The following is a 111555-nucleotide window of genomic DNA, read 5'->3' on the forward strand; positions in this document are numbered from 1 at the left end:
ACCGGGGCCGGGGGCGCCATGGGCGGTGCGACAGGCGGTGCGGCCGGGGCCGGGGGCGCCATGGGCGGTGCGACAGGCGGTGCGGCCGGGGCCGGGGGCGCCATGGGCGGTGCGACAGGCGGTGCGGCCGGGGCCGGGGGCGCCATGGGCGGTGCGACGGGCGGCGCGGCGTGCTGCGGTTCGTCCACGGTGATGCCGTAGTCGGTGGCCAGGCCCTCGAGCCCGCTGCTGTAACCCTGTCCGACGGCGCGGAACTTCCAGGCGCCCTGCCGGCGGTAGAACTCGCCGAGGACGAAGGCGGTCTCGGTGGTGGCGCCGGTGCTGTCGAAGCGGGCGGCCACGGCGCCGTTCGCCGCGTCCTTCACCTCGATGAAGAGGTCCGGGACCTGTCCGAAGGTGCCGCCGTCGCTGGAGGCGGCGAGGATGACGGTCTCGATGCCGGGCTCGACGCGCGTGAGGTCGACGAGCAGGGTGTCGGTGACCCGGCCCCCGTCCTGCCGCTTGCCCTCGTGGCGTACGGCGCCGGAGGTGTGGGCGGGCTGGTTGTAGAAGACGAAGTCGGCGTCGGAGCGGACCTTGCCGCCGGCCAGCAGCAGCGCCGAGGCATCGGCGTCGGGCACGCCGGGACCGGAACGCCAGCCCACGTCGACCCGCAGTGCCGTGGCCGGCACCGGTGTGTTCGATCCCTTCGGCATGGACATGTCCGCCCCCATCACAGGTCGCCGCGCCGGGCGAGCCCCGGCATCCGTCGGTGTGCGTCCGCCCAACCTAATCCCCCGCGCGTGGGGCGCCCACGCCCATGGGGGAGAACCGCCCCCTGCGACCGCCGGTAACGCCCCCGGAACTCGGCCTTTACACGAATTTCGCTTGGCAGTACGCCCGTTTTCCGTGAATTCGCTCGCATTGGGGATCGCCAGTCACCCAGGGCGCGGAAAACAACCCTCTTATCGGTCTCCCCAACCAGCACATCGTGGGCTTAACTTATGTGCCATGACCTCCCCCCGCTCCATGTATGGCGGCGGATACTCCTCCGCTGCCTTCCCGGACACCCCGATCTACGACTCGCTCGTGGCCGAGCGGGGCACCCCGCAGATCGCCCCGATCCGGGTCCCCGCCGCGTACGAGGCGCCGGCCAGTCATCTGCCCGCGCTTCCCTCGGCGTTGCCGGCCCTCCCGGCGGCACCGTCCCAGCCGTCCTACGGCTACCCCCAGCCCGCCATGCCGCAGCCCGCCCCGCTCCAGCAGGCGCACACGGCGTACATCCCGCAGCAGGCCACCGCGCCGCGCGGCTACCCCGGCCCGCAGCAGCAGCCGCCGCGCCAGCCGCAGCCCGCCGGGTACGAGGCGATGCGTCCCGCGGCCGCCCCGCGGCCGGCGCCCGCGCCGTACCAGGACCCGTACAACAACCAGCAGTACCGGGGGTACTGAGCGGCGGCCGGAACGCGCCGAACGGATCCGGGGCCGCCGTCCTGTGATGGCACGATGGCCCCATGGGGAACGCTCGTGTGCGCTCGATCCACGTTCATCCGGTCAAGGCCTTCCGGAGCCTGCCGCTCCGGGAGGTCGCCGTGGAGCGCTGGGGTCCGGCCGGTGACCGGCGCTGGACGCTGATCGACGCCGGGGGAAAGGTCGTCACCCAGCGCCGCCACCCGCGCCTGGCCCTCGCCGTCGCCGAGCCGCTGCCCGGCGGCGGCGTCGTGCTGTCCGCGCCCGGACGGGATCCCGTCACCGTGCCCGTGCCGGCCCCCGGCGCGACCGTCCCGGCGGACGTCTTCGGCGACAAGGTGGAGGTCGTCCCCGCCGAGGACGCCGCCGTGCACGCGTGGTGCAGCGACTTCCTGGACACACCGGTGCGGCTGGTGCACCTCGACGACCCGGCCGTGCGGCGCCCGGTGGACCCGGCGTACGCACTGCCGGGCGAGACGGTGACGTTCGCCGACGGCTACCCGCTGCTGCTCACCACGACCGCCTCCCTTGACCGGCTCAACTCCCTGATCGCACACGGCGAGCACGCGCACGAGGGCCCGCTGCCGATGAGCCGCTTCCGGCCCAACGTGGTCGTCGAGGGGACGGAGGCGTGGGCGGAGGACGGCTGGACCCGCGTCACCATCGGCGAGATGACGTTCCGGGTCCCCAAGCCCAGCGGACGGTGCGTGGTCACCACCACCGACCAGGACACCGCACGGCGCGGACGCGAACCGCTGCACACCCTGGGCCGGCACCGGTCCCTAGGCGGCCGGCTCCTCTTCGGCGTGAACCTGGTGCCCGTCTCCCCCGGCACCCTCCGCGTCGGCGATCCGCTGGAGGTCGTGGCCTGACGCGCACTCAGCCGTCGGACGCGGTCGCGCGGCTCGGGAACCCCGGCCCGCTCCGGCGCGTTGGGCAGCGTGAGGGATCGGTGGGAGAACCGGGGAGGGGGTGCGTGCCGTGCGGGCGGTCAGCGGACTCTGGCGCTGGCGGCGCAACCCGCTGCGCCGCCCCACCGACCTCGCGGAGGCCTGGCTGGCGCTCATCACGCTCCTGCTGGTCGCGCTCGCCGCGCCGCTGATCGGCGTCCTGGCCGGAAGCGCCGCGCACGCATCGCTGCAGCGGTCGGTCCGCGCCCAGCACCAGTCCCGGCACCTGGTCACGGCCACGGTGGTGCGCGAGCTGGAAGCGGCCCCGGCGGCCACGGACCCCGAACTGCTCGGCGGCGACCCGGGCAGCCGCGTCCTGGCCCGCTGGACCGCCCCGGACGGTTCCGGACGTCGTGAGGCCGTGCAGGCGCGCCTGCCGGACCCCCGGCCGGGCGACACGTTCCGCATATGGACCGACGGGCACGGGGACCGGGTCGCGCGCCCGCTGGAGCCGGGCGCCGCGACGGCGCACGCGGTGCTCGCGGGCGTGGGGGCCGCTCTGCTGGCCGCCGGACTCTTCGAGGGCGGCCGGCGCCTGATACTGCGGCGGATGCTCCGCGGACGGTACGCCTGCTGGGACCGGGAATGGGACCAGGCGGGCCCGGACTGGGGCAGGGCGGGCGCCGACAGCTGACGGCGTTCCGCCTCTGGTCAACTCGCCGCCCCCGCGCACGCTACGGTGGTCCGGCCGAACCGATCGGCAGCGACTCGGGCGCGAACAAGTCACAGGCACGACGAGGTGGGGGCACGGCAACACCATGGCACAGGGCACGGTCCAGGTGACGCACACCGGCACATCGAGGTGGCGCCGCCGCACGGGTGAGTACCCATCGCTCGCCGCCGCCCTGGAGGCCGCGGGCGAGGGCGACGTGCTCACCGTCGCTCCCGGCACCTACCGGGAGAACCTCGTCGTACGGCGGGCGGTGACCCTGCGCGGGCCCGAGGGGTCGCCCGGCTCGGTGCGCATCGCGCCGCCCGACGGGGTGCCGCTCACCGTGCGCGCCTCCGCGGTGGTGCAGGACCTGCACGTGGAGGGGCAGGACGCCACCGCCCCGGCCGTGCTGGTGGAGGAGGGCACCCCCGAGCTGCGGGACATCCGCGTGGTCAGCCGGTCCGCGGCCGGCATCGAGGTACGCGGCGCCGCCCGGCCCACGGTGCGCCGGTGCTCGGTCGACAACCCGGCGGGCGCCGGCATCGCCGTGGTGGACGGCGGGGGCGGGGTGTTCGAGGAGTGCGAGGTGGTCGCCGCCGGACAGGCGGGCGTCGCCGTGCGCGGCGGGGCCCACCCCCGCTTCGAGCGCTGCAAGGTGCACCACGCCTCGGGTTCCGGCCTGACCGCGACCGGGGAGAACTCGGCGCTGGAGGCCGTCGGCTGCGAGGTGTACGAGGTGCGCGGCAGCGGGGTGCAGGTGACCGGCCGTGCCACCGCCCATCTCACCGACTGCGACGTGCACCGCACCACCGGGGACGGCGTCACGCTCGACACGGACGCCGTGCTGACGCTGGCCGACTGCCGCATCCACGACGTCCCGGAGAACGCGGTCGACCTGCGCTCCCGCTCGGTGCTCACCCTGACCCGCACCACGGTGCGTCAGTTCGGCCGCAACGGCCTGTCGGTGTGGGACCCGGGCACGCGCGTGGACGCCAACCAGTGCGAGATCTTCGACAGCACCGGCGACTACCCGGCAGTGTGGGTGAGCGACGGCGCCACGGCCGTCCTGGACTCCTGCCGGGTGCACGACGTGCCGGACGCGCTGTTCGTGCTCGACCGCGGTTCGCGCGCGGACGTCGTCGACAGCGACCTGACCCAGGTGCGGAACACGGCCGTGTCGGTGAGCGACGGCGCGACCGCACAGCTCGACGACTGCCGCATCCGGGAGGCGGCCACGGGCGCCTGGTTCCGTGACCACGGCAGCGGAGGCATCCTCAGCAACTGCACCCTGGACGGCACCCAGACGGGCGTCATCGTCACCAAGGGCGCCGACCCGACCGTCGAGCGCTGCACGGTCGACTCACCCGCCGAGGCGGGCGTGTACGTGTCCGCGGGCGGCCGCGGCACCTTCGACAACTGCCGGGTCACCGGCAGCGGCGGCTACGGCTTCCACGTCATCGACGGCAGCCGTACGACGCTGCGCAAGTGCCGCACCGAGCGCTGCGCGCGCGGGGGTTACGAGTTCGCCGAGGGCGCCGACGGCACGTCCGGCTCGGGCGGACCGGTCGTCGAGGACTGCACGAGCGACGAGTCCGGCAGCCTGCGCGCCGAACCGCCCACGCCCGAACCGGCGGTGCAGACGACGGGCCACACCACGGGCCTGCTCGGCACGGTCCCCGCCCCGGCGCCGCCCGCCCCCGCCGCCGTGCCGGAACCGCGGCGCGAGACGCGTACCTCCAAGGACGTCCTCGGCGAACTCGACGCCCTGGTGGGCCTGGAGAGCGTCAAGCGCGAGGTGCGGGCCCTCACCGACATGATCGAGGTGGGCCGCCGCCGCCGGCAGGCCGGGCTGAAGGCCGCGTCCGTGAAGCGGCACCTGGTGTTCACCGGCTCTCCGGGCACCGGCAAGACCACGGTGGCGCGCCTGTACGGCGAGATCCTCGCCTCGCTCGGGGTGCTGGAGCAGGGCCACCTGGTCGAGGTGTCCCGCGTGGACCTGGTCGGCGAGCACATCGGCTCGACGGCGATCCGCACGCAGGAGGCGTTCGAAAAGGCGCGCGGCGGTGTGCTGTTCATCGACGAGGCGTACGCGCTGTCGCCGGAGGACGCGGGCCGCGACTTCGGCAAGGAGGCCATCGACACGCTGGTGAAGCTGATGGAGGACCAGCGGGACGCGGTGGTGGTCATCGTGGCCGGCTACACCGCCGAGATGGAGCGCTTCCTGTCGGTCAACCCCGGTGTGGCGTCCCGTTTCTCGCGGACCATCACGTTCGGCGACTACGGTCCCGAGGAGCTGCTGCGGATCGTGGAGCAGCAGGCCGAGGAGCACGAGTACCGGCTGGCGCCGGGCGCCGCGGAGGCGCTGCTGAAGTACTTCACCGACATCCCCAAGGGCCCCGCGTTCGGCAACGGCCGCACGGCGCGGCAGACGTTCGAGGCGATGGTGGAGCGGCACGCAAGCCGGGTCGCCCAGCTCGACGAGCCCACCACCGACGACCTGACGCTGCTGTACGCGGAGGACCTGCCCGCGCTGCCCTGAGCGAGCGCGGGCCCGCTGCCCGGAGCGAGGGCGGGCCCTCGGGCTCCCGGGCCGTCAGGCCGCCGGTCCCGGCTTCCCGGTGGTGCGGGGCGCGGGCACCTCGGGCCGCAGCCGGGCCAGCAGGCGCCGGCGTTCCTCCGCGAACGCCGGGTCGGCCTGGTAGTCGGAGTGGCCGAGGATCGGCGCGGGCAGCGGGTGTTCCGCGGTGCGGCCGTAGGCGAGGGGGTCCTTCAGCGGCGGGCGGTCCACGCCGGGTCCGCCGTCGCCGGGCAGCCGCATCGGGCCGCCGATGGGGTCGGTGCGCCGGTACAGGTTCCGCCAGCAGACGACGTCCCGGTGCAGGGCGCCCAGCGCGTCCGGCCCGAAGTGCGCGGGGAACCAGCGGCCGTACAGCCGCTCCAGCGGGGAGCCGTAGGTGAGCAGGGCGACGCGTCCGCGGGCGGACGGAGGGAGCTGCCAGGCCGCGGCGGCGGCGAGCACGCTGCCCTGGGAGTGCCCGGACAGCACCAGCCGTCCCCCGGTGGCGCGGGTCCAGGTGGCGATGCGCCACGTGAGGTCGGGCACCGCGCGCTCGGCGTAGCAGGGCGGCGCGAAGGGGTGCGCGGCGCGCGGCCAGAAGGTGCCGACGTCCCACAGGATCCCTATGGTGCGGCGGGCGGAGGCGTCCTTGTAGGCGCGGCGGCCCCAGGTGACGAGGAGGACGAAGCCGAGGCCGATCAGCCAGGAGCCGAGGGCCTGGGCGGTCTGCGCGGCGCCGTGCACGACGGGATGGGCGCCGCGCGCCGCCTCGCCCGGCGTCTTCCCGGTGGCCGTCGCACCGACGAGGGCGCCGGCGCCGAGCAGCAGGGTGGCGGCGGAGGTGACGGCGAGGATGCGCGGCCCCCGGTCGGTGAGGGCGGCCATGGCGCGCACGGAGGCGATCCGGCGGGTGCGGCCCGGGTCGCCCGCCTCCCCGGCGTACTCCTCCTCCACGGCGGCGTGTTCGGCCCGGGCGAGGTGCACGGCGCGGCGGGCGAGCCAGCAGCACATCACGAGGAGCAGCAGGAGCAGCGGCGGGATCACGGACGCCTGCCAGGTGAGCAGCACCGGCGGCCCGGGAATGGAGGCGCGGGTGCCGTCCAGCCAGTCGGACACCCGCTGCGAGACCCCGCCGGACATCACGCCGCCCAGCGCGCAGGCGAGCATGGCGACCGCCGGTCCGGCCAGTCCGCGCAGCGCGGCGCGCCGGTCGGGATCGGTGCGGTGCAGGGCGTGGGCGACGCAGGCGAGGACGATCACCAGCAGGCCCTGCGCGAAGGTGAGGGCGCCGAAGGTGAGGTTGCCGGGCAGCCGGCCCGCCGACTCCCAGCCGGGCCGCTCCCAGCCGGCGTAGAGGGCGCTGGAGACGAACAGGGCGAGGGCGGCGAGGGGCAGCCCGCGCACCAGCAGGCGGTCGGCGTCGCCGTCGAGGCGGCGTTCGCTGCGGCCGCGGCGGCACACCACCCACACCACCGCGCCCGCCCCGGCGGCCAGGGCGGCCTCGAGGAGCACGCCCAGGACGGCGAGGAGGGCCGGGCCGCCCGGTTCGCGGTCGTAGCGGGCGGCCCGGCCCTCCTAGATCGGAAGAGCGGCGACCGTCAGCAGCGCGGCGGTGTGCGCGGCGCGCAGCCGGGCGCCCAGCCGGCGGCCGTACCAGAAGCCGGGCCGCTCAGCGCGGTCGGGCCGTGTCCTCCTCGGCCTCGATGCCGCCGAGCGGCTGCTGCGACTCGTAGGCCGCTCCAGGTCCGCAGGGACAGAACCACAGCAGTCCGGTGAGGGCCGCGGGCACCAGGGCCGCGAGGGCGAGCCGGCGGCCGGGCGCGCCCCACCAGCCCTCGCCGGGCGTCAGGAAGCCGAGCCAGGAGTGCCGGCCGGCGCAGGCGGGGGTGCCCGCGCACTGCCAGGCGGTGAGGTCGAGGGCGACCTCGCAGGCGGCGGCGACGAGCAGCACCGTGAGGCTGAGGCCGCACAGCCGCACCAGCATCCCGTACAGCCGGACGCTGCGGCGGCGGGCGTGGGCGCTGGGGCGCATCCAGTGGGCGAGGTTGACCACCATGAAGGGCAGGAGCAGCAGCCACAGGGCGCGGGTGCCGTTGCCGGAGGTGAGGTTGCACCAGACGTACGCCTCGGGGACGGGCCCGTCACGGCGGGCGCCGGGGTCACGCTCGGCGTCGGCGTCGTCGGCACGGCGGAACACGGCGGCGGTGTCGTCGCCGGTGACCCGGACCGTGCGCGGGTCGTCGAGCATCTGCTCAGGTGTGGTGCCGCCCACCCCGTGGACCAGGAGTTCCAGCGCGGTCCGGGCCCCGGCGACACCCTCACGGTCCGGCCTGTGCTGCTGCGCGTTCTCCACCGTGCGGCCTCCCCTGACGCCCCGTCGGATCCGTCCGTGCCGGACAGCATCCTCCGCTCCCGGACCGTGCGCGCCCCTCGTCACTCAATCTCCCCGATCCGTGTGACGCGCACGCACCACCCGGGCACCGGGAACCGCCATGTACGCGACGATCGACCGGTGGCGCCGCCCGGGGCCCGGCATGGGAGGATGGGACGTCCGCGCACCGGTGCCCGGGAGCATGCCGCCCGAGGCCGTGGACGCGCGGGAGTGTGTCGGACGGCTGTGCGGCGAAAGGACCGGAGCGTACGTGAGCGAGAATCAGAACCTGCTCGCCGAGCAGCGGCGCACCCTGATCCTCGACGAGGTCCGGCGGCGGGGCGGGGTCCGGGTCAACGAGCTGACCCGCAGGCTCGGCGTGTCGGACATGACGGTCCGCCGCGACCTCGACGCGCTGGCCCGGCAGGGCGTTCTGGAGAAGGTGCACGGCGGCGCGGTCCCGGTGGTCGAGGCCAGCACGCACGAGCCGGGGTTCGAGGCCAAGTCGGGTCTTGAGCTGACCGCCAAGGAGGACATCGCGCGCGCGGCGGCCGAGCTGGTCCCGCCGGGCGCGGCGATCGCGCTGTCCGGCGGCACGACGACGTTCGCGCTGGCGCACCGGCTGACCGACGTCCCCGACCTCACGGTGGTCACCAACTCGGTGCGGGTGGCGGACGTCTTCCACGCGGCGCAGCGCTCCTCGGGGAGCCGGCAGGGGGCGGCGACGGTCGTCCTGACCGGCGGGGTGCGCACACCGTCCGACTCGCTGGTGGGCCCGGTGGCCGACCAGGCGATCGCGGCGCTCCACTTCGACCTGCTGTTCCTCGGGGTGCACGGGATATCGGTGGAGGCGGGGCTGTCGACGCCGAACCTCGCGGAGGCGGAGACCAACCGGCGCCTCGTGCAGTCGGCCCGGCGGGTGATCGTGGTCGCCGACCACACCAAGTGGGGCACCGTGGGCCTGAGTTCCTTCGCCTCGCTGGAGCAGGTGGACACGCTGGTGACGGACTCAGGGCTGTCCGCCGAGGCCCGCGCGGAGGTGTCGGAGCATCTGCGGCGCCTGGTGGTGGCCGGCGAGCCCGAGCAGTCCGAGGACGAGCAGGCGTCGGCCGCCGACGCCTGACCGGGGCGAGGCTCCTCCGTGCCGTTCGTGTACCGCAAACAGCGTGATCTCCCAGGGAGTTGAGTCCATGGCCCACCGTCTGCGCCCCGTCGGGCAGGAGTTCGCCTCGGTCGCACCCGTGCGCCTGGTCTTCGAGCGGGAGATCACTGCCGCTCCCCCGGCGGTGTTCCACGCCCTGGCGCGGGACGTCGCCGGCTGGACCGCGTGGTTCCGCGTGCTCACCCTGGCCCGTCCGCTGGACGGCGGCGCGGGCCGGGAGATCCGGCTGCTGGGCGCGGCCCGGTTCCGGGAGACGATCCTCGCGGCCGAGGAGCCCGACGTGTACGCCTACCGCGTCGACGTCACCAACGTGCCGGGCGCCCGCGCGATGGTCGAGGAGTGGCGGCTGGAGCCGGCCGGGACGGGCACACGGGTGCGCTGGACGATGGCGGTGGACGGCGTCGCGCCGTTCCGCCTGGCGATGAAGGCGGGCCGCCTGGGTCTCGCCGCGGGTTTCCGTGACGCCATGACCTCACTGGACCGCCGGCTCGCGGGGTGACGCCTCGGGCCACACGCCCGTGCTGAGCAGGGAGTCGATGGCCTGCGCGTACGGCGTCACGTCCAGGCCCTGTTCGGCCAGCCAGGCGTCCGAGTAGTACTTGTCCAGGTAGCGGTCGCCCGGGTCGCACAGCAGCGTGACCACGCTGCCCCGCCTGCCGTCCGCGACCATCTCCGCCACGATCTTCAGCGCGCTCCACAGCCCGGTGCCGGTGGAGCCGCCCGCCTTGCGGCCGATGACCCGCTCCAGGGCGCGTACGGCGGCCACGGCGGCCGCGTCGGGCACCTTCATCATCCGGTCGACGGCGCCGGGCACGAAGCTCGGCTCCATCCGGGGGCGCCCGATGCCCTCGATGCGGGAGGCGCTGTCGCAGGAGACGTCCGGGTCGCCGGTCGTCCAGCCCTGGAAGAAGCAGGAGTTCTCCGGGTCGGCGACGCAGATGCGGGTGTCGTACTGCATGTAGTGCACATAGCGGGCGAGGGTCGCGGAGGTGCCGCCGGTGCCGGCGGTGGCGACGATCCACTCGGGCTGCGGGAACCGCTCCATCCGCAGCTGACGGAAGATCGACTCGGCGATGTTGTTGTTGCCGCGCCAGTCCGTGGCCCGTTCCGCGTAGGTGAACTGGTCCATGTAGTGACCGCCGGTCTCCGCCGCGAGGGCGGCGGACGCCTCGTACATCGTGCGGGGGTCGTCCACGAAGTGGCACCGGCCACCGTGGAACTCGATGAGGCGGCACTTCTCGGCGCTCGTCGTACGCGGCATGACGGCGATGAAGGGCACGCCGATCAGCTTCGCGAAGTACGCCTCGGACACGGCGGTCGAGCCGCTGGACGCCTCGATCACCGGACGGCCCGGGCGGATCCAGCCGTTGCACAGGCCGTACAGGAACAGGGAGCGGGCCAGCCGGTGCTTGAGGCTGCCCGTGGGGTGGGTCGACTCGTCCTTCAGATAAAGGTCGATGCCCCACCGCTCGGGCAGCGGGAAGAGCAGCAGATGGGTGTCGGCCGAGCGGTTGGCGTCGGCCTGCACCCGGCGCACGGCCTCTTTCAGCCAGGTGCGGTAGGCGGGGTCGGTGCGGTCGACGTCGAGAGTGGCGCCGGTCGGGGTCTGTTGGGGAGTGCTCACGACTGGGCTCCTTACACTGAGCGCCGACGGCGTCCAGCGCGGCCGACACTCCGATCATAAGCACCGTTCGCACCACCTCTCACCTGCATAAACACATCTTTGGTGGCCTGAAAGGCAGCCCTGGGGCCCAGGGGGCGCGGGGGTGGGGGCGCAATGGCGCGAGTGCCCCCCGCGCTCCGGCCGGCGGGGGCGGGGGCTCTGGTGCTCGGCGGCGGGTGGGGGCAGACTGCACCGGCGGGAGCAGGGGCACACTTGGTTCCGGACAGTGGCCGGCCCGCGCAGCGCGGTCCGGCACACACCGACGCGCACAGAGGGGGCGGTGGCAATGGCGGAGCCGGAGTTCAAGGCCACGGGCGTGCGGATCGGCCGGCGGCTGCGGTCGCTCACCCGGGCCGGACAGGTCCGGATCAGCGACGGGCGGCTGGAGTTGCTCACCAGCTACGGCACCGAGATAGACAGCGCGCCGGTGCAGGCCGTGCGGGCCACGCGGCCCTGGTTCGCGCCCGACGGCCGGGCGTTGGCCGACCTCAACGGCAACCGCTACCTGCTGACCCTCGGGGACCACGACCCGGCGCCCGGGGAGCCGGGCCCGCCCGCGGCCCGCCGTTTCATCGAGGCCGTCCGCCGGGCGGCGGGGCGCGGCGCCTGAGATGTCCGCGAGTTGCGCCGTATCCTCCGCTGGGTCACGCTGTTCTCACGTCACTCTGGGTTTACCGGCGATAACGCTGCGAACCAGCCCGCCGGCCACGACAGCAGGCGGCAGCGTCACGCAGGCGCCCTGCTGGATCCGTACTCCGTGTTCTTCCGGACCTCACGTCGGGGAGTCGCAGCCGTGATCAGTCACCCAAGCAGGCACTGCACGGTGGAGCTCCAAGCCCTGCCGTCGCGGATCGGCCAGGTCCGCAGAATCGTATCTGCGCAGTTGCGCTACTGGCACATGGATTCCCTGATAGACCGGGCCTCGCTCGGTGTGACGGAGCTGTTGTCGAACGTCCACCGGCATGCCCAGCCCGACAAGACGTGCACCGTGGAGATCGAACTGCTCCTTGACCGGCTGAAGGTGTCGGTGCACGACCACGATCCGCGGCTGCCGGTCGTCGCGGACGCCGGACCGCTCGCCACGTGTGGCCGCGGACTGGCGATGGTGGCCGCCATGAGCGAGAGCTGGGGCGTGCTGCCTGACGACGTCGGCAAGGTCGTGTGGTTCACCCTGCCGACGCCCGCGGCCGCCGAACCGGCGGCCTGGGACCGGCGGCCGCAGCTCACGCCCGCCGCACCGGACCGGCCACGGTTCACGGAGGTCGCACTCGTCGACCATGTGGCCGAGGTCCACCGGCCCGAACCCGCTCCCGCCCGGTCCGCCGTTCCCGGCTGACCGGGCGGTGACACGACGGGGCGCCGCCGAGACGGGCGCGGTGTCCCGCGGACCTGATGTCCGCGGGACACCGCGCGCCGGCAAGGCTGCCCAGTGGGACGGCTACCGGATGTAGACGAGGCCGTCCGTGGTGACGGTGGGCCGGCCGCTGGTGCCGACGACCACGATCTTCACGGTGTGCTTGGCGTTGGCCGACCAGGTCTTCGTCCAGATCGCCTGCCGGTAGCTCGTGGCCGACGACTTCAGGTCCACCGTGGCGGCCTTGACGCCGTCGACGTACACGTACGCCTGGCCCGAACTCGACGCCCGGGAGACCACCCAGGCCGCCGAGCGGCCGGTGAACGTCCAGCTCAGGCTGGCGCCCTTGGACGCGCTGGAGTACGACCTGCCGCCCAGGTAGCTGGTGGAGCTGCGCGAGCTCCAGGTGCCGGTGCGGACCGCCGCGCTCTCCTGGAGGATCACCGGGGTGTAGGTGGCCGCCGCGTTGCCGTAGTTGCCGGCGTAGTCGTACGCCCGCATCGACCAGGTGGACGCGGTGCCGGGCTTCGCGGTGCGGTTGGAGAGGTAGGCGGCCGCGCTGAAGGTGGCGGTCGACGGGGTGAGCAGCTGCACCTGGCGCAGTGCCTGGTCGTCGGTCGCCTTCCAGCGCAGGGTGACCGGCGCGGACCCGGTGTTGACGGTGCCGGCGCGCAGGTCGAGCGTCGGCGCGGCGGTGAACACCGGTGCGGTCGTCTCCGCCACGACGGTCAGCGCGTCCGTCGTGGAGACGGTGCCGGACTGGTGCGTGGCGCGCACGCTCACGGTGTGGCTCCCGGGGGCGAGGGTGATCCGCTTGGCGTAGCCCGCGCCCGAGGTGCCGGCGACGGACCGACCGTCGACGAGCACGTCGTACCTCTTGATCAGCGCGGCCGGTGTGGTGGCCGACCAGCGCACCACCGGCGTGCCCTTGGTGTAGTACGTCGAGCCCTTGGCGGTCGCGTCGGTGAGGGACACGATGCGCAGCCCGTCGACCGGGCCCGCGGCCCAGGTGCGGACGGTCGGCAGCTGGGCGTAGAGGGCGTTGCCCGGGCACTGGGTGTTGAAGCCGTCGCGGTGCCCGGACACCCGGTGGAAGGTGTACTGCTCGCCCGCGGTGAAGGCGGTGCCGAAGTAGTTGGTCTGGGTCGCGCCGGCGGTGAGCTTCACCGTGCCGGCCGGGTCGGCGCCGTACTGGCCGAGCTTCCAGGCCGCCACGCGTGCCACGGCCGCCAGGGCGGCGTCGGAGGCGCCGCCGGTGATGTGCGTGCCGAGGACGGCGATGCCGGCGGACTCACGGTTGAAGCCGTAGGTGTGCGCGCCGAGGACGGGCCGGTCGATGCCGCCCTTGCGGCCCTCGAAGACGGTGCCGCACTTGTCGACGAGGAAGTTGTAGCCGACGTCGTTCCAGCCGTTGACCTCGGTGTGGTACGCGTAGATGCCGCGCACGATCGCCGGGGACTCCGCGCAGTCGTAGTCGTTGGCGCCGTCGGTGTGGTGCACGAACACCGCCTTCACGTCGGTGTTGTACTCCGAGGGGTCGGGGCTCTTCGACTCGTCCGCGCCCCAGCCGGCACGCGAGGTGACGGGCGGCTGCGGCACCGTGGACGGCGGCGCGGTGGGCTCCGACGACGGGGACGGCGACGCGGTCGGTTCCGACGACGGGGACGGCGACGCGGTCGGTTCCGACGACAGCGACGGGGACGCGGTGGGCTCCGACGACGGGGACGGCGACGCGGTGGGCTCCGACGACGGCGACGGGGACGGCGACGGCGACTCGTCCATGACGAACGCGGCCGGCTCGGGCGCGTCGACGCGGGTCTCGGCCTCGGTCACCACGCCGGGGTCGACCAGGTTCACCTCGAGGCCCTTGGGCAGCGCGGCGGTGGTGCCGTCCTCGTGGACGACGCGGGCCTCCACGCCGTCGGAGGGTCCGACCCACAGCGGCTGGGACGCGCCGCGCATGCCGGCCTCGACCTCCTCCGGCGGGGCCGCGTTCAGCTCCAGTGACTGCCAGGCGCCCCATTCACCCGACTCCAGGCCGCGGGTGCGCACCTGTGCGGTGCCCTCCAGCGGCTTCAGCGCCCCGGTCCAGGAGACGCCGACCAGGGAGAACTGCTCGGTCTCCGTGCGGGGCAGCTTGCGCTCGCCGGCCGCGGTGCCCTTCAGTTCCAGGCCGTAGACCTCGACCGGCCGCCGCTCCTGCCCGGGCGCGCCGGAGTCCGACGGGCTGGCCGTGGCGTACGTGACGATGCCCCCTCCGCCGATCAGCACGGCGCCGAGCGTCAGCCACGCCCGGCGTCTCATGCTCAACGGTCTGTACGCGTGCGACACGGCGCGACGCCGAGTACGACGGCTCAAAGAGATCCCCACCCTGAGAAGCGGCCCGGACGGGCCGACGGAAGTCACGGCCGTCGCACGGGACTCTCCCGCCTCGTACGACGCCTCACCTCTGCAGCGCTGCCGGCGCCTCTTCTGTCACAGGGTGGGGTGGTGATCTCGATCACGTCGGCGGACGGAGGGCGTCCGCTTCGGACGCGTTCAGCCGCGTCGCCCGAACTGCTCCTCCAGGACGGACAGCCGGCGCCAGTACTCGTCCTCGTCGATCTCGCCGGAGGCGAAGCGGCGGCCGAGGACGGCGAGCGGCGAGTCGGCGCGGGCGGCGGGCCCGTGCGGGCCGCGCCGGCCGCGCCACCCCGTGCGCCGCAGCAAGGTGATGCCGAGCCCCACGACCAGGGCCCAGAACAGGGGGAACAGCAGGATCCACGGGCCGGGCCCGCCGTCACCGAAGTGCGCCAGGGTTTCCATGATCGTTCAACTCCTCGGATGCGGTGTCTCGTCGCCCCTCGGCGACACTTCGAGACTCGCTCCGGGAGGGGGTTCCGGTCGTCGTGCGGGCGGCGGCAGCCCGCGTACCACCCGGGGAGTACGCGGGTGGTACGCCGGCTGCTCCCGTCACCCGTGCCGGCCGGTCAGCCGCTCTGGTCGCTGTCCTTCAGCGCGCCCCAGCCGTGCCACCGCTCGACCTCGACCCACGCGCTGACCCGGCTGCGCTCACGGTCGGGGTACGCGTCGCCGCTGTAGTGGCGGGAGAGGCGGTCGATGTCGGCGAGGCCCTCGTCGTCCCGCATCTCGGCGACGCGGCCGATCAGGGTGACGTGGGTGTACCAGTTGTCCGAGTCGAGGACCGTGAGGGTGACGCGGGGGTCGCGGCGGAGGTGGCGCAGGCGGACCCGCCCCTCGTCCATGTTGATCAGGACGCGGCCGTCCTCCCAGAGGTACCAGGTGGGGGTGGAGACGGGCGTGCCGTCGGAGCGGAGGGTGGCCATCACGCACGGGTTGGGCTTGCGCAGCAGCGCCTGGGCCTCGGGCGGAAGTGGGGGCTTGGACACGTGAACTCCTCGCTTGCGGGGGGAAATTGAGGGAGGTGGTCAGGTGGTGGACGCGGGCCCGTCCTCGAAGCTCGCGTAGTAGGCGGCGGCCATGTCCTCGTCGGCGTGGCCCTGGGCCGCGGCCCGCTCCAGACGGCGGGCGCTCGCGGCGGCGACGTCGAGGCGGGCGCCGTGGCGTTCGCCGGCCCGCACGATGAGTGCGGCGTCCTTGGCGGCGGTCTTCACCGCGAACTGGGCCGGGGACAGCCGCTCCTCGAGGATCAGCTGCGCCTTGGCGTGCAGGTAGCCCATGTCGAGGGGTCCGCCGGCGATGAGGCCGAAGAAGTCGTGCGGGGCGACGTCGAGGGCGCGGGCCAGCGCCAGGGTCTCGCCCGCGGCGGCGGTGGCCGCGAGGACCCAGCTGTTGGCGACGAGCTTCAGCCGGGTGGCGGCGGCCTCCGCTCCGTCCTCGCCGGTCCACACGGTGCGGGCGCCCACCGCGTCGAACACCGGGGTCACCGTGTCCCGGCTCTCGACGGGACCGGCGGCGAGCACGGTGAGCTGGCCGTCCTCGGCGGGCTTGCGGGTGCCGAGCACGGGTGAGTCGTAGAAGCGCAGCCCGTGGTCGCGGGCGAAGGCGGCCAGCTCGGCGACGTCCTCGATGCCGCTGGTGGTGCACTGCGCCCAGACGGCTCCCCGCGGGAGGGCCGGGGCGGCGGCGCGCATGGTCTCCAGGGTGGCGGGGCCGTCGAACAGCATGGTGAGGACCACGTCGGCGGATTCGACCGCCTCGGCGGGGGTGCCGGCGACGCGGGCGCCGTCGGCGGCGAGCGGGTCGGCCTTGGCGCGGGTGCGGTTCCAGACGCGGACGGTGTGTCCCGCCTTCAGGAGGTTGCGGGCCATCGCGGCGCCCATGATGCCGGTGCCCAGGACGGTGACGGTGAGCGTGTCGGTCATACGGTCGGCCTTCTGTCGAGCGGTCGCGGTCCTTACGCCAGTGCCCCAAGAGGATCGTCCAGCACCGGCTGCCAGGCCAGCTCCGCCGCGCCGACCAGACTGTTGTGGTCCAGCGTGCAGGGGAGGATCGGCACCCCGCCACTGCGGCCCCACAGGCTGCGGTCCGCGACGACGGCGCGCAGCCGGTCGGGGTCGGCCTCCAGGAGGGTGCGGTGCAGGCCGCCGAGGATGATCCGATCGGGGTTGAGGATGTTGACCAGACCGGCCAGTCCGAGGCCGAGCCGGTCGATGAGCTGTTCGGTCGCGGTGCGCACCCGGGGATCGTCGTACTGTCCGCGGATCAGGTCGTCGGCCTGCCTCAGCAGCGACATCTCGGGGCCCGGGTCGCGGCCGGCCGCGGTGAGCAGCGCGAGCGGGTCCGCCTCGACGTCGAGGCAGCCCCGGCTGCCGCAGTGGCAGGGGCGGCCGTCGGGGTTGACGCCGAGGTGCCCGACCTCCAGGGCGAGGCCCGAACTGCCGGTGTGCAGACGGCCGTCGAGGACCAGCGCGCCGCCGACGCCGCGGTGTCCCGTGGCCACGCAGAGCAGGTCGCGCGAGCCCCGCCCGGCGCCGTGCCGGTGTTCGGCGAGGGCGGCGAGGTTGACGTCGTTGGCGGCGAAGGCGGGCCCGTCGAGGCCGGCGGCGCGCACCTGCTCGGCGAAGATCTCCCGCACGGGGGCCCCGGCCGGCCAGGCCAGGTGGAGCGGGTTGAGCGCCAGCCCTTCCGGTTCGGCGACCGCCGACGGCACGGCGAGTCCGGCGCCGACGCAGCGCCGTCCGGTCTCCCGCAGCAGTTCCGCGCCGGCCGCGACGACGGAACCGAGGACCTTGGCCGGGTCGGGGTCGACGACCTCGCAGCCGGGCGCGGTGGCGACGATCCGGCCGCCGAGCCCGACCAGGGCGGCGCGGAAGCCGTCGGCGTGGATCTGCGCGGCGAGCGCCACGGGGCCGTCCTCGGCGACGGACAGCCGGTGCGAGGGGCGTCCCTGGGAGCCTGCGGCCGCGCCGGGCCGGGCGTCCACCCGGATCAGTCCGAGCGCCTCCAGTTCGGCGGCGACCGCGCCTGCCGTGGCGCGGGTGACGCCGAGTTCCGCGGTGAGCACGGCGCGGGTCGGGGCCCGTCCGGTGTGCACCAGCTCCAGCGCGGGTCCGAGCGCCCCGCGCCCCCGGTCGAGCCGCGTCCTCGAGGTGGTCCCTTCCCCCGCCGGCCGGGGGTCCGCCTTCCCGCTCATGGGGGCGAGTCTCCCATGATCCGCAACGCTCGTGGACGACAGGCCGCCCACGTCCGGAACCCCGGCGGGGCGCGCGGGGCGTACGGGGTGTGTGCCCCGGCGTCCGCGCCCGTCCGCCGCGCCGGGCCGGTCCGGGGCTCGGCTAGCCTGGCTGCACGATGAACGACCGTATGACGACCCCCTGGGGCGAGCCGGTGCTGTCCCGCTTCCCCGAGGACCCGCGGGACAGGCTGCGCGCCTGGGACGCCTCCGACGAGTATCTCCTCAGGCATCTCGCCGAGCGGCCCGTGCCGTTGTCCGGGACGGTCGTGGTGGTCGGCGACCGGTGGGGCGCGCTGGTCACGGCGCTCGCCGCGCACCGGCCGGCGCAGATTACCGACTCCTGGCTCGGCCAGGAGGCCACCCGCGCCAACCTCGCCCGCAACGGCGTCGAGCCGGGCGCGGTCCGGCTGCTGACCACGCAGGACGCCCCGCCGGAACGGATCGACGTGCTGCTGGTGCGGGTGCCGAAGAGCCTGGCGCTGCTGGAGGACCAGCTGCTGCGGCTGGCGCCGTCGGTGCACGCGGACACGGTGGTGGTCGGCACGGGCATGGTGAAGGAGATCCACACCTCGACGCTGAAGCTGTTCGAGCGGATCCTCGGCCCGACGCGCACCTCCCTGGCGGAGAAGAAGGCCCGGCTGATCTTCTGCACGCCGGACCCGTCCCTGGTCCGCCCGCCGAACCCGTGGCCGTACCGCTACACGCTGCCCGGGGACGTCGGGCCGGTGTCCGGCCGCACGGTCGTCAACCACGCCGGGGTGTTCTGCGCGGACCGGCTCGACATCGGCACACGGTTCTTCCTGCGCCATCTGCCCGCCGGGCGGGACGGCGGCCGGGTGGTGGACCTGGGCTGCGGCAACGGCGTCGTGGGGACGGCGGTGGCACTGGCCGACCCGAAGGCCGAGGTGCTGTTCGTGGACGAGTCCTTCCAGGCGGTGGCGTCGGCGCAGGACACCTACCGGGCGAACGACGTGAGCGGGCACGCCGAGTTCCGGGTCGGCGACGGCCTGACGGGCGTCCCGTCCGGCAGCGTCGACCTGGTCCTCAACAACCCGCCCTTCCACTCCCACCAGGCGACCACCGACGCCACGGCCTGGCGCATGTTCACCGGCGCCCGCCGCACCCTGCGCCCGGGCGGCGAGCTGTGGGTGGTCGGCAACCGTCACCTCGGCTACCACGTGAAGCTGCGCCGCCTGTTCGGCAACAGCGAGGTGGTGGCGTCGGACCCGAAGTTCGTGATCCTCAAAGCCGTACGCCGGTAGGCCCCGCCAGGCCCGCCGCCTGCCGGAAGGCCGCCCCCGCTCCCCCTGCCTAAGCTGGCAGGAGGACACGCGCCGGCCGAGGAGGCTGCGATGGACGGGACGACGAACCGGCCGGGCGACGGATCCGGCGCCCGGCGGTACATGCCCATCGCCGACCACGGGCTGATCGGCGACCTGCGCAGCGTGGCGCTGGTGGCGACGGACGGCACCATCGACTGGTACTGCGCGCCGCGCTTCGACGCGCCGAGCGTGTTCGCCGCGCTGCTGGACGCCGAGAGGGGCGGCTGTTTCGAGCTGGCGGCGACCGTGCCGGCCCGTACGAAGCAGTTCTACTTCCCCGACACGAACGTGCTGATCACCCGGTACTTCACCGAGGACGGCGTCGGTGAGGTGCAGGACTTCATGCCCGTGTCCGGTGAGTCCGTGGAGGAGGGCCGGCACCGGCTGATCCGGCGGGTGCTGTGCGTGCGCGGGTCGCTGCCGTTCCGCGCGCTGATCGCGCCGCGGTTCGGCTACGCGGCGCTGCCGCACACGCTGCGGATCCTGGGCGACGTGGCCGTGTTCGAGTCGGAGGCGCTGGACCTTTCGCTCACCGCCACCGTGCCGCTGGAGCAGGACGGACCCGACGTGCGGTCCGAGTTCAAGCTCGCCGAGGGCGAGACGGCGGTGTTCGCGCTCGACCAGGTCGGCGGTGAGCTGGCGCCGCGCGGGTGCGCGCACGAGGAGGCGGAGCAGGAGTTCTCCTCGACGGTGCGCTACTGGCGGGACTGGCTGTCGGCGTCCCGCTACCGGGGCCGCTGGCGGGAGATGGTGCACCGCTCGGCGCTCACGCTGAAGCTGCTCACGTATGCGCCCACCGGGGCGATCGTCGCCGCGCCGACGACGAGTCTGCCGGAGGAGTTCGGCGGCGAACGCAACTGGGACTACCGGTACATGTGGGTGCGCGACGCGGCGTTCTGCGTGTACGCCATGCTGCGTCTCGGTTTCACCGAGGAGGCGGAGGCGTTCATGGCGTTCGTCTCCCGGCACATCAGCCCCGGCGACGGCAAGCCGTCGGGCCCGCTGCAGATCATGTACGGCATCGACGGCCGCACCGACCTGGCCGAGTACACCCTGGACCACCTGGAGGGCCACCACGGCTCCCGCCCGGTCCGGGTCGGCAACGCGGCGGCCGACCAGCTCCAACTGGACGTGTACGGCGCGCTGATCGACTCGATCTACCTGTACGACAAGTGGGCGGAGCCGATCTCCAGCGCGCAGTGGGACGATGTGACGGCGCTGGTCGACTGGGTGTGCGGGAACTGGGACCAGCCCGACGAGGGCATCTGGGAGACGCGGGGCGGGCGGAAGAACTTCCTGTACTCGCGGCTGATGTGCTGGGTGGCGATCGAGCGGGCCGTCCGCATGGCCCGCCGCCGCGGCCTGCCCGCGGACCTGCCGCGCTGGATGGAGTGCCGGGACGCGATCTACCGGCGGATCATGACCGAGTGCTGGTCGGACGAGCTGCGGGCGTTCGTCCAGCACGAGGGGGGCGATGTGCTGGACGCGGCGCTGCTGATGATGCCGCTGTCGAAGTTCATCGCGCCGAAGGATCCCAAGTGGCTGTCCACGCTGGACTGTCTGACCCGTGAGCTGGTCTCCGACTCGCTGGTCTACCGCTACGACCCGGACGTCAGCCCCGACGGCCTGCACGGCGAGGAGGGCACGTTCTCCATCTGCTCGTTCTGGTACGTCGAGGCCCTCACCCGCGCCGGCCGCCTGGACGAGGCCCGTCTGGCCTTCGAGAAGATGCTCACCTACGGCAACCATCTCGGCCTCTACGCCGAGGAGATCGGCCACACCGGCCACCAACAGGGCAACTTCCCGCAGGCGTTCACCCACCTGGCGCTGATCAGCGCGGCGTACAACCTGGACCGGGCGCTGGGCTGACCGTCAGTGGCCGTGACCGTCGGAGGAGTGCCCGGGCTTCTCCGTGTCGCCGGGTGACGCTGGCGCCTGCGGAGCGGCCTTCCCGGCCTCCACGGTGAAGGCGGCCGTGCGGACGACGCCGTCGTGCTTGAAGTCCAGGAACAGACGGTAGCTGCCGCCGCTGGGGGCGGTGGCGCCGAAGGAGACGTCCGGTCCCGGCCGGGTCGTACCGTCGCCCGGCTCGCCCTCGGGGTGGACGTGCAGGTAGGCGAGGTCTCCGGCGCGCAGGGCGACCAGGTGGCCGTAGGCGCCGAGGTAGGGCTGGAGGTCGGTGACGGGCTCGCCGTCGCGGGTGACGGTCAGGCGCAGCTCGCTCGCCCGGCCGGGCGTCAGCGTCCCGGTCAGCTTCACGTCGTAGCCGTCGACGCGGGCCGTGGCGGAGGGCCGCGACAGCTCGCGGGGGCTGTACGGGCCGGAGGCGGCCAGGTCGGCGCCGAGGGTGAGGTTCTCCGCGCCCGGCCGGTCCGGGGTGAAGTCGGCGAACACCCGGTAGCCGCCGGCGCGGGGCAGGTCGACGGGCGTGCTCCAGGTGCCGTCGGGGGCGCGCTCGGGGTGGAGGTGGCGGTACGTCACCAGGTCGCGGGAGGCCACGATGAGGTGCAGCTCCTTGTCGTGCTCCCGCCGGTACTCGTCGACGGCCCGACCGTCCGCGTCCCGCACGGTGAACCGCAGTTCGGCGCGCTCGCCGGCGGTCACCGTCGGGGTGTCCAGGTCGAGGGTGTAGCCGCCCTCGGAGATCTGCAGCCCGCCGGGCGCGTGCGCGGCGGTGGCGTCGTGGCCGTTCTCCGCCGCTCCTGACGGATGCCGCTCCTCGTGCGCCGGGGGGCGGTCCGAGACGACCGGGTCGAAGGTCTGCCCGACCCCGTAGGCGGCGCCGAACGCGCCGGCCAGCGCGGCGGCGAAGGCGGTGATCCTCACTCCGGTCTTCATGGCCGTCTCTCCCCTGGAAACGCGGCCCGCAACCCGTCGCGAGCCGATCAATACAGCTCACGATACCCCTAGGGGGTACCAAGTCAAGTCACGGAGCGCCTTGCGGTCCATACCCTACCGGGGTATTCAGCGACCGGTGCCGTTGCCGAGCTGGAACTCTCCGTCGGAGGAGGGATGCCTGTGCGTCCTGCGCCGCGCGGATCGAGAGGAAGCTCAACCGGATGGAGGGCGTCACCGCCACGGTCAACTGCGCGACCGAGAAGGCCCGGATCAGCTGCGGCGCCGACATGACCGTCCCCGGCCTGATCGCCACGGTCGAGGCAACGGGCTACACGGCGAGAGAACCCTCCCCACGCGACACGGACGCGCAACTGCCGCCGCAGCCGGACGAACTCCGCCCGCTGCGCGACCGTTTGATCACGGCGATCGTGCTGTCGGCCCCCGTCGTGGCGACGGCGATGGTCCCGGCCCGCAGTTCGAGTACTGGCAGTGGCTGTCCCCGACCCTCGCGGCGCCCGCCGTCACCTACGCGGCCTGGCACATGACGTATCCCTTCGGTCTGCTCAACCCCATGATCGCGGGGCCGGCCACGGCGTTCTCCTCGGTGTCCGTGGTGGGCAACTCGCTGCGGCTGCGGGCGTTCCGGGCGGCCTGAACGGGGTACGGGCGGGGCGTGCGGGCCCGTCGCGTGGATCATGCGTAACGTGGGGCACCTGGACGACGTCACCGCGGGAGAGACAGATGAGCGAGCGCACCGGACCCGTACGGCCCGCCGACGGACTGCGCAGGATCGCCTCCGAGGTGCTGAGGGACCTCAGAGCGGTGGACGGCGCGCTGTACGCGGCGGTCGCCGCGACCCCGACGCCGACCCTCGACCGCGCGCTGCGCAAGCTCTCCCACGCGGCCGACCACTCCAAGATCTCGTTGGCCATCGCCGGCGCCCTGGCCCTGGCCGGCGCCCGCCCGCGCAGGGCGGCGCTCGCCGGGGTCGGCGCGATAGCGGTGGCGTCCGCCTCGGCGAACCTGCTCGGCAAGCGACTGGTCCGCCGCGACCGCCCGGACCGGGAGGCGGCCCGGGTGACGCTGGACCGACACGTGCCGATGCCGATGTCGGCGTCGTTCCCGTCCGGCCACACGGCGTCGGCAGTGGCCTTCGCGACGGCTGTAGGGACGGTGCTGCCCGCTGCGTCGGTGCCGTTGGGCGCGCTCGCGGGGGCGGTGGGGTACTCCCGCATCCACACGGGGGTGCACTACCCGGGCGACGTGGCGGCGGGAGCGGTCCTCGGCGTGGCGTCGGCGGCAACAGCCCTGGCGGTCGCCTCGGCCCGCCTCCCGGCGTCGTACCCACGGGGGCCGCGGCGCGCCAGGTAGTCGGGAGCGGTCCCTCTTCCAACGCCAGATCGCATAAAGACGGTGGTCGTCCTCAGGCGGCGTTCAGCCGGGTCGTGAAGTGAGTGCGGGTGCCGGGTCAAGCGCCGCCTTCGACTCAACGAGTGGCTGCGCCCAGGAGCGCCACCGTCAGGGGGCCGCGGCATAACACCGCACGGCCACCTTCTGTTCCAGACTCCATTGCTGTTCGACGGTGGCCAGCAACTGCCAGCCGAGGCGCTCGTACAGAGCTGCCGCCGCGGTGTCCGAAGCCACCACGTCGAGCACCGGATGCAACCCGCGATCCTGCGCTTCCGCGACCGCCGCCCCCATCAGCAGCGCACCGATGCCGTGGCCACGAGCCCACGGGGCGACAAACAGTCGGTTGACCACGGCGGTCGAGGCGACACTCACCCCTGCACGAGCGCTCCACAGCCCGGGAGCCGCGTCTCCCGCGGCGCTCCGTGACAGGCCGATATGGCCGACCGTGCGGCCACCCAGTTCGGCCACCCATGAGGCGATGAGCGAGGGTGGTGTGAGCCAAGCGCTCGGGACGTCGGGCCAGTTCACCGGATAGCCGTCGCGTCCATGGACCTCTGCCAGCACCCGCACACAGTCACCGAGGTCGCGATCCGACCGCCCTCGGACACTCGGGGGGATGTTCGTGCCGGAGACGCTCTCGCTCTTCACTGAGGCATGGAAGCACACGACGGCGGGGACATCAGGCACCGGTGTGGGTGCGGGCCGGGGAAGTTGGCGCACCTCGGCGCCAACGGGGTGCCGCCACGCCCACCCACCCTCACTCCCGGCTTCGCTCGAGCGGGAGGCACCCCCATCGCCCTGGGGCACCTCCCAGGCCCCTGCAGGCACTGGGGGAGGCACGACTGCCCGCGGATTGCGGCAGCCGGCCGCAGATGGCGGGGGGGTGCCCCGCCACCGGTGTCGGTGTAGCCGCTCGCGGCGGGGAGGGGACGGGGTGGGGGTGGGCGCCCGCAGCGGCTGGCGCGTCCACGCCCTTCACGTACCGAGACGCACTCTCGCGCCAGACCGAGGACGACCGCCCCCACCGCGGCCCCGCACCACCACCCCACCCTGGGCGCTACGCCCGCCCCCACCGAACCGCAACACTGCGCCGCAGGCGTCACACATGAAGCTCGTAGGAGTCGCGCCGACCACACATGCCCAGCCCGTCCCGCCGGCTCGGCTCGGCCTCCCACACCCCCGCCCCCTCCAGATACCTCACGTCCCCCACCCCCAACGCATCCAGCCGCTCCCCCGTCCGCCGAGCCGCAGCCGCCGCCCCCGCCTCCCACAACTCCCGCCACTCCGGCACCCGGTCCCGCACCAACCCCGCCGCCGCCCGCAGAAAGTCGCGGTACGGCCCCACGTCCCCCGCCCTCAACGCCTCCCGCAGCCCGAGATACCCCTCCACCGCCAGGTCCCTCCGCCTCCGAGCCGCGCCCTCGTCCCATGGCCGCACCGCCGCCGCCTCCGCGTACCGCCCCGCATCCCCCAGCACCTCCGCCGGAAACGTGAACACCGCGTCTCCCGCCTCCGGCAACCCGCTGTTCTCCATCAGCACGGTCACCCGCAATGCGCCCCCGCCCTCCCCCGGCACCATCCGATGCACGGTCCCCGGCGCGAACCACGCCACAACCCCCTCCCGCAACGGAATCTCCCGATACCCGCCCTCCACGCTCAACGTCTGCACGGCCCCCGATCCCCCGGTGACGACGTACGCCTCCGTGCACGCGAGATGGACATGCGGACTCCCCCCGCACACCCCGTCCACGGCCTCCCACTCGTACGCCCGCAGATGCGACAACCCCACCCCACCCGGCAACGGCGACGGCAACGGCAACGGCAACGGCAACGGCAACGGCAACGGCAAGCGAGTCACCACGGCACCCCCGCCAAGAACTCCTCCACCCGCTCACTCCCCCACGCCCCGTCGGCCACGACCACCCGGTACCGAAAACCGAACGACTCCCCCGCCGGCAACCCGAACTCCTCGAAGAACGCCCAGGAGAAGGCGACCGACGGAATCGGCTCCGACCGCACGAACCAGTGGTGCGACGCCGCACTCTCCGGTGCATGCGCGAACACCACCGTCGACGCCCCGTCCCACTCGTCCCGCTCCGCCGTGAACCCCAGCCAAGGCCCCCGCGTCCCCATGAACCGCTCCCCCGGTCCACCCCCCTCCACCCCCGGCGCGAACACCGTCCCCCCGGTGAAGTCCCGCGGCCCGCGCCACTGCAGCCCGGTGTATCCGGCCATCTCCCGCCCGGCCGTGGTCGGCGACCCGAACCGCAACTCCTCGCCCCGCACGTTGGTCAGCCGTATCGACCAGTCCAACACCCAGACGCCCGCCGCAGCATCCACGGAGTGCACGCTCAACCCCCGTCCCTCACGCGCCCACTCCGCACCCCCGTTCTCCACCCACGTCAGATCTTCCACGCACGCGAACCGCTCCTCCCCCACCTCGAACGACGAGAAACCGTCGTGCCGCATCCACCCGATCCGCTCCGGCAACGGCAGATAACCCCGCCCGTGCACATACGAGTTGCCGCCCCAGAAGTTCTGCCCGGACAGATGACTGGCCGTCATCTGCAACCCCTTGTGCCACCGGTGGTCGCTGGGCCGGTACCCGGTCACCACCCTCCCCCCGAGCGTCCGCACCGGATGCGCGTACGGCTTGCGCGACTCGAACTCCACGGGATCAGGCCGGTACACGTACCGCAGAATCTCGACGTCCCCCACACTCACGCCCACGGCGTCCCCGTGCGCATGCGCCACCCGCAGCATCAGTCCCTCCCCACCCCTCCGACAGTCCCGCGCCCACTCCCGCGCTCACTCCCGCGCCCACTCCCCCTCCACGTCCCCCCGAACCCCCCGTGCATCGCCTCGTAAAAGGCGTCCCCCGGCCCGATCTCCCCAGCTCGGACAACCCGCCCCGTGAACGCGGCCTTGTACAACGCCGCAGCGAACTCCAGCGTGTCCCGCGCCTCGCGCCCGCTCCCCGGCGGCCGCACCCCGGCGTCCCACGCGTCCAGCACGAACCCCAACTGCGCGGTGTGCGAACTGGGCACGTCCTCCCCCACCTCACGCCACGCGACAGCACGCTCCTCCGCCGCATGCGGCGCCGGCGTGTACACCCAGTCCCCGTTCCGATGCCCGTACAGATGCGTCACCTCGACCGTCGCGTCAGCGCAGTCCACGCGCACCCGGCTCACCTCATCGGGCGACAGCACACTGTTCACCACGGTCGCCAGCGCCCCGCCCGCGAACCGCGCCAACGCCGTCGACACGTCCTCGCTCTCCGTGTCGTGCACCAGCCGCGCCGCCATCGCCTGCACCTCCTCCCACTCCCCGAGCAGATGCAGCAGCAGGTCGTACTGGTGGATGCCGTGCCCCATCGTCGGCCCGCCGCCCTCGGTGGCCCACCGTCCGCGCCAGGGCACGGAGTAGTACGCGGCATCCCGGTGCCACGTGGTCTGGCAATGCGCCACCAGCGGAGCGCCCAGCTCCCCGCCCCGTATCAACTCCCGTGCGCGCAAAGCCCCACTCCCGTACCGGTGCTGGAAGATCACCGACGCGTACGCCCCGGACGCGGCCTCCGCCGCCGCGATCTCGTCGTACTCGGCGAGCGACAGGCACAGCGGCTTCTCGCACAGCACCCAGGCGCCCGACTTCAGCGCGGCGACGGTCTGTTCACAGTGCAGCGACGGCGGCGTGCCGATGAGCACCAGATCGGGCCGTACGGCGTCCAGCATCGCCTCCACCGACGAGAAACCCGCCACCGCCTCCCCCGCTTCAGCCCACGCCTCCGCGCGGAAGGCGTCCAGCCGGCCGGGGTCGACATCGACGGCGGCGACGAGTTCGACACGGTCGGCGTGGGCCCGCAGCGCGGGCAGATGCCCGCCGCTGACGATCGCACCGGTGCCGACGACAGCCGCACGACGGCGGCCGGTAAACGAGGTCATGCGGCGCTCCTCGGAGAGCAACAGGCCATTCAGCGGGAGGCGCGGCGGGCGGCCAGCGCAGAAAGCGCTTTCCCCACGCGCCTCACCGACCCTAGGCCCGCCCCCTCCCCGAGACAACCCCTCGCCGCCCCGGCACAACGAACCGGTACCGGCGCTCGGGCCGCCCGGTCGCCCCGTACCGCAATGACACCTCGGCCGCCCCGACCGTGTGGAAGTACTCCAGATACCGCCGCGCACTGACCCGCGAGACCCCGGTCAGTCGTGCGCACTCGCTCGCCGACAGGCTCCCCTCCGCCTCCCGCAGTGTCCGCTCGACCAGCCCGGCGGTCTCCGCGCTCATCCCCTTGGGCAGCCGCCGCAGCCGCGACGGCGCGGACGGCGGTACGGGCATCGCCGCCCCCGCCAGCACCCGGTCGACGTCCGCCTGCCCGCGCACCACGGTGTCGCGCAGCATCCCCCGCTGCACCGCGTACCGCTCCAGCCGCCCCCGCAGGTCCTCGAAGTCGAAGGGCTTGAGCAGGTAGTCGACGACACCGTGCCGTACGGCGCCGCGCACGGCGTCCGCCTCGCGCGCGGCGCTGACGACCATGACGTCGCAGTCGTGTCCGGCGGTGCGCAGCCGGGGGATGACATCGAGGCCGAACACATCGGGCAGATACAGGTCGAGCAGCACAAGGTCGGGACGGAGTTCGTCGACGGCGCTCAGGGCCTGCTCACCGCTGCCGGCGACCCCGACCACCCGGAAGGAGTCGACGCGATCGACGTATGCCCGGTGCACGCGCGCCACCCGGAAGTCGTCGTCCACCACCAGCACCCCGATGGCCTCGCCGCCGGCCTCGTCGGGCCCGCCGATCCGGCCGGCCTCGTCAGCCCCGCCGGCCCGGCCCACACCGTCCCCGTCCCACATGCGCCTCATCATCACCCCCGCCCCCCGCCCGGCAAAGGGCCCTGCGTCAGACCTGCACCGGGAACGCCCGTCCCGCTGACACAACGACCACAACCTCCGTTGCTTCCGTAACCGCGACACCCCGCCCCCGCCCAGGCACCATGTGGCCCGCGTCACCCGCCCCCTCCACGGGTGACGCACCTCAGCAACCCACCCGAACCACCCATCCGATCCACCCGACCCCGCACAACCCGACCGACAGGTGGTGGCACCCGTGCGCCTGCGCACACCCCTCGCCCTGCTCGGCGCCGCTCTGCTCGTCCTCGTGGGCCCTCCGCTGCTCACGACCGGCAGCGGCGCCGAGAGCGGCACCCACATCCCGGGCCTGCGCCTCATGGTTCCCAACACGCCCGGAGGCGGCTACGACATCACCGCCCGCACGGCCGCGAAGAACGCCGAGGAAGCCGGACTCACCCGCTCCGTCGAGGTGTTCAACCTGCCCGGCGCCGGCGGCACGGTCGGCCTCACCCGTCTGGTGAACGAGCGCGGCAACGGCAAGCTGGCGATGTCGATGGGGCTCGGCGTCGTCGGCGCCGTCCGCTCCAACGATGCGCCCCGCACCCTCGCCGACACGACACCCCTCGCCCGGCTCACCGAGGAGCAGGACGTGGTGGTGGTCGCCAAGGACTCGCCGTACCAGGACATCGACGACCTGATCAAGGCGTGGAAGGCCGCTCCCGGGCGGCTTCCCGTCGGCGGCGGCTCCTCCCCCGGCGGCCCCGACCACCTCGCGCCGATGCTGATGGCGCAGGCCGCCGGGATCGCCCCGAAGGACGTCAACTACATCCCCTTCGACGGCGGAGGCGAGCTGCTCGCCTCGATCCTCGGCAGCAAGGTCGCCTTCGGCGTCTCGGGGGTCGGCGAGTACCGCGACCAGATCGAGGCGGGCGAGCTGCGGCTGCTCGCGGTGACCGGCCCCGAGCGCGTACCGGGCCTCGACGCGCCCACGCTCAAGGAGTCCGGCTACGACGTGGAGTTCACCAACTGGCGGGGTGTCGTCGCCCCGCCCGGCCTCACCGACGCCGAACGCGGCAAGCTCGTCCGGCTGCTGGAGGCCTTGCACGACTCGAAGGAGTGGCAGGAGTCCATGAAACGCAACGGCTGGGACGACGCGTTCCTGACCGGCGACGAGTTCGGCGCGTTCCTGGCCGCCGAGGACGAGCGCGTGGTGTCGGTACTGAAGGAGCTCGGACTGTGACCACTCCCTCCGCCCCGACGCCCGAGCAGAAGGCGGAGCCGGCACAGGCGGCCGCCCCCGAAGCCCCCCGCGCCCCCCGCTCCTGGCTCCGCGACCACTCCGAACTGGGCGTCTGCGCCCTGCTCCTCGCCCTCGGCGTACTGGTCCTCACCGACGCCCTCACCATGGACGTCGACATCACCCAGCGCGGCCCGGTCGGGCCGAAGACCGTGCCCGTCGTGGTCGGCGTCGGCCTGCTCCTCGTCGCCGCCCTCCTCGCCGTCGACGTGCTGCGCGGCGGCCGGGGGCAGGCCGAGACCGGTGAGGACGTCGACCTGACCGAACCCGCCGACTGGCGCACGGTCCTGCTGCTGTCCGGTGTGTTCCTCGGCTCCGCCGTCCTCATCGAGCCGCTCGGCTTCCCCGCCGCGGGCGCCCTGCTGTTCTGGGGTGCCGCCTTCGCGCTCGGCAGCCGCCGGGTGGACCGCGACCCGCTGATCGCGGCGGTGCTCTCGCTGGCCACCTACGCCCTGTTCGACAAGCTGCTCGGAGTGCCGCTGCCCGGCGGTCCGCTGATGGGAGTGCTGTGACATGAACGCCCTCAACTCCCTGCTGGACGGCTTCGGCACCGCCCTCACCCCGCTCAACCTCCTGTGGGCCGCGGTGGGCGTGCTGCTCGGCACGGCGATCGGCGTGCTGCCGGGCATCGGCCCGGCGATGGCGGTGGCCCTGCTGCTGCCGGTGACGTACGGGCTCGAGCCGACCGGCGCGTTCATCATGTTCGCCGGCATCTACTACGGCGCGATGTTCGGCGGTTCGACGACCTCGATCCTGCTGAACACGCCCGGTGAGAGCGCCGCCGTGGTCGCCGCGATGGAGGGCAACCCGATGGCGAAGTCGGGGCGCGGCGCTCAGGCCCTCGCGGCCGCCGCCGTCGGCCACTTCGCGGGCGGCATGGTCGGCACGCTGCTGCTGGTGGCGTTGGCGCCGACGGTCGCCGACCTGGCGGTGGACATCGGCGCGCCGGACTACTTCGCCATCATGGTGCTGGCGTTCATCGCGGTGACGTCCGTCCTCGGCTCGTCGCGGATCCGGGGCCTGGCGTCGCTGCTGATCGGTCTGACGATCGGTCTGATCGGCCTGGACCAGATGACCGGGCAGCAGCGGCTGACCTTCGGTTCGCTGCACCTCGCCGACGGCGTGGACGTGGTGATCGTCGCGGTGGGCCTGTTCGCGATCGGCGAGGCGCTGTGGGTGGCCGCCCATCTGCGGCGCCGGCCGCCGGAGCCCATCCCGGTGGGCCGGCCGTGGCTGGGCCGCGCCGATCTGCGGCGCACCTGGAAGTCCTGGGCGCGCGGCCCGCTCATCGGTTTCCCGTTCGGCGCGATCCCGGCGGGCGGCGCGGAGATCCCGACGTTCCTGTCGTACGTGACGGAGAAGCGGCTGTCGAAGCACAAGGACGAGTGGGGCAAGGGCGCCATCGAGGGCGTGGCGGGTCCCGAGTCTGCGGCGTCCGCCTCGGCGGCGGGCACGCTGGTGTCGATGCTGACGCTGGGTCTGCCGACCACGGCGGTCGCGGCGGTGATGCTGGCCGCGTTCCAGCAGTACGGCATCCAGCCCGGCCCGCTGCTCTTCGAGCGGGAACCCGACCTGGTGTGGGGTCTGATCGCCTCGCTGTTCGTCGGCATGGTGCTGCTGCTCGCGCTGAACCTGCCGCTCGCGCCGCTGTGGGCGAAGCTGCTGCGCATCCCGCGTCCGTACCTGTACGCCGGGATCATGTTCTTCGCGGCGGTGGGCGCGTACGCGGTCGGCGGCGAGGTCATCGACCTGGTGCTGCTGCTGGCCATCGGCCTGATCGGGTTCGGCATGCGGCGCTACGGACTGCCGGTGCTGCCCGCCGTCATCGGCGTGATCCTCGGACCGGCCGCCGAGCAGCAGCTGCGCCGTGCGCTGCAGATCAGCGACGGCAGCGTCACCGGCCTGGTGAACACGCCGTTCTCGGTGACCGTCTACGCGGTCGTGGTGCTGCTGCTCGCCTGGCCGCTGCTCCGCAAGGCGCTGCCACGCCGTACGGCGACGACGGCCGGGGCGCCGGAGACACCGGAGGCATCCGAGTCCTCCGAACCCCGTACGCCGACCGACCGAGGCGTCTGAGGCACCCCGGTCGTCGAACGGTGGACGTCATCACGGCGTCCGGTCCGGCGGCCGGGCCCTGCGCGGTCACCTACCGGGTGACGGGTAAGTGGCCCGGCGGCTTCCAGGGCGAGGTCGTCGTCCGCAACACCAGGAGCACCGCGGTCGACGGGTGGACGCTGCGCTGGACCTTCCCGACGGGCCAGCGGATCACCAGCCTGTGGGGCGGCACGGTGACGCAGAGCGGTGCGGAGGTGAGCGTCGAGGCGGCCCCGTACACCGCGACGATCCCGCCGTCCGGCTCGGTGTCGCTGGGCTTCACGGGCACGCGGGCGGGGACCGACACCGACCCGACGGTGTTCCTGCTGAACGGCGCGGAGTGCTCCGCGGCGTGACGGAGCCGGCTGCCCGGAGGGTCCCTCCCCTTCCGGGCAGCCGTTCGTCGTTGACCGTGGGGTCAGACGAGGTGGGCGAAGACCACCAGGTTCTCGGTGTAGTCCTTGGCCGCGTGGTCGTAGGCGCCGGCGCACGTGATGAGCCGGACCTGCGCGTCGGGGGTGTCGGCGTACACGCGCTCGTTCGGGAAGTCGTCCTTGGCGAAGGCTTCCGCCTCGTCGACGACGAACGTGGCCCGGGTGCCGTCGGCGCGCCGCACCTGGAAGCGGTCGCCCTTCTCCAGTTCGCCGAGGCGCGCGAAGACGGCCGCGGAGGTCTTGGTGTCCACGTGCCCCGCGATGATCGCCGCGCCCGGTTCGCCCGGGGAGGCGCCCTTGGCGTACCAGCCGACGAGGTTGGTGTCGTTCGGCGGGGGCGCCTCGAGCTGGCCCTCGCTGTTGAGGTCGAGGGTGGTGAAGGGGGCGTTCACGCCGATGGACGGGATGACCAGCCGGGTCGGCGCGGAGCGTGGCAGGTGCTTGCCGGGGGACCGTTCGGCGGGGGCCGGAGAGGCGGCGGACCCGCCCTCGGCCGGTCCGGTGGACGCGTCGGCCGAGGGGGCCGCGGCGACCGTGCGGGTGGCGTGCGGTCCGTGGGCGTCGTCGGGCGTGTCCTCGCCGCCGCCCATCAGCGTGGTGGCCAGCAGCAGACCGGCGCCGCCCCAGAAGACCGCGGTCATCACGGAGCGCACTCTGCGCCTCGCCGGGGACGCCTGGTCGGGCTCGACGGGAGTGGGGGCGCTGACCGGCATCGGGGGAACCACCTCATTCGGGCACGGCGGGGGGACTTCAAGGGGGAGGGCTCTTTCGGGGAGACGGTTTTTCAGGGGCAAAGCTCTTCAACGGCGGGGACGCACCAGGGGGGCGAGCGGGGCCGTCGTGGCGCGCGGTGCGCGGGGGACGGCCCCGGTCGCTATGACCCCGGGCATGGCTCAGGCCATGTCCCCGGCGACCTTCTTACGGCGCAGCGCGTAGGCGCCGGTGCCGAGGACCGCCAGCGCGGCCAGGCCGCCCGCCGTGACACCGGGCTGCGAGGCGAGACCGCCGCCGCCGGTGTGCACGCCGCCGTGCGGCTTGTCGTGCTTCCACTCCTTGTCCTGCTTGCCGCTCCAGGACTCCTCGCTCTCGGAGTCGCCCTTCTCCTTGTAGGTCTCGGGGTCGTACTTCGGGTCCTTGGCGGTGCCCCAGTCGTCGCCGGTCACCGCGGAGAGGGCGCCGCCGCCCGTGTGGACTCCGCCGTGCGGCTTGTCGTACTTGCCGCCTCCGTCGTGCTTGCTCTCCTTGTCGTACTCCTCGCTGTAGGAAGACTTGTCGTGTCCGCTGTCGCCGTCGTGGTCGGCGTAGGCCGCGGGGGCGGCGATGGCGAGAGCCGCCGTTGCCGTCGCGGCGGCGAGCACCATGCGGGCAGAGCGCATCTGAGAGTCCTTCCGCTGGAGGCCGGGCAGCTGACTCCGCGTCAGCACAACTCTCCCGGGCTCCGGCCTGATCCACGCTCAGCCATCTCGTGCGGCGCCACCATCCGGGACAATCACACGGGTTAACCCGCCCACCCCTCCGGCCGTGTGCCGGCTCGCTTCCGCCGTGTCCCGCGACCTCTTGCCGCGACATCGGTACGCCGCCTAGCCTGCTTTTGTGCCGCTGATAAACAAAACCCGTCCGCACAGTGCCGTGCCGGGTACCGACCTCGTCCGACTCCGACTCGCCCTGACCGCCTTCTTCGCCCTCGACGGCTTCGTCTTCGCCGGCTGGGTCGTGCGCATCCCCGCCGTCAAGGAACAGACCGGGGCGTCCGCGAGCACCCTGGGGCTCGCGCTGCTCGGCGTCTCCGCGGGCGCCGTGATCACCATGACGCTGACCGGCAGGCTGTGCCGCCGGTACGGCAGCCACCTGGTCACCGTGGTCTGCGCGGTGCTGCTGAGCGTCAGCGTGGCCCTGCCGGCGCTGACCCACTCCGCACTCGCGCTGGGCGCCGTGCTGCTGGTGTTCGGCGCTGCGTACGGCGGGATCAACGTGGCCTTCAACAGTGCGGCCGTCGATTTGGTGGCGGCGTTGGGCCGGCCGATCATGCCGAGTTTCCACGCCGCGTTCAGCCTGGGCGGCATGATCGGCGCGGGGCTGGGCGCCCTGGTCGCCGGCTCCCTGTCGCCGGTCCGGCATCTCACGGGCCTCGCCGTGGTCGCGCTGCTGGTGACGGCGGTCGCGGGGCGGGCGCTGATGCGCTGCGAGCCGCTGACCCCGGCGGACGGAGGACGGCCCGCCGAGGGCTCCGGGCCCCGGCGCGACCGGCGCACCCGCGCCCTGGTGGCCGTCTTCGGGCTGATCGCGCTGTGCACCGCCTACGGCGAGGGGGCGCTGGCCGACTGGGGCGCGCTCCATCTGGAGCAGGACCTGGACGCCTCGCCGGGCGCGGCGGCCGTCGGGTACCTGTGCTTCGCGCTCGCCATGACGGTCGGCCGGCTGAGCGGCACCACACTGCTGGAGCGGCTGGGCCGGACGCGCACGATCCTGGTGGGCGGCTCCACGGCCGCAGCCGGGATGCTGCTCGGCGCGCTCGCCCCGTACCTGTGGGCGGCGCTGCTGGGATATGCCGTGACCGGGCTGGGGCTCGCCAACCTCTTCCCCGTGGCGGTGGAGCGGGCGGGCGCCCTTGCGGGCCCGAGCGGGGTGGCGACCGCCTCCACGCTGGGCTACGGAGGGATGCTGCTCGGCCCGCCCGCGATCGGTTTCATGGCCGACTGGTACAGCCTCCCGGCCGCCCTGACCAGCGTGGCGGTGCTGGCGGCGGTGGCCACCACCATCGGGTTCACGACCCGGCACGTACGGACGGACTGAGCGTCCGGAGGGGATCTCCCGGCGGTGCCGGGGTACCCGGTTCGTCGGCGTCCGCCGGTCCTCCGCCCGGCGGACGCCGCAAGCGACACCGTGCGGACCAGGGAGAGACCGTGAGCGAGCAGCAGAACCCCGTCGACCAGCACCCCACCCCCGACTTCCCCTCCCAGGACCAGCCGCACCCGGGCTGGACCGGCCCCATGGACCCGCCCCCGGACCACGGTGAGGACTCCTACCGGGGCAGCGGCCGCCTGGCGGGCCGTACGGCCGTGATCACGGGCGGGGACTCCGGCATCGGCCGCGCGGTCGCCCTGGCGTTCGCCCGCGAGGGGGCCGACGTGCTTTTCACGTACCTGGACAGCGAGAAGGACGAGGCGGACGAGACCGCACGCTGGGTGGAGGAGGCCGGCCGGCGTGCCGTGGCCGTGTCCTGCGACATCCGGGAGGAGGAGAACTGCCGGGCGCTGATCGACCGTGCGGTCTCCGAGTTCGGCGGCATCGACATCCTGGTGAACAACGCCGCCTACCAGATGTCGCAGCCGGACGGCATCGAGGCGATCACCACCGAGCAGTTCGACCGGGTGGTCCGCACCAACCTGTACGGCATGTTCTGGCTGTGCAAGTTCGCCGTGCCGCACATCAACGAGGGCGGCAGCATCATCAACTCGGCGTCCGTGCAGGCGTACAAGCCGAGCCCGCATCTGCTGGACTACGCGACGACCAAGGGCGCCATCGTCACGTTCACGCAGGGGCTGGCGCAGATGCTGATCGAGCGGGGCATCCGGGTCAACGCCGTGGCGCCGGGCCCGGTGTGGACGCCGCTGATCCCGGCGACGCTGCCGGACACCGCGGAGTTCGGCAAGCAGGCCCCGATCGGGCGTCCGGCGCAGCCGGCCGAGATGGCCCCGGCGTACGTGTTCCTCGCCTCGCAGGAGGCGTCGTACATCACCGCCGAGATCGTGAACGCGACGGGCGGGACGCCGCTGCCGTAAGGCATCGGGAAAAGCACTGATCGCGGCGGCCCTCCGTGGGGCAGACTCCCGGCCATGGAGACTGCCTGGTACCTGGAGATTCTCGAGCACGAGGGCCGGTCGCTGGCCGACGCGGCAGAGCAGGCGGGGCCCGACGCCCCCATACCCGCCTGCCCGGACTGGCAGGTGCGGGACCTGCTGCGGCACACCGGCGTGGTGCACCGGTGGGCGGCGGGCTTCGTCGCCGACGCGCGTCCGACGCCCCGCCCGATGGAGGAACACCCGGACCTGGACGGTGAGGAGCTGGTCGCCTGGTACCGCGCCTGCCACCGCGCGCTGCTCGACACGCTGCACGAGGCGAAGCCGGACGTGGAGTGCTGGACCTTTCTGCCGGGCGCCGAGTCCGGGCTCGGCTTCTGGGCCCGCCGCCAGGCCCATGAGACGGCCGTGCACCGCTACGACGCGGAGGGGGCGCTCGGTGGCGAACCGACGCCCGTCGCCGCGGACTTCGCGGTGGACGGCGTCGACGAACTGCTGCGCGGCTTCCACGCCCGCCGCAGGAGCCGCGTCCGCACCCCCGAGCCGCGCGTGCTCCGGGTCCGCGCGACCGACGCGGACGCGGTGTGGACCGTACGGCTGTCGCAGGAGCCGCCGGTGACCACGCGGGACGCGGCCGGGGACGCGGAGTGCGAGGTGTCGGGTCCCGCCGCCGAGCTGTACCTGTCGCTGTGGAACCGGCTCCCCGTGCCGACGGTGACGGGTGACGCGGCGCTCGCGGAGCTGTGGCGGGAGACGTCCGCGATCGTCTGACGCCGAGTCCGGGGGTGCTTGCCCGCCGGCCGCCCGCCTGTTTCACTCCCGGCATGCGGGAACACGGGGGACGTCGGACACGCGGCAACGGCCGGCGCGGTCAGGCCGAGCGGGACGCGATCACCGTCGAGATCGGATACGCGCTGTGCAGCGCGGCCTTCGCGGCGGCCGTGGTGTTCGGCGCGGTGGCGGGCCCCGCGCTGCTGTTCGCGCCGCCGGGGACGGCGGAGACCGTGCTGGTGCGCGGGGGCGGGGTGCTCGCGGGAGTGCTGTTCGCCGTGCGGACCGTGTCCGTCCTGGTGCGGTTCCGGCGGGAGTCTCAGCCCAGCCAGCCCGGCCGCACAAGCCCTGACTCGTAGGCGAGGACGACCAGTTGGGCGCGGTCGCGGGCGCCCAGTTTCACCATGGTGCGGCTGACGTGGGTCTTGGCGGTGAGCGGGCTCACCACCAGACGGCGGGCGATCTCCTCGTTGGTCAGGCCGAGTCCGACCAGTGCCATCACCTCCCGCTCCCGCTCGGTCAGCTCCGACAGGGCGCCGGCGGCGGCCGGTTCCTTGGAGCGGGCGGCGAACTCGGCGATCAGCCGGCGCGTCACGCTCGGCGAGAGCAGGGCGTCCCCGTCGACCACCGCCCGTACGGCGCGCAGCAGTTCGTCGGGCTCGGTGTCCTTCACCAGGAAGCCGGAGGCGCCCGAGCGGATCGCCTCGAAGACGTACTCGTCCAGCTCGAAGGTGGTGAGCATGACCACCTTCACCTCGCCCAGGTCCGGGTCCTCGGTGACGCGGCGGGTGGCGGCGAGGCCGTCCAGGGCGGGCATGCGGATGTCCATCAGCACGACGTCGGGCCGCAGTTCGCGGATCAGGCGCAGCGCCTCCTCGCCGTCGGCGGCCTCCCCCGCCACCTCGATGTCCGGCTGTGCGTCCAGCAGGGCGCAAAAGCCCGCCCTGACCAGTGACTGGTCGTCGGCGAGCACCACACGGATCACCGGTCCTCCTCGGTCGCGATCGGCAGAACGGCGAGCACACGGAACCCTCCGTCCGGGCGGGTGCCCGCCTCGATGGTGCCACCGAGCGCGGAGGCCCTCTCCCGCATCCCGGCGAGCCCGTTGCCGGTGCCGCCCGCGTCCGCGCCGGTGGCGGGCCCGTCGTCGTCGACCGTCAGCCGCAGCCGTCCCTCACCGTGTTCGATGTGTACGCGTGCCTCGCGGGACCCGGAGTGCCGTACGACGTTGGTGAGGGCCTCCTGGACGATGCGGAAGGCGGCCAGGTCGGCGCCGGGCGACAGCCGGGGCGGCTCGCCCTCGACGGTGACGGTCAGTCCGGCGCTCGCGGCCTGTTCGACCAGTTCGGGGAGCCGGTCCAGGCCGGGCGCGGGGGTGCGCGGGGCGGCTCCGGGGGCGCGCAGGGTGTCGAGCACCTGGCGGACCTCGCCGAGCGCCTCCTTGCTCTTGGCCTTGATGGTGGTGAGCGCGGTGCGGGCCTGCTCGGGGTCACTGTCCAGCAAAGCGAGCCCCACTCCGGCCTGCACGTTGATGACGGAGATGCTGTGCGCGAGCACGTCGTGCAGTTCGCGGGCGATGCGCAGCCGCTCCTCGTCGGCGCGCCGCCGCTCCGCACGGGCACGCTCGGCCCGCTCCCGCGCCCACTGTTCGCGGCGGACGCGGGCCAGTTCGGACACGGCGAGGAGCGCCACCGCCCAGGTGGCGACGACGATCTCCTCCGTCCAGGGGGCCGCGTCGTCGCCCGACGGAGGCAGCCACCGGTACAGGACGTGGACGAGCAGCAGATGCCCGCCCCACAGCGTCCCCATCGCCGCCCAGGCCGCGTACCGCCGCCCCGAGACGACGACGGTGAAACACGCCACCGCGACGGTCAGGAGGACGGGCCCGTACGGATATCCGGCCGCGAAGTAGACGAGGACAGTGGCGACCGTGCCCCACAGCACGGCGACGGGTCGCCGCCACCGCCACAGCAGCAGCGCACCCGACACGAACAGCAGCACGCCGCCCAGCGGGTCGAGGGCGACCCGCTCGCCCGCCTGGGCGTGGCCGGCGAAGCCGGAGCCGACCAGGACGAAGGCGGTGAACAGCAGGGTGGAGGGCCACGGCCACCGGGCGCGGCCGGCCGACTCCAGGTTCTCGTCCCGCTCGGCGGCGCGGCGGCTCCACCCGGGCGGCCCGTGCCGCCACCACCGGGGCGGCGGCCCCCCGGGTCGCCACCGTTGCGGCAGGCCGGTACCGGGCCCACGCTGTTTCTGCATGTGCGCCACGCTAGACGCCCCGGCGGACGGGCGGCGTCGGCCGGACGGCGTGATCACACGTACTCCCGGGGAAGTACGCCCGGGCGGGGTGGGGGCTTGGGAGACGCCCGGGACGGCGTTCGATCGCGTCGGCGGCTCTGCAGGCGGGGAGCCTGAGCGAGGCCGGTCCCCAGACCGAACGCGCAGGCCGACCACGGGGGCGGAGTCCGGGGACGCCGGCCAGGCGCGGGCCCACCCAGCGGGCGCCCCTGCGAGGCGCGCGGCCCGGGAGACGCGGGGCCGCAGGCCGACGGCGGAGGCGCGGAATCCCGAAGGCGCGAGCCGGTCGCAAACCCACCCCGCGGGCGGCGCCGCGACCGAGCCCGGAAGGCGTCGAACCGCAGGGCCGCCCGCGAGAGGCGAAACCAGCAAGGCCGCCGTGTGGGCGAACCGCCAAGTGCGCCGTCCAGGAAACGCGGGCCGCAGGCCGACGGCGGAGACGCGGAAACCGGGAGACACCGACCGGTCGCAGCCCCACCCCGCGGCCGGCACCACAGGCCGCACAGTCCAGGAAGCGCCGACAGGACCCACGCCCACCACGCAGGCAAGACCGCAAGGCGCACAGCCCAGACACCGGGCCGCAGACCGACGGCGAGGCGAGGAGCGGAGGTACCGCGGAACGGCATTCGACCGCGCGTGGCCGGAATTGCGGGGCTCGGAGCCCGGAAGACGCCGGGCCGCAGACCGACCACAAGGCGCGCAGCCCAGGAAGCACCGACCGGTCGCAGCCCCACCCCGCGGCCGGCACCACAGGCCGCACAGTCCAGGAAGCGCCCACAGGGCCCACGCCCACCACGCAGGCAAGACCGCAAGGCGCACAGCCCAGACACCGGGCCGCAGACCGACGGCGAGGCGAGGAGCGGAGGTACCGCGGAACGGCATTCGACCGCGCGTGGCCGGACCTGCGGGGCGCGGAGCCCGGAAGACGCCGGGCCGCAGACCGAGCGCAATGCGCGCAGCCCAGGATGCAGCGACCGGTCGCAGACCCACCCCGCGGGCGGCGTCACAGGCCACGCGGCCCAGGAAGCGCCGGCCGGGCGCAGACCCACCCGACTGGCGGCACCCCAAGGCGTACTAAGAAGCGCCGGCGTGCCGGAGACCTACCGTGCGGGCGAGGCCGCCGATCGTGTGGCGGAAGAACGCGTCCCGTTCCTCCACGATCCGGGTGAACTGGCCGAACACCTCGAAGCCGATCAGGCCGAGCAGCTGCGCCCAGACGGCCACGCAGGCCGGCGCCACCGCGGGCGGCAGATCGGGGACGAAGTCCGCCGCCATCCGCGCGGCCTCGGCCTCCAGGCCGGCGGGAACGGCCGGGACGTCCAGCTCCCCGGCCCGATGGGCGTCGCGGACGACCTCGATGAGGGCGAAGCCCACCCGCGAGGCCGCCGGGACGGTGGTCGCGGGCGCGGCGTAACCGGGCACGGGCGAGCCGTAGATCAGCGCGTACTCGTGCGGATGCGCCAGCGCCCAGCCGCGGATGGCCTCGCACACGGCGGTCCAGCGCTCCCCCGAGGCGGCTCCGGCGGACGCCTTCAGGGCCGCTTCCGCCGTCTCGCCGAGGGAGTCGTAGGCGTCGATGATGAGAGCGGTCAGCAGGTCGTCACGACTGGGGAAGTAGCGGTAGATCGCGGAGGACGCCATGCCGAGCGCTCTGGCCACGGCCCGCAGGGACAGCTCGGCGGCGCCCTGCTCGGCGAGCCGCCGCCGCGCCTCCTCCTTGATGGCCGCGGTGATCTCGATCCTGGCCCGCGCGCGGGCACCGTGCGGTGTGCTCGTCATGCCGTCAGTGTTCCACGAAAACAGAGCGGTGCACACAAACGAGAGCACTGCTCTTGCGTCGCCGCGCCGAACCGGGCACACTGAAGTCGAAGCGAGAGCAGTGCTCACACATCAGAGCGGCGCTCTCCACATGCCCTTCCCGGAGGTCCCGATGTCGTCGTCCGCCCCGTACTACTTCACCGCCGGTCCCCTCGCCACCCGCTTCAACCGGATCGTCGGCTGGCTGGCCCGGCACGGCATCAGCCTCGCCGGCACCGCAGAGCTGTCCGTCCGCGGCCGCAAGAGCGGGCAGATGCAGCGCGTCCCGGTCAACCCGCACACCTACGAGGGGCAGCAGTACCTGGTCTCGGCGCGCGGGCACTCCCAGTGGGTGCGCAACATGCGGGCCGCCGGCGGCGGTGAGCTGCGCGTGGGCCGCAAGGTGCGCACCTTCACGGCGGTGGAGATCCCCGACGAGGAGAAGCTGCCGCTGCTGCGGACCTACCTGGAGAAGTGGGGCTGGGAGGTCAACCAGTACTTCAAGGGGGTCACCGCCAAGTCCTCCGACGAGGAGATCCTGACGGCGGCCCCCGACCACCCGGTCTTCCGGATCACCGTCGAGGGCTAACCCCGAACCACCGTCGGGGACCGAGCTCCCACACCGTCCGACACAGACCCCGGTCACCGTCCAGGGCCGACCCGGCCCCGGTCACTGCCCGGAACCGCCCTCCCCGCCCCCGCTCGCCGGACGCCGGTCCAGTGCCATCAGCGCGCGGTGGGCCATCGGGTGGGTGCGGACCAAATCGCCGAGCGTCGTCGAGCCCTGCGTGATGTCCTTGAACGCCTTCCACGCGGGGCGGAAGCCCGTCAGCACCGCGTGGAAGACACCCGGACGCTGCTCGAACGCCGCCAGCATCCGCTTGCCGACGCTCATCTCGACGCCGAGGCCCGCCTTCACGGCGAACGCGTAGTTGAGGGCCTGGCGCCGGGTGTCCACGGCGTCGTGCGCCTCGGCGATGCGCACCGCCCACTCCCCCGCCAGCCGGCCGGAGCGCAGCGCGAAGGAGATGCCCTCGCGGGTCCACGGCTCCAGCAGCCCCGCCGCGTCACCGCAGACCAGCACGCGGCCGCGGGACAGCGGCGAGTCGTCGGCCCGGCAGCGGGTCAGATGCCCGGAGGAGATCGCCGGTTCGAAGCCGGCGAGACCCAGCCGGGCGATGAAGTCCTCCAAGTACCGCTTGGTGGCGGCGCCTTCGCCACGCCGCGAGATGACACCCACGGTGAGGGTGTCGCCCTTGGGGAAGACCCAGCCGTAACTGCCGGGCATGGGTCCCCAGTCGATGAGCACCCGCCCCTTCCAGTCCTCGGCAACCGTCTCCGGCACCGGGATCTCCGCCTCGAGGCCCAGGTCGACCTGGTCCAGCTTGACCCCGACGTGCGCCCCTATGCGGCCGGCGCTGCCGTCGGCGCCGACCACGGCCCGCGCGAGCACCGTCTCGCCGCCCTGGAGGACGACGGCGACCGTGCGCCGGTCCGGGACGGCCGAGCCGTGCTGCTCGACGCGCTGCACGGCGACGCCCGTGCGCAGTTCGGCCCCGGCCTTCTGCGCGTGCTCGACGAGCTGCTGGTCGAACTCGGGCCGGTTGATGAGCCCGAAGAGCATCTGCCGGGAGCGGCGGGTGCGGGTGAAGCGGCCGTTGCTGGAGAACGTCACCGCGTGCACCCGGTCCTTGAGCGGCAGCTCGAAGCCGGGCGGCAGCGCGTCGCGCGACGGACCGATGATGCCGCCGCCGCAGGTTTTGTAGCGGGGCAGCTCCGCCTTCTCCAGCAGCAGCACGCGCCGCCCCGCGACCGCCGCCGCGTAGGCCGCCGACGCCCCCGCGGGTCCCGCGCCCACCACGACGACGTCCCACACCTGCCGCACGTCGTCCGCCGAAGAGTTGTCGCTGCTCACGATGGTCCGCTGCTCCGATCACGCCGCCTGCCGCTGCTGTCCTCCCGCATCCTACGGCGGCGGTCGTCACGGTCCGCTGTGGGAGGATCGGCGCGTGAGTGGCCCTTACATGGGTCACTCACGCACACCACACGATCATCGCGTACCGAGAAGTACGCACTTGCACAACGTCGCACCTACAAGGAGCGTGCCCATGTCGTCGAATCCGGTCGCCGTGACCGTCGCCTCACTGATGCCCAGGGCGAAGGAGGAGCTCACCGAGCTGGTGGCCTTCAAGTCGGTGGCGGACTTCGACCAGTTCCCCCGTGAGGAGAGCGAGGGCGCGGCCCGCTGGATCGCCGACGCGCTCACCGCCGAGGGCTTCCAGGACGTCGCCCTGCTCGACACCCCGGACGGCACCCAGTCGGTCTACGGCTACCTGCCCGGCCCGGAGGGCGCGAAGACCGTGCTGCTGTACGCGCACTACGACGTGCAGCCGCCGCTGGACGAGGCCGGCTGGACCACGCCGCCGTTCGAGCTGACCGAGCGGGACGGCCGCTGGTACGGGCGCGGCGCCGCCGACTGCAAGGGCGGCGTCATCATGCACCTGCTCGCGCTGCGCGCCCTGAAGGCGAACGGCGGCGTGCCGGTCAACGTCAAGATCATCGTGGAGGGCTCGGAGGAGCAGGGCACGGGCGGCCTGGAGCGGTACGCCGAGGAGCACCCGGACCTGCTCACCGCCGACACGATCGTCATCGGCGACGCGGGCAACTTCCGCGCCGGCCTGCCGACCGTCACCACCACACTGCGCGGTATGACGCTGGTGCGGGTGCGCGTCGACACGCTCGAGGGCAACCTGCACTCGGGGCAGTTCGGCGGTGCCGCGCCCGACGCGCTGGCCGCGCTGGTGCGGGTGCTGGACTCGCTGCGCGCGGAGGACGGCAGCACGACCGTGGACGGCCTGACCGGCGACAGCGCCTGGGAGGGCATCCAGTACGAGGACGAGCAGTTCCGCAAGGACGCCAAGGTGCTGGACGGCGTGGAGCTGATCGGCTCCGGCACGGTCGCCGACCGCATCTGGGCGCGCCCTGCGGTCACCGTGCTCGGCATCGACTGCCCGCCGGTGGTCGGCGCCACGCCGTCCGTGCAGGCGAGCGCGCGGGCGCTGATCAGCCTGCGGGTGCCGCCGGGCGTGGACGCGGCGAAGGCGACCGAACTGCTGCGGGCGCACATCGAGTCGCACACGCCGTGGGGCGCGCGGGTCACCACCGAGCAGATCGGCCAGGGCCAGGCGTTCCGCGCCGACCCGGCCAGCCCCGCGTACCAGGCCATGGCGGACGCGATGGCGGCGGCGTACCCGGGCCAGGAGATGCAGTACGCGGGTCAGGGCGGCTCGATCCCGCTGTGTAACACGCTCGCCGCCCTCTACCCGAAGGCGGAGATCCTGCTGATCGGCCTGAGCGAGCCGGAGGCGCAGATCCACGCGCTGAACGAGAGCGTGTCCCCGGACGAGCTGGAGCGGCTGTCGGTGGCGGAGGCGCTGTTCCTGCGCAACTACGCCTCCGGCTCCAACTGACCGGCGCCCTCTGCCGAGAGCAGAGCCTCCGCCTCCGGGCGGGGGCCCTGCCCTACGGTCCTGGGCATGGACGCCGTCGAGCTGCTTCCCCGCCTGGTGATGCTGCGCTTCCCGGTCGGCCAGGCGTACGTCTGGCGTGACGGCCCGGACGCGCTGACCCTGATCGACGCCGGACCGGCGGGGTCGGGCGCGCGGATCGTCGAGGCCGTGACGTCCCTCGGCACGCGCCCGGAGGCCGTCCGGCGGATCGTGGTGACCCACTTCCACGAGGACCACGCGGGCGGCGCGGCGGAGGTCGCGGCGCTGACCGGGGCGGAGGTGCTGGCCCATCGGCTCGACGCGCCCCACGTGCGCGGCGACGTGCCGGGTCCGCCCCCGATGCTGGAGGACTGGGAGCGCCCCCTGCACCGGCGCGCGCTGTCCCTGCTGCCTCCGGACGACCCGGAACGCCCTTCTCGGATCACGGAGTTGTCGGACGGGGACGTCCTGGACATCGGCGGCGGCGCCCGGGTGCTGCACGTCCCGGGGCACACCCGGGGCAGTATCGCCCTCCATCTGCCCGAGGACGGCGTTCTGTTCACCGGCGACACGGTGGCGGCGTCACCGACGGACGGCGTGCCGATCCCGGGCGTCTTCAATCTGGACAGGGGACAGCTCATGGCGTCCTGCGCCCGCTTGGCGGGCCTCGACCCGGAGGTGGCCTGCTTCGGCCACGGCGACCCGGTCCTGGAGAACGCGGGAGCGGGGCTGCGGGCGATGCTGGAAGCGACCGGCCGGGACGCCGGCCGCTGAGATCGCCGCCGGGCATGGGACCGGCGGAAAAGTCCGCCGCCCGCCCCACCCCGCCTGGGCCGGCCGCGCGAAGACGGGACATCCCCCGCCGGTGCCGGGCGACGAGTCTCCGTGCCGGTAACCCGTAGGGCACGACGGAAGGCCCGCGCCGCGGCACGGCTGAGGCGCCGCGCGAGGAGCCACTTCAGGTCACCGCCCCACGCCCGCGGAGGCTCGACACAGCAGGCGCGCCGGAGGCGTCATAGGCCCCGAGAACCGACCGGCTCGGCCGCCCGCGCCTCCCACACGCTACGGCGACGGGGCCCACGCGTCACGCGAGCCATGCAGGGGACGACAGTCCGAGTGCCGTAAGTCCCCTCACCCCACCGGCACGCCGCCCTCCAGGTACATCGCCCGGCCGCGTTCCCGGGCCCGCAGCGCGCGCCGGAGGCGTTCGTAGCGGACGGGGGGCAGCAGGTGGGCCGCCTCGGCCTCGGAGGCGAAGCGCCAGGCGCGCAGTTCGGGGCCGGGCAGCAGCATGCGTCCTGCGTCCTCGGAGTCGAGGCGGCCGCCGTCGAACAGCAGCCTCAGTCCGCCGAAGGCGGGCGGCGCGGGCGGCTCCCAGTCGACGACGAGGAGGGCCGGGACGTCGTCGAGCCGTATGCCGGTCTCCTCGGCGACCTCCCGCATGCCGGCCCGCGCCGGCGCCTCACCGCGTTCGACGACCCCGCCGGGGAACTCCCAGCCGGCCTTGTAGGTCGGGTCGACGAGCAGCACCCGGTCCTGCTCGTCGAAGAGCAGCACCCCTGCGGCGACGGTCTCCGCCGTCGGCTCGGGCGTCTGCACGATGTCGCAGGCGGGCACCTCCCCGCTGCCGACCGCCTCGGCGATACGGCGGGCGGTGTCGCGCGGGGTGAGGCAGCCGCTGTCGATGGGGTAGGCGTCGGCGGTGAGCCAGGCGGCGAGCGCCGCCTTGAACGGTTCGATGTGGTCGTACGACCACTGCCGGACGCGTATCTCCCCGTCGGGAAGGTCCTCCGGGACCTCGCGGCCGGCTATCCGTTCCCGCAGGATCGTTTCGGCCGGGGCGAGCAGGACATGGCGGACCGGTATGCGCCGGGCGGCGAGGCCGCCGAAGATCTCGTCCCGGTACTCCTGGCGCAGCAGGGTCATGGGGACCACCAGGGTCCCGCCGAGCTCGGCGAGCATCGCGGCCGCCGTGTCGATCACGAGGCGTCGCCAGATCGGGAGGTCCTGGAAGTCACCGACCTCGGCGAGGTGCTTGGGCGGGAGCAGCCGGTCCAGTGCTCCGCCGATGACCTCGGGGTCGAAGAGCGTGCTGTTCGGGATCAGCTCGATCAGTTCGCGCGCGGTGGAGGTCTTCCCCGCACCGTACGCCCCGTTGATCCAGACGATCACGGTTCCCCCTCTTCTGTTGGCCCCCTGAGGCTTGCCCGTTCCACCCTGCCACGGAAACCAGATCAAGTTGAGAACACATGACGGCGGCGCCGGCGCCCCGTGGGGAGGGGTGCCGGCGCCGCCGTCGACGCCGCGTGGGGCCCGTCAGGCCTTGCCGTCCCGGTCGACGTCCAGCTCCAGCGTGTTGTTCTCCGCGACCATGCGGTCGAGGGAGCTGAGCGTGTTCTCGACGTCGAGCGTGCCGAGGGCGGGGGTCTCGGTGAGCGCGTGCGACGGGGTGACGGCCGCGACGACGAAACCGGTGGCAAGGGAGGCGATGGCGAGCATGCTGCGCTTCTTCATGCCCGGCTCAACTGCGGAACAGGCCGTTCGGTCACGGCCCGCTTTCCCGGGCCCCGGGACCGGTCTCCGGCCGGGCTCGGACGCGCAACGGCACAGCTGGTCAGGGCAGCGCCGAGGCCCGGCAGGAGCTCACGCATCGCCGCGACGCCCACGTCCGGACGCGCTGACCGGCCAAGCCCACCTGCGCCCCCGGCCCAAGGGATCTCACCGGCCAGGCAACGACCCACCAGGGCGCAGCCGCCGGGGCGACGCCGAACACCGGCCGAACCTCTGCCGCCCGCACGTCCGGAAGCGGGACCGGCCGCGCCCCACAGCCGCCCCGGCCAAGGGCCGTCTCCGGCCGAGCCCGGCCGCGCCCCTCACACCCCCGCAACCTCCACGTCCGTCCTCCCCATCAGCGCCGCCGCTGCCGCCCCCACCAGACCCGCGTCCGTGCCCGTCTGGGCCGGGACCACCGTGAGGCGCTGGACGAAGGACAGGGTGGCGTACTCGGTCAGCGCCTTCCGCAGCGGGGCGAACAGCACCTCGCCCGCCTTGCCCACGCCTCCGCCGATCACCGCGATGTCGATCTCGACGAGGGTCGCCGTGGCGGCTATGCCGGCGGCGAGGGCACGGGCCGCCCGCTCGAAGGAGGCCACGGCGACCGGTTCGCCGGCGCCGGCCGCGGCGGCCACCGCGGCGGCGGAGGTGTCGCCGTCCGGGCCGGGCCGCCAGCCGTTCTCCAGCGCGCGCCGCGCGATGTTCGGACCGCTCGCGATCCGCTCCACGCAGCCGCGCGCCCCGCACGGGCACGGGTCGCCGTCGAGGTCCACGCTGATGTGGCCGATGTGCCCCGCGTTGCCGGTGGGTCCCGGGTGCAGTCGCCCGCCGAGCACCAGGCCGCCGCCGACGCCCGTGGAGACGACCATGCACAGCGCGTTGTCGTGGCCGCGGGCCGCGCCCTGCCAGTGTTCGGCGGCCGTGATGGCGACCCCGTCGCCGATCAGCTCGACGGGCAGTCCGCCGGACGCGTCCCGCACCTTGGCGACCAGCGGGTAGTCGCGCCACCCGGGGACGTTGACCGGGCTCACGGTGCCGGCGGAGGCGTCGACGGGTCCCGCGCTGCCGATGCCGACCGCTCCGGCGCGCTCCCAGAGGGGGGACGCGGCGAGGTCGCCGATCACCGCCCCGACGGCCGCCATGACGGTGTCGCCGTCCTCCCGCGCGGGGGTCGGCCGCTGGGCCCGGGCCAGGATCCGGCCCTCACGGTCCACCAGCGCGCCGGCGATCTTGGTGCCGCCGATGTCGAGCGCAGCCACGAGGTCGGTGTGCATCAGAGTCGGATCTCCCCGTCAACCATCGGAAACCATCAGAGAACACGCTGGGAACGGCCATGCGCGACCGCGAGGCAACACATGGAACGCGCGCAACGGCCCGTCGAGCGGTCAGGTGCGGGCCGGAGTGTGCGTCGCACAGTGTCTCCCGACGCTGACAACGTTGTCCAGGCTCTATGCTCGACGCCACATCCTCATACAAGCCCATGGACTCACGCATCCCCGTGGCCGACAGGACAGGACACCGCATCGTGCCGGAGACGACCCGCCGCACCGACCGCTTCCCAGGGACCCGATACGGCAACCGTCCGACGATGAAGGACGTGGCCGCCCGCGCCGGGGTGGGCCTGAAGACGGTCTCCCGTGTGGTGAACGGCGAGCCGGGCGTGACCCCGGAGACCGAGCGGCGCGTGCAGGAGGCGATCGAGGCGCTCGGCTTCCGCCGCAACGACAGCGCGCGGGTGCTGCGCAAGGGCCGCACCGCCAGCATCGGCCTGGTCCTGGAGGACCTCGCGGACCCGTTCTACGGTCCGCTGAGCCGGGCCGTGGAGGAGGTGGCCCGCGCCCACGGTGCGCTGCTGATCAACGGGTCGAGCGCGGAGGACGCCGACCGTGAGCAGGAGCTGGTGCTGGCGCTGTGCGCCCGCCGGGTGGACGGCCTGGTGGTGATCCCGGCCGGCGACGACCACCGCTATCTGGAGCCGGAGATCAAGGCCGGGGTCGCCACGGTGTTCGTGGACCGTCCGGCCGGGCACATCGACGCGGACGTGGTGGTGTCGGACAACTTCGGGGGCGCGCGTGACGGCGTGCGCCATCTGATCGCGCACGGGCACCGCAGGATCGGCTTCATCGGCGACATGCCCCGCATCCACACGGCGGGCGAGCGGCTGCGCGGCTACCGCACCGCCATGGAGGACGCGGGGATACCGGTGGCGGACGCCTGGATGTCGCTGGGCGTCACGGACCCCGAGCGGGTGCGCCGGGCGGCGCGGGAGATGCTCTCCGGGCCGGAGCCGGTCACCGCGATCTTCACCGGCAACAACCGGGTGACGGTCACGGTGATCCGGGTGCTGGCCGAGCACGCCCGCCCGGTCGCCCTGGTCGGCTTCGACGACATCGAGCTGGCCGATCTGCTGCAGCCCGGCGTCACGGTCGTCGCGCAGGACGCCGCCGCCCTCGGCCGGACCGCCGCCGAACGGCTGTTCCGCCAGCTCGACGGCACACTGATCGCCCCGGAGCGCATCGAACTGCCGACCCGTCTGATCACCCGCGGCTCGGGCGAGCTGCCCCCGGCGGACTGAGCGGGGGCGGGGCCGATGGAGGACCGTACGCTGGCGGCGCTGGGGCTGGACGTGGTGCCGCGCGAGCATCCGCTGGAGTATCCGGGCGCCTGGCCGCGCGAGTCGGGGCTGCTCGACGGGGACCGGCTGCTGCCGCTGGGCCGGTGGGTGTTCGAGGACCGGGTGCCGGTGATCTCGATCGGCTCCAACGCCTGCCCCGCGCAACTGCGCCACAAGCTGGCCGACTCGGGGATCACCTCCCCGCTGCCGATGGTGCGGGCCCTGGTGACGGGCGTCGGCATCGGCGTCTCGGCGCACGTGAGCCTGATGGGCTACGTCTCCAACTCGCCCGTGGCGACGCCGGGACGGGTGAGCGAGCTGTTCGTGCTCTGGCTGGACGCCCGGCAGCTCACGGTGATCGACGCGAGCGAGGGCGTGCCACTCCCGCACGGCAACTTCCGCCGCGCGTGGCTGCCCGCGCCGGACGTCCGCATCGAACTCCCCGACGGCGGCACGCTCCCGGGCGCGTACGCCTACGTCAACCGCCGGGGCGTCCTCCACGACGGCACGGGCACCCCCCGCACCCACCCGGGCCAACGCCCCCTGCTGACCAACCTCCTGGCGACCCTCCCCCGCCTGCGGGACCTGTTCGGCACCACACCGGAAACCTTCTCCGCCCGGGCCCGCGCGGACCGCGCACTCTGCGAGAAGGGGTCCCGGCTGTTCGCCGAGGAGGGGTTGGTGACGACGGGCGGGTTGGAGCGGTACGTGACGCCACCCGGCGGCGCGGAACCGGGCGCCCCGTCGGACCTGCCCCGGACTTAGCGCACCCGTGCCACCTGCGCCACCGGCGAGTCCGCGAGACCGTAGCCGAGCGTCTGCGGGCGCGTGGACTGGATCGCCGAGTAGCCGGGCTCGTTCTTCTGGAACTCCTTCAGGGCCGCGAGCCCCGCATGGTCGCGCGGGCTCAGCTCCACCTCGCCCTCCGGCGGGCCCCCGAACGCCATCGTCAGATGCATGCCCGCCAGCCGGTCCGCCGCCGTGTGCCCGAGCTGGGCGGTGACGAACGCACCCAGTCACCGCCGCGCGCCGCCCAGCGCCCGTAGCCGAGGCGGTCCATCAGCTCCGCCCACGCGTCCGCGATGCGCTCGACTCCCCAGCCGGGACCGGCCGGGGAGTCGCTGAGTCCGTAGCCGGGGAGCGAAGGGCAGACGACGTGGAAGGCCTCCGCCGGGTCGTCGGGCGAGGTCAGCGGCTCGACGAGGTCGAGGAACTCCACGACGCCGCCGGGCCAGCCGTGCGATCTGCGCCGGCGGCTCGCGGGCACGCGCCGGCCTGACCAGGAGACCGTGGATGACTGGTCGCAGAGTGTCCCGCCGGCGTGCATACGGGAGTTGGCCGCGTACTGGCGCGACGGCTACGATCTGCGCGCGCGGAGGCGCGCAGCGGCATCTGCCGGGCGTAGAACTCCAGAACCCCGGGGTAGAGATCGGTCACGGCTGCTCCTCCCGTCGAGGGTGTCCACCCTGCTGCACCCTGTCCAGCAGCTCTGGAGGATGGCTCAGGGCCCCGGTGGCCGATGGAGGAGGGCCGGATCGAGGAGTACTCCGACACGTTCACCGAGGACGGCGTCTTCGAGCACGCCCTCGGCTGGCGTCCGGAGGGCCGCGAGCAGTTCATCGAGGGCACCCGCTCCGGCCTGGCCCGCTACGCCGGCAAGGCGCTGCGGCACTGGCACGACCGCTTCACCGTGGACCGCCGCCCGGACGGCGCCCTGGACGTCACCTACCTCGCCATGGTCAGCCTGGTGGACGAGCAGGGCCAGGTGACGTTCGAGCCGAGCTGTACGGTGCGGGACGTCCTGGTGTGGAGCGAGGAGGGCGCGGGCGGCGGCCGGTGGCGCACCCGGTCACGCTTCCTGCGGCACGACACGTCGGATATGAGCCGGGTCTGGGAGGGCAGGCTCACCGGACGTACCTGAGCGAGAGGACACAGAGACCGTGGATCGCATGCCGGCCCCGGAAGTGCTCGACAACAAGGCACTGGGCCGTGCCACCCTCGCCCGCCAGCTGCTGCTGCGACGGCACGCCATGACGGCCACCGAGGCCATGGAGCACCTGGTCGGTCTCCAGGGCCAGCTGGCCAACCCGCCCTACCTGGGCCTGTGGTCGCGGCTCTCCAAGTTCGCGATCACGGATCTCACCGAGCTCCTGACCAGCCGCAAGGCCGTACGCGGCGGGCTGATGCGCGGCACGCTGCACGTCGTGACGGCACGGGACTTCCTGCGGCTGCGGCCCGTCCTGCAGCCCGTGCACGACAAGGCGCAGCGCGGGTTCTTCCGACGCGACACCGAGGGGATGGACCTCGGCGAACTTGCCGCGTTCTGCGCCTCGGTCCTCGATGAGCGGTACTCCACCAACGTCGAGCTGCGCAAAGCCCTGGCGGCGAAGTGGCCCGAGCGCAACGCCACTTCGCTGCTGCACTCGGTGCAGTACCTGCTGCCCACGGTCTACGTACCGCCCGGCGGCACCTGGGGCACGGGCGGCTCGACCCCGCTGGCCACCGTCGACTCCTGGCTCGGCACGCCGCTGCCGGAGTCCGACGGGCCCTCGGAGATGATCCTGCGCTACCTCGCGGCGTTCGGCCCGGCCTCCGTCAAGGACATCCAGGCCTGGTCGGGACTGACACGGCTCAAGCAGCCGGTGGACGAACTGCGCCCGAAACTCGTGACGTTCCGCTCGGCGGAGTCCGGCGTCGAGCTGTTCGACCTGCCCGATGCGCCGCGTCCCGACGCCGGCACGCCCGCGCCGGTCCGGTTCCTGCCCGAGTTCGACAACCTCCTGGTGGCCCACGCCGACCGCACCCGCGTGATCAGCGACGAGCACCGGGCGATCACCAACACCCGCAACGGAGGCGTCGCGGCCACCGTGCTCGTGGACGGCAAGGTCGCGGGCCGCTGGCGCCTGGTGCGCGCCAAGAAGGCGGTGACGCTGGAGATCGAGCCGTTCGCGCCGTTCGCCGCGTCCGACAGGAAGCAGGTGCTCGCCGAGGGCGAGGCGCTGCTGGCCTTCGCCGGGGAGGACGCGGAGGAGCGGGACGTACGTTTCGTGTGACGGCGGGACGTACGGCGGCAGGGCATACGGCGGCGCCGGTTCAGCCCGCAGACGCAGCGTCGCCAGATAGTGCACCGCCGAATTCTCCACCGATTTCAGATCCCACCGCGTGCCTTCGAGGATCCGGTCCAGGTCCGTCGGCGGAATCACCGCGCACTCGACCCAGTCGCTCGCCAGGAGCGGGTCAGGCGACGTGGGGACGTCGAGGCCGTCGTCGAACAGCAGCGCGCCGGGAGCGGCCACCTCGGCGAGCGCGCCGAGGATCGCGCGGGCCCGCTCCCTGACAGGCGCGGCGTCACCCGCCACACCGGAGGCGCAGGTGCCAGCGATGAAGAGGGGACCGCCCCCACGCCCTCCGTACCGGCGGAGCCCAACAGCTACGCCGGGTTCGTCGCCGTCTCCGCCGACGCGTGGTCGGGTTCGTACCGCAGCAGATCTCCCGGCTGGCACTCCAGTACCTCGCACAGCGCGGCGAGTGTCGTGAACCGGACCGCCTTCGCCCGGCCGTTCTTCAGGACGGCCAGGTTCGCCGGGGTGATGCCGACGCGTTCGGCTAGTTCGCCCACGGACATCTTGCGCCGGGCGAGCATCACGTCGATGTCGACGGCGATCGGCATCAGATCACCTCGGCCAGCTCGGCCCGCATCCGGGAGGCCTCCAGCTCCCGCGCCACGGCCTGGGCGAGCAGCATCCGCAGGACGAGGACGACGAGCGCGATGCCCACGATCGCCAGGCCGACCCCGCCGACCAGGAGCACGACGCCGGGCGCGACGGCCTCCCCGGGGGCCAGCAGCGCGCCGAGCGTGAAGACCAGCAGGGCCGCGGCGACGAACGCGCCGATCACGATGTGGACGTAGCGGAAGGCGGCGTAGGAGAAGACCGTGCCGCGGCGGGCCATGGTCACCAGCCGCCAGACGCAGATCAGCACGGTCTGGGCGGCCAGCACGATGAGCACCACGACGGCCAGGAGCGGGGTCCGCACATAGGCGTACCGCTCGTCCAGCCCGTCCAGGTCGCTCGCCAGCAGCGGCACCATCACCGTCTGCACCGCCAGGGAGCCCGCCAGCAGCGCCGCGATCACCGCGCGCAGCGCGAGCACGGTTACCTGTCCCATCGCCACTCCTCCACTCGAAGCACGATGGGAATCTATCGATTTTCGATAGGCTGCGCAATTCCGGGCGGCCGGCCCTTCACTGCGCCGAGGCGGTCAGCCCTCCGCGCCGGGGCGAGGCGTACGACTCCAGCCCCGCGTGATCCAGACCGCTCTCCCGCGCCACCTCCGCCTCGTCCAGCGCACCGCAGTCCAGCCCGCGCAGCAGATACCCGGCGAGGGCCTTGGCCGTGGCCGGCTCGTCCATCACGTCTCCGCCGGCCCTCTCGGCGTACCGCTGGAGACGGGCGGCGGCCTGCGCGAAGCCCTCGCGATAGAAGGCGAAGACCGCGGCGTAGCGGGTGGGGAGGTGGCCGGGGTGCATGTCCCAGCCCTGGTAGTAGGCGTGGGCGAGGGCGCGGCGGGTCAGGCCGTAGTGCAGGCGCCAGGCGTCGTGGACCTTCTCGGTCGTCCCGACCGGAAGGACGTTCGTGGAGCCGTCCGAGAGGCGGACCCCGGTGCCGGCGGCGGCGACCTGCATGACGGCCTTGGCGTGGTCGGCGGCGGGGTGGTCGGAGGACTGGTACGCGGCCGAGACGCCGAGGCAGGCACTGTAGTCGAAGGTGCCGTAGTGCAGGCCGGTGGCGCGGCCGTCTGCGGCCTGGATCATGCGGGCGACGGTGGCGGTGCCGTCGGCGGCGAGGATGGACTGGCTGGTCTCGATCTGGATCTCGAAGCCGATGCGGCCGGGTGCGAGGCCCCAGGTCTTCTCGAAGGCGTCGAGCAGCCGGGCCATGGCGGCGACCTGCTCGGCGTAGGTGACCTTGGGAAGGGTGAGGACGAGTCCGTCGGGCAGTCCGCCGGACCGCATCAGGCCGGTGAGGAAGATGTCGAGGGTGCGGATGCCGCGGTCACGGACGGCCGCCTCCAAGCACTTCATGCGGATGCCGGTCCAGGGGGCCGCGGTGGCCGCCGTGCCGTGCGCGGAGGCCTCGGCGACCAGGCGGGCGGCGCGGGCTGCGGTCGCGTCCTCCTCGGCGTCGGGGCGATGGCCGTAACCGTCCTCGAAGTCGATGCGCAGGTCCTCGACCGGTTCGCGCTCCAGCTTGGCGCGGACCCGCGCGTACACGTCCTCGGCGAGCTCGCCGTCCATCCCGAGGACCGCGCCGAAGGACGCGGCGTCGGGGGCGTGTTCGTCGAGCGCCGCGAGCGCCTGGTCGCCCCATGCGCGCACGGTGCCGGCGTCGAACTGGTCGCCGGGGACGTACACGGTGTGGACGGGCTGACGGGTGCCGGGGTCGCCGGGGTACAGGCGCTCCAGTGCGGCGTCGACCGGTGCGAGCGAGGCGCCGATCTCCTCGGCGACGGCGCTCGCGAGACTCGTCGACACCCGCTCCTGCCGGTCCTGGCCCATGCCGCCCTCCCAGACGTCCGCGTCCCCGAACCCGTCGTCGCGTTTCCGCGATACGGATTCAACAATTCGTTGAAGGACGGTATCCGTCGGTCTCCGCACCGGTCAACACCGTCCTACGGGCCGGGCCGGCCCGCCACCGCGCCCCGGACGACGACGAGGCCCCCGCGACCGGTGCGGTCGCGGGGGCCTCGGACGGTTCCGGGGGTGATCAGCCCTTGCGGGCCTTGACCTCCTCGGTCAGCTGCGGGACGACGTCGAACAGGTCGCCGACGACGCCGAAGTCGACCAGCTCGAAGATCGGGGCCTCGGCGTCCTTGTTGACGGCCACGATGGTCTTCGAGGTCTGCATACCGGCACGGTGCTGGATCGCGCCGGAGATGCCGTTCGCGATGTACAGCTGCGGCGACACCGACTTGCCGGTCTGGCCGACCTGGTTGGTGTGCGGGTACCAGCCGGCGTCGACGGCGGCACGCGAGGCGCCGACGGCCGCGCCGAGCGAGTCGGCGAGGGCCTCGATGATCGCGAAGTTCTCCGCGCCGTTGACACCGCGGCCGCCGGAGACGACGATCGCGGCCTCGGTGAGCTCCGGACGGCCGGTGGACTCACGCGGGGTGCGGCCGGTGACCTTGGTGCCGGTCGCCTGCTCGGAGAAGGTGACGCTCAGGGACTCGACCGCGCCGGCGGCCGGGGCGGCCTCCACGGCGGCCGAGTTCGGCTTGACCGTGATGACCGGGGTGCCCTTGGAGACGCGGGACTTGGTGGTGTAGCTGGCGGCGAACACCGACTGGGTGGCCACGGGGCCTTCGTCGCCGGCCTCGAGGTCGACGGCGTCGGTGATGATGCCGGAGCCGATGCGCAGCGCCAGGCGGGCGGCGATCTCCTTGCCCTCGGCGGAGGACGAGACCAGCACGGCGGCCGGGGACACCGCGGCGACCGCGGCCTGGAGGGCGTCCACCTTGGGAACGACCAGGTAGTCGGCGTACTCGGCGGCCTCGTGGGTGAGGACCTTGACCGCGCCGTGCTCGGCGAGCGTGGCGGCGGTGTCGCCGGCGCCGTTGCCCAGCGCCACGGCGACCGGCTCGCCGATGCGGCGGGCGAGGGTCAGCAGCTCCAGGGTCGGCTTGCGGACGGCGCCGTCCACGTGGTCGACGTAGACGAGAACTTCAGCCATGGGACTTCTTCTCTCCTGCTTGCGAAGTATGAGGGGCGGGAAGCGAGCCGTGCCTTGCGGCTCAGATGAACTTCTGGCTCGCGAGGAACTCGGCGAGCTGCTTGCCGCCCTCGCCCTCGTCCTTGACGATCGTGCCCGCGGTGCGGGCCGGACGCTCGGACGCCGACTCCACCGTGGTCCAGGCGTTCTGCAGGCCGACCTCGTCGGCGTCGATGTCGAGGTCGGAGAGGTCCCAGGACTCCACCGGCTTCTTCTTGGCCGCCATGATGCCCTTGAAGGACGGGTAGCGGGCCTCGCCCGACTGGTCGGTGACGGACACGACCGCGGGGAGGGACGCCTCGAGCTGCTCGGAGGCGGCGTCGCCGTCGCGGCGGCCGGTGACCTTGCCGTCCTCGACCTTCACCTCGGACAGGAGCGTCACCTGCGGCACGCCGAGGCGCTCCGCGAGCAGCGCCGGGACGACGCCCATGGTGCCGTCGGTGGAGGCCATGCCGGAGACGACCAGGTCGTAACCCGCCTTCTCGACGGCCTTGGCAAGGACGAGGGAGGTGCCGATGGCGTCCGTGCCGTGCAGGTCGTCGTCCTCGACGTGGATGGCCTTGTCGGCGCCCATGGACAGCGCCTTGCGCAGCGCGTCCTTGGCGTCCTCGGGACCCACGGTCAGGACGGTGACCTCCACGTCGTCGTCCGAGTTCTCCGCGATCTGCAGCGCCTGCTCGACCGCGTACTCGTCCAGCTCGGAGAGCAGACCGTCCACGTCGTCACGGTCGACGGTCAGGTCATCGGCGAAGTGCCGGTCGCCAGTGGCGTCGGGCACGTACTTCACAGTGACAACGATCCTCAAGCTCACGCCGGCTCTCCTACTGCATCGTCATTTCTGGCTGCCTGCCTGCAGGCAGCATAGGCGCCTCAAGCGGGCGGTCCCGGTCGGGGCGACCCACGCTCCGATCGAAATATTACTCGTCAGTACACTCAGTTCCTGCCCGCTAAGCAAGCGCTTTGAACTGTGACCTTCGCAACGCAGCGTAACCGGAACTCTTCCGGCCCGCGACCGAGGTCCGCCGCGTCTCAGTCGGGCAGCCCGCTGAATCGCCCCTGGTGGTAGACGAGGGGACGCCCGTGACCCGTGGGGTCGCCGGCCAGCACCTCGGCCACCACGATCCGGTGGTCACCCGCGGGCACCCGCGCCGTCACCCGGCACACCATCCACGCGGGCACGCCGTCCAGCACCGGCACGCCCTCCGGCCCCTCCCGCCACGCCGTGCCCGGACCGAAGCGGTCGGCGCCCCGCCGCGCGAAGGTCGCCGCGAGGGCCTGCTGATGCTCGCCCAGCAGATGCACGCCGACATGCTCGGTCTCGGCTATCGCGGGCCAACTGGAACCGCCCGTGGACACGCCGAACGACAGCATCGGCGGCTCCGCGGACACGGAGGCGAGGGAGGTGGCGGTGAAGCCGACCGGGCCGGAACGGCCGCGCGCCGTGACCACCGCGACCCCCGCCGGGTGCCGGCGGAAGACGGAGCGCAGCAGGTCGGGCGAGGCGGGCCGGGCGGCACCGAGGTCGGACGTTGCCGTCATCGAACAGTCCTTCTGGGAGGGGTCACGGGCAGGTACGCGGCTGCTCACCGGCCCGGCCGCGGCGCACGCGGGACGCGGCCGCCTGCCGGGAGGGGGCCGGGTACCCGACGGCGGCGAAGGAGTCCCGGTGACCCCGACGACTTGGTGTCAGGCTGACGACAACGGGCGCGCAGCGTCAAGTGAGCCTCCGCGGATGGGAGATGTCTCACCATGATCGCAACGGCCCTCACAGCGCGGCACCCAGGGCGGCTATCACGTCCGCCTTGCGCGGCTGCCCGACTGCCCGCCGCACCACCCGCCCGTCCGCGTCGAGCACCAGCACGGTCGGGGTGCGCTCGACCCCCAGCCGCCGTACGAGGTCCAGGCAGGCCTCGGCGTCGATCTCGACGTGGGTCACGCCCGGGACCATGGCCGCGACCTCGCCCAGCACCCGGCGGGTGGCCCGGCAGGGCGCGCAGAAGGCGCTGGAGAACTGCACCAGCGTGGCGCGTTCGCCCGTCTCGGCGCCGAGTTCGGCCGCGAGACCGGGCCCCGCTCCGCCGTCGCCGCCGGACCGTGCCGCCTCGTCACTGCCTCGCACTCTCCGCTCCCGCCCTGGATGTCACGTCCAACCGCCTCCAGCGTCCCAGGGACCGCGAACATTCCCGCCCGCACCGCAAAACCCGAGGTCGTCCGGCGGAACGTGACGAGAATCTCCGCCCCGGACGGGCACCGGGGCTGGTTCACCGGCCGTTCTTGGGGCAGCATCAGCGACAGGCCGTAAACCTACGGCTGCGTAACTTCGACTGGGAGAGCCCCTTCCCAGGCAGAGAAGGAAGGGTTCCGACCCGCCCATGGCAGAACTTGTCTACCGGCCCGTGATCGGCTTCGCCCGCACCCTGTTCAAGGCGTGGGACCTCAAGATCGATTGCCAGGGTTCGGAGAACATCCCGCGCGCGGGCGGCGCCGTGCTGGTCAGCAACCACATCAGCTATCTCGACTTCGTGTTCAACGGACTGGCGGCGCTTCCGCAGAAGCGGCTCGTCCGCTTCATGGCCAAGGAGTCGGTGTTCCGGCACCGTGTCTCCGGCCCGCTGATGCGCGGCATGAAGCACATCCCGGTCGACCGCACGCAGGGCGAGGCCGCGTACGAGCACGCGCTGCGTTCGCTGCGGTCCGGTGAGATCGTGGGCGTCTTCCCCGAAGCGACGATCTCCCAGTCGTTCACGCTGAAGAGCTTCAAGTCCGGTGCCGCGCGCATGGCCCAGGAGGCGGGCGTCCCGCTGATCCCGATGGCCGTGTGGGGCACGCAGCGGCTGTGGACCAAGGGCCACCCGCGCAACTTCAAGCGCAGCCACACCCCGATCACCATCCGCGTGGGCGAGGCGATCGAGGCATCCAAGGACAAGTACGCGGGCGCGATCACCCGTCAGCTGCGCGAGCGGGTGCAGGAGTTGCTGGAGGCGGCGCAGCGGGCGTACCCGGTGCGGCCGAAGGGCCCGGAGGACACCTGGTGGATGCCGGCCCACCTCGGCGGCACGGCCCCCACCCCGGAGCAGGTCCGCGAGGCGGAGGCCCGCTGAGATTCCCGTCCAGGTCCCGGGCAGCGTGCACAGCACGCACCCGGGACCTGCTGCATCCCCGGTAAGTCGTCCCCTCAGGGACGCCGGGGAACTGCGCGATCAGCCCCCACAACCCCGCACGCACCTCACCACGGAGGAACCACCCGCCTCCAGGGGCGCGGGGAACTGCGCGACCAACCCCCGCGACGCCGCACCCGCCACGCGACGGCACCTGACGACCTCACCCCCGTACGCCCAGGTTCATGACCGGAGGTCAGAGCACGGTCGGGAGCGTCCGCCACAGATGCGCCCGGTCGGTGGCCTCGCGGAGGGCGCGCAGGACGGCCGGGTGCGGTGCGGCGTACAGGACCGGGTGGTCCGTCTCGCCCTTCGACGGGTCGGGGGTGAACGCCAACCGCTCGCCGTCGAGCGAGAACCGCGCGTCCACGCCGGGCTTGTTGCCGCGCGGGTCCTGGCGGTGCCAGGCGCCGTGGAAGCGCACGGCGACCAGTCCGTGCAGCACGCCGAGGTGCTGGTAGCAGAGCGCGGTGGGGATGTCCTCGGCGCGCAGCAGCGCGGCCAGGGCGTGGGCCTTGGCGTAGCAGATGCCGGTGCCCTGCTCCAGCACGTCGGAGGCGCGCCAGGTCACGCGGGGGTCGTCGGCGTCCTGCGAGTGCGTGACGTGGTCGCGTACGTACTCGAAGGCCGCTCGCGCATACTCATACGAGTCATGGACGCCGGCGGCCAGGCGTGCGGACACCTCCCGGACCAGCGGATGATGGTGGTCGATCGCCTCGTCGGCGGCCATGTAGGCGGAGAGGTCCGGATTTTCCTGGATCAGCTGCATGGCGCCGGAGCATAGGCAGGCGACCGGCCGAGAGTCAATGACTTTTCGGTCGGCCGCATACCTATGCATCCTGTCGGGTCAGCGGGCCATCTCCTCCTTGAGGGCGGCCACGAAACGGTCCACGTCGTCCTCGGTGGTGTCGAAGGCGCACATCCAGCGCACGTCGCCCGCCGCCTCGTCCCAGAAGTAGAAGCGGAACCGCTTCTGCAGCCGCTCACTCACGTCGTGCGGGAGGCGCGCGAACACGGCGTTGGCCTGCACCGGGTGGAGGATCTCCACTCCGTGCACCGCGCGCACGCCCTCGGCGAGGCGCTGGGCCATCTCGTTGGCGTGCCGGGCATTGCGCAGCCACAGGTCCCGGGCGAACAAGGCCTCCAGCTGCACGGACACGAAGCGCATCTTGGAGGCGAGCTGCATGGACAGCTTGCGCAGATGCTTCATGTGCTTGATGCCGCCCGGGTCCAGCACCACGACGGCCTCGCCGAACAGCGCGCCGTTCTTGGTGCCGCCCAGCGAGAGCAGGTCGACGCCCACCGCGTTGGTGAAGGTGCGCAGCGGCACGTCCAGCGCGGCGGCGGCGTTGGCCAGCCGGGAGCCGTCCACGTGCACCTTCATGCCGTGCGCATGGGCGTGCTCGCAGATCGCGCGGATCTCGTCCGGGGTGTACACCGTGCCCAGCTCGGTCGCCTGGGCTATGGAGACGACCTGGGGCATGGCCCGGTGCTCGTCGTCCCAGCCGTACGCCTGCCGGTCGATGAGCTCCGGGGTGAGCTTGCCGTCCGGGGTGGGCACGGTGAGCAGCTTGATGCCGCCGACCCGCTCCGGGGCGCCGCCCTCGTCCACGTTGATGTGGGCGCTCTCCGCGCAGATCACCGCGCCCCAGCGGTCGGTGACCGCCTGGAGCGCCACCACGTTGGCGCCGGTGCCGTTGAAGACCGGGAAGGCCTCGGCGGTGGGGCCGAAGTGGCTGCGGATCACCTGCTGGAGGTTCTCGGTGTACGCGTCCTCGCCGTAGGCGACCTGGTGTCCGCCGTTGGCCAGGGCCAGGGCGGCGAGCACCTCCGGGTGGGCGCCCGCGTAGTTGTCGCTGGCGAAACCGCGGACCTCCGGGTCGTGATGACGACGCGCGTCGGTCCGCGGCGGGTTCACGGCTTCTCGGTCAGCCACAGACGTTTTCCGTTCACTTCCGCGGCGGGCTTGTCCCAGACGCCGACGATGGACTCGGCCAGGTCCTTGACGTCCGTGAAGCCCGCGAACTTCGCGTTGGGGCGGTCGGCGCGCATCGCGTCGTGCACCAACGCCTTCACCACCAGGATCGCAGCAGCCGACGTCGGCCCCTGCTCGCCCCCGGCCTTGCGGAAGTAGTCGGCCATGGCCAGCGTCCACGCCTCGGCGGCGGCCTTTCCGGCCGCGTACGCGGCGTTGCCGGCGGTCGGCTTGGTGGCGCCGGCGGCGCTGATCAGGACGTACCGGCCGCGGTCGCTGCGCTGGAGCGCCTCATGGAAGGCGAGACTGGTGTGCTGCACGGTGCGTACCAGCAGCATCTCCAGGAAGTCCCAGTCGTCCAGGCTGGTCTTGGTGAACGTCTCACTGCCGCGCCAGCCGCCGACGAGGTGGACCAGGCCGTCGACGCGGCCGAACTCCTTCTCGGTGCGGGCGGCCCACTCGCGGGTGGACTCCAGGTCGAGCAGGTCGACCGTCTCCCCGGTGACGGTGGCGCCGCCGTGCGCGTAGCGCGCCGCGTCGACCGCCTCCGCCAGCCGTTCCGGGTCGTTGTCCGCGCCGACGACGACGGCTCCCGCCTCGGCGAGCCTGAGCAGCGCCGCACGTCCCGCGGGCCCGCCCGCGCCGGCCACCGCGATCACCGCACCCTCGAGCGCCCCGTTCCCCATGGTTCTCGCCTCCTGAGCAGTGTTGTGGACGAGATCGCTCACGCGGCGACCCGCTCGGCACCGTCCGCCGTGATGCCCCGGGTGGAGGCGATCACCTTCTTCAGCTTCTTGGACAGGGCCTCATAGAACATGCTCAGCGGAAACTCGTCCGGAAGCACGTCATCGACGAGTTTCCGCGGCGGCAGCGACAGGTCGAGGGCGTCGGGGCCCTTGGCCCACGTGGAGCCGGGGTGCGGGGAGAGGTAGCGGGAGACCAGCTCGTAGCCGGCGAACCAGTGGACGAGCTTGGGGCGGTCGATGCCGTCGCGGTAGAGCTTCTCGATCTCCGCGCACAGCTCGTTGGTGACCTGCGGGGCGCGCTCCCAGTCGATGGAGAGCTTGTTGTCCGTCCAGCGGACGACGTCGTGCTTGTGCAGGTAGGCGAAGAGCAGTTGGCCGCCGAGGCCGTCGTAGTTGCGCACCCGCTCGCCGGTCACCGGGAAGCGGAACATGCGGTCGAAGATCACCGCGACCTGCACGTCACGGGCCTGCGGCACGCCCTCGCCGGCGAGCTTCACGGCCTCCTTGAAGGCGGTGAGGTCGCAGCGCAGCTCCTCCAGGCCATACATCCAGAACGGCTGGCGCTGCTTGATCATGAAGGGGTCGAACGGCAGGTCGCCGTGGCTGTGGGTGCGGTCGTGGATCATGTCCCACAGCACGAAGGCCTCTTCGCAGCGCTTCTGGTCGTGGACCATGGCGGCGACGTCCTCGGGCAGCTCCAGGCCCAGGATGTCGACGGCGGCCTCGGTGACCCGGCGGAAGCGGGCGGCCTCGCGGTCGCAGAAGATGGCGCCCCAGGTGAAGCGCTCGGGGGCCTCGCGCACGGCGATGGTCTCGGGGAAGAGCACCGCGGAGTTGGTGTCGTAGCCCGCGGTGAAGTCCTCGAAGGTGATGCCGCAGAACAGCGGGTTGTCGTAGCGGGTGCGCTCCAGCTCGGCCAGCCAGTCGGGCCAGACCATGCGGAAGACGACCGCCTCGAGGTTGCGGTCCGGGTTGCCGTTCTGCGTGTACATCGGGAAGACGACCAGGTGCTGCAGGCCGTCCTCGCGGTCGGCGGCGGGCTGGAAGGCCAGCAGCGAGTCGAGGAAGTCGGGCACCTCGAAGCCGCCCTCGGCCCAGCGGGCCAGGTCCTTGCCCAGCGCCTCGTGGTACGCGCGGTCGTGCGGGAGCAGCGGGGACAGCTCACCGACCGCGTCGATCACGGCGCGCACGGCGTGCTCCGCGTCGGCACGGGACAGAGCGCCCTCGGCCTCGAAGTCGATCGAGCCGTCCTTGGACTGCCAGGGCCGGATCCGCTCCACGGCATCCTTGAGCACGGGCCATGCCGGGTGCTCCACCACCCTGGTCGACGAAGGAATCCGCTCCCCCGCAGCCTGCTGCACAAGAATTTCCGTCATGTCCCATCCTCCACAGGAGAACCTTGCGTACGCCTGACCGTATACACAGGGCGTTTCTCCCAGCAAGGGGTACCTCAGGAAAATATCCTGCCCTACCCGGGGAGCCACCGCATTTTTTCCTGCCAGTTACCCCGTCCGACGGCGCTCCATGCGTTCCGGGTTCAGCCTCTGGACGTCGTGGGCAGAGGCGATACGGTCCCAGAGGGCCGTAGGGACGCGGCCCCCCCGCCGCCGTCGACGGAAGCAGGTCGGATCTTGAACTTCCTCACCATCGGTCACCGCGGAGTCATGGGCGTCGAGCCCGAGAACACCCTTCGGTCCTTCGTCGCCGCCCAGGAGGCCGGGCTCGACGTCATCGAACTGGATCTGCATCTGAGCAAGGACGGTGCGCTCGTGGTGATGCACGACGCGCGCGTGGACCGCACCACGGACGGCACGGGCGCCATCGCCGACAAGACCCTCGACGAACTGCGCGCCCTGGACGCCGGGCGCGGCGAGCGCATCCCCCTGTTCACGGAGGTGCTGGACGCCGTCCGGACGCCGCTCCAGGCGGAGATCAAGGACGTGCGCGCGGCGCAGGCGCTGGCCGAGGTGATGCACGAGCGGGACCTGACGGGCCGGGTGGAGGTCGCGTCCTTCCACGACGAGGCGATCGCCGAGATCGCCCGCCTGGTCCCCGGCGTGCGCACCGCACTGGTGGCCGGCCGCTACGGCACGGACGTGGTGGACCGCGCGGTCGCCGTCGGCGCCTCCCGGCTGTGCCTCAACATCCGCCGGATCACGCTGGAGGTCGTGGAGCACGCCCGCAAGGCGGACCTGTCGGTCTTCGGCTGGGTGGTCAACACGCAGGACCATCTGCGGCTGGTGCGGGCGCTGGAGCTGGACGGGGCGACCACCGACTACCCGGAGATCAAACGCACCGGCCGCTTCACGGCGTGACCGGCCGGACGCCGTACGACGGTCAGGCCAGCTCCTTGACCAGCAGCTCGAACTCCAGGTCGTCGCGCTGCGGGATGCCGAAGCGCTCGTCGCCGTACGGGAACGGCGTGGTCCGTCCCGTACGGCGGTAGCCGCGCCGCTCGTACCAGGCGATCAGGTCCTCGCGCAGGCTGATCACCGTCATGTGCATCTCGGTCACGCCCCAGCCCTCGCGGGCCTGGCGCTCCGCCTCCGCAATAACGGTCCGGCCGAGCCCGGCGCCCTGGAGGGCGGGGCTGACCGCGAACATGCCGAAGTAGGCGTGGTCACCGCGGTGTTCGAGCTGGCAGCAGGCGACGATCCGGCCCTCGCGCTCCACGGTGAGCAGCCGGCTGTCCGCTGCCTTGACGACCTCCAGCACACCGTCGCGGTCGGTGCGCTGCCCGTCCAGGATGTCCGCCTCGGTGGTCCACCCCGCGCGGCTGGACTCCCCGCGGTAGGCCGACTCGATCAGCTCGACGAGGGCGTCCACGTCGGCGTAGGTGGCGTCACGGAAGGTCAGTGCGGCGTCGGCGGCGGTTCCCATGGTGCGGTTCCTCGATTCGTACGGGTCTCTTTCGACGTGGCCGGGACGGCCCGAGATTAACGCGCGGTTCCGGTCTCCCGGAGGCCCGGTCCACCTACCGGACGGCGACGCCCGCCCTGCCCCTCTACGCTCGGCCGCATGGTCCACGTACTCAGCAGCCGCGTCCTGCTCCGCCCCTCCGACCCCGAGCGCTCCCGCGACTTCTACGGCCGCCGCCTCGGCCTCGCCGTCCACCGCGAGTTCGGCACCGGCCCGGACCGCGGCACGGTCTACTTCCTCGGCGGGGGCTTCCTGGAGCTCTCGGGCCGCGCGGAAGCCACCCCGGCGGGCTCGCCAGACGTACGGCTGTGGCTCCAGGTGGAGGACGCGGAGGCGGCACGGGACGAACTGGTCGCGCGGGGCGTGGAGATCGTCCGCCCTCCGGTGAAGGAGCCGTGGGGCCTGATCGAGATGTGGATCGAGGATCCCGACGGGACACCGGTCGTGCTGGTGGAGGTGCCGGAGGAGCATCCGTTGCGGTATCGGGCGGGTATCTGAGGGCGGCCGGTCCGGCGCTGGAGGACGCGGCCCGCCAGGGCCGGTGGGGGGTCCGGGGGCGCAGTCCCCGGTACGGTCACCGACTACACCCGCACCGCACGCAGCCGCCCCTCCAGCTGCGCCAGCAACCCCCCGAGCAGACCGGCCAGGTCACCGAGTTCGGCCGGGCCGAGCCCGGACAGCACCGCGTTCTCGTAAGCGAGCTGCGACGGCAGGATCCCGTCCACCAACTCCCGCCCCGCGTCGGTCAACCGCACATGCGCCACCCTCCGGTCCCGCGTGTCCCCCCGCCGCTCGACCAGCCCCCGCTCCGTGAGCTGCTTCAGCCGCTTGGTGACGGCCGCGCCCGAGGAGAACGTCTCGCGGGCCAGCTCGCTGGGCGTCAGCTCGTGCCCCGTGCGCCGCAGCGCGCCGAGCAGGTCGAACTCGGGGCGGGTGAGCCCGGCCCGCCGCAGCGGGGCGTCCTCGGCCTGCTGGAAGAGCGCCGCGCAGCGGTTGATGCGGCCGATGACCTCCATGGGCCCGGTGTCGAGGTCGGGGTGGACCGCCCGCCACTGCCGGACGACCTCGGCGACCGTGTCGCGCCCAGGGGCGGACGTGTCCGCGGTGCTCGAGGTGTCCGGCGTGCCGGTGACACCGTCGCCGGCCGATGGCCCTTGGGTCGCCGTCATGGCGATGCGTCCTCCGTGTGGGTGTGCGTGCTGGTGGTGCCGGGGTCCGGGAGGAGTCCCTGGCGTCGTACCGTCGCCGCGAGCGTACGGTGTGCCGCCTGCTCGGCGAGCACCACCCGTTCCTGGGGCAGCGCGCGCTGCCACCATTCTCCGGCCGCGGCGTCGGCGGTCGCGCGCAGGTCGACGACGGCGGCGGCGAGGCCGCGCCGGGCGGCCTCCAGGGCGGCGGGCCCGGCCACGGGGTCGGCCGCCACCCGGGCGGCGTGCTCGCGGGCCCGGTCGACGGAGGTGAGCGCGCGCTCGACGCGCCGGCCGGCCCGCCGGTTGGTGACGGCGACGGCCGCGGCGAATCCGACCAGGGCGCCGATCAGCGTGTCCACGACCCGGTCGGCTACCAGCTCACCGGTGGGCTGGTAGCCGGGCAGCTCGGTGACGAGCAGCGCCAAGGGGGTCACGCAGACGCTGCCGAGCCAGTAGTTGCGGCCGATGAGCGCCTCGGCGCCGAAGTTGCAGGCGAGGATGCACAGCACGAGAGCGAGCGGGCCGAGCTGGGCGACCGGGGTGACGGCCGCGAAGAGCAGCACGCCGACGAGGTTGCCGACGACCCGCTGTACGGCCCTGCTCCAGGTGAGTGTGACGTTCGCCTGGTAGAGGGAGGCGGCGGTGACGAGCGCCCAGTAGGGACGGTCGGCGCCGAGAGCCAGGGAGACGTAACCGGCGAGGGCACAGCCGAGGGCGGTACGGACGGCGACGGGCGCGAGCGGCCCGAGCCGGCTCCACAGGGGACGCGGCGTGACGGCCCGCTCGGCGGCCACCCCGGCGAGCTCGTCCCGCTCACGGAGCGGGCCGGCGTCCCGGCGCGAAGCGCCACCCCGAGGCCTGGGCCGGCGTCGCCCCGGCGCAGAGCCTCCCCCTCCCGGCGCGGATCGCCCGTACGCGGAACGCGCCCGGTACCGCGCACCGCGCGAGCCCAGTCCCGCATCCGTGCGGGGTCGGTGTCGGCGGCGCCGCGAGGGCGACCTCGGCGCGGACGACGAGGCGCTCGAGGGCGCGGCGCGTCGAGGAGGGGCGGTTCCCCGCCGCGAGGAGGGTCTGCCAGGCCGCGTGCACGGCGGCGTACGCGGCGGACCGGGCGCCGGCGCCCTCCTCACCGCCGCGCGCGGTCTCGGCGTACGCGGCGGCTGCGTTGAGCGCCTGGGCGGCGGCCCGCCGCTCGGGGCCGTGCGGGCGGAGCGGCGCGGGGGCCATGCCCACCAGCCAGGCCCACGCGCCGGCCGCCGCCGCGAGCGCGAGGTGGCCGGGGACCTGACCGAGGGTCTGCGGGACGAACAGCGTGGCGGAGCTGACGAAGGTGAGGATCACATGCGCGGGCGGCCCGACCCGGGTGACGTCGCACACCACCTTCTGCACGGCGGCCAGCAGGGCTCCGACGGTGACCAGGACGACGGCGTTCCGGGTGAGAGAGGCGGCGACCAGGGCCACGGCGAGCCCGCCGAGCATGCCGAGGAGCACCCACGCGAGCAGCTTGGCGCGGGCGGCGTACGGGCGGTTGTGCCCGTACAGGGCGCACAGCGACCCGGCCATCGAGTACGCGGCGAGGTCGACCCGGCCGAGCGCCACCAGGAGCAGGCTGGGCGGGGCGACGGCGGCCACCACGCTGAGGGCGGGCTTGAACCAGACGTCGGAGGGTCGCCCGAGGCGCAGCGCGCCGACGACGGGGAGGCGCCGGGCGCGCGTGGGGGTGGGGGTGGCACTGCTCATGGAAACCAAGGTTAACAGGTGTTTTACCCGTAAAAAATTTCCGAGGACCTGCCCGCGCCCCCCGCAAGCCCCCCGCGTACTCCCTCGCGCTCGCGTACACGCCGTCGGGCACGGGCAGACCCTGACCGTCCGGTGGAGCGGTACGAGGGGGTTCGCGTGCACGGACCGGGATCGTCCGGCTGGCTGCTGGTGGCGCTCTGCGCGGCGACCGGCGCCTATTGCCTGCTGCGGATGCGCAGCAGCGTGGAGGAGCAGCGACGGGCGGCGGGCGGCGAGGCGCTGATGGGGTTCGGGATGGCGGCGATGGCGGTGCCGACGGCGGTGTTCACTCCGCCGGCGTGGGCGTGGCCGCTGTGCGCGGCGGTGTTCGGGGCGGCGGGGGTGCACGGACTGTGGGCGGCCCGCGCCTCCGCACGCCATCTGCACCATGTGGTGGGCGCGGGCGCGATGGTCTACATGGCGGTGGTCATGGCGGCCGGCCCGCGGGCGGCGCATCACGGCACCACGGCGGGCATACCCGCGCTGACCGCCGCCCTACTGCTGTACTTCACGGCGTACGTGCTGGTCACGGGCGCGCGGCTGGTACCGGTACCCGCCGTGGCGGGCGGGCCGGGCAGCACCGGGCCGAGGACCGGGCCCGGTGCCGGGTGGGGCGACCGGCCGGAGCTGGCGCGGGCCTGCCGCCTGTCGATGGGGATCGCGATGGTGGCGATGCTGCTGACGATGTGAGGCGCGCGAAGGTGACGATGTGAGGCACAGGCGGGTGCCGGTCTGAGGGGTGCAAGGGGCCGTTCGGCCGGCGGTGCGGGACCGTTGTCTGCGTCACTTCGGACCGCGGGCCCGTATCCAGGGGGCGTCCGCGCTTCTAGGCTGCTGCCCATGATCCTCCCCGCGGTCCTGCTGCTTCTCGGTGTGCTGACCGCCGTCGTGGGTCCCCGGCTGCTCACGCGGGCGGACTGGCCGGACCGTGAACCGGTGGTGGCCCTGTGGGCCTGGCAGTGCGTGATCGCGGCGGTGCTGCTGTGCTGCGCCCTGTCGATGACGTTCAGCGCGGCGGCGGCCTGGCGCGCGGTCGGCGGGCAGGTGTTCACGGGTGCGCCGGTCGCGGTCGTGGAGGCGTACACGCTCGGCACGGCGGGCCTGTGGGCGCATGTCACCGCGGTGGTGCTGGCGTGCGGCGGGCTGTGGAGCGGGGCGATGCTGGTCCGGGAGATCGCGCGGGCCCGCGCCCGCCGCCGGGCGCGCCGCGCGGAACTGCGCCTCCGTGCCCCGCTGCTGCCCGGCGAGGAGCCGGGCTCCGACCGGCTCGTGGTGCTGGAGGGCGACCGCCCGGACGCCTGGTGCCTGCCGGGCACCCCGCCCCAACTGGTGGTGACGACAGCCGCGTTACAGCGTCTGAAGGGGAGGCAGCTGGACGCCGTGCTGGCCCACGAGCGCGGTCACGCGCGCGCCCGGCACGACTGGCTGCTGCACTGCGCGTCGGCGCTGGCGGACGGCTTCCCGCAGGTGCCGGTGTTCTCCGCGTTCCGGGACGAGATGCACCGGCTGGTGGAACTGGCCGCGGACGACACGGCGTCCCGCCGGTTCGGCCGGCTCACCACCGCCCTGGCCCTGGTCGAACTGAACGAGGACCGCGGGGTGTTCGGCCCCGCCCCCACCGCACACGCGCACGTCCCGGCCCGGGTCCACCGCCTGCTCACCCCGGGCGACCGCCTCCCCCCGAGCCGCCGCCTCCGCCTGACCGCCACCGCGTCGCTGGTACCGGCGCTTCCCGTGCTGGTGGCGTTCCTGCCGGGGCTGCGGGCACTGGGGTGAGCCCGCCCACGGCACTCCCGACCCGCCCCACCGCGGCCGTCACGTCGCCGCGCCTGCGGTCTCCGTACCGGTGCCGTGTACCGGGGCGCACAGCACCCCGGTCCCGAACCCCCCGGCGACCGGCTCCCGACAACTCGGCTACCGGCGACCGTCATCGCGATGTGCCCCTGGTGGATCGCGGCACCGGCGTAAGCCTGCCCACCAGGCGGACCTCCCGGCGCCGGCGCACCGAATGCCCGTCGCTGTCGCATCCGGGGACCGCTGCTCGCCGTACTCGCGCCGGGTCTCCTGGACCACAGGCTCCGGGGACACGCCGCGCCTCCCGGCGCAGCCACCCCGGCAACCGCTCGCCCCGCCCCCGCCGACACGACCGACCGACACCGCGTCACTGATCCCGGCGCTCGCCGCCCCCCCCTGGCGTTCCCGCCCCGATCGCGGGCACTGGATCAGCGACGGCCCCCACACGGCAGGACCGGGCGTGCCGGGTTCTGGCCCGGCACGCCCCCGGTCGGCGAGGATCACCCCATGCGCACCCCCCACGCCCCCGCACCGCCCACGCCCCCCGGACCCCGTACCCCGGACCGGCCGGTGCTGGTGCCGGCCGTCCTGCTCGGTGTCGCCTCCGCGCTGCTGCTGGCGCTGGTCGCCGCCGAGTGGCGACCCCTGATGGACCTGGACGGCGGCATCTCCAGGCCCACGCACCGCTGGGCGGTGGCGGAGGGCGGGCTGACGCGGGCGGCCCGCGTCCTGACGGACTGGGTCTGGGACCCCTGGACGATGCGACTGCTGTGCGCGGTGGCCGTGGTCCTGCTGCTCCGGCGTCCGGGAGCTCGCTGGACCGCGGGATGGCTGGTCGTGGTGGTGGCCCTGTCCACGGCCGTGCAGCAGGGGCTGAAGGCGGCGCTCGGGCGGGCACGCCCGGTGTGGTCCGACCCGGTGGACTCGGCGCACTACGCCGCCTTCCCCTCGGGGCACGCCATGACCGCGACGGTCGTCCTGGGGCTGCTGCTGTGGCTGCTGCACCGCCACGGTGTGGGCCGCCTGCTGTGGCGTACGGCGCTGGTGGTGGCGGTGGTCTCGGTGGCCGGTGTCGGTCTCACCCGGGTCTGGCTCGGCGTGCACTGGCCGACGGACGTGCTGGGCGGCTGGCTGTTCGGCGCGCTGACGGTGGTCGCCGCGGTCGCGGTGCACCGGCGGCTGCGCCCCGCGGACGGAGGCGCGACACCCGGCCGGCCCGGCATGGCGCGCCCGCCGTCGTCCTGGCAGGCCTCGCCGCTTTCCTCGCCCGAGCCGTCCACCTCGGACGATCCCCCGCGTCGCCCGAGGTGAACGGCAGCCCGAAAAAGACCCGCCGGGGGCCCTTCCAGGTGCGCTGAGTATAGTTGGCTGGCAGCCAGTCAACGCAGGAGTCCAGCATGTCCCCGCGCAGCGCCCTGGTCAATGAAGAGTTGCGTCGGCGTTCCAAGGAGCGGCTGCTGCACGCGGCCGTCGAGCTGGTCGACGAGCGCGGGTACGAGGCGACGACCCTGGGCGACATCGCCGACCGGGCGGGCTCCGCCCGGGGTCTGGTGTCGTACTACTTCCCGGGGAAACGCCAGCTCGTGCAGTCCGCCGTGCACCGGCTGATGCACCGCACCCTGGAGGAGGCGCTGGAGCGGGAGCCGCGCACCGACGACGGCAGGGAGCGGATGGCGCGGGCCATCGACGCGATCCTGGGCCTGGCGCGGGACCGGCCGGTGCTGATGCGCCAGCACATGGCGGGGCTGCTGCAGGCGGAAGGCTTCCTGCCGTGTCCCGAGCAGCGGCGGCTGGCGGAACTGCTGAGCGACACCGTCGCCCGGCACGGCTCCGAGGACGTCGAGTCCGACTACCCGATGCTGCGCGCGCTGCTGATGGGCGCCGTGTACGCGGCTCTGATGCCGGGGGCGCCCATGCCCGTGCCGGTGCTGCGCGCCGAACTGTTCAAGCGCTACCGGCTGGACTGGGAGATGGGTGTCCCGCCGGACTCCGAGGGGACCGGCGGGACGGAGGGGAAGGACCGGACGGACATGGCCCGGTTCTTCGCGACGGACCCGGAGACTCAGCCGAAGTAGTCCGGCTGCGTCTGCACGTTGAGTTCCTTCTGGTGGACCTTGCGAGCCGCATCCGTGCGCTTGTCGTCGATCTTCAGGACGTCGAGGCCCTTGGCGATGTCGTTGGAGTAGATGTAGCCGTTGTAGTAGTACGCCGACCACGAACCGGCCACGTCGAGCTGGTCGGTGGTGAGCGGACCACGCTCGAAGTAGGCGATCTCCTTCGGCCTGGACGAGTTGGTGAAGTCCCACACCGAGACGCCGCCCTGGTACCAGGCCTGGACCATCAGGTCACGGCCGCGGACCGGGATCAGCGAGCCGTTGTGGGCCACGCAGTTCTCGGTGTCCGCCTGGTGGCGGGGGATCTTGAAGTAACTGCGGAACACCAGCTTGCTGCGGTCACCCTTGCCGACGATGTCGTAGATGCCGTCCGCGCCGCGGTTGGGACCGATCTCCGCGTTGCAGGTGGCCGCGCCGCCACCGCCGAGTTCGTCGGTGAAGATGACCTTGTTGGCCTTCTGGTTGAAGGTCGCCGAGTGCCAGAACGCGAAGTTGACGTTGTCCTGGACGCGGTCGATCACCCGCGGACGCTCGGGGTTCTTGATGGAGAACAGGATGCCGTCGCCCATGCAGGCGCCGGCGGCCAGGTCCTTCGAGGGCAGCACGGTGATGTCGTGGCAGCCGGTGGTCTTGGAGACGCCCGGGTTGGTGGGCGCACCCGGGTTGCCGCCGCCGTCCGGGCCCTCGCCCGGGAACAGCACGGGGAACCCGACCACGGCGGCCTTGTGCGGGGCCTTGCGCGGGACCTTGATCACGGAGATGCCGTCGTGCGGCGGCTGGCAGTCCGGGTAGGCAGCGTTGGGCGAGTAGGAGGAGACGTAGACGTACACGTTGTCACGCTCGGGCACCAGCGTGTGGGTGTGCGAGCCGCAGGCGGTCTCGACGGCGGCCACGTAGCGCGGGTTGCGCTTGTCGCTGATGTCGAAGACCTTCATGCCCTCCCAGGAGGACTTCTCCGTGGCGGGCTGCGTGGTGCTGTTGCAGCTGCTGTCACTGCGCGAGGAGTCCGTCGACAGGAACAGCAGGTTGCCGGAGACGGAGATGTCGTTCTGCGATCCGGGACACAGCACCTGAGCCACCGTCTTGGGCTTCTTCGGGTTGCTGATGTCGAAGATGCGGAAGCCGTCGTAGTTGCCGGCGAAGGCGTACTTCCCCTGGAAGGCGAGGTCCGTGTTGAAGCCGGACAGCACGTCCTTGGGGATGTTGGCCACGTGCGTGATGTTGGCGGAGTGGACGATCTCGTCCTGGCCGGGTATCTCGCCGCTCTTGATGGCGGCGCGGGCCTCGGCCTGGTCGCTGCGGGACACGTCCTTCGGGGCGGCGGGCGAGTCCCCGGGGTCCGGGATCGCCGCGGCGGGCGCGGCCGTGAGCAGCGCGGCCAGCAGGCCGCCTGCCGCGGCGGCAACTCCCAGCCGTCTCCGCCGGGTTCGGGAAACGCTCAACAGGATCACTGTTTTCCTCCCTGGTTCCGTTCACGTCGGAACGGTGTGGCACCGGCAGTATCGTCTTCGACATGCACATACCAACAGGGGCTCCACACCATCGCAACAAAGTTTTTTGATCGAAGTTGCGCGGAAGCGTGCTAGGACGGTCATCGACACTCACAAGGTGTTCCGCACCACTGCCGAGCGGACATACCGCCAGTCACAGGAGGTCCATGTGCACCACCGCCGCGTGCCACGCCTGTCCGCCGTCGCCGCCGGGGTGACCGCGCTGGCCGTACTCGGGCTCGTGGGCTGCGACTCCGGCGACGACGCCAAGTCGGCCCCCGCTAGCGGCCCTTCGGTGATCGCGCCCGGAGCGCCCGGCGAGGAGAACCGCACCCTGTCGGCCGAGGAGGCCCAGAAGGAGCGCAAGGAGGACGACTCCCCCAACGCCGCGGACGTGTCGTACGCGCGGATGATGATCCAGCACCACGCGCAGGCGCTGGACATGACCGAACTGGTGCCTGGGCGCGCCGAGTCGCCGAAGGTGGTCAAGCTGGCCGAGCGCATCGCCGCCTCGCAGAAGCCCGAGATCGCCACGATGCAGGGGTGGCTGCGCACTCACGGCAAGACCGAGAAGGACGCCGGCCAGGGGCACGACCACGCGACGATGCCCGGCATGGCGACCGAGGCGCAGCTGAGGCAGTTGCGGGCGGCCGAGGGCAAGGCGTTCGACCAGCTGTTCCTCACGCTGATGATCACGCACCACCAGGGCGCGATCACCATGGCCACCGAGGTGAAGGGCCAGGGGAACAACATCCAGATCGAGGAGATGGCGGACGACGTGGTCGCACAGCAGACCAGCGAGATCAACCGGATGCGCGACCTGCTGTGACGTCCCGTCCGAACGGCGTTCGGGTCAGTGGTGGTCCGTCCGGCGGCGGGCGTGGCGCGGGGAGAGCAGCCCCGCGTCGCGCGTCCGCCCGATGAGGCGGAGCGCCCCGCGCCGGCTGTAGCCGGTCCGGTCCATCACCGCGAGCACCGGGTCGGCGCCCCGCTCCTGCGCGGCCCGGTACGCCTGGGCCACGACCGGCCACTCGGCCCGCCCGCCCGGCGGCTCCTCCCTCTGATGCGTGCCGCCGGCGCCCTCCCCCGGCTCCTGTTCCGGCTCGGGCTCGGCGCCGCAGGCCCGCGCGAGCGGCCCCTCGATCCAGTCGGCGAACACGGCCAGGTCCTCCAGGGCGAGCGCGGGACGGGCCTGGACGTCCTCCAGACAGACCCAGCCCTCGCCCACGGACGCCAGCGCCTCGACCGTGGCCCCGTCACGGAAGGCCAGCCGCACATGGAGCCACCGGGTGCAGCGCTCGCCCTCCCACACCTCCCACGCGGGCCACACGGACACCGCACCCTCCGCCGGAGAGCGATCGGAAAGTTGAAGAAAAGATGCCTCGAGCACACAGGCAACGTAACGGGGTGATCAGTTTCTCTCCGTAGAACACGCACCCCGGACGGCGGACGGCACCCTGTCAGCGGAGTGCGGGCGGTGCCATGCTGGGAGACGCCGGCGGTCTCCCGCCGGTCCCCTCGGGGTGAGGAGTTCCCCGTGCTGCGTGTCGCCGTCGTCGGAAGCGGACCCAGCGGGTGCTACACGGCCCAGCATCTCGTCCAGCTCGATCCCGGGGCGCGGGTCGACGTCCTCGACCGTCTGCCCTGCCCCTACGGCCTGGTCCGCTACGGCGTGGCCCCGGACCACGAGAAGATCAAGTCCCTGCAGGGCAGCCTGCGCACGGTGCTGGAGCACGAGCGGGTGCGCTTCCTCGGCGCGGTGCCGGTCGGGCCGGACGGGGTGCCGGCGGCCCGGCTGCGGGAGCTGTACCACGCGGTGGTGTACTGCGTGGGCGCCGCCACGGACCGGCATCTGGGCGTCCCGGGCGAGGACCTGCCGGGCAGCTGGTCGGCGACCGAGTTCGTGTCCTGGTACAGCGCGCACCCGGACGCCGCCGACGCCGGGTTCCTGCGCGGGGTGCGGTCGGCGGTGGTGGTCGGCGTGGGGAACGTCGCCGTGGACGTCACACGCATGCTGGCACGCGGGGCGGGTGAACTGCACCCGACCGACATGCCCCACGCGGCGCTGACCGCCCTCACGGCGAGCGAGGTGACGGAGATCCAGATGGTCGGCCGGCGCGGCCCCTCGCAGGCCCGCTTCACCACCAAGGAGCTGCGGGAACTGGGCACCCTGCCCGGGACCGCCGTCCACGTCGACCCGGCCGAGGCGGCCCTGGACCCGGCGTTCGCCGACCCGTCCGGCCTGCCTCCGCCCCGGCGCCGCAACGTCGAGGTGCTGCGCGGCTGGACGGCGCCGCCACGCCCAAACGCCCGGCGTCTGATCCGGCTGCGGTTCTTCCTCCGCCCGGTCGAACTGCTCGCCGCCGACGGCCGGGTGGGCGCCGTGCGCTTCGAACGGACGGCGCCCGACGGCGCGGGCGGGGTCACGGGGACGGGCCACTTCGAGGAGATCGAGGGGCAGCTGGTGCTTCGCTCGGTGGGATACCGGGGGATGCCGCTGGAGGGGCTGCCGTTCGACGCGGCGACGGGCACGGTGCCGCATCTCGCCGGGCGTGTGCTGCGCGGGGGCGCCGCCGCCCCGGGCGAGTACGTCGCGGGCTGGATCAAGCGCGGCCCGACCGGCGTCATCGGCACCAACCGCTCCTGCGCGAAGGAAACGGTGACGTCCCTGCTCCAGGACGCCCCGTCCCTCACCACCCGCCCCCTCCCCGACGACCCGCTCCCGGCCCTGCGCGCGGAGGGCGTGGAACCGGTCCCCTGGCAAGGCTGGGAATCCATCGAACAAGCGGAGTCCCGCCTGGGCGCCTCCCTCGGGCGGGGCGTGGTCAAGCTTCCGGACTGGGAGTCACTGCTGGGGGCTGCGCGGGGTGGGGTGGTTCCTGGGCCGTAGCAGCGCCTGCCGTATGGCGGACGCGGACGTCGGCCGCTGTCAGGCCCCCGTGTCCCGGACCGTCTGGCGGCGGGCCGCGGTGAGGAGGGCGTCGAGGAGGCCGGGGAACAGGGCGTCCAGGTCCTCGCGGCGGAGGCCGTTCATCTTGGCGGTGCCCTCGTAGGCCTGCTGGATCACGCCGCTCTCGCGCAGCACACGGAAGTGGTGCGTGCTAGTGGACTTGGTGACCGGCAGGTCGAAGCGGGAGCAGGACAACGCGGCCTCGGCGTCGGCCAGTTCACTGACGATGCGCATCCGGACGGGGTCGGACAGCGCGTGCAGCACTGACTCCAGCCGGATCTCGTCCCGCGCGGGGTGCGGCAGGACGCGAGAGCTGGGAGGGGCGGTCGTCACGGCGGCTCCATGGTGCTCCGGGAATCCTCATTGTACGAGAACCCTCGTAGTTTGACACTCCCCGTACTACGACGGCTATCGTACGAGTCGCACCACCCGTCCCCCCTCCGAACGGAGTCCACCGTGAGCACGCTCTTCGAGCCGTACACCCTGCGCGCCCTGACGATCCCCAACCGCGTGTGGATGGCGCCGATGTGCCAGTACTCGGCCGCGCCGGACGGCCCGGAGGCCGGTGTGCCGCACGACTGGCACTTCGCGCACTACGGCGCCCGCGCCACGGGCGGCACGGGGCTGATCATCGTCGAGGCCACGGCGGTGTCGCCGGAGGGCCGCATCTCGCCGTACGACCTCGGGATCTGGAACGACACCCAGGTCGAGGCGTTCCGCCGGATCACCCGGTTCCTCGCCGCGCAGGGCACCGTGCCGGCGATCCAGCTGGCGCACGCCGGGCGCAAGGCTGCGACCGACCAGCCCTGGAAGGGCGGGGCGCCGCTCGAGGGGGACGGCCTCGGCTGGCAGCCGGTCGCGCCCAGCGCGGTCCCGTTCAGCGAGCGCCACCAGGTGCCGGACGAGCTGAGCACGGAGGAGATCCGGGAGATCGTCGGCCAGTTCCGCGCGGCCGCCCGCCGCGCCCTCGCCGCCGGTTTCGAGATCGCCGAGATCCACGGCGCCCACGGCTACCTGATCAACGAGTTCCTCTCCCCGCACTCCAACCACCGCACCGACACCTACGGCGGCTCGTACGAGAACCGCACGCGGTTCGCGTTCGAGGTGGTGGACGCCGTGCGCGAGGTGTGGCCGGACGACAAGCCGCTGTTCTTCCGCACCTCCGCCACGGACTGGCTGGACGCGGACGGCTGGACCCCGGACGACACCGTCCGCCTCGCCGCCGACCTGCACGAGCGGGGCATCGACCTGCTCGACGTCTCCACGGGTGGCAACTCCCCCGGCGTCCGCATCCCGGTCGGCCCCGGCTACCAGGTGCCGTTCGCCGCGCGCGTGCGCCAGGAGACGCCGATGCCGGTCGCGGCCGTGGGTCTGATCACGGACGCCGGGCAGGCGGAGAAGATTCTCGCCAACGGCGAGGCGGATGCCGTGCTACTGGGCCGTGAGCTGCTGCGCAACCCCTCCTGGGCCCGCCAGGCCGCCCGCGAGCTGGACGCGCAGGTGCGCGTGCCGGACCAGTACCACCTCTCCGTCTGACCTGCTCACCGTTCCCCCGCGTCGCGCCGGCGGCCCGGAAACCCGTCCAGGGGTTCCGGGCCGCCGGCGTCTGTCGTTCCCGGTGTTCCTGACCGAATACGGACCACGCGAAGCGTTGACCAGAAAGCGCTTTCCCTCTACGTTCCGTTCATCGACGTGACCGGGTCGTGACCGTTGAACGGATTCGACCCGTGTGTCGCACAGAAACGTGAACGTTGTTCATCCACACGTCTCGATACTGGCTCGACACCCCCACACCACGACAGAAGGAACGACATGACATCCGCGACACGACCGCGCACCCCACGGCGCGCACTGACGGGCACGCTCGCCACCCTCGGCCTCTCGGTTGGCATGATCCTGACGACCGCGGCACCGTCCGCGCAGGCCGCCACCTGGCCGACCCCCAACGGCAGTCAGGGCGTCTCCTCCACCATCTCCGTGTCCGGCACCAAGGACTACGGCATGAAGCGCCTCTACGGCACCGGCGACCTGGGCTCCGGCAGCCAGGACGAGGACCAGGGCCCGATCCTGAAGCTGTCCGACGGCGCGGTCCTGAAGAACGTGATCATCGGCGCCCCGGCCGCCGACGGCATCCACTGCGAGGGCTCCTGCACCCTGCAGAACGTCTGGTGGGAGGACGTCGGTGAGGACGCGGCCACCTTCAAGGGCAGGTCGTCCGGGGCGGTGTACACCGTCAGCGGCGGCGGCGCGAAGGAGGCCAGTGACAAGGTCTTCCAGTTCAACGGCGCGGGCACGCTGAACGTGTCCAACTTCGCCGTCCAGAACTTCGGCACCTTCGTCCGCTCCTGCGGCAACTGCTCCTCGCAGTACAAGCGGACGATCAACCTCAACTCCATCGAGGTGACCTGGAAGGGCGGCCGTATCGCCGGCATCAACACCAACTACGGCGACAGCGCGACCCTGCGCAACATCACGATCGTCGGCGACAGCAGCAAGAAGATCGTGCCGTGCCAGAAGTACATCGGCAACAACACCGGCAAGGAGCCCAGCAGCAACGGCTCCGGCCCCGACGGCACGTACTGCAAGTACAGCTCGTCCGACATCACCTACCGGTAGCCCCCCCACGGGCAGCGGCCGTACGGGACGTCCGCGGGGCGTCCCGTACGGCCGCCGGCCTTCTCCAGGGCCGCCCGCGCGGTCAGCTCCCGCCCACCAGCGAGCGGACCTCACCCTCCAGTTCCCGGCGGTACTCCGCGTACGCGGCCCGCAGGGCGTCGCCCGGCCAGCCGGCGGGGAGCAGGGAGGGCGGCAGTACGGGGTCGGCGAGCAGATGGCGCACCACGGCCGCGAACAGGGTCAGCCGCTCGGCCGGACGCCCGGTTCGGCCCACGTGCCCGAGCAGTTCACGGGCCTCGTCCGCCCAGGCGTCCAACGGCCACAGGCGCGCGGCCAGTTCGGCGGCGGGGCGTGCGGGGCGGGCCGTACCGCGTTCGGCCACCTCGTCGAGAGCGGCGGGCAGGGGGCGGTCCAGGTTGGCCGGGCGCAGCCACACCCCCTCGCGCAGTTCGGCGAGGCGCAGTGCGGTCAGCCGGGTGCGCAGCTCGGCCCGTTCGGCGGGGCCGCGTCCGGTCGCGGTGACGGCGACCAGCTCCCAGTCCCCGTCCCACGGGCGGGTGCGCGGCTGGACCGACTCGTCCTGGCGGCGCTGGCGTTCCAGCAGGCGGTCGCTGAGGCGGTAGCCGGTGTCCGTGCGGCGCAGGTCCCCGGCGGCGACCATCCGGCTCAGCGCCGCCCGCAGTGTCGACCCGCCGAGGTCGAAGCTCTCCACCAGCCGTCCGAGCTCCCGCGCCGGCAGCTCCGGCGGATGCGTGCCCAGCAGCAGGCTGAGGACGACCGACCGCGCGGACAGCGGACGCAGCCGCGGCCCGTCCGGTGCCGGCTCCGCGTCCGGGTCGTTGCTCCGCATGCGCCGTACTTTAGGCCCCCGGTCGGGACCGGTTCCCTTGAGGTGATCTCGCGACGCTCCCGCGCCGTTCACCCACAGCCCCCCGAATAGTTTATTTGGACTGATAGAGTTCGACCATGCCCCGCCGCGCTCTCGACAACCCGATCGTCCTGCCCGTCCTGGGCCTGCTGCTCGAACAGCCCACGCACCCGCACCAGATGCTCGCCGAGCTGCGCAGACGCAGCGACGCACACGCCGCCGCGATCACACGCGGCACCCTCTACAACACCGTCGCCGCGCTGACCGAGGCCGGCTGGCTCGCCCCGCTCGAGCGGCAGCGGTCGGGCAACCGCCCGGAACGGACCGTGTACGCGCTCACGGACCCGGGGCGCGAGGAACTGGTCCGCCGGCTGGACTCCCAGATCCGCACGCCCAAGCGGGAGTTCTCCCAGTTCCTGGGCGCGGTCGCCTATCTCGGCGCCCTCGGCCGGGACGGCGCGGTGGAGGCGCTGACCGAGCGCGGGCGGCGGCTGCGCGAGCGCACGGCGGAGGACGAGCGGCAGCTCGAGAACGCCGTGGCGGCGGGTGTCCCGCGTATGCACGTCATCGAGGCCGAGTACGCGCTGAGCCTGGCGCGCGCCGAGACCGCGTGGGTCGACTCGGTGATCGAGGAGCTGCGGAGCGGGGCATTGGCGTGGCCCACGGGGGCCGCGCGTGCGCGGGAGGAGGACGCGTGATGTCGCAGCGCCTGTTGTTCGGTGTGTATCCGGGTGGGGTCACCGGTGACGACTCCGGGGGTCTGGCGAGCGGGCCGCCCGACGATCCGGAACGGGTGGCGGAGGCCTTGGATCTCCTGCAAGGGCGGCCGGAGCGGCCGTTCCTGGTCCGCGCCTACACCGCGTTCGACGACAGCACGGGTCTCGGAGGGCCGCATGCGACGGCCGCACCGGAGGACGCGGCACGGTACGCCGTGCGGGGGCGACGTCTGGACCTGGTGGCGCAGTACCGGTCAGCGGCCGGGGACGTCGACGGCTACTGCCAGTTCCTGCGCGAACTGGTCGACCAGTACGGCTCGGTGACGAGCACCCTCCAGGTGACGGAGGAGCCCAACGAGACCACCAACCCTGTCCTCGACGGTTGTCACCCGTCCGTGCGGGAGGCGATCGTCCACGGGGTCGCGGCGGTGAAGGAGCGCGCGCGGAAGCTGGGGTACGACGAGTTGCGCGTCGGGTTCAACACCACACCGCTGTTCGGTCCGTCGGCGTCCTTCATGGCGCAGTTGACCACACTCGGCGGTCCGGCCTTCGTGGGCGAACTCGACTACGTAGGGCTCGACTTCTTCCCCGACGTCTTCCGTCCCGTCGCCGATCCCGAACTCCCGTCCGCCGTCGAGGGGCTGCTGCGTCATCACCGCGACGCCGTGCTGGCGCCCGCCGGCCTTGGACACCTGCCGCTGCACATCACCGAGCACGGCTGGCCCACCGGCGAGGAACGTCCTCCGCACCGGCAGGCCGAGGTCGTCGACACCGTGGTCCGGGCGGTCGCCGAGCTCGCGGAGGAGCTGCGGCTGAGCGGTTACACGCACTTCGCGCTGCGGGACGCCGACAGCTCCCGGCCGGGGCTGTTCCACCGCTTCGGGCTCACCACGGACGACTACACGCCCAAGCCCGCCTTCGACACGTACAGGGCGCTGATCGACCGGCACGGCTGAACGCGCGCGTGGCGACGCGTTGCACTATTGCTGCGTTCGCAGGAATAGTGCAACACTCAGCCATGACCATCACGCGCGCTGACGAGCTGCAGCAGACCCCGTACGCACTCGGCGTCCTCGGCGGCGCCACCCACGACGTCACCAACCAGCCCCCGTTCCCGGCCCCGTACGACGCCTCGGACGACGTCGCCCTGCTCGAAGGGGTACGGCGGGAGGGCGCCGGCTGGGCGGAGGAGGACCTGCGGCGGCTGGGACGGCTGGCGGGCAGTGAAGAGGCGCAGGAGTGGGCCGAGCTGGCCAACCGGCACGAGCCCGAACTGCGCACCCACGACCGGTACGGGCACCGCGTCGACGAGGTCGACTTCCACCCGAGCTGGCACCACCTGATGCGCACCGCCGTCACGGAGGGGCTGGCCGGAGCGCCCTGGGCGGACGACCGGCCCGGCGCGCACGTCGCCCGTACCGCCGGCGGACTCGTCTGGGGCCACACCGACGCCGGACACGGCTGCCCCACGTCCATGACGTACGCGGCGATCCCCGCCCTGCGCAAGCAGCCCGAACTGGCGAAGATCTACGAGCCGCTGCTGACCAGCCGTGCGTACGACCCCGGGCTGCGGGTGCCGACGGAGAAGCGCGGGCTGCTGGCCGGCATGGGGATGACCGAGAAGCAGGGCGGCTCCGACGTCCGCACCAACACCACCGCCGCGACGCCGACCGCCGAGCCCGGCGTGTACACCCTGCGCGGCCACAAGTGGTTCACCTCGGCGCCGATGTGCGACGTGTTCCTGGTGCTCGCGCAGGCGCCGGGCGGGCTGTCCTGCTTCCTCGTGCCGCGCGTTCTGCCCGACGGCACCCGCAACACCTTCCGCATCCAGCGGCTCAAGGAGAAGCTGGGCAACCGCTCCAACGCCTCCTCCGAGCCGGAGTTCGACGGCACGGTCGCCTGGCTGGTCGGGCCCGAGGGGCAGGGTGTGAAGACCATCATCGAGATGGTCAACTGCACACGCCTCGACTGCGTGATGATGTCGGCGGCCCTGATGCGCAAGACACTCGTCGAGGCGGGCCACCACGCGCGGCACCGCAGCGCCTTCGGGGCACGCCTGCTCGACCAGCCGCTGATGCGCAACGTGCTGGCCGACCTCGCGCTCGAGTCCGAGGCCGCGACGGCCCTCACCTTGCGGCTGGCGGGTGCGGCGGACCGCGCGGTGCGCGGGGACGCCGGGGAGGCGGCGTTCCGGCGGATCGCGACGGCGGTCGGCAAGTACTGGGTCACCAAGCGCGGCCCGGCCTTCACCGCCGAGGCGCTGGAGTGCCTGGGCGGCAACGGGTACGTCGAGGACTCGGGGATGCCCCGCCACTACCGGGAGGCCCCGCTGCTCTCCATCTGGGAGGGCTCGGGCAACGTCAACGCCCTGGACGTGCTGCGGGCGCTCGGCCGCGACCAGGCGACCGCGCAGGCGCTGTTCGACGAACTGTCGCTGACGCGCGGGGCGGACGCCCGGCTGGACGCGGCCGTGGCCGGGCTCAAGGACCAGCTGGCCGAGGGGTCGCAGGTGACGGCCCGCCGGCTGGTGGAGCGGATGGCGCTGACGCTGCAGGCGTCCCTGCTGGTGCGGCACGCGCCGGCGGCGGTCGCGGACGCGTTCTGCGCGACGCGGCTCGGGGGCGACTGGGGGCACGCCTTCGGCACGCTGCCGGCGGGGGCGGGGCTGGACGCGATTCTGGAACGGGCGCTGCCGGGCCGGGAGTGACGCGGAGGGGCTTGGCACGGGTGACGCGGGGGCTCTTCGCCGCGGGGCGGAGGTTCGCCTGGCCGTCCGTCCCGGGCCCGCCGCACCGCCGTGACCTGCGGTCATGCCGCCTCCAGCCGTGACTGTCAGTGGTGGGGTGCACACTGACCGGTGTCCTGATCGAGGACGTCGAAGGCGATGTCACGGAGGTGATCGGCATGACCGAGGTACTGCTGGCCGTGGGCACCCGCAAGGGCCTGTTCATCGGGCGCCGGCGAGGCGGCTCCTGGGAGTTCGACGAGTCCCCCTACTTCAAGGCGCAGGCCGTGTACTCGGTCGCGGTCGACACCCGGGGGCAGAGCCCTCGGCTGCTGGCCGGCGGGGACAGCGCACACTGGGGACCGTCGGTGTTCCACTCCGACGACCTGGGCCGCAGCTGGACCGAACCGGCCCGGCCCGCCGTCAAGTTCCCGCCCGACACCGGAGCTTCGCTGGAGCGGGTGTGGCAGCTGCATCCGGCCGCGGCGGAGCCGGACGTGGTGTACGCGGGCACGGAACCGGCCGCGCTGTACCGCTCGGAGGACCGCGGGGAGTCCTTCGAGCTGGTCAGACCGCTGTGGGAGCACCCCACGCGCTCCAAGTGGGTGCCGGGCGGCGGTGGCGAGGGGCTGCACACGGTACTGACCGACGCGCGCGACCCTCGGGCGGTGACCGTGGCCGTCTCCACCGCGGGCGTGTTCCGCACCCGGGACGGCGGCGTGAGCTGGGAGCCGGCCAACCGCGGGGTGTCCGCGGTGTTCCTGCCGGATCCCGACCCGGAGTTCGGGCAGTGCGTGCACAAGGTCGCCCGGGACGCGGCGGACCCGGACCGGCTGTATCTGCAGAACCACTGGGGGGTCTACCGCAGCGACGACGCGGGCGCGCACTGGACGGACATCGGTGAGGGACTGCCCTCGACGTTCGGGTTCGCGATGGTGACGCATCCCCACCGCGGCGACACGGCGTACGTCTTCCCGATCAACGCCGACGCCGACCGGGTCCCGGCGGACCGGCGATGTCGCGTCTACCGGACCGGGGACGCCGGACGCAGCTGGGAGCCGCTGTCGGCGGGGCTGCCGCAGGAGGACCACTACGGCACGGTGCTGCGCGACGCGATGTGCAGCGACGACGCCGACCCCGCGGGCGTCTACTTCGGCAACCGCAACGGCGAGGTGTACGCGTCGGCGAACGACGGTGACAGCTGGGAGCAGTTGGCCGGGCATCTGCCGGACGTGCTGTGCGTGCGGGCGGCGGTCGTCGGATGAGGGCTCGGACGAGGGCCGTGCGGATCCCGCCGGGTTCGGGCCACGGGTTGATAGCCGCAGTCGTCGCGGCAGTAGGGTGACGCCCGTGGCACCACGACCCTTGAACGAGATCGTCGAAGCGGGCTGGGCGCAGGCCCTCGAACCGGTGGCGGGGGGGATCGCCGCGATGGGGGACTTCCTCCGCGCGGAGATCGCCGCCGGACGCACCTACCTCCCGGCGGGGGCGAACGTCCTGCGGGCCTTCCAGCAGCCCTTCGACGAGGTACGCGTCCTGATCGTCGGGCAGGACCCGTACCCCACGCCGGGGCACGCGGTGGGCCTGAGCTTCTCCGTCGCCCCCGACGTGCGCCCGCTGCCCGGCAGCCTGATCAACATCTTCCGCGAGCTCAACAGCGACCTGGGCCTGCCTCAGCCGTCGAACGGCGACCTGACCCCGTGGACCGAGCAGGGCGTGCTGCTGCTCAACAGAGCGCTGACGACCGCCCCGCGCAAGCCGGGCGCCCACCGCGGCAAGGGCTGGGAGGAGGTCACCGAGCAGGCGATACGCGCGCTGGCCGCACGCGGCAAGCCGCTGGTCTCCATCCTGTGGGGGCGCGACGCCCGCAACTGCCGCCCCATGCTGGGTGATCTGCCCGCCGTGGAGTCGGCGCACCCGTCGCCGATGTCGGCGGACCGCGGGTTCTTCGGCTCGCGTCCGTTCAGCCGGGCCAACGACCTGTTGATCCGTCAGGGCGGGCAGCCGGTGGACTGGCGCCTGCCGTGACCGCAGCCGGCTACCTCGCCGTGGACTCCGGCGGCTCCGGGCTGCGGGCCGTCGTCGGGGCCCCCGGGCGCGGTCCGCTGGCGCGGGCCGCCTCGGACGTGCCGGTGCGCACGGGCGAGCGGGGAATCGACCCGGTCCACTTCCTGGAGCAACTGGTGCCCATGGCGCGGTCGTTGCGCGCAGAGGCGGGGCTGGAACAGCTGGACACGGCCGTGATCGGCGCGGCGGGGATGGCCAGCCTGGGCGACGCCCTCCGCGCGGAACTGCCGGACGCCCTGGCCCGGGAACTGGGGGTCAGGCGCGCGGCGCTGGCGGCCGACGCGGTCACGGCGTACGTGGGAGCGCTCGGGCCCCGGCCCGGCGCGGTGATCGCGGCGGGCACCGGCCTCATCGCGATCGGCACCGATCTGGCCGGGTGGCGGCGGGCGGACGGCTGGGGGCATCTGCTCGGCGACTGCGGCGGAGGCGCCTGGATCGGGCGGGCCGGGCTCGAGGCCGCGCTGCGCGCGCACGACGGGCGGGCCGGGGGTTCCGCGCGGCTGCTGGCGGACGCGGAGGAGATGTTCGGTCCGGTGACCGGGCTGCCGGGGCAGGTGTACCCGCGCGCGGACCGGGCGGCGGTGCTCGCCTCGTTCGCCCGCGCGTGGCGCGCGCGCGGAGACGGGGACCCGGTGCCCTCGGCATCGTGCGGGAGGCGGCCCGGCACATGGCCGACTCGGCGGCCGCGGTGTGCCCCGCGGAGGGGGCGCCCCGCGGTCGGCTGCACCGGCGGGCTTCTCGGCTCGGCGAGGTGCTGCTGACGCCGCTGGAGGAGCGGCTGGCGGAACTGCTGCCTCACGCGCGGCGGGTGCCCGCCGAGGGCGGTCCGCTCGACGGGGCGGTGCGGCTCGCCGAAGACCTTTCCGCTGGTCCGCTCGCTCTTCCGAGTGACGGGAGGATGCTGTGCGTGACGAGCACGGAGGGAACGGGCGTCACCGTCACGGCCGACACCCGTACGTAACTCATCCGACAAAACCGGACGGATACCGCTCACCTGCACCCTCCCCGAACAGGAGACCCCCGGAAGCCACTAACATGCGGCAACATGAGCACCCCCACTGGGCCCGCGTCCGGCCTGCCCGTACGAATGCCGCGCCCCCGCCAGCCCGGACGGCACCGCCGTCCCGAACCCCTGGTGGCTCCCGAGGACGCGCCCGCGCTCGTCCTCGCCGTGCCGGGTACGCCCAGTAGTGCCACCCGCTCGCTCGCCGACGAGGTCGTGAGCATCGCACGGTCCGAGCTGCCCGGTCTCGACGCCCGGATCGGCTACCTCGACGGGGACGACGAGGAGTTCCCCTCGCTGACCTCCGTGCTCGCGCACGCGGCCGAGGAGCGCACCGCCCGCTACGAGCAGGCGCGTGCCGCCGGTTCCGACGTCAAGGAGCCCGACGGCCCCGTCGCCGTCGTCGTGCCGCTGCTCGCCGGCCCGGACAGCGCGCTGCTGCGCCAGGTGCGCCAGGCCGTCATGGACAGCCGCGTCGCCGCCGAGCTGACCGACGTCCTCGGCCCGCACCCGCTGCTCGCCGAGGCGCTGCACGTGCGGCTCTCCGAGGCCGGCCTGGCCCGTGCCGACCGCGCCCGGCTGTTCACCGTGGCGACCGCCGCGGACGGCATCATCCTGGCCTCCGTGGGCGGCGACGAGGCGGTGCAGGCGGCCGGCATCACCGGCATGCTGCTCGCCGCGCGCCTCGCCGTGCCGGTGATGGCCGCGGCGCTCGACCAGGAGGGCTCCATCGCCTCCGTGGCCGACCAGCTGCGCAACGCCGGTTCGCAGCAGCTGGCGCTGGCGCCGTACCTGATCGGCCCGGAGATCGACGCCTCGCTCGTCGAGGAGGCCGCGAAGGAGGCGGACTGCCCGGCGTCCGAGCCGCTCGGTCCCTACCCGGCGATCGGCAAGCTGGCCCTGGCCAAGTACACGACCGCCCTGGGGATCGCCCCCCAGCAGCCCCAGAGCACCCCGGCCCGCTGACGCGGCCGCCTCATCCGCAGGACGCCTGAGGAGCCTGCCCCGGTTGACCGGGGCGGGCTCTTTGGCGTGGGGGCCTCCCTGCCGGGCTGGGGCCCTCCTGGCCGGGCTCACCGGTGAATGCGGCCAGCCGTCGGCGCGGGTCCGCCCACGCCGCGACAGATACCGGCGGGCACGCCCCCGGGGCGTGGGAACCGCCCCACCGCCGGTCCCCCGGCGGGCAGCACCGCCCGAGGAGAGGGCACCCGGAGCGCCGGGTCCGCCCACGCCGCGACAGGTACCGGCGGGCACGCCCCCCCCGGGGGGCGTGAGAACCGCCCCACCGCCGGTCCCCCGGCGGGCAGCACCGCCCGAGGAGAGGGCACCCGGAGCGCCGGGTCCGCCCACGCCGCGACAGGTACCGGCGGGCACGCCGCCGGGGGCCTGGGAACCACCCCACCGCCGGTCTCCCGGCGGACAGCACCGCCGGAGGAGGGGGCACCCGGAGCGCCGGCACAGCGCCCTGGACCGGCCGGGCTCACCGGCTTGCGCGGCGAGCCGCCAGGAACGGTCCCCCTGCCAGTCCTCAGGCGCACGGAGCCGCCCGGCAGGGGCGCACCGAGCCCGTCGGCCGACACCAGGTAACGAACCTGGCCGTGGGCCAACGGCTAGTGCGACCGGCGCACCTGGTTCCCGCGCCTCATACGGCCGTCTCGGCTGCGCTCAGCGCCCGATGGCGCCGGGTGCAGCCGCCCCTGCGCGGCTCACGGGCCCGGGGTGGGTGCGGCCCCACGGCCGAGGACGAGCGAATGGCGCGAGCCGGCGGCGGACGGCCGCGGCGACACGGCTCGCCCTCCGGCGAGCGGCACCGCCGGACGAGGGGGGAGCCTCGTGCCCGGCGCAGGGCGTACGGGACCCGGCCGGGGTGGCCGGGCGGGTGAGCGCGAGCCGACAGCTGACCGAGCCGCGCCTCGGGGCCCCCGTTCAGCCGGCGGCCACGCCACCCCTCACGCGCCCACCAGCGGCGAGCCCGACGGTGTCCGCAAGGGCGCAGCCAACTCCGCGAGCGTGCGTTCCAGGGTGTGGAGGTGGGCGAGGGCCGGTTCGGTGGCGGCGGGCGCCGTGCGGGGTTCGATGTCGCGGCCCGTCGTGAGGGCCTCGACCGCCGCCTCGACGCGCCAGCAGGCCGCGGCCAGGCGGGCGTCGTGGGAGGCCTCCGGGTGGGCGGCGACGGCGACCAGGCCGCGGATCTCGCGGGCGCAGTCGTCGAGCAGGCCGAGCACCTGGCGGGCCCGCCGCTTGCGGCCGAGCATCGGGTTCAGCGGGTGGACGAGGGGCGCCACGGAGAGGCGTACGCGGGCGAGGAGCTGCTCCAGTTCCGCGACCGTGGGCGTCGGGTCCGCATCCGGGGCGCCGGCCAGCCGTGCGGCCGTCTGCGCCGTGCACGCGTGGACACAGCGCAGCGCCCGCTGGATCCAGGCGTCGGTGACGCTGTGCGTGGACACGGGCAGGACGAAGACCACCGCGAGCGCGGCGCCGAGCGCGCCGACGCCGGTCTCCGCCATGCGCAGGGCCAGGAGGGACGGGGTGAGCACGCCCAGCAGGCCGTACAGCATGGCGGCGAGGACCGTCACCCAGAGCATCATCCAGGTGTACGAGAGGGCGGCCGTGTAGAAGATGCCGAAGACGGCGACGGCGACGACCAGCACGGTGAGCGCCGCGTCGCCGTGCGCGGGAAGCGCGACGAACAGGGCGAGCCCCGCGCCGATGATCGTGCCCAGCACGCGGCGGAAGCCGCGCACCAGGGTCTCGCCGCGCGAGGTCGTGTTGACGAACGCCCACCAGGTGGCGCCGACGGCCCAGTACCAGCGCTCCCCGGACACCAGCTGCCCCGCCAGCAGGGCGAACCCGGCGCCGGCGCTCGCCTGGACGGCCTGGCGGGTGGTGATGCGGGCGAGCCCGGTGCCGCCGGGCGGTGCGGGCACGGCCGCCGGGGGCAGCCGCCGCTCGTAGCACCACAGGCCGAACCGCACCGCGCCCGCGGTCGCGACGGACAGCAGCACGGAGACGGACAGCTCGGCGAGCTGGCCGGTGTGGGCGTGCAGGAACTGCGCCGCGAAGAAGAGCATGAAGGCGAAGATGCCGAGGGCGTGACCACGCGGTCCCCAGCGCCTGGCGTACACCCCGAGCCCGACGACGGCGAGGAAGGCGGCGTCGCGGGCCACGGCGTGATCCTGGAGCGCGGCGGCGACGGCCAGCACGGGCAGGCCGACGGCGGGCAGCAGGGCCGTGGTGACGGCCTGCCCGCGGACGGTGGCGTCGGTGACGGTGAACAGGGCGAGGAGCGCGGCGAGTCCGCCGGTGATCGCACCGGTGAGGGAGTGCCCGGCGAGCCCGCAGGCGACGACGGCCAGCCCGATCCCGAGCACGGCCCGGGTCGCGAACCGCAGCCGGATCCGTCCCGGATCCGGAGCCATGAACACCTTCTTCAGCACCTACCGCCCCCTGCATCTCGTACGCCATGTGCCGTGGCATGAAAAAGGCGCCGCGGGTCCCGCAGCGCCATCGACTCACCCATATCAGCATCTCCGCCACCAGTGGCTCAACCGAGCCTCAGCACAGTGAGCCATTGGTACAGTCATGACGGCATCCCTTGGGCCATCACCGTGCCAATGGCCGGCTCCGGAGCGACGACCTCATGGCCGTGGACGAACTCGACACCCGCATCCTGCGGCTGCTGCTCGAGCAGCCGCGCACCTCCGTGCGCGAGTACGCGCGCATCCTCGGCGTGGCGCGCGGCACGCTCCAGGCGCGCCTCGACCGCATGGAGCGCGAGGGTGTGATCACCGGCGTCGGCCCCGCCCTCTCCCCCGCCGCGCTGGGCCACCCGGTGCTGGCGTTCGTGCACGTCGAGGTCACCCAGGGGCATCTCGACGAAGTGGGCGAGGCGCTGGCCGCGGTGCCGGAGATCATGGAGGCGTTCTCCATCACCGGCGGCGGCGACCTGCTGACCCGGGTGGTGGCCCGGGACAACGCCCATCTGGAGGACGTGATCCAGAAGCTGATCGGTATGCCGGGCGTGGTCCGCACCCGGACGGAGGTGGCGCTGCGGGAGCGGGTGCCGCACCGGCTGCTGCCCCTGGTGGAGTCGATCGGCCGGTCGGCGCGGGGCTAGCCGCCCCTGCCATGCTGGTCACATGAGCACACTCGGCACTCTCTCGGTCGTCTTCGATCTCGACGGAACACTCGTGGACAGCGAGCCGAACTACTACGAGGCGGGGCGCCGGACGCTTGCCGAATACGGCGTCCCGGACTTTTCCTGGGCCGAGCACGAGCGGTACGTCGGGATCAGCACCCGCGAGACGATCGCCGACTGGCGCCGCCGGTACGGCCTGTCCGCGTCGGTGGACGAGCTGGTCGCGGTGAAGAACCGCCACTACCTGGAGCTGGCCCGGACCAAGACGACGGTGTTCCCCGAGATGCGCGCCTTCGTGGAGCGGCTGGCGGACGAGGGCGTCCCGATGGCCGTCGCGTCGGGGTCGTCGGCGGAGGCGATCGACCTGATCCTGGCCGGCACCGGCCTGGACGCGCATCTGCGCACCGCCGTGTCGGCCGACGAGGTCGCCCACGGCAAGCCGGCCCCGGATGTGTTCCTGGAGGCGGCGCGGCGGCTCGGCGCGGACCCGGCTGACTGCGTGGTCGTCGAGGACGCGGCGCCGGGCGCGGCCGCCGCGCACGCGGCCGGGATGCGCTGCATCGCCGTCCCGTACGTCGCCGCGCAGGCCGGCGCGCCGGAATTCGCCACGGCGGGCCTGCTGCTGCGCGGCGGCCAGTCGGAGTTCACGGCGCGGGCGGCCTGGGGGTGGCTGACCGGGACCGCGGCGGATGCGGACACCGCCCGCCGGAGCTGACCTGCACCGGCTCGAAAGCCGCCGCGCGACGGGCCCGGGACCCGTTTGCCCAAGCGGCCGAAAATTCTTTCCGGAACGCTGATTGTTACGCGCTCCGCGTCCGTACTTCCTGCTGTTGGGCCGTTCTTAACCCAGGAGGCACGATGCGCATCTCGCGCAGCACGGCAGGAACCGCGTTCGTGGGCGGAGCCATGATTCTGACCCTCACCGCGCTCGCCTATCCCACCATGCTGGGCGTACAGACCACATCCACCACGCAGGACCGGGTGGTGGCCAACACGAACTACGGCCCCCTGACCGAGGCGGACCGTGACTTCGTGGTGAAGGTGCGTGCGGCCGGACTGTGGGAGCACCCGCTGGGGCTGCTCGCGATGGAGCGCGGTACGACGCCGGAGATGAAGGAGGCGGGCCAGCACCTGGTGGTCGGGCACGGCCGGCTGGACGCCAGCTGCCGCAAGATCTCCCTGGAGCTCGGCATCACGCTGCCGAACCAGGCGTCGCCGCAGCAGCAGGGTTTCGTGGAGACGGTGAAGGCCACCAGCGGCAAGGAGTTCGACTCCACGGCGGTCAACATCATGCGCGTGACGCACGGGCAGATCTTCCCCGTGATCGCCAAGATCCGCGCGAACACCCGCAACACGCTGATCCGGCAGCTGGCGGACCAGGCCAACGACACCGTGCTGGACCACATCACGGTGCTGGAGAAGACCGGTCTGGTCAATCAGGAGCAGGTGAACTTCCAGCAGACCAGCCCGCCGAAGCTGCCGAACGAGCAGGTGACGCCGCCGGCGCCGCAGCCGGGCTCGCCGGTGCTCGTCCTGCCCATCCCGAAGGAGCTGGAGGACCTCAACACGGCCTCCCCGGCGCCGTCGCCGTCCGGCACGGTGCGCTGACGCGCGTCCGCGGCCCGCGGTTCAGGACCTGCGGCGGGGCTTGCCCCGTCGCGGGTTCTTGGCCGTTGCGCCGCCGGTGCCGCCCCCGGTCCCCCGCCGGGCGCGGCCGGAGGTCCCCGCGGACGGCTGCCGGCGGCGTCCGCCGTCCGCTCCGCCGGGCTGCGCCTTCTTCTGCTTCGTCTGCTTCTCCTGCGCGGGCTGCGGCCGGCGGCCGCGGGTGCTGTTGACGGTCCGGCCGCGCACGATGCCGATGAAGTCCTCGACCAGATCCGTGGTCGCCGCCTCCGGCCAGACCAGACCCACGCTCGAGGCGGGGGCGTCCTCCAGGGGACGGTGGGTGAGGTCCTTGCGGTGGTGCAGCCGTGCCAGCGACAGCGGCACGACGAGCACGCCGATCCCGGCGGCGACCAGTTCGACCGCGCCGGCGGTGGTGGCCGGGCGCTCCAGCGCGGGGCGGCCGGGCAGGGTCTCCCAGCCGAGCACGTCGTCGAGGGGGTGCAGCACGATGTCGTCCGCTAGGTCCTCGACGGTGACCGAGTCGGCGGCGGTGACCAGGTGGTCCTTGGGGACCACGACCACGGTCTGCTCGGTGTAGAGGGGGATGGCGCTGAGCACCGTCCGGTCGACGGGGAGCCGGACGAGGCCCGCGTCGGCCTCGCCGTCCAGCAGCATCCCGTGCGCCGGCTGTGGGGGAGCCTGGGTGAGGGTCAGCGGGACGTCGGGCTGCCGCTCGCTCCAGACGCGCACCCACTTGTCGGGCATCACACCGGGGACGTACACGAGGCGGAACGAGGGGGACACTTCCGGGCCGGTCACCTGGCCAGGTTACCGGCCGTGGTCGGCGGCCGTGCACACGCTCGATACCCTGGACGCCATGACGCAGCACCAGAGCACCCAGACGATGAAGCCCGCGACCGCGGCGAAGAAACTGGGTGTGTACCTCGAGGCCACCCCCGCCGAGTTCCGGGAGGGCGTGGTCTCGCGAGCGGAACTGAACGCGCTCCAGGCCGATCCCCCGCAGTGGCTGCGGGACCTGCGGCGCGACGGCCCGCACCCCCGCCCGGTGGTCGCCGCCAAGCTGGGCGTCTCGATCTCCGGCCTGGCCCGTGGCGGCGTGACCGAGCCGCTCACCACCGAGCAGATCGAGGCGCTGAAGCAGGAGCGCCCCGAGTGGCTGGAGCGGGAGCGCGCGACCCAGGCCGAGGTCCGCAAGGAGGCGGCCCGGCTGAAGCAGCGTGAACGCGAGAGCGCGAAGGACGACGACTGAGGTCGCCCCGTCGACCGCACGAACACCCCCGGCCGGGACCCCGGTCCGGGGGTGTTCCGCTTGCGCTTCCCCGCAGGCCGGGAATCCGGCGCCGTCCCACCCCTTCCGGAGAACAGATATATGCACCACCATGTGGCGCTATCGCACCCGCCCGTGGCGGTGCGCCCGACCGTGCCCGGGGTGGGACATGCACGACACCAGGTGGAAGCAGGCCGTCGAATGGCTGGCCGCGGCGGCCACGGACCCGCAGGAGTGCAAACGCCAGTGGGACCACGGCCACGGCACGGCCCTGCTCGCGGCCGGCCGGTACTGGGACGTGCTGAGCGTCCCCGACCGCCTCGGGCTGCTGGCCCTGGACCTGCTGTGGAGCGATCCGCTGGAGCTGCCCGGTCCGACGCTGGTGGACGTCACGGCGCGCCGGGTGGGCTTCTTCCTGCCGCCCGACCCGGACAGCGAGTGGGTGGGTTGTGGAGTCCGGCACGTGGGGCGGGGGTCGTGGATCGCGGTTCCGCCGCCGTACCGGCCCTCCGGGCGGCTGGAGTGGCTGGTCCCGCCGGACGGCACGGGCACGCTGCACGCGGCGGAGCCGCTGGAACGGGCGCTGCGGCGGGCGACCGGCACGCTGGCGGTGCTGGCGCCGGTCAGTGCGGAGGCTGGGGGGCCGGGCGGCTGGTGAGCTCCGGCTCGGGCGCCTGTCCGGGTACGGCCGTCTGCGGCTCCGCCGCCGAGGGCGTGGTCTCGCCCGACGGCACGGCCCCGGGCGGCTCCCCGCGGCGCCGGCCGGAGGGCACCGGCTCGGGCGTCTCCCGGGGAGGCACCCCCTCGGACGCCTCCCTCGAGGTCCCGCCGGACGCCGCCCCCGAGCCCTTCGGAGCCAGCAAGGGGACGGGAACTCGGAACGGCACCGCGGGCGCCGGGCCTCGGTCGCCCGCCGTCATCACGGCGAAGGACGCCCACAGCCCCTCCCGGTGCCCCGGGACCGTGTGCCCCTTCGCCCGCCACTCCGCGACGAGTTCCGCGTAGATCGGTGTGTTCGCCACATGGCCGCCGGTCAGTTGCGCGTACGGCCGGCTCACGGCGCCGTGCCCGAGAAGGCGCCGCGCCGTCCCAGTGCTGTCCATGCCGGAGCAACGCGCCGCCGTGCGCCCGTGGTACGCCGTGGGCTCCACCTCCGCCCGCGGGGGTGACATCGTCACCCGGCCGGCCGTACGCGTCGGGGAGGCGGGGTTTGACCCTCGACCTGGTCGAGGCGGCAGGGTCCGAGATGTGGAGAGCGAGATGCGCAGCATCGGTGAGATGGCCCGTGAGAGCGGGCTGGGCGTCAGCGCCCTGCGGTTCTACGACCGTGCCGGGGTCCTGGTCCCCGACCAGGTCGACCCCGTCACGGGCTACCGCTGGTACGCGCCGGAGCAGCTCGGTGAGGCCCGGGTGCTGGCCCGGCTGCGCCGTACGGGCATGCCGCTGGCGGACGTCCGGCTGGTGCTGGCGGGCTGGACGGCCGCCGACACCGATCTCGTACGGCGGCTTCTGGAGGCCCATCTGCGCCGGCTGGAGGAGGGGCTGTCGGCCGCTCGCGTCGAGTTCTCCGCGCTTCGTGACCTTCTCGACGACAGGGAGAACTTCCCCATGACCTCACTCCGTTCCGCCGCCCGGCTCTCGGTGTCCGGTCCCGGTCTGGCCGGGGCACTGGACGCGGTCCGTTTCGCGGCCGGGACCGACCCGGAACTGCCCGTGCTGGCCGGCGTCCATCTGGACGCCGAGGGCGACGAACTGCACGTCGTGGCGACCGACCGCTACCGGATGGCGGTGGCGCGCACCACGGCCGTCGGCCACGGGGGCGGCCGGGTGCAGGCGACCGTGCCGCTGCCGCTCGCGGACGCGATGCGGGCGCTGCTGGACGGTGAGGACGAGGTGCGTCTCGCCGTGGACGACGGGCGCGTGACCCTGGAGGCCGGTGACCGGCAGACCGGCGGGCGGCTCCTGGAGCCGGACTTCCCGGACTACCGGCGTCTGGTGCGGCTGCCCGCCGGGCGCCGTGCCGAGGTGGACGCGTCCGCGTTCACGGAGGCGGTGCGCACGGGTCCGGTGCGGCTGCACGAGGACGGCGGCGCGAAGTCCGAGCTGACGGTCCTGGAGTTGTCGGAGGACGGACGGGTCACGCCGGTGCCGGAGGGCGCCGACGGCCCGGACCTCGTGGCGGTGAACCGGGCGTTCCTGCTGGACGCGCTCGCCGCGGCGGCCGACGACCGGCTGGTCCTGGAGTTCGGCGCTCCCACGGCCCCGGTCGCGATCCGCCGGCCCGGCGACGCGCACACGTTCTCGCTGCTGATGCCGGTGCGCCTGACCGACTGAGACACGATCCGTCTCCGGAAAGCACGACGGCCCGGGCGGCTCCCTCGCAGGGGCCGTCCGGGCCGTACGTACAGGCGTCTCAGCGGTCGCGGCCGCTGTCCTCCAGCGGCTCCAGCGTCTCCGCGGCGGGCGTGGAGCGCTGGGCGAGCAGGGTGTCGGGCGCGGGCGTCCGCCGCCCGGCCAGCCACATCGCGATCGGCTCGGTGTAACGGGCGGTGAGCGGGCCGATGATCACCAGGACGAGGACGTACGCGGTGGCCAGCGGGCCGAGCCGGGGCTCGATGCCGGCGGTGACGGCGAGTCCGGCGATGACGATGGAGAACTCGCCGCGCGCCACCAGGGTGCCGCCCGCGCGCCAGCGGCCCTTGGCGGAGATGCCGGCCCGGCGGGCCGCCCACCAGCCGGTGGCGATCTTCGTCAGGGCGGTGACGATGGCCAGGCCGAGCGCCGGGAGGATGACCGGCGGGATGGACTGCGGGTCGGTGTGCAGGCCGAAGAAGACGAAGAACACCGCGGCGAACAGGTCGCGCAGCGGGGCGAGCAGGTTGTGCGCGCCCTCCGCGACCTCGCCGGACAGCGCGATGCCGACGAGGAAGGCGCCGACGGCGGCCGACACCTGGAGCTGCTGGGCGAGGCCCGCGACCAGCAGGGTCAGGCCGAGCACGACGAGCAGCAGCTTCTCCGGGTCGTCGCTGGAGACGAAGCGGGAGATCACGCGGCCGTAGCGGACGGCGACGAAGAGCACGAGGCCGGCGACGCCCAGCGCGATGGCGAGGGTGACGCTGCCCGTGGCGAGGCTGACGCCGGCCAGCAGGGCGGTGATGATCGGCAGGTAGACGGCCATCGCCAGGTCCTCGAGCACGAGGATGCTGAGGATGACCGGGGTCTCCCTGTTGCCGAGCCGGCCGAGGTCGCCGAGGACCTTGGCGATGACGCCGGACGAGGAGATCCAGGTGACGCCCGCGAGCACCACGGCGGCGACCGGGCCCCAGCCCATGAGCAGGGCGAGGGCGGCGCCGGGCAGGGCGTTGAGCGTCATGTCGACCAGACCGGCCGGGTACTGCGTCTTCAGGTTGGAGACGAGGTCGCTGGCCGTGTACTCGAGGCCGAGCATGAGGAGCAGCAGGATGACGCCGATCTCGGCGCCGATCGCGACGAACTCCTCGCTGGCGCCGAGCGGCAGCAGGCCGCCCTCGCCGAATGCGAGGCCGGCCAGCAGGTAGAGGGGGATGGGAGAGAACTGGAGGCGTCCGGCGAGGCGGCCGAGCAGGCCGAGGCCGAGGATGATCGCGCCGAATTCGATGAGGAAGATCGCGGAAGAGTGCACGCGCTCACTCCCGCCCGAGGATCTCGGCGGCGGCGTCGATCCCCTCGCGGGTGCCGATGACGATCAGCGTGTCCCCTCCGGCGAGCCGGAAGTCCGGCGCGGGCGACGGGATCGCCTCCGCGCGGCGCAGGACGGCCACGATGGACGCGCCCGTGTCGGTGCGCATCCGGGTCTCGCCCAGGAGACGGCCGTTCCAGTGGGATACCGAGGACAGCTCGATGCGCTCGGCGACCAGACCCAGGTCGGTGGTGTGCAGCAGGTTGGGGCTGTGGTGGGCCGGCATCAGCGCGTCGATGAGCGCGGCCGACTCGGCGACGCTGAGCCGCAGGGAGCGGGCGCAGGCGTCCGGGTCGTCGGAGCGGTAGACGTTCACCGTCCGGGCGCCGTCGCGGTGCGCGATGACGGACAGGTGCTCGTGCTCACGCGTGGTGAGGTCGTATTTCACACCGATGCCCGGCAACGGTGTCGCGCTCATCCGTGGAGCAGGCACAGCCCGTCCCCTTCCCGTCTTCTTCTCAGTCGTCCGATGTTCGGGGCCGAACGGACCGTCGTACGGCACCGGGTGGCGACCCTCACTGCCGTAATGGTGCCATCCCGCCATTCGGCCGGAACATGGGTGTTGCCACGGATGGACAGGTTCCGGCGCCGTCGCGAGGATCGTCGAGGCCGTCGTGTCGTCGCAGGTCAGCGGGGTGTACCGGACAAAACGCGGGAATCGTGCGCGTAGCGGTCCGCCCCTGCGGGTACTCGGAGGCACCTTCCGGGGACGGGAGTGTGTGGTGGACGACACGGTGATCGTCGGAGTGGACGGCTCTCCCTCCAGCCTCGCCGCCGCCGACGCGGCGGCCGAGGAGGCGCGGCTGCGCGGGGCCCGGCTGCGGATCGTGCACGCGTTCGCCCGGCCTTCGGACCTGGATCCGATGATCCACGGGGTGCTGGCCGACACCGAGCAGCGGCTGCGCGAGCGCGTCCCCGGGCTGGAGATCACGCGCACCGTGGTGTCCGGCGACGTCCTGACGGTGCTGCGGACCGAGTCGCGGCACGCGGTGCTGACCGTGCTGGGGCGGCGCGGCCGGAGCCTCTTCGGAGACCTGCTGCTGGGCTCGACGACCATGCAGCTGGCGGCACATGGGCACGGCCCGCTGATGGTGGTGCGCGGGCGCCCCGACCCGCAGGGTCCCGTCCTGCTGGCCGCGGACGGCTCACCGGCCGGGAACGCCGCCGCGTCCTTCGCTTTCACGGAGGCCGAACTGCGCGGGGCGCCGCTGATGGCCATGCACGTCTGGAACACCTGGAGCGAGCCCACGCCGTACGAGGAGCCGGGCGACCCGCTGAGCGTGGTGGTGGACCTCGGCCAGCTCGAAACGCGTCACCGGCGGCTGCTGGAGGACGCGATGAAGCCCTGGATGGCCGCGCACCCGGACGTCATCGTCCAGCCGCGCCTCGAACGGGGGCGCGTCCGCCAGGCGCTGCTGGAGGCGACGCGGGAGGCGCAGCTGGTGGTGGCGGGGGCACGCGGCCACGGCGGGGTGGCCGGCATGCTGCTCGGCTCGGTCAGCCAGGCGCTGCTGCACCACGCGGAGTGTCCGGTGACGGTGGTGCGGGCGCTGTGAGCTGAGAGCACGTCAGCCCCGGGACAGTTCACCGGTGTTGAGGGCAGGGTGCCGCCTTGCGGAGCGCACCCGGGCCGGGCCGTGCGCCTGCCGGGCGGGTGACCGAAGGCGCGATCCGTCGCCCACCAGGGGCGGGCGCGCAGGACCGTGGCCGCCGACGGGCCGTGCCACCGGACGGCCCGCACACGCCCTGCGGCCTGTCCGGCGACGGGCGACGGGCGCGTGCCCCAGCCGGTCACGCCGACTCGCCAAGAGACCCTTCGTCGGCCGCCGTCCCCCTCCGAGCGGCGCATCCGCACCCGCAGGACCTCAGCGGCACCTGCCCGTTCGGGTAGTCACCACCCACCCTTACGGTGAGTGATCTTTGGCCACCCGTCGTGACGGATCTGTAGAACACTGCCCAGACACCGTCGACGACGCCGGCTTCTCCCTCCAGCGTCGTTTCCGCATTCGACGAGGGGATTCACCCATGCCTGACACCGTCTCCATCGCGGCGATCAACTTTCTGGTCCGTCCGGTGCACGACTTCGACGAATTCGCCCAGCACGTACGTGGGCTGCTCGATCAGGCCGAGGGTGCCGATCTGGTCCTTCTGCCCGAACTGTTCACAGTGGAGCTCTTCACGACCGAGCCGACGTGGCGTACGGACGACATCGCCGATCTGACCAGGATCGACGCCTACACCGACGACTACCGCGCCCTGTTCACCGAGGAGGCGCGGCGTCGCGGCCAGCACATCGCCGCCGGTTCGCACCTCATGAAGCGCGGCGATCGCCACCTCAACGTGGCCTGCCTGTTCACCCCCGAAGGCACCGTCCACGAGCACGAGAAGACGCACATCTTCCCGGGCGAGGCGGCATGGTCCACCTCCGAGGGCGACGAGCTGAAGGCGATCGACCTGCCGTTCGCCAAGGTCGGCTTCGCCGTCTGCTACGAGGCGGAGATCCCGGAGGTCTCCTCCAGCCTCGCCGAGCAGGGCGCGGAGATCATCCTGTGCCCCTCGTACACCTTCACCGAGCACGGCTTCTGGCGGGTACGCCACTGCGCCGCCTCCCGTGCGATCGAGAACCAGGTGTACTTCGTGCACTGCTCGACCGGCGGTTCGCCCGGCGCTCCCCTGCCGAACGGCTGGACCCGCAGTTCCATCCTCGGCCCGTGTGACCAGCCCTGGGCCGCGAACGGTGTCATCGCCGAGGCCGGGGAGAACACCGAGACCCTCGCACGGGGCGTCGTCGACCTCGACGCGCTGCGCCGCAACCGTGAGGACGGCGCCGCGACGACGTTCCGTGACCGCCGTCGCCGCGCCGGTACGTACGCCGAGTGGCCCTCCCACATCAAGACCGCCTGACCCTGACCTCCTCGGAAAGGAACACTCCATGGGACATCTGCAGCTTCCCCCGGGCAAGAAGATCGCCGTCAACCTGGGCACGGACTTCGACGCACAGTGTCTGTGGCTGGGCGGCTTCAACAAGCCCAGCCCGTCGTACATGTCACGCGGCGAGTACGGCGCCGAGGTCGGGGTGCCGCGACTGCTTGAGCTGTACCGGCGCTTCGGCGTCAAGAGCACGTTCTTCACCCCCGGCCACTCGGTGGACACCTTCCCCGAGCGCTGCCGGGAGATCGCCGACGCCGGCCATGAATTCGGCCACCACGGGTACTTCCACGAGAATCCGACACTGATCAGCAGGGACACCGAGAAGCGGCTGATCGACCTCGCGTTCAAGACGTACAAGAATGTGCTGGGCATCCGCCCCACCGGATACCGGTCGCCGTACTGGGACTACAGCGAGAACACCCTCGACCTGATCGAGGAATTCGGCTTCGACTACGACACCAGCCTCATGGGCCGCGACGTGGTGCCGTACCGGCCGCGCCGCTGGGAAATCAACTGGGAGACGGGCAACCGGGCGGGCAAGGCCAGCAAGGTGCTGGAGATCCCGGTCAACTGGTACCTCGACGATTTTCCTCCGCTGGGCTATGTCACGGGCGGGCAGACCGGCATGCAGGACTCGGACACGATCTACAAGCGGTGGAAGGACATCTTCGATTACGCCTACGACCGCGTACCGAACCCGGTCTACGCCACCTGCGTGCACCCGCAGATCATCGGCCAGCCGCACCACATGATGTGGTACGAGCGCCTGGTCGAGTACATCGCCGGCAAGGAGGGCGTCTGGTTCGCCACGTGCGCCGAGATCGCGGCGTGCTGGGTGGACGACGACCGGGACCGCGAGCTGATGAACGCCGAGGACGTCCGCGGCGTTTCCCCCAAGCCCGCCGACTACCCGATCGCCTGACCCCGCCTCCGGCCGCCGAGCCCCTGCCCCCTCCGGCTGCCCGACCGCCTCGGCCGGGCAGCCGGAGGCCGTGGGGTACGGTCGAAGGGGTGATTGTCCAGGTGAACGACCTCGTCAGGGCGGAGTTGCTATGAGCTGGACCCGGTCGTCGTACGCGTGGGACGCGGGGCGCAGCACCGCCATCCACGACGCGCTCGGCCCGCTCGTCGCGGACATTCGCAGTCTGCTCGGCGCCGGGACCGGACTGGTCGTCTACGAGCCCAGCTCCGGCCCGCCGCTGCTGCTGGCGTCGGACGTCACCGACGACTCCGCCGACGACCCGCTCCTGCCCAACGAACCACTGCGGCTGCCCCCCGGCTTCCCCCACGGCCGGCTCGAGGTGCTCTCCGACCTGGAGATCCACTCGGCCCTGCGCGACCGAGTCGTGAAACTAGGGTCGGCGGTGGCCGTTCCCTGGCGGGACGCGTTCGGCACGGGCTCACTCGTCGTCGGGAACACCGCAGGGGCATTCGCTCCGGAAGCCGCCGACCTGCGGTCCTGCCGACGAGACGCCGTCCGGCGTGTGCGGGCCGCGCTCCGCGGAGCGCGGCAGGCGGGCGGCACCCTGATCGAGAACGATCTCAACCAGGCGTTGCGCCACATCGCGGAATCGGCCGCGAGCAGTCCCGACGCCGGCACCGTGCTGGCCTCGGTGCTCGTCGCCGCACGGAATCTGTTCGACTGCGAGGTCGCCTACCTGTCCATTCCCGAATACGACGGCGTGACGTTCGCTTTCGACCAGGTGCTGAACATCCAGACTCCCGCCTTCCGGCATCTGCGGATCAAACACGGCCAGGGGCTGGGTGGACTCGCCCGCGAACTGCGGTCATCGGTGCGCTCACTCGACTACGCACGGGACCCCCGGCTGCGTGCCGCCCCGGTGGACGAAACCGCACGCGAGGGAATCGTCTCCGCGATGGCCGCCCCCCTGCTGGTGGACGACCAGATCAAGGGGGTCGTTTATGTCGGAAATCGACATCTGAAGCCCTTCACCGAAACCGATGAGACCTTGCTCGCGGAATTCGCGGGCTACTCCTCTCTGGGACTGAAAAGGCGAGAGGTCGACGAATACCGAGACAGTGTGGTCCAGCGCAAGGAGCGCGAGCGCCTGGCCCACGACCTTCACGACTCGGTCGTACGCGGACTGCTGCGCATAGGCTTCGAGGCGGAAGCGGCACAGCACAACTGCCAGGACGACGCGCTGCGCCGCAGGATGGCAGTGATCGGCAGTGCGGCCGAGGAGTGCATGGGGATGCTCCGGCACCATCTCTCCGTGCTCATCGGCGACGCGGAGTACGGGCAGCCCAGCACGGGCGCCGAGGTGCTGGGCCAGATCGCGTCGGTGCGCCGCGGACCCGGCATCGACCGTACGACCGAACTCTGCGGACCGTGTCCGGACGCGCTGATCCCGCCGCCGGCCGCGAAAGCCCTCATCCACGTGGGCCAGGAGGCGCTGACCAACGCCGAGATCCATTCGGGCTGCCGTCGTGCCCACACCGCGCTGGAGATCGACGCCGAGTCCTTCGAACTGCGGGTCGCCGACGACGGAGGCGGTCTCGACCCCACTGCCCTGGACCAGGTACTCGCCCCGACCTCGCCGCATCTGGGGTTCCGGTCGATGCGGACGGCGGTGACCCGACTCGGTGGCAGGCTCACCGTCGAATCCGGTTCGCTCGGCGGACTCCAGGTGCGCGCCGTCCTGCCGCGGGGCCGACTGTGATCCGATTCGCCGTGGTCGACGACCACATGATCGTGCACGACGGGTTGCAGGCGATGGCCTCCCGCGCCGACGACCTGGAGTTCGTCGGCGCGGCGGAGACTCCTGACGACGCGCTGGCCCTCCTCGAAGAGACACGGCCCGACGTCCTCGTACTGGACCTGCGGCTCAACGGCGAAAGCAGCACCGAACTGTGCGCGACCGTGCGCCGACGGCACCCGGATGTCATCGTGCTGGTGTTCAGCGCCTACGGGAACACCGAGTTGCTGACGCAGGCGATCCGCGCCGGCGCGGCTGGTTATGTCCTCAAGGACACCAACACCGGCCGAATGCCCGAGATCCTGCGTGAACTCGTGCGAGCAGGCAGCTACTTCGACCCGAGAATCGCCGGCAGCCTGTTGCTCACCTCGATCTCGAACCCGTCGGAACCGGTCTCCTTCTCCGAGCGCGAACTGGCGATCATCCGGCTCATCGCCCGAGGGGCGAACAACCACGACATCGGTGAGGCGCTGAACGTCAGCCCGCACACGGTCAAGTTCCATGTCTCCACGATGTTCAAGCGGCACGGGGTGCATCGGCGAGCGGAACTCGTGAGGCTGGCGATGGACTTGCAGCTCCTGGACTGACCGGACGAGCCCCCCCGCGCCACTGCGGCCCGCTGCACGGCGTGGCCCAGTGATGACACGGCTCGACAGACGCGGCAGCGGTCGGCACCTCCTCGCGTTGCCGCTCCGGCGACGACATGGCGGGCTTCACGCCAGGACGGTCTTGCTCAGCCGAGGAAGCTCAGCCGTACCTGACGGCTGACATTGTCCTTGTTGGTATCGACGAGGCACACCGACTGCCAGGTCCCCAGTTCCAGGCGGCCGTTGATCACGGGGAGCGTGGCGTGGGGCGGGACGAGGGCGGGGAGGACGTGGTCGCGGCCGTGGCCGGGGCTGCCGTGGCGGTGCTGCCAGCGGTCGTCGGCGGGGAGCAAGGTGTGCAGCGCGGACAGCAGGTCGTCGTCGCTGCCGGCGCCCGTCTCGATGATCGCGATGCCGGCCGTGGCGTGCGGCACGAACACGTTGAGCAGGCCGTCCCGGCCGGACGCGGTGTCCCGCAGGAAGGCCTCGCAGTCGCCGGTGATGTCGGCGACCCGCTCGGCGGAGCCGGTGGTGAGGGACAGGACTCGGGTGGTGAAGGCGTCGGACATGCGCCCATCCTGACGCACACGGCGCGCTTCCCGGCGCTTCTCGTGCGTCCCGGTGGCGCGCGTCCGGGAAGATCCACCGCACCCGGTGTGTTGGTGGAAGCGTGAACAATGTGCGCGAGGTCGAGGTGGTCGTCGTCGGCGCCGGGCAGGCCGGACTGTCGAGCGCCTATCACCTGCGGCGGACCGGCTACGAGCCCGACCGCGACTTCGTGGTGCTGGACCACTCCCCCGCCCCCGGCGGCGCCTGGCAGTTCCGCTGGCCCTCGCTGACGTACGGCAAGGTGCACGGAATGCACGCGCTGCCCGGGATGGAGCTGACGGACGCCGACCCGCTGCGGCCCTCCTCCGAGGTGATCGGCGCCTACTTCGACCGCTACGAGCGGACGTTCGACCTGCGGGTGCGCCGTCCCGTGGACGTGCACGCCGTACGGGAGGGGTCCGGCGGGCGGCTCCTTGTGGAGACCTCGCACGGCATCTGGGCGACCCGCGCGCTGATCAATGCGACCGGTACCTGGGACCGGCCCTTCTGGCCCCGCTACCCCGGCCAGGAGACGTTCCGCGGACGGCAGTTGCACACCGCGCAGTACCCGGGCCCCAAGGCGTTCGCGGGGCTGCGGGTGGTCGTGGTGGGCGGCGGCGCGTCCGGCACGCAGCATCTGCTGGAGATCGCGCCGTACGCGGCGGCCACCACCTGGGTGACCCGCCGGCCGCCCTTCTGGCGGGAGGAGCCCTTCGACGAGAACGCGGGCCGTGAGGCCGTCGCCCTCGTGGAGGAGCGCGTGCGGCAAGGGCTGCCGCCGCGCAGTGTGGTCTCCGTCACGGGACTGCCGCTGAACGACGCGATCCGGCGGGGGCTGGCGGACGGTGTGCTCGACCGCCAGCCGATGTTCGACCGGATCGAGCCCGACGGTGTGGTGTGGGACGACGGGCGCCGGGTCGCGGCGGACGTCATCCTGTGGGCGACCGGCTTCCGGCCCGTGATCGACCATCTCGCGCCGCTGCGGCTGCGGGAGCCGGGCGGCGGGATCCGCGTGGAGGGCACCCGGGCGGTCGCCGACCCGCGGATCCATCTCGTCGGCTACGGCCCCTCGGCGAGCACGATCGGCGCCAACCGGGCGGGACGGGCCGCCGTGCGGGACATCAGGCGGCTGCTGGCCCAGGAGCCCGCCGCGGCCTGACCGGTGGTCAGGTCGCGGACGGCTGCGCGGACTTTCCCTCGGCCTTCTTCCGTTCGGCCTCCGCCTCCGCCACGTCGCGCTGGTGCTCCGCGAGGTCCGCGGTGAAGCGCGTCTCCCCCGGCCGGACCGTCACGAAGTACAGCCAGTCCCCCGGGGCCGGGTTGATCGCGGCGCGCACGGCGTCCTCGCCGGGGTTGTCGATGGGGGTCGGCGGCAGCCCCATACGCCGGTAGGAGTTGTACGGGCTGTCGACCTCGGTGTCGGCGGGGGTGGCGCGCGCCTTGCTGCGGTTGAGGGCGTAGTCGACGGTGGAGTCCATCTGCAGCGGCATGCCGCGCTCCAGCCGGTTGAAGATCACCCGGGCCACCTTGCCCATGTCGGCCTTGGTGGCCGCCTCGGCCTGGACGATGCTCGCGACGGTGACCGCCTGGTAGACGTTCATCGCGTTGCGCTGGGCCCCGGCGGCGACGGGGGCGCCGTTGAACTTCTTGTTGGCCGTGTCGACCATGCGGGCCAGCAGCTTCTGCGGGGTGGCGTTCTCCGGGAGCGGATACGTGTCCGGGAAGAGATAGCCCTCGGGGTTGCCCTCGGCCTCGTTCGGCAGCTTCAGGTCGGCCTTGGCGAGGGACTTCTTGGTGGTGCCCGCGGGCAGGTCGAGGGTCTTGTCGATGGCGGCGTAGACCTGGTTCGCCCGCCAACCCGCGGGGACGACGAGGGCCTCGGGGCGGGGCTCCTCCTCGTCGGTCGTGATCAGCAGCGGCACCGCCACGGCGGTGCCGGCCACGACGGCCCCGAGCGTCGCCAGGGCGAAACGGCCGCGGCGCGTCAGTCGGATCGAGTTCCGTGACGGAGTGTTCGTCTGCATGCGGGCACGGTAACCCGCATATCGTCACAAACCCGGCATATTTTCAGCTTGTCGGCTCCAGTCGGGCATCCCGTCGCACGAGGGCCGCATACCGCCCTTCGCGCTCCAGCAGCTCCTCGTGCGTCCCGCGTTCCACCACGCGGCCGGAGTCCAGGACCACGATCTGGTCGGCGCCGCGGACGGTGGACAGCCGGTGCGCGATGGTGATGGTGGTGCGGTCGGCCGACAGCGCGTCGATCGCGGCCTGCACCGCCGCCTCGGTACGGGTGTCCAGCGCGCTGGTCGCCTCGTCGAGGACGAGCACCGGAGGGTCGCGCAGGATGGTCCGGGCGATCGCCAGACGCTGCTTCTCGCCGCCCGAGAAGCGGTGGCCGCGCTCGCCGACGACGGTGTCGTAGCCGTCGGGCAGGGCCGCGATGTGGTCGTGGATCTGCGCGGCCTTCGCCGCCGCGTGCAGCTCCTCGTCGGTGGCGTCGGGCTTGGCGAACCGCAGGTTGTCGGCGACCGACGCATGGAAGAGGTACGTCTCCTGGGAGACGACGCCCACCGCGCGGGCCAGGGTGTCGAAGTCGAGGTCGCGCACGTCCACCCCGTCGAGGGTGACCCGTCCGCCCGTGACGTCGTACAGCCGCGGCACCAGGTGGCCGAGCGTGGACTTGCCGGCGCCGGTCGGGCCGACCACGGCGAGGCTGCCGCCGGGCGGCACGGTGATGTCGATGCCGTCGAGGACCGGGCCGCCCTTTCCGTCGTAGCCGAACGAGACGTTCTCGAAGCGGACCTCGCCCTTCACCCGCTCGAGACGGACCGGATCCTCGCGCTCGGTGATGTCGATCGGCAGGTCGAGGTACTCGAAGATGCGCTGGAAGAGGGCGAGCGAGGTCTGGATCTGGACGCCGGTGGACAGCAGGCTCACCGCCGGGCGGAACAGGCCCTGCTGGAGCGAGACGAACGCGACGATGGTGCCGATGGACACGTCCGGGCCGCCCGAGTGCAGGGTGAGGCCGGCCGTCCAGTAGATGACCGCAGGCATGGCGGCCATGACGATCGTGATGACCGCCATCCGCCAGCGGCCCGCCATGTTCGACCGCACCTCCAGGTCGACAAGGCGCTCGGACTCGCCCGCGAAGGCGGCGGTCAGGGAGTCGGAGCGGCCCATCGTGCGGCCGAGCAGGATGCCGCTGACCGACAGCGACTCGGTGACCGTGGCCGCCATCGCGGCCATCTGCTTCTGGCGCCGGGTGGTGATCTTCTTGCGTTCGTTGCCGACGCGGCGGCTGATCCAGACGAAGACCGGCAGCAGCGCCAGCGACACGACCGTCAGGCGCCAGTCGAGCGCGAGCATCGCCACGATCGTCGCGACGACACTGGTGAGGTTGGAGACCAGCGAGGTCGCCGTGGAGGTGACGGTGGCCTGCATGCCGCCGATGTCGTTGGCGATACGGGACTGCACCTCGCCGGTGCGGGTCCGGGTGAAGAAGGCGAGCGACATGCGCTGCAGACGCCCGTAGACGGCGGTGCGCAGGTCGTGCATGACGCGCTGGCCCACGGTCGTGGAGATCAGGGTCTGCAGCACGCCGAAGACGCTGGTGAGCACGGCGCTGAGGATCATGCCGAGTGCCAGCAGGCTGAGCAGTCCGGTGCGGCCCTCCGGCAGCGCGACGTCGAGGATCGCCTTCAGGAGGAACGGCGAGGCGACCGAGACGAGCGACGACGCCCCGACGAGCAGTCCGACGATCGCGAGGCGGCCCCGGTAGGGACGGAAGAGGCGCAGGATGCGCCGCACCTGCCGGGGTTCCTGCTCGGCTCCGGCGGGCGGCGTCCATGCGGGTGCGTGATCGGGGTGCATGGTCTCCTTCGAGGTGCGGCGTGCGTGCGGACGTCAGTGATCGGCATTCATTGTTACCTGTACTCACAATGAACGGCATCCTGATAATGTTCCCGCATGACCGCCCCCGACCCCGACGGCCTGCTGGCCGAGCAGCTGCTCCGGCTCACCCGCCGGGTGCACCGCATCCAGAAGCGGCATCTGGAGCGGCGCGAACTCGGCATCACTCCTGCCCAGTCCCGGCTGCTGCGCACCCTCGCGCACTACAGCTCACCGCCCCGCATGGCCGATCTCGCGGAGCGGCTGGAGGTGGTGCCCCGCGCGGTGACCACGCTGGTGGACGGTCTTGAGGCGCACGGCAAGGTGCGCAGGGTCCCGGATCCGGCCAACCGGCGCGTGATCCGTATCGAGCTGACCGACGAGGGCCGCGAGACGTTGCGGGAACTGCGCGCGGCACGGCGGGCGGCCGCGGCGGAGATTCTCGCCCCGCTGGGAGAGCGGGAGCGGGAGCAGCTCGGGGAGCTGCTGAACACGCTGGTCGACGGGCCGACGGGGCCGCCCTGCGAGCAGGGGCCGGCCGCGGGGACGGGTCCGGTGGAGGGCTGACGCCCCAGAGGGCTGGGCGGAAGCGCGGCCGGGGGCCCGGCCGGTAAAAACCAGTTGCCGGTGGATGCGTGACGGAGTCAACCTGTCACGGTTTGCTGCCGCCGTCCGAGGACGTCCGCGGCCCCTGCTCCGAGCCACTGGGACGCCATGCAGATTCACGACCTTCCGTACCCCGATCCGGGCGTGCCCGACGCCCGCTCGGGTCCTCGATTCCTGTGGTGGCTCTTCCGCAACCAGCTGGGCGGACAGCTGAAGGCGCTGGCCTGGGGCCTGCTGCACTTCACGTCCGTGGCCTCGCTGCCGTTCTGCGTCGGCGTCGCCGTCCAGGCCGCGGTCGACCGCTCCGGCGGACGGCTCGCGCTCGCGGGCGCACTGCTGGCAGTGGCCGGCGCGGGCGTCGCGGTCGGCGACACCTTCCTGCACCGCGCCGCCGTCACCAACTGGATCACCGCCGCCGCCCGGGTGCAGCAACTGCTGGGCCGCAAGGCCGCCGTGCTGGGCTCCGCGCTGACCCGGCGGGTGGCCGCGGGCGAGGTCGTCGCGGTCTCCACCGGTGATGTGGAGAAGATCGGCTGGTTCGTGGAGGCCCTGTCGCGGTTCACCGCCGCCGCGGTCACCGTCGTCGTCGTCACCGTCGGCCTCCTCGCCTACCAGCCCGCCCTGGGTGTCGTCGTCGCCGTGGGACTGCCCGTGCTGGCGCTCGCGGTGCTGCCACTGCTGCCCAAGGCCACCCGGCGGGCGGACGTCCAGCGTGAGAAGGCGGGACGGGCCACCGAACTGGCCTCGGACACCGTCGCCGGGCTGCGGGTGCTGCGCGGGATCGGCGGCGAGGACCTGTTCCTCGACCGCTACCGCCGCGCCTCGCAGGAGGTCCGCCACGCGGCCGTGCGCAGTGCCCGGATGTGGTCGCTGATCGCGGCCGTCCAGGTGCTGCTGCCGGGACTGCTGCTGATCACGGTGGTCTGGTCCGGCGTCCGTCTGGCCCGCGACGGGCGGATCGACGTCGGCGAACTGGTCACCGTGTACAGCTCGGTGATGCTCCTCACGTTCCCTCTGCGTCACTTCGAGGAGATCGCGATGGCGTACTCCTTCTCGCGTCCCTCGGCCAGGCGGGCCGCGCGGGTGCTGGCGCTGGAACGGACCGTGGACATCGCCGGCACGCGTGCCAGCGAGACCCCGGCCGGCGACCTGTACGACCCGGAGACGGGCCTGCTCGCCCCGTCCGGGCTGCTCACCGCCGTGGTGTGCGGCGACCCGGACGCGGCGGGGCGGCTGGCCGAACGGCTCGGCGGGCACGCCGCGGAGGAGGGCACCTCGGTGCTGCTCGGCGGCGTGCCCCTGGACGAACTGCCGCTGGACAGCGCCCGTACGGCCGTGCTGGTGCAGGACAAGGACCCGGTGCTGCTCTCCGGCACGCTGCGGGAGCTGCTGGACGTGCCCGCGTCCGGGGCGGTCGAGCCGGGGGCGGCGCTGGAGGCCGCGCAGTGCCAGGACGTGCTGGCCGCGCTGGTCCAGGGGTCTCTGGGCGCCGAAGACCCGATGGACGCCCGCATCACCGAACGCGGGAGGTCGCTGTCCGGCGGGCAGCGCCAGCGGCTCGCGCTGGCCCGGTCGCTGGTCACCGACCCGGAGGTGCTGGTCCTGGACGAACCGACCTCGGCCGTCGACTCGCACACCGAGGCACGCATCGCCCAGGGCGTGCGCGGCCTGCGGTCCGGGCGCACCACCGTGGTGTTCACCTCGTCCCCCCTGCTGCTGGACCGCGCCGACCGGGTGGTGTTCCTGCACGAGGGCACGGTCGTCGCGGTGGGCGGCCACCGGGAGCTGGTGCGCACCGAGTCCCGCTACCGGGCCGTGGTGACCCGCGAGACGGAGGAGGAGACGGCGTCGGCCGCCGCGCTCCTCGCCGGCGACGGCGGGCCGCACACGGACGAGGTCCCGGACGGCCTCGAGGAACTGCAAGAGCTCGAAGAGATCGAGGAGACGGCATGATCGGCGTCGCGCCACCGGCGTACGACCCGGCGGCCCCCACAGCGGCCGACACGCTGCCGGTGGGCGCGCCCGCGACCGTACGCGCGTACGTGGCCGAACTGCTGCGCCGGCACCGGCGGGCCTTCCTGCTGCTGGTCGGCGTCAACACGGTGGCGGTGATCGCCTCGATGGTGGGCCCGTACCTGCTGGGCGGGCTCGTGGAGCGGGTGTCGTCCGGGGAGCGGGAGCTGCACCTGGAACTCACCGCGACCTTGTTCGTGGCCGCCCTGGTGGTCCACGCGGGGTTCGTGCGGCAGGTGCGGCTGCGCGGGGCGATGCTCGGCGAGCGGATGCTGGCGGACCTGCGCGAGGACTTCCTGGTGCGGTCGGTCGGACTGCCGCCGGGCGTGCTGGAACGGGCCGGCACCGGTGACCTGCTGTCGCGCATCACCACGGACATCGACCGGCTCGGCAACGCCATGCGCGAGGCCGTGCCCCAGCTGGCGATCGGCGTGGTGTGGGCGGCCCTGCTCCTCGGCGGCCTGGTCGTCACCGCGCCGGAGCTGGCTCCGGCGGTGCTGGTCGCGGTGCCGCTGCTGGTGGCGGGATGCCGCTGGTACTTCCGCCGGGCGCCGGGCGCGTACCGCTCGGAGGCGGCCGGGTACGCGGCGGTGGCCGCCGCGCTCACCGAGACGGTGGACGGGGGGCGGACGGTGGAGGCGCACCGCCTCGGCCCGCGCCGCGTGGCACTGACCGACCGGCGGGTGCGGGAGTGGACGGCCTGGGAGCGCTACACGCTGTGGCTGCGCTCGGTGCTGTTCCCCGTCATCAATCTCACCCATGTCACGGTCCTCGGGTCGGTCCTGATGATCGGCGGGGTGTTCGTGCTGCAGGGGTGGATCGGCGTCGGCCAGCTGACGACGGCCGCGCTGATCGCGCAGATGCTGGTGGATCCGGTCGGGCTGATCCTGCGCTGGTACGACGAGCTGCAGGTCGCGCAGGTGTCGCTGGCCCGGCTGGTCGGCGTGCGGGACATCGAGCCCGACGCCGGGGACCCGGACGTGACGCCCGAGGGCCGGCGGGTGCGGGCGGACACCGTGCACTTCGGCTATCTGGAGGGCGTGGACGTCCTGCGCAAGGTGTCCCTCGAGGTGCCGCCGGGGACCCGGATGGCCCTGGTGGGTCCCTCGGGTGCGGGCAAGTCCACGCTGGGCCGGCTGCTCGCGGGGATCTACGCGCCCCGGGAGGGCCGCGTGACCCTGGGCGACGCGGAACTGTCCCGCATGACCGCGGAACGGGTCCGCTCCCATGTCGCCCTCGTCAACC

The 111555-nt window shown here is 73.1% G+C and carries 108 protein-coding genes and 4 pseudogenes (1 of these 112 running past the window's edge); 61 read left to right on the forward strand and 51 right to left on the reverse strand.

The features are described 5' to 3' along the window. Positions 1-695 (reverse strand): TerD family protein (locus AY578_RS03015; RefSeq protein ID WP_258907209.1); only part of this gene is annotated, 695 nt, incomplete at its 3' end. A 295-nt stretch (positions 696-990) separates the two neighbouring features. Here AY578_RS03015 and AY578_RS03020 point away from each other — a divergent pair. From AY578_RS03020 to AY578_RS03035, 4 genes are all read left to right on the forward strand, one after another. After that, positions 991-1428 carry a DUF6643 family protein gene (locus tag AY578_RS03020; protein ID WP_020700209.1) on the forward strand — a complete coding sequence of 146 codons (438 nt, stop codon included), beginning with the start codon at positions 991-993 and terminating at the stop codon, positions 1426-1428. Between the two features lie 62 nt (positions 1429-1490). Continuing rightward, entirely contained in the window at positions 1491-2318 is an 828-nt protein-coding gene (locus AY578_RS03025; protein ID WP_026244143.1) for an MOSC domain-containing protein, read from the forward strand. Positions 2319-2418: 100 nt separating this feature from the next. Further along, a complete protein-coding gene (locus tag AY578_RS03030; RefSeq protein ID WP_019526924.1) occupies positions 2419-3030 on the forward strand; it encodes an Rv1733c family protein in 612 nt (203 codons plus the stop codon). A 124-nt stretch (positions 3031-3154) separates the two neighbouring features. Continuing rightward, positions 3155-5587 (forward strand): right-handed parallel beta-helix repeat-containing protein, encoded by a 2433-nt coding sequence (locus tag AY578_RS03035; RefSeq protein ID WP_136237304.1) that lies wholly within the window; start codon positions 3155-3157, stop codon positions 5585-5587. 54 nt (positions 5588-5641) lie between these two features. Here AY578_RS03035 and AY578_RS03040 read toward each other — a convergent pair. Beyond that, a pseudogene (locus AY578_RS03040) lies at positions 5642-7958 on the reverse strand (hypothetical protein). A 289-nt stretch (positions 7959-8247) separates the two neighbouring features. Here AY578_RS03040 and AY578_RS03045 point away from each other — a divergent pair. Both AY578_RS03045 and AY578_RS03050 read left to right on the forward strand, forming a co-directional pair. Continuing rightward, positions 8248-9099: a DeoR/GlpR family DNA-binding transcription regulator gene (locus AY578_RS03045; protein ID WP_258901987.1), complete on the forward strand. Its 852-nt coding sequence runs from the start codon at positions 8248-8250 to the stop codon at positions 9097-9099. A gap of 67 nt (positions 9100-9166) precedes the next feature. Continuing rightward, the gene (locus tag AY578_RS03050; RefSeq protein WP_258901989.1) at positions 9167-9637 is read left to right on the forward strand and encodes an SRPBCC family protein; all 471 of its coding nucleotides are present in this window, start codon (positions 9167-9169) and stop codon (positions 9635-9637) included. Here the strand turns inward: AY578_RS03050 and AY578_RS03055 are convergent. Further along, the gene (locus AY578_RS03055) at positions 9611-10762 is read right to left on the reverse strand and encodes a PLP-dependent cysteine synthase family protein (RefSeq protein ID WP_019526929.1); all 1152 of its coding nucleotides are present in this window, start codon (positions 10760-10762) and stop codon (positions 9611-9613) included. The genes AY578_RS03050 and AY578_RS03055 overlap by 27 nt on opposite strands. A gap of 325 nt (positions 10763-11087) precedes the next feature. Here AY578_RS03055 and AY578_RS03060 point away from each other — a divergent pair, with 325 nt between their 5' ends. Together AY578_RS03060 and AY578_RS03065 are read left to right on the forward strand one after the other, a co-directional pair. Beyond that, positions 11088-11411, forward strand: coding sequence for a hypothetical protein (locus AY578_RS03060; protein WP_019526930.1), 324 nt, complete (start codon positions 11088-11090; stop codon positions 11409-11411). A 183-nt stretch (positions 11412-11594) separates the two neighbouring features. Further along, positions 11595-12137: an ATP-binding protein gene (locus AY578_RS03065; protein ID WP_136237307.1), complete on the forward strand. Its 543-nt coding sequence runs from the start codon at positions 11595-11597 to the stop codon at positions 12135-12137. Positions 12138-12239: 102 nt separating this feature from the next. On the opposite strand, the gene AY578_RS03070 is transcribed toward AY578_RS03065, so the two are convergent. The 5 genes from AY578_RS03070 to AY578_RS03090 all read right to left on the reverse strand — a co-directional run bounded on the left by AY578_RS03070 (position 12240) and on the right by AY578_RS03090 (position 17751). Beyond that, on the reverse strand, positions 12240-14459 hold the full coding sequence (locus AY578_RS03070; protein ID WP_136237308.1) for an N-acetylmuramoyl-L-alanine amidase: 2220 nt from the start codon (positions 14457-14459) through the stop codon (positions 12240-12242). Positions 14460-14693: 234 nt separating this feature from the next. Next, entirely contained in the window at positions 14694-14960 is a 267-nt protein-coding gene (locus tag AY578_RS03075; protein WP_019526933.1) for an SHOCT domain-containing protein, read from the reverse strand. A 164-nt stretch (positions 14961-15124) separates the two neighbouring features. Next, complete coding sequence (locus AY578_RS03080) at positions 15125-15544, reverse strand: PPOX class F420-dependent oxidoreductase (RefSeq protein ID WP_019526934.1); 420 nt, start codon at positions 15542-15544, stop codon at positions 15125-15127. 39 nt (positions 15545-15583) lie between these two features. Further along, on the reverse strand, positions 15584-16555 hold the full coding sequence (locus AY578_RS03085; protein ID WP_168713359.1) for an NAD(P)-dependent oxidoreductase: 972 nt from the start codon (positions 16553-16555) through the stop codon (positions 15584-15586). Further along, positions 16513-17751 carry an ROK family protein gene (locus AY578_RS03090; RefSeq protein ID WP_019526936.1) on the reverse strand — a complete coding sequence of 413 codons (1239 nt, stop codon included), beginning with the start codon at positions 17749-17751 and terminating at the stop codon, positions 16513-16515. Before AY578_RS03090 ends, AY578_RS03085 begins: the two co-directional genes overlap by 43 nt. A gap of 170 nt (positions 17752-17921) precedes the next feature. On the opposite strand from AY578_RS03090, the gene AY578_RS03095 reads away from it, so the two are divergent. Continuing rightward, a complete protein-coding gene (locus tag AY578_RS03095; protein ID WP_136237310.1) occupies positions 17922-19055 on the forward strand; it encodes a methyltransferase in 1134 nt (377 codons plus the stop codon). A 90-nt stretch (positions 19056-19145) separates the two neighbouring features. Beyond that, a complete protein-coding gene (locus tag AY578_RS03100) occupies positions 19146-20984 on the forward strand; it encodes a glycoside hydrolase family 15 protein (protein WP_019526938.1) in 1839 nt (612 codons plus the stop codon). Between the two features lie 3 nt (positions 20985-20987). Here AY578_RS03100 and AY578_RS03105 read toward each other — a convergent pair whose 3' ends face one another. Next, positions 20988-21953 carry a DUF8832 domain-containing protein gene (locus AY578_RS03105; protein ID WP_215048976.1) on the reverse strand — a complete coding sequence of 322 codons (966 nt, stop codon included), beginning with the start codon at positions 21951-21953 and terminating at the stop codon, positions 20988-20990. 150 nt (positions 21954-22103) lie between these two features. Here AY578_RS03105 and AY578_RS03110 point away from each other — a divergent pair. From AY578_RS03110 to AY578_RS03115, 3 genes and pseudogenes are all read left to right on the forward strand, one after another. Continuing rightward, positions 22104-22491 (forward strand): annotated as a pseudogene (locus AY578_RS03110) (cation transporter); the annotation flags it as partial. Between the two features lie 3 nt (positions 22492-22494). After that, positions 22495-22608, forward strand: coding sequence for a copper-transporting ATPase (locus AY578_RS33965; RefSeq protein WP_370879107.1), 114 nt, complete (start codon positions 22495-22497; stop codon positions 22606-22608). An 86-nt stretch (positions 22609-22694) separates the two neighbouring features. After that, positions 22695-23324, forward strand: coding sequence for a phosphatase PAP2 family protein (locus tag AY578_RS03115; RefSeq protein WP_215048975.1), 630 nt, complete (start codon positions 22695-22697; stop codon positions 23322-23324). A gap of 147 nt (positions 23325-23471) precedes the next feature. Here the strand turns inward: AY578_RS03115 and AY578_RS03120 are convergent, their stop codons facing one another. From AY578_RS03120 to AY578_RS03140, 5 genes are all read right to left on the reverse strand, one after another. Further along, positions 23472-24011: a GNAT family N-acetyltransferase gene (locus tag AY578_RS03120; RefSeq protein ID WP_215048974.1), complete on the reverse strand. Its 540-nt coding sequence runs from the start codon at positions 24009-24011 to the stop codon at positions 23472-23474. A gap of 451 nt (positions 24012-24462) precedes the next feature. Continuing rightward, positions 24463-25194, reverse strand: a complete 732-nt coding sequence (locus AY578_RS03125; RefSeq protein ID WP_370879106.1) for a cupin — start codon at positions 25192-25194, stop codon at positions 24463-24465. Between the two features lie 23 nt (positions 25195-25217). Beyond that, positions 25218-26129, reverse strand: coding sequence for a DUF6807 domain-containing protein (locus AY578_RS03130; RefSeq protein WP_258907212.1), 912 nt, complete (start codon positions 26127-26129; stop codon positions 25218-25220). Then, positions 26126-27304 carry a Gfo/Idh/MocA family protein gene (locus tag AY578_RS03135; RefSeq protein WP_019524601.1) on the reverse strand — a complete coding sequence of 393 codons (1179 nt, stop codon included), beginning with the start codon at positions 27302-27304 and terminating at the stop codon, positions 26126-26128. The genes AY578_RS03130 and AY578_RS03135 overlap by 4 nt, the downstream gene beginning before the upstream one ends. A 91-nt stretch (positions 27305-27395) precedes the next feature. After that, on the reverse strand, positions 27396-28211 hold the full coding sequence (locus tag AY578_RS03140; RefSeq protein ID WP_258902006.1) for a response regulator: 816 nt from the start codon (positions 28209-28211) through the stop codon (positions 27396-27398). A 253-nt stretch (positions 28212-28464) separates the two neighbouring features. On the opposite strand from AY578_RS03140, the gene AY578_RS03145 reads away from it, so the two are divergent. From AY578_RS03145 to AY578_RS03160, 4 genes are read left to right on the forward strand one after another with little or no spacing between them, the layout of a single operon-like run. Beyond that, complete coding sequence (locus AY578_RS03145; RefSeq protein ID WP_019524603.1) at positions 28465-29448, forward strand: Bug family tripartite tricarboxylate transporter substrate binding protein; 984 nt, start codon at positions 28465-28467, stop codon at positions 29446-29448. Then, the gene (locus AY578_RS03150; protein ID WP_258902008.1) at positions 29445-30017 is read left to right on the forward strand and encodes a tripartite tricarboxylate transporter TctB family protein; all 573 of its coding nucleotides are present in this window, start codon (positions 29445-29447) and stop codon (positions 30015-30017) included. The genes AY578_RS03145 and AY578_RS03150 overlap by 4 nt, the downstream gene beginning before the upstream one ends. 1 nt (position 30018) lies before the next feature. Next, on the forward strand, positions 30019-31581 hold the full coding sequence (locus tag AY578_RS03155; protein WP_215049159.1) for a tripartite tricarboxylate transporter permease: 1563 nt from the start codon (positions 30019-30021) through the stop codon (positions 31579-31581). Positions 31582-31601: 20 nt separating this feature from the next. Beyond that, entirely contained in the window at positions 31602-31955 is a 354-nt protein-coding gene (locus AY578_RS03160; RefSeq protein ID WP_370879104.1) for a cellulose-binding domain-containing protein, read from the forward strand. Positions 31956-32017: 62 nt separating this feature from the next. Here the strand turns inward: AY578_RS03160 and AY578_RS03165 are convergent, their stop codons facing one another. Both AY578_RS03165 and AY578_RS03170 read right to left on the reverse strand, forming a co-directional pair. Further along, positions 32018-32746 carry a class F sortase gene (locus AY578_RS03165; RefSeq protein WP_019524607.1) on the reverse strand — a complete coding sequence of 243 codons (729 nt, stop codon included), beginning with the start codon at positions 32744-32746 and terminating at the stop codon, positions 32018-32020. Positions 32747-32926: 180 nt separating this feature from the next. Further along, positions 32927-33409, reverse strand: a complete 483-nt coding sequence (locus AY578_RS03170) for a hypothetical protein (protein ID WP_251144416.1) — start codon at positions 33407-33409, stop codon at positions 32927-32929. Between the two features lie 253 nt (positions 33410-33662). On the opposite strand from AY578_RS03170, the gene AY578_RS03175 reads away from it, so the two are divergent. The 4 genes from AY578_RS03175 to AY578_RS03190 all read left to right on the forward strand — a co-directional run bounded on the left by AY578_RS03175 (position 33663) and on the right by AY578_RS03190 (position 36963). Further along, the gene (locus AY578_RS03175) at positions 33663-34826 is read left to right on the forward strand and encodes an MFS transporter (protein WP_019524609.1); all 1164 of its coding nucleotides are present in this window, start codon (positions 33663-33665) and stop codon (positions 34824-34826) included. A 110-nt stretch (positions 34827-34936) separates the two neighbouring features. After that, on the forward strand, positions 34937-35815 hold the full coding sequence (locus tag AY578_RS03180; protein WP_028961329.1) for an SDR family oxidoreductase: 879 nt from the start codon (positions 34937-34939) through the stop codon (positions 35813-35815). Positions 35816-35869: 54 nt separating this feature from the next. Continuing rightward, positions 35870-36604, forward strand: a complete 735-nt coding sequence (locus tag AY578_RS03185; RefSeq protein WP_136237318.1) for a maleylpyruvate isomerase family mycothiol-dependent enzyme — start codon at positions 35870-35872, stop codon at positions 36602-36604. A gap of 53 nt (positions 36605-36657) precedes the next feature. Continuing rightward, positions 36658-36963 (forward strand): DUF6332 family protein, encoded by a 306-nt coding sequence (locus AY578_RS03190; protein WP_028961327.1) that lies wholly within the window; start codon positions 36658-36660, stop codon positions 36961-36963. Here the strand turns inward: AY578_RS03190 and AY578_RS03195 are convergent. From AY578_RS03195 to AY578_RS03205, 3 genes are all read right to left on the reverse strand, one after another. After that, positions 36924-37589: a response regulator gene (locus AY578_RS03195; RefSeq protein WP_028961326.1), complete on the reverse strand. Its 666-nt coding sequence runs from the start codon at positions 37587-37589 to the stop codon at positions 36924-36926. The two genes, AY578_RS03190 and AY578_RS03195, sit on opposite strands and share 40 nt — an antisense overlap. After that, entirely contained in the window at positions 37586-38863 is a 1278-nt protein-coding gene (locus AY578_RS03200) for a sensor histidine kinase (RefSeq protein ID WP_215048384.1), read from the reverse strand. The genes AY578_RS03195 and AY578_RS03200 overlap by 4 nt, the downstream gene beginning before the upstream one ends. A 1113-nt stretch (positions 38864-39976) precedes the next feature. Continuing rightward, entirely contained in the window at positions 39977-40681 is a 705-nt protein-coding gene (locus tag AY578_RS03205; RefSeq protein WP_028959950.1) for a TetR/AcrR family transcriptional regulator, read from the reverse strand. A gap of 130 nt (positions 40682-40811) precedes the next feature. On the opposite strand from AY578_RS03205, the gene AY578_RS03210 reads away from it, so the two are divergent. Beyond that, the gene (locus AY578_RS03210) at positions 40812-41288 is read left to right on the forward strand and encodes a nitroreductase family deazaflavin-dependent oxidoreductase (RefSeq protein WP_251144141.1); all 477 of its coding nucleotides are present in this window, start codon (positions 40812-40814) and stop codon (positions 41286-41288) included. 81 nt (positions 41289-41369) lie between these two features. On the opposite strand, the gene AY578_RS03215 is transcribed toward AY578_RS03210, so the two are convergent. Next, positions 41370-42614 carry a geranylgeranyl reductase family protein gene (locus tag AY578_RS03215; protein WP_019524617.1) on the reverse strand — a complete coding sequence of 415 codons (1245 nt, stop codon included), beginning with the start codon at positions 42612-42614 and terminating at the stop codon, positions 41370-41372. Positions 42615-42807: 193 nt separating this feature from the next. On the opposite strand from AY578_RS03215, the gene AY578_RS03220 reads away from it, so the two are divergent. Both AY578_RS03220 and AY578_RS03225 read left to right on the forward strand, forming a co-directional pair. Then, positions 42808-44169, forward strand: coding sequence for a dipeptidase (locus tag AY578_RS03220; RefSeq protein WP_136237320.1), 1362 nt, complete (start codon positions 42808-42810; stop codon positions 44167-44169). A 66-nt stretch (positions 44170-44235) separates the two neighbouring features. Beyond that, positions 44236-44961 carry an MBL fold metallo-hydrolase gene (locus AY578_RS03225; protein WP_161232952.1) on the forward strand — a complete coding sequence of 242 codons (726 nt, stop codon included), beginning with the start codon at positions 44236-44238 and terminating at the stop codon, positions 44959-44961. A gap of 357 nt (positions 44962-45318) precedes the next feature. Here the strand turns inward: AY578_RS03225 and AY578_RS03230 are convergent, their stop codons facing one another. The 3 genes from AY578_RS03230 to AY578_RS03240 form a co-directional block, all read right to left on the reverse strand. After that, entirely contained in the window at positions 45319-46359 is a 1041-nt protein-coding gene (locus AY578_RS03230) for an NUDIX hydrolase (RefSeq protein ID WP_215048383.1), read from the reverse strand. A 144-nt stretch (positions 46360-46503) separates the two neighbouring features. Then, positions 46504-46701 carry a hypothetical protein gene (locus AY578_RS03235; protein WP_028959947.1) on the reverse strand — a complete coding sequence of 66 codons (198 nt, stop codon included), beginning with the start codon at positions 46699-46701 and terminating at the stop codon, positions 46504-46506. Between the two features lie 359 nt (positions 46702-47060). Beyond that, positions 47061-48014 (reverse strand): ROK family protein, encoded by a 954-nt coding sequence (locus tag AY578_RS03240; protein ID WP_136237321.1) that lies wholly within the window; start codon positions 48012-48014, stop codon positions 47061-47063. Positions 48015-48220: 206 nt separating this feature from the next. Between AY578_RS03240 and AY578_RS03245 the strand changes: the two genes are divergently transcribed. Together AY578_RS03245 and AY578_RS03250 are read left to right on the forward strand one after the other, a co-directional pair. Then, positions 48221-49315, forward strand: coding sequence for a LacI family DNA-binding transcriptional regulator (locus AY578_RS03245; protein WP_199781941.1), 1095 nt, complete (start codon positions 48221-48223; stop codon positions 49313-49315). Between the two features lie 15 nt (positions 49316-49330). After that, positions 49331-50119 carry a hypothetical protein gene (locus AY578_RS03250; protein ID WP_028959945.1) on the forward strand — a complete coding sequence of 263 codons (789 nt, stop codon included), beginning with the start codon at positions 49331-49333 and terminating at the stop codon, positions 50117-50119. Here the strand turns inward: AY578_RS03250 and AY578_RS03255 are convergent. Continuing rightward, the gene (locus AY578_RS03255) at positions 50116-50313 is read right to left on the reverse strand and encodes a hypothetical protein (RefSeq protein ID WP_019524626.1); all 198 of its coding nucleotides are present in this window, start codon (positions 50311-50313) and stop codon (positions 50116-50118) included. The genes AY578_RS03250 and AY578_RS03255 overlap by 4 nt on opposite strands. Next, the gene (locus tag AY578_RS03260; RefSeq protein WP_026243775.1) at positions 50304-50621 is read right to left on the reverse strand and encodes an alpha/beta fold hydrolase; all 318 of its coding nucleotides are present in this window, start codon (positions 50619-50621) and stop codon (positions 50304-50306) included. Before AY578_RS03260 ends, AY578_RS03255 begins: the two co-directional genes overlap by 10 nt. 252 nt (positions 50622-50873) lie before the next feature. Here AY578_RS03260 and AY578_RS03265 point away from each other — a divergent pair, with 252 nt between their 5' ends. Together AY578_RS03265 and AY578_RS03270 are read left to right on the forward strand one after the other, a co-directional pair. After that, on the forward strand, positions 50874-51275 hold the full coding sequence (locus tag AY578_RS03265; protein WP_019524627.1) for a nuclear transport factor 2 family protein: 402 nt from the start codon (positions 50874-50876) through the stop codon (positions 51273-51275). A gap of 28 nt (positions 51276-51303) precedes the next feature. Continuing rightward, positions 51304-52407: a winged helix DNA-binding domain-containing protein gene (locus tag AY578_RS03270; RefSeq protein WP_136237323.1), complete on the forward strand. Its 1104-nt coding sequence runs from the start codon at positions 51304-51306 to the stop codon at positions 52405-52407. Between the two features lie 377 nt (positions 52408-52784). On the opposite strand, the gene AY578_RS03275 is transcribed toward AY578_RS03270, so the two are convergent. From AY578_RS03275 to AY578_RS03305, 7 genes are all read right to left on the reverse strand, one after another. Continuing rightward, entirely contained in the window at positions 52785-53024 is a 240-nt protein-coding gene (locus AY578_RS03275) for a helix-turn-helix domain-containing protein (RefSeq protein WP_019524629.1), read from the reverse strand. Next, the gene (locus tag AY578_RS03280; protein WP_210637828.1) at positions 53024-53521 is read right to left on the reverse strand and encodes a DUF2975 domain-containing protein; all 498 of its coding nucleotides are present in this window, start codon (positions 53519-53521) and stop codon (positions 53024-53026) included. The genes AY578_RS03275 and AY578_RS03280 overlap by 1 nt, the downstream gene beginning before the upstream one ends. 76 nt (positions 53522-53597) lie before the next feature. After that, positions 53598-54911 carry a DUF6986 family protein gene (locus AY578_RS03285; RefSeq protein WP_258902018.1) on the reverse strand — a complete coding sequence of 438 codons (1314 nt, stop codon included), beginning with the start codon at positions 54909-54911 and terminating at the stop codon, positions 53598-53600. A gap of 208 nt (positions 54912-55119) precedes the next feature. Next, on the reverse strand, positions 55120-56082 hold the full coding sequence (locus tag AY578_RS03290) for an electron transfer flavoprotein subunit alpha/FixB family protein (protein WP_019524632.1): 963 nt from the start codon (positions 56080-56082) through the stop codon (positions 55120-55122). A gap of 61 nt (positions 56083-56143) precedes the next feature. After that, entirely contained in the window at positions 56144-56932 is a 789-nt protein-coding gene (locus AY578_RS03295; RefSeq protein WP_137210196.1) for an electron transfer flavoprotein subunit beta/FixA family protein, read from the reverse strand. A 218-nt stretch (positions 56933-57150) separates the two neighbouring features. Next, a complete protein-coding gene (locus AY578_RS03300) occupies positions 57151-57660 on the reverse strand; it encodes a flavin reductase family protein (RefSeq protein ID WP_136237324.1) in 510 nt (169 codons plus the stop codon). Between the two features lie 226 nt (positions 57661-57886). After that, positions 57887-58240, reverse strand: a complete 354-nt coding sequence (locus AY578_RS03305; RefSeq protein ID WP_258902019.1) for a thioredoxin family protein — start codon at positions 58238-58240, stop codon at positions 57887-57889. 253 nt (positions 58241-58493) lie between these two features. Between AY578_RS03305 and AY578_RS03310 the strand changes: the two genes are divergently transcribed. Continuing rightward, positions 58494-59222: a lysophospholipid acyltransferase family protein gene (locus tag AY578_RS03310; protein WP_019524636.1), complete on the forward strand. Its 729-nt coding sequence runs from the start codon at positions 58494-58496 to the stop codon at positions 59220-59222. Between the two features lie 253 nt (positions 59223-59475). On the opposite strand, the gene AY578_RS03315 is transcribed toward AY578_RS03310, so the two are convergent. The 4 genes from AY578_RS03315 to AY578_RS03330 form a co-directional block, all read right to left on the reverse strand. Then, positions 59476-60048 carry a transglutaminase domain-containing protein gene (locus AY578_RS03315; RefSeq protein WP_215048380.1) on the reverse strand — a complete coding sequence of 191 codons (573 nt, stop codon included), beginning with the start codon at positions 60046-60048 and terminating at the stop codon, positions 59476-59478. 78 nt (positions 60049-60126) lie between these two features. Next, on the reverse strand, positions 60127-61197 hold the full coding sequence (locus tag AY578_RS03320; RefSeq protein ID WP_019524638.1) for a threonine aldolase family protein: 1071 nt from the start codon (positions 61195-61197) through the stop codon (positions 60127-60129). Then, complete coding sequence (locus AY578_RS03325) at positions 61194-61940, reverse strand: SDR family NAD(P)-dependent oxidoreductase (RefSeq protein WP_215048379.1); 747 nt, start codon at positions 61938-61940, stop codon at positions 61194-61196. The genes AY578_RS03320 and AY578_RS03325 overlap by 4 nt, the downstream gene beginning before the upstream one ends. A gap of 38 nt (positions 61941-61978) precedes the next feature. Further along, positions 61979-63376, reverse strand: coding sequence for a DUF6421 family protein (locus AY578_RS03330; protein ID WP_215048378.1), 1398 nt, complete (start codon positions 63374-63376; stop codon positions 61979-61981). A 255-nt stretch (positions 63377-63631) separates the two neighbouring features. On the opposite strand from AY578_RS03330, the gene AY578_RS03335 reads away from it, so the two are divergent. Beyond that, entirely contained in the window at positions 63632-64315 is a 684-nt protein-coding gene (locus AY578_RS03335; protein WP_019524641.1) for a glycerophosphodiester phosphodiesterase, read from the forward strand. Positions 64316-64337: 22 nt separating this feature from the next. Here AY578_RS03335 and AY578_RS03340 read toward each other — a convergent pair whose 3' ends face one another. After that, positions 64338-64880 carry a GNAT family N-acetyltransferase gene (locus AY578_RS03340; RefSeq protein WP_215048377.1) on the reverse strand — a complete coding sequence of 181 codons (543 nt, stop codon included), beginning with the start codon at positions 64878-64880 and terminating at the stop codon, positions 64338-64340. Between the two features lie 138 nt (positions 64881-65018). Between AY578_RS03340 and AY578_RS03345 the strand changes: the two genes are divergently transcribed. After that, the gene (locus AY578_RS03345; RefSeq protein WP_019524643.1) at positions 65019-65417 is read left to right on the forward strand and encodes a VOC family protein; all 399 of its coding nucleotides are present in this window, start codon (positions 65019-65021) and stop codon (positions 65415-65417) included. Positions 65418-65500: 83 nt separating this feature from the next. Here the strand turns inward: AY578_RS03345 and AY578_RS03350 are convergent, their stop codons facing one another. Both AY578_RS03350 and AY578_RS03355 read right to left on the reverse strand, forming a co-directional pair. Then, positions 65501-66088 (reverse strand): MarR family winged helix-turn-helix transcriptional regulator, encoded by a 588-nt coding sequence (locus tag AY578_RS03350; RefSeq protein WP_019524644.1) that lies wholly within the window; start codon positions 66086-66088, stop codon positions 65501-65503. After that, positions 66085-67849 (reverse strand): annotated as a pseudogene (locus tag AY578_RS03355) (FUSC family protein). The gene AY578_RS03350 and the pseudogene AY578_RS03355 overlap by 4 nt, the downstream one beginning before the upstream one ends. 156 nt (positions 67850-68005) lie before the next feature. On the opposite strand from AY578_RS03355, the gene AY578_RS03360 reads away from it, so the two are divergent. The 4 genes from AY578_RS03360 (at position 68006) to AY578_RS03375 (ending at position 71757) form a co-directional block, all read left to right on the forward strand. After that, positions 68006-68578: a DUF5134 domain-containing protein gene (locus tag AY578_RS03360; RefSeq protein ID WP_215048375.1), complete on the forward strand. Its 573-nt coding sequence runs from the start codon at positions 68006-68008 to the stop codon at positions 68576-68578. 150 nt (positions 68579-68728) lie between these two features. After that, on the forward strand, positions 68729-69664 hold the full coding sequence (locus AY578_RS03365) for a M56 family metallopeptidase (protein WP_258902020.1): 936 nt from the start codon (positions 68729-68731) through the stop codon (positions 69662-69664). A gap of 525 nt (positions 69665-70189) precedes the next feature. Further along, on the forward strand, positions 70190-70993 hold the full coding sequence (locus AY578_RS03370) for a phosphatase PAP2 family protein (protein WP_237490627.1): 804 nt from the start codon (positions 70190-70192) through the stop codon (positions 70991-70993). 86 nt (positions 70994-71079) lie between these two features. Further along, complete coding sequence (locus AY578_RS03375) at positions 71080-71757, forward strand: TetR/AcrR family transcriptional regulator (RefSeq protein WP_136237331.1); 678 nt, start codon at positions 71080-71082, stop codon at positions 71755-71757. On the opposite strand, the gene AY578_RS03380 is transcribed toward AY578_RS03375, so the two are convergent. Continuing rightward, positions 71745-73247, reverse strand: a complete 1503-nt coding sequence (locus AY578_RS03380; protein ID WP_136237332.1) for an LVIVD repeat-containing protein — start codon at positions 73245-73247, stop codon at positions 71745-71747. The genes AY578_RS03375 and AY578_RS03380 overlap by 13 nt on opposite strands. A 208-nt stretch (positions 73248-73455) precedes the next feature. On the opposite strand from AY578_RS03380, the gene AY578_RS03385 reads away from it, so the two are divergent. Beyond that, positions 73456-74115, forward strand: coding sequence for a DUF305 domain-containing protein (locus AY578_RS03385; protein WP_019524651.1), 660 nt, complete (start codon positions 73456-73458; stop codon positions 74113-74115). Between the two features lie 24 nt (positions 74116-74139). Here the strand turns inward: AY578_RS03385 and AY578_RS03390 are convergent, their stop codons facing one another. Further along, complete coding sequence (locus AY578_RS03390; RefSeq protein WP_019524652.1) at positions 74140-74622, reverse strand: DUF6214 family protein; 483 nt, start codon at positions 74620-74622, stop codon at positions 74140-74142. A 201-nt stretch (positions 74623-74823) separates the two neighbouring features. Between AY578_RS03390 and AY578_RS03395 the strand changes: the two genes are divergently transcribed. Continuing rightward, positions 74824-76176, forward strand: coding sequence for an FAD-dependent oxidoreductase (locus AY578_RS03395; RefSeq protein WP_161108238.1), 1353 nt, complete (start codon positions 74824-74826; stop codon positions 76174-76176). Between the two features lie 39 nt (positions 76177-76215). Here AY578_RS03395 and AY578_RS03400 read toward each other — a convergent pair whose 3' ends face one another. Further along, entirely contained in the window at positions 76216-76569 is a 354-nt protein-coding gene (locus AY578_RS03400) for an ArsR/SmtB family transcription factor (protein ID WP_161108237.1), read from the reverse strand. Positions 76570-76692: 123 nt separating this feature from the next. On the opposite strand from AY578_RS03400, the gene AY578_RS03405 reads away from it, so the two are divergent. Beyond that, the gene (locus AY578_RS03405; RefSeq protein ID WP_019524657.1) at positions 76693-77772 is read left to right on the forward strand and encodes an NADH:flavin oxidoreductase/NADH oxidase; all 1080 of its coding nucleotides are present in this window, start codon (positions 76693-76695) and stop codon (positions 77770-77772) included. Between the two features lie 276 nt (positions 77773-78048). After that, a complete protein-coding gene (locus tag AY578_RS03410) occupies positions 78049-78852 on the forward strand; it encodes a pectate lyase (RefSeq protein ID WP_136237336.1) in 804 nt (267 codons plus the stop codon). An 82-nt stretch (positions 78853-78934) separates the two neighbouring features. Here the strand turns inward: AY578_RS03410 and AY578_RS03415 are convergent, their stop codons facing one another. Then, positions 78935-79702 carry a PaaX family transcriptional regulator C-terminal domain-containing protein gene (locus AY578_RS03415; RefSeq protein ID WP_019524659.1) on the reverse strand — a complete coding sequence of 256 codons (768 nt, stop codon included), beginning with the start codon at positions 79700-79702 and terminating at the stop codon, positions 78935-78937. 116 nt (positions 79703-79818) lie between these two features. Between AY578_RS03415 and AY578_RS03420 the strand changes: the two genes are divergently transcribed. The 7 genes and pseudogenes from AY578_RS03420 to AY578_RS03450 all read left to right on the forward strand — a co-directional run bounded on the left by AY578_RS03420 (position 79819) and on the right by AY578_RS03450 (position 87197). After that, positions 79819-80418: a PadR family transcriptional regulator gene (locus AY578_RS03420; RefSeq protein ID WP_136237338.1), complete on the forward strand. Its 600-nt coding sequence runs from the start codon at positions 79819-79821 to the stop codon at positions 80416-80418. After that, a complete protein-coding gene (locus AY578_RS03425; RefSeq protein ID WP_161232815.1) occupies positions 80418-81392 on the forward strand; it encodes a glycoside hydrolase family protein in 975 nt (324 codons plus the stop codon). Before AY578_RS03420 ends, AY578_RS03425 begins: the two co-directional genes overlap by 1 nt. A gap of 62 nt (positions 81393-81454) precedes the next feature. Then, the gene (locus AY578_RS03430) at positions 81455-83143 is read left to right on the forward strand and encodes an acyl-CoA dehydrogenase family protein (RefSeq protein ID WP_019524662.1); all 1689 of its coding nucleotides are present in this window, start codon (positions 81455-81457) and stop codon (positions 83141-83143) included. Between the two features lie 128 nt (positions 83144-83271). Further along, complete coding sequence (locus AY578_RS03435) at positions 83272-84426, forward strand: WD40/YVTN/BNR-like repeat-containing protein (RefSeq protein WP_136237340.1); 1155 nt, start codon at positions 83272-83274, stop codon at positions 84424-84426. 85 nt (positions 84427-84511) lie between these two features. Further along, on the forward strand, positions 84512-85189 hold the full coding sequence (locus AY578_RS03440) for a uracil-DNA glycosylase (protein WP_026243782.1): 678 nt from the start codon (positions 84512-84514) through the stop codon (positions 85187-85189). Then, a pseudogene (locus tag AY578_RS03445) lies at positions 85186-86189 on the forward strand (BadF/BadG/BcrA/BcrD ATPase family protein). Before AY578_RS03440 ends, AY578_RS03445 begins: the two are co-directional and overlap by 4 nt. An 84-nt stretch (positions 86190-86273) precedes the next feature. Continuing rightward, positions 86274-87197 (forward strand): sirohydrochlorin chelatase, encoded by a 924-nt coding sequence (locus AY578_RS03450; protein ID WP_086020165.1) that lies wholly within the window; start codon positions 86274-86276, stop codon positions 87195-87197. A gap of 983 nt (positions 87198-88180) precedes the next feature. On the opposite strand, the gene AY578_RS03455 is transcribed toward AY578_RS03450, so the two are convergent. After that, positions 88181-89668, reverse strand: coding sequence for an FUSC family protein (locus AY578_RS03455; RefSeq protein WP_258902021.1), 1488 nt, complete (start codon positions 89666-89668; stop codon positions 88181-88183). A gap of 203 nt (positions 89669-89871) precedes the next feature. On the opposite strand from AY578_RS03455, the gene AY578_RS03460 reads away from it, so the two are divergent. The 3 genes from AY578_RS03460 (at position 89872) to AY578_RS03470 (ending at position 91977) form a co-directional block, all read left to right on the forward strand. Next, a complete protein-coding gene (locus AY578_RS03460) occupies positions 89872-90348 on the forward strand; it encodes an Lrp/AsnC family transcriptional regulator (protein WP_161108231.1) in 477 nt (158 codons plus the stop codon). 22 nt (positions 90349-90370) lie between these two features. Next, positions 90371-91084: an HAD family hydrolase gene (locus AY578_RS03465; protein WP_161108230.1), complete on the forward strand. Its 714-nt coding sequence runs from the start codon at positions 90371-90373 to the stop codon at positions 91082-91084. Between the two features lie 143 nt (positions 91085-91227). Further along, entirely contained in the window at positions 91228-91977 is a 750-nt protein-coding gene (locus AY578_RS03470) for a DUF4142 domain-containing protein (RefSeq protein ID WP_019524670.1), read from the forward strand. 21 nt (positions 91978-91998) lie between these two features. Here AY578_RS03470 and AY578_RS03475 read toward each other — a convergent pair whose 3' ends face one another. Further along, a complete protein-coding gene (locus AY578_RS03475) occupies positions 91999-92793 on the reverse strand; it encodes a LysR family substrate-binding domain-containing protein (RefSeq protein WP_258902022.1) in 795 nt (264 codons plus the stop codon). A 58-nt stretch (positions 92794-92851) separates the two neighbouring features. Between AY578_RS03475 and AY578_RS03480 the strand changes: the two genes are divergently transcribed. Both AY578_RS03480 and AY578_RS03485 read left to right on the forward strand, forming a co-directional pair. Continuing rightward, positions 92852-93244, forward strand: coding sequence for a DUF5997 family protein (locus tag AY578_RS03480; RefSeq protein WP_020700109.1), 393 nt, complete (start codon positions 92852-92854; stop codon positions 93242-93244). Positions 93245-93431: 187 nt separating this feature from the next. Beyond that, positions 93432-93920, forward strand: coding sequence for a hypothetical protein (locus AY578_RS03485; protein WP_019524673.1), 489 nt, complete (start codon positions 93432-93434; stop codon positions 93918-93920). Here the strand turns inward: AY578_RS03485 and AY578_RS03490 are convergent. Beyond that, the gene (locus tag AY578_RS03490; RefSeq protein ID WP_199781940.1) at positions 93886-94440 is read right to left on the reverse strand and encodes a hypothetical protein; all 555 of its coding nucleotides are present in this window, start codon (positions 94438-94440) and stop codon (positions 93886-93888) included. The genes AY578_RS03485 and AY578_RS03490 overlap by 35 nt on opposite strands. Before the next feature lie 82 nt (positions 94441-94522). Here AY578_RS03490 and AY578_RS03495 point away from each other — a divergent pair, with 82 nt between their 5' ends. After that, on the forward strand, positions 94523-95596 hold the full coding sequence (locus AY578_RS03495) for a DNA polymerase III subunit beta family protein (RefSeq protein WP_019524675.1): 1074 nt from the start codon (positions 94523-94525) through the stop codon (positions 95594-95596). Between the two features lie 79 nt (positions 95597-95675). On the opposite strand, the gene AY578_RS03500 is transcribed toward AY578_RS03495, so the two are convergent. Continuing rightward, positions 95676-96923 (reverse strand): cation:proton antiporter, encoded by a 1248-nt coding sequence (locus AY578_RS03500; RefSeq protein ID WP_019524676.1) that lies wholly within the window; start codon positions 96921-96923, stop codon positions 95676-95678. Positions 96924-96927: 4 nt separating this feature from the next. Beyond that, the gene (locus AY578_RS03505) at positions 96928-97398 is read right to left on the reverse strand and encodes a cation:proton antiporter regulatory subunit (RefSeq protein ID WP_006135137.1); all 471 of its coding nucleotides are present in this window, start codon (positions 97396-97398) and stop codon (positions 96928-96930) included. Positions 97399-97702: 304 nt separating this feature from the next. Between AY578_RS03505 and AY578_RS03510 the strand changes: the two genes are divergently transcribed. The 5 genes from AY578_RS03510 (at position 97703) to AY578_RS03530 (ending at position 103215) form a co-directional block, all read left to right on the forward strand. Next, positions 97703-98536 carry a universal stress protein gene (locus AY578_RS03510; RefSeq protein WP_019524678.1) on the forward strand — a complete coding sequence of 278 codons (834 nt, stop codon included), beginning with the start codon at positions 97703-97705 and terminating at the stop codon, positions 98534-98536. A 469-nt stretch (positions 98537-99005) separates the two neighbouring features. Then, entirely contained in the window at positions 99006-99884 is an 879-nt protein-coding gene (locus AY578_RS03515; RefSeq protein WP_019524679.1) for a carbon-nitrogen hydrolase family protein, read from the forward strand. Positions 99885-99912: 28 nt separating this feature from the next. Continuing rightward, positions 99913-100833 (forward strand): polysaccharide deacetylase family protein, encoded by a 921-nt coding sequence (locus AY578_RS03520; RefSeq protein WP_019524680.1) that lies wholly within the window; start codon positions 99913-99915, stop codon positions 100831-100833. A 130-nt stretch (positions 100834-100963) separates the two neighbouring features. Beyond that, the gene (locus AY578_RS03525; protein ID WP_161108228.1) at positions 100964-102592 is read left to right on the forward strand and encodes a GAF domain-containing sensor histidine kinase; all 1629 of its coding nucleotides are present in this window, start codon (positions 100964-100966) and stop codon (positions 102590-102592) included. Then, on the forward strand, positions 102589-103215 hold the full coding sequence (locus tag AY578_RS03530) for a response regulator transcription factor (RefSeq protein ID WP_136237347.1): 627 nt from the start codon (positions 102589-102591) through the stop codon (positions 103213-103215). The genes AY578_RS03525 and AY578_RS03530 overlap by 4 nt, the downstream gene beginning before the upstream one ends. Positions 103216-103361: 146 nt before the next feature. On the opposite strand, the gene AY578_RS03535 is transcribed toward AY578_RS03530, so the two are convergent. After that, positions 103362-103784, reverse strand: a complete 423-nt coding sequence (locus AY578_RS03535) for a secondary thiamine-phosphate synthase enzyme YjbQ (RefSeq protein ID WP_136237348.1) — start codon at positions 103782-103784, stop codon at positions 103362-103364. A 101-nt stretch (positions 103785-103885) separates the two neighbouring features. Here AY578_RS03535 and AY578_RS03540 point away from each other — a divergent pair, with 101 nt between their 5' ends. Further along, positions 103886-104962, forward strand: a complete 1077-nt coding sequence (locus AY578_RS03540) for an NAD(P)-binding domain-containing protein (RefSeq protein ID WP_136237349.1) — start codon at positions 103886-103888, stop codon at positions 104960-104962. A 7-nt stretch (positions 104963-104969) separates the two neighbouring features. Here the strand turns inward: AY578_RS03540 and mltG are convergent, their stop codons facing one another. Next, positions 104970-105827 carry an endolytic transglycosylase MltG gene (mltG, locus tag AY578_RS03545; RefSeq protein ID WP_019524685.1) on the reverse strand — a complete coding sequence of 286 codons (858 nt, stop codon included), beginning with the start codon at positions 105825-105827 and terminating at the stop codon, positions 104970-104972. Between the two features lie 43 nt (positions 105828-105870). After that, complete coding sequence (locus AY578_RS03550; RefSeq protein ID WP_019524686.1) at positions 105871-107673, reverse strand: ABC transporter ATP-binding protein; 1803 nt, start codon at positions 107671-107673, stop codon at positions 105871-105873. A 96-nt stretch (positions 107674-107769) separates the two neighbouring features. On the opposite strand from AY578_RS03550, the gene AY578_RS03555 reads away from it, so the two are divergent. From AY578_RS03555 to AY578_RS03565, 3 genes are all read left to right on the forward strand, one after another. After that, positions 107770-108258, forward strand: coding sequence for a MarR family winged helix-turn-helix transcriptional regulator (locus AY578_RS03555; protein ID WP_019524687.1), 489 nt, complete (start codon positions 107770-107772; stop codon positions 108256-108258). Positions 108259-108405: 147 nt separating this feature from the next. Next, positions 108406-110250, forward strand: a complete 1845-nt coding sequence (locus AY578_RS03560) for an ABC transporter transmembrane domain-containing protein (protein ID WP_258902023.1) — start codon at positions 108406-108408, stop codon at positions 110248-110250. Beyond that, positions 110247-111555, forward strand: the 5' portion of a protein-coding gene (locus tag AY578_RS03565) for an ABC transporter ATP-binding protein (protein ID WP_215187973.1). The gene runs 473 nt beyond the window's last position; 1309 of the gene's 1782 nt are visible here — the first part of the coding sequence; the start codon lies at positions 110247-110249; its stop codon lies off the right edge, out of view. The genes AY578_RS03560 and AY578_RS03565 overlap by 4 nt, the downstream gene beginning before the upstream one ends.

The sequence above is a fragment of the Streptomyces thermocarboxydus genome (genome assembly GCF_024760485.1).
Lineage (GTDB): Bacteria > Actinomycetota > Actinomycetes > Streptomycetales > Streptomycetaceae > Streptomyces > Streptomyces cellulosae.

Excerpts from the sequence above, each read along its gene's own strand:
- AY578_RS03185 (WP_136237318.1), top strand. The coding sequence starts at position 35,870 with ATGGAGACTGCCTGGTACCTGGAGATTCTCGAGCACGAGGGCCGGTCG.
- AY578_RS03190 (WP_028961327.1), top strand. The coding sequence starts at position 36,658 with ATGCGGGAACACGGGGGACGTCGGACACGCGGCAACGGCCGGCGCGGT.
- AY578_RS03240 (WP_136237321.1), bottom strand. The coding sequence starts at position 48,014 with ATGCACACCGACCTCGTGGCTGCGCTCGACATCGGCGGCACCAAGATC.
- AY578_RS03235 (WP_028959947.1), bottom strand. The coding sequence starts at position 46,701 with ATGAAGAAGCGCAGCATGCTCGCCATCGCCTCCCTTGCCACCGGTTTC.
- AY578_RS03105 (WP_215048976.1), bottom strand. The coding sequence starts at position 21,953 with ATGAAGACCGGAGTGAGGATCACCGCCTTCGCCGCCGCGCTGGCCGGC.
- AY578_RS03035 (WP_136237304.1), top strand. The coding sequence starts at position 3,155 with ATGGCACAGGGCACGGTCCAGGTGACGCACACCGGCACATCGAGGTGG.
- AY578_RS03300 (WP_136237324.1), bottom strand. The coding sequence starts at position 57,660 with ATGACGGCAACGTCCGACCTCGGTGCCGCCCGGCCCGCCTCGCCCGAC.
- AY578_RS03020 (WP_020700209.1), top strand. The coding sequence starts at position 991 with ATGACCTCCCCCCGCTCCATGTATGGCGGCGGATACTCCTCCGCTGCC.
- AY578_RS03140 (WP_258902006.1), bottom strand. The coding sequence starts at position 28,211 with ATGTGGGACGGGGACGGTGTGGGCCGGGCCGGCGGGGCTGACGAGGCC.
- AY578_RS03280 (WP_210637828.1), bottom strand. The coding sequence starts at position 53,521 with ATGGGACAGGTAACCGTGCTCGCGCTGCGCGCGGTGATCGCGGCGCTG.
- AY578_RS03115 (WP_215048975.1), top strand. The coding sequence starts at position 22,695 with ATGAGCGAGCGCACCGGACCCGTACGGCCCGCCGACGGACTGCGCAGG.
- AY578_RS03050 (WP_258901989.1), top strand. The coding sequence starts at position 9,167 with ATGGCCCACCGTCTGCGCCCCGTCGGGCAGGAGTTCGCCTCGGTCGCA.
- AY578_RS03315 (WP_215048380.1), bottom strand. The coding sequence starts at position 60,048 with ATGCAGCTGATCCAGGAAAATCCGGACCTCTCCGCCTACATGGCCGCC.
- AY578_RS03480 (WP_020700109.1), top strand. The coding sequence starts at position 92,852 with ATGACGCAGCACCAGAGCACCCAGACGATGAAGCCCGCGACCGCGGCG.
- AY578_RS03460 (WP_161108231.1), top strand. The coding sequence starts at position 89,872 with ATGGCCGTGGACGAACTCGACACCCGCATCCTGCGGCTGCTGCTCGAG.
- AY578_RS03200 (WP_215048384.1), bottom strand. The coding sequence starts at position 38,863 with ATGCAGAAACAGCGTGGGCCCGGTACCGGCCTGCCGCAACGGTGGCGA.
- AY578_RS03285 (WP_258902018.1), bottom strand. The coding sequence starts at position 54,911 with ATGGGCCAGGACCGGCAGGAGCGGGTGTCGACGAGTCTCGCGAGCGCC.
- AY578_RS03270 (WP_136237323.1), top strand. The coding sequence starts at position 51,304 with ATGCCGGCCCCGGAAGTGCTCGACAACAAGGCACTGGGCCGTGCCACC.
- AY578_RS03410 (WP_136237336.1), top strand. The coding sequence starts at position 78,049 with ATGACATCCGCGACACGACCGCGCACCCCACGGCGCGCACTGACGGGC.
- AY578_RS03350 (WP_019524644.1), bottom strand. The coding sequence starts at position 66,088 with ATGACGGCGACCCAAGGGCCATCGGCCGGCGACGGTGTCACCGGCACG.
- AY578_RS03220 (WP_136237320.1), top strand. The coding sequence starts at position 42,808 with ATGTCGTCGAATCCGGTCGCCGTGACCGTCGCCTCACTGATGCCCAGG.
- AY578_RS03155 (WP_215049159.1), top strand. The coding sequence starts at position 30,019 with ATGAACGCCCTCAACTCCCTGCTGGACGGCTTCGGCACCGCCCTCACC.
- AY578_RS03430 (WP_019524662.1), top strand. The coding sequence starts at position 81,455 with ATGACCATCACGCGCGCTGACGAGCTGCAGCAGACCCCGTACGCACTC.
- AY578_RS33965 (WP_370879107.1), top strand. The coding sequence starts at position 22,495 with ATGACGTATCCCTTCGGTCTGCTCAACCCCATGATCGCGGGGCCGGCC.
- AY578_RS03465 (WP_161108230.1), top strand. The coding sequence starts at position 90,371 with ATGAGCACACTCGGCACTCTCTCGGTCGTCTTCGATCTCGACGGAACA.
- AY578_RS03525 (WP_161108228.1), top strand. The coding sequence starts at position 100,964 with ATGAGCTGGACCCGGTCGTCGTACGCGTGGGACGCGGGGCGCAGCACC.
- AY578_RS03495 (WP_019524675.1), top strand. The coding sequence starts at position 94,523 with ATGCGCAGCATCGGTGAGATGGCCCGTGAGAGCGGGCTGGGCGTCAGC.
- AY578_RS03420 (WP_136237338.1), top strand. The coding sequence starts at position 79,819 with ATGCCCCGCCGCGCTCTCGACAACCCGATCGTCCTGCCCGTCCTGGGC.
- AY578_RS03425 (WP_161232815.1), top strand. The coding sequence starts at position 80,418 with ATGTCGCAGCGCCTGTTGTTCGGTGTGTATCCGGGTGGGGTCACCGGT.
- AY578_RS03025 (WP_026244143.1), top strand. The coding sequence starts at position 1,491 with ATGGGGAACGCTCGTGTGCGCTCGATCCACGTTCATCCGGTCAAGGCC.
- AY578_RS03250 (WP_028959945.1), top strand. The coding sequence starts at position 49,331 with ATGGAGGACCGTACGCTGGCGGCGCTGGGGCTGGACGTGGTGCCGCGC.
- AY578_RS03075 (WP_019526933.1), bottom strand. The coding sequence starts at position 14,960 with ATGGAAACCCTGGCGCACTTCGGTGACGGCGGGCCCGGCCCGTGGATC.
- AY578_RS03255 (WP_019524626.1), bottom strand. The coding sequence starts at position 50,313 with ATGCATCTGACGATGGCGTTCGGGGGCCCGCCGGAGGGCGAGGTGGAG.
- AY578_RS03170 (WP_251144416.1), bottom strand. The coding sequence starts at position 33,409 with ATGCGCTCTGCCCGCATGGTGCTCGCCGCCGCGACGGCAACGGCGGCT.
- AY578_RS03070 (WP_136237308.1), bottom strand. The coding sequence starts at position 14,459 with ATGAGACGCCGGGCGTGGCTGACGCTCGGCGCCGTGCTGATCGGCGGA.
- AY578_RS03415 (WP_019524659.1), bottom strand. The coding sequence starts at position 79,702 with ATGCGGAGCAACGACCCGGACGCGGAGCCGGCACCGGACGGGCCGCGG.
- AY578_RS03095 (WP_136237310.1), top strand. The coding sequence starts at position 17,922 with ATGACGACCCCCTGGGGCGAGCCGGTGCTGTCCCGCTTCCCCGAGGAC.
- AY578_RS03205 (WP_028959950.1), bottom strand. The coding sequence starts at position 40,681 with ATGACGAGCACACCGCACGGTGCCCGCGCGCGGGCCAGGATCGAGATC.
- AY578_RS03345 (WP_019524643.1), top strand. The coding sequence starts at position 65,019 with ATGGTCCACGTACTCAGCAGCCGCGTCCTGCTCCGCCCCTCCGACCCC.
- AY578_RS03365 (WP_258902020.1), top strand. The coding sequence starts at position 68,729 with ATGATCCTCCCCGCGGTCCTGCTGCTTCTCGGTGTGCTGACCGCCGTC.
- AY578_RS03515 (WP_019524679.1), top strand. The coding sequence starts at position 99,006 with ATGCCTGACACCGTCTCCATCGCGGCGATCAACTTTCTGGTCCGTCCG.
- AY578_RS03245 (WP_199781941.1), top strand. The coding sequence starts at position 48,221 with ATGGACTCACGCATCCCCGTGGCCGACAGGACAGGACACCGCATCGTG.
- AY578_RS03520 (WP_019524680.1), top strand. The coding sequence starts at position 99,913 with ATGGGACATCTGCAGCTTCCCCCGGGCAAGAAGATCGCCGTCAACCTG.
- AY578_RS03450 (WP_086020165.1), top strand. The coding sequence starts at position 86,274 with ATGAGCACCCCCACTGGGCCCGCGTCCGGCCTGCCCGTACGAATGCCG.
- AY578_RS03265 (WP_019524627.1), top strand. The coding sequence starts at position 50,874 with ATGGAGGAGGGCCGGATCGAGGAGTACTCCGACACGTTCACCGAGGAC.
- AY578_RS03135 (WP_019524601.1), bottom strand. The coding sequence starts at position 27,304 with ATGACCTCGTTTACCGGCCGCCGTCGTGCGGCTGTCGTCGGCACCGGT.
- AY578_RS03325 (WP_215048379.1), bottom strand. The coding sequence starts at position 61,940 with ATGGGGAACGGGGCGCTCGAGGGTGCGGTGATCGCGGTGGCCGGCGCG.
- AY578_RS03165 (WP_019524607.1), bottom strand. The coding sequence starts at position 32,746 with ATGCCGGTCAGCGCCCCCACTCCCGTCGAGCCCGACCAGGCGTCCCCG.
- AY578_RS03290 (WP_019524632.1), bottom strand. The coding sequence starts at position 56,082 with ATGGCTGAAGTTCTCGTCTACGTCGACCACGTGGACGGCGCCGTCCGC.
- AY578_RS03550 (WP_019524686.1), bottom strand. The coding sequence starts at position 107,673 with ATGCACCCCGATCACGCACCCGCATGGACGCCGCCCGCCGGAGCCGAG.
- AY578_RS03485 (WP_019524673.1), top strand. The coding sequence starts at position 93,432 with ATGCACGACACCAGGTGGAAGCAGGCCGTCGAATGGCTGGCCGCGGCG.
- AY578_RS03330 (WP_215048378.1), bottom strand. The coding sequence starts at position 63,376 with ATGACGGAAATTCTTGTGCAGCAGGCTGCGGGGGAGCGGATTCCTTCG.
- AY578_RS03535 (WP_136237348.1), bottom strand. The coding sequence starts at position 103,784 with ATGTCCGACGCCTTCACCACCCGAGTCCTGTCCCTCACCACCGGCTCC.
- AY578_RS03310 (WP_019524636.1), top strand. The coding sequence starts at position 58,494 with ATGGCAGAACTTGTCTACCGGCCCGTGATCGGCTTCGCCCGCACCCTG.
- AY578_RS03060 (WP_019526930.1), top strand. The coding sequence starts at position 11,088 with ATGGCGGAGCCGGAGTTCAAGGCCACGGGCGTGCGGATCGGCCGGCGG.
- AY578_RS03210 (WP_251144141.1), top strand. The coding sequence starts at position 40,812 with ATGCCCTTCCCGGAGGTCCCGATGTCGTCGTCCGCCCCGTACTACTTC.
- AY578_RS03560 (WP_258902023.1), top strand. The coding sequence starts at position 108,406 with ATGCAGATTCACGACCTTCCGTACCCCGATCCGGGCGTGCCCGACGCC.
- AY578_RS03375 (WP_136237331.1), top strand. The coding sequence starts at position 71,080 with ATGTCCCCGCGCAGCGCCCTGGTCAATGAAGAGTTGCGTCGGCGTTCC.
- mltG (WP_019524685.1), bottom strand. The coding sequence starts at position 105,827 with ATGCAGACGAACACTCCGTCACGGAACTCGATCCGACTGACGCGCCGC.
- AY578_RS03555 (WP_019524687.1), top strand. The coding sequence starts at position 107,770 with ATGACCGCCCCCGACCCCGACGGCCTGCTGGCCGAGCAGCTGCTCCGG.
- AY578_RS03090 (WP_019526936.1), bottom strand. The coding sequence starts at position 17,751 with ATGAGCGGGAAGGCGGACCCCCGGCCGGCGGGGGAAGGGACCACCTCG.
- AY578_RS03470 (WP_019524670.1), top strand. The coding sequence starts at position 91,228 with ATGCGCATCTCGCGCAGCACGGCAGGAACCGCGTTCGTGGGCGGAGCC.
- AY578_RS03275 (WP_019524629.1), bottom strand. The coding sequence starts at position 53,024 with ATGCCGATCGCCGTCGACATCGACGTGATGCTCGCCCGGCGCAAGATG.
- AY578_RS03225 (WP_161232952.1), top strand. The coding sequence starts at position 44,236 with ATGGACGCCGTCGAGCTGCTTCCCCGCCTGGTGATGCTGCGCTTCCCG.
- AY578_RS03340 (WP_215048377.1), bottom strand. The coding sequence starts at position 64,880 with ATGGGAACCGCCGCCGACGCCGCACTGACCTTCCGTGACGCCACCTAC.
- AY578_RS03505 (WP_006135137.1), bottom strand. The coding sequence starts at position 97,398 with ATGAGCGCGACACCGTTGCCGGGCATCGGTGTGAAATACGACCTCACC.
- AY578_RS03100 (WP_019526938.1), top strand. The coding sequence starts at position 19,146 with ATGGACGGGACGACGAACCGGCCGGGCGACGGATCCGGCGCCCGGCGG.
- AY578_RS03370 (WP_237490627.1), top strand. The coding sequence starts at position 70,190 with ATGCGCACCCCCCACGCCCCCGCACCGCCCACGCCCCCCGGACCCCGT.